This is a genomic window from Sphingobium fluminis, assembly GCF_037723805.1.
Lineage (GTDB): Bacteria > Pseudomonadota > Alphaproteobacteria > Sphingomonadales > Sphingomonadaceae > Sphingobium.
In genome coordinates this window covers 57,508-170,575 of sequence record NZ_JBBJUK010000001.1, presented here as the reverse complement: position 1 = coordinate 170,575, position 113,068 = coordinate 57,508, and the positions used below count along the sequence as shown (strand labels likewise).

The following is a 113,068-nucleotide window of genomic DNA, read 5'->3' as shown; positions in this document are numbered from 1 at the left end:
GCGGCTGACGCATAAGCCGCCGCCGCTGCCACTCGCGATGCCCCGGTGGGAGACGGCAGCGGCGAACGTCACGCACATGCTTTTTTACGCCTTCATGCTGCTGGTGCCGCTGACCGGCTGGATCATGAGTTCAGCGGGCGACCGGCCGCTAAACTGGTTCTTCCTGTTCGACGTGCCCAAGTTCGCGGTCAGCAAGGGCGACGCGATCGTCGGCGTTTCCCATGACGCGCATGGGTTGATGGGTTATGTCTGGACCGTGCTCATTGCGCTGCATATCGGCGCGGCGCTGCGCCATCATTTCGTGTTAAAGGACGGGGTGCTGCGGCGGATGCTGGGGTAAAGGTGCACGAATTACGGTTCCCAATGTAATTTGTTGGTCCATTTCGCTGTCATGGCCCTGCCACTCTCGTCCAGCTTTGGTTTGAAACGAGCGCGCTCGCTCATTATTTGGCAGGTTGTTTCGTCCAGTAATCTGTAGCCGGAAGAAATAACGATCGTGCATTTCGTTGGACAACCCTGCGCAGAGATATCCAACGCGAATGTGACGTCTCCGCGCATGCCCTGTCTTCGAGCCCTATCTGGATAATCCGAAGCATCCACCCATGGTCGGTTTCCTCTAGGCGGCGGGCCGCATTCTGGATTCATGGCCGGGGGCAAAGATACGGTTGAGATCAGAAGGAAGGTTAAAAGCATAGTTACTCCATGTGCACTCGAAGTAGCAGCGCCCTAATGTTGCAACCTTCGATAACTCGGCAATAACGGGATTGACGCCCCTACCTACACCATCTCGCCCGTCAGCAGCCTTGGCAACGCGCCCGACTGGCCCCGCGCCTCGCTCATGAAGCGGTTTTTGAGCAGCGAGCTGCGTTGCACGGCCGCCAGCCCCGCGCGGCGAACGAGGGAGGGCAGCTTGCCCGGCACGTCGAACAGCCGCACCAGCCCGTCCATCGCGACGCTCACTGACAGGGCGTCCAGACCACGCCAGCGCTGGTAGCGGGCGAGCAGTTGCGCGTCGCCGGGATCGAGGCCGAGGCGCATGCCGTCGACCAGCACCTCGACCAGCGCGGCGACATCGCGGAAGCCGAGGTTGAGGCCCTGCCCCGCTATGGGGTGGATCGCATGGGCGCTGTCGCCGACCAGCGCGAGCCGCATGTCGGTGATCCGCGCGGCATGGTGGAAGCCGAGCGGATAAGAGGAACGCGGCCCGGCGAGGCTGATCTCGCCCAGAAAGCCGCCCATGCGCTTTTGCGCTTCGGCCAGCCAGCCGCGCTCGGACAATTTGAGCATGGCAGGGGCCTGATCGGTCGGTACCGTCCACACGATCGCCGATCGGGTGCCCGGCAGCATCGGCAGCAGCGCGAACGGCCCGCCGGGATAGAAAATCTCATAGGCCGTATTGGCGTGCGGGATTTCATGGTCGATCGCCGTCACCATGGCGGTGTGCTTATATTGCCAGCGCGTGGTGTTGATGCCGGCGGCCTCGCGGGTCGGGCTGTTGCGCCCCTCCGCCGCCACCAACAGCGCGCCGCTCAGTTCTACCCCGCTCGCCAGCCGCAACGTCACGCCATCGGCGTCGCGAATCACGTCCTTCGCCCGATCGGGCTGCAAGCGGGTCAGATTCTCCGCGTCGCCCGCCGCCCGCGCGAGCGCGACGCGCAGCTCTCGGTTCGGCACCATCACGCCCATATGGCCGTCATCGCCATCGGGCGCGAAATCGAGCGCGCCCGGCTGTAACCCGTCGCTGACCCAGATGCGTTCGATCGGGCAGCCCTTGCCCTCCAGATGCGCGGCGACGCCGATCGCATCGAGCATGGCGAAGCTGGTCGAGCTGATCGCCGAAACGCGCCCGTCGAAACCGGCGACCACCGTGTCGACCGGATCGGCGGGATCGATGACGGCGCAGGACACGCCATGGCGGGAAAGGGCGATGCCAAGGGTGAGGCCGACAAGCCCGCCCCCGAGAATCACGACGTCGAAGCGTTGCATGACCTGCATTCTAGAGACGCGCTGCCGGGAAAGCTATCGGCTCTTACAGGGTCCGCAGCCATCCCGCCGGGCCATCCACCGTGCCGCGCTGGATGCCCGTCAATTGCGTGCGCAACAATTCGGTCACCATGCCGCCATCGCCATTGCCGATGGTGAAATCGCCGCCCACGCTTTTCACCGTGCCGATCGCGGTTACGACCGCCGCCGTGCCGCAGGCGAATGCCTCGCGCAGCGCGCCGCTGGCGGCGTCGGCGCGCCACTGGGCGAAGCTATAGGGCTCCTCGCGCACATCATGGCCGGCGGTGCGCGCCAGCGTGATGATGCTGTCGCGGGTGATGCCGGGCAATATCGTGCCGCCCAATGGCGGGGTGATGATCGACCCGTCGTCCATCACGAAAAAGACGTTCATGCCGCCCAGTTCCTCGACCCATTTATTTTCGGCCGAATCGAGGAAGACGACCTGATCGCAGCCCTGCTCGATCGCTTCCTTCTGCGCGATCAGCGAGGCGGCATAATTGCCGCCGCATTTGGCCGCGCCCGTGCCGCCGCGCGCGGCGCGGGTATAATGTTCGGACACCCAGAGCGTGACCGCCTTCTTGCCGCCCTTGAAATAGGCGCCGGCGGGCGAGGCGATGACGCAGAATATATATTCCGCCGCCGGCCGCACGCCAAGGAAGGTCTCGCTCGCGAACATGAAGGGCCGCAGATAGAGGCTGCCCTCGCCGCCGGGGATCCAGTCGGCATCTATCTTCACCAGGGCCTCGACCGCTTCGAGGAATATGTCTTCGGGCAGTGCGGGCATCGCCATCCGCTCGGCCGATTCGGCGAAACGGCGGGCATTTTCCTCTGGCCGGAACATGGCGATGCTGCCATCGGCGAGCCGATAGGCCTTCATGCCCTCAAAGATTTCCTGGGCATAATGGAGGACGGCACAAGCAGGATCGAGCGTGAACGGCTCGCGCGGGCCGACGCTGTGGCTGTGCCAGCCCCGCCCTTCGGTAAAGCGGATGGTCACCATATGGTCGGTAAAGAGCCGGCCGAAACCAGGGTCCTCCAGCAATGTGGCGCGCCGGTCAGCCGCTACAGCCTGTTGGCTGGGCGTGACGGTGAAGCGCGATGACTGCTCGACGTCCATGATAGGTCTCCTTGGGGCTTGGACGCGCGAGCCTATGTCACAATTAGTCGGCTGAAACAATGTCAATAATACTGTCCAATTTTATATCACCGGCCCTTGGCCACTGCCTGTCGTAGCGGTATCGCAGGCCCATGCACTTTTTCTCCGACAATGCGACGCCCGTTTCCCCGCCGGTCATGGCCGCGATCATCGCCGCCGACCGCGCCGATCATGGCTATGATGGCGACGGCTGGAGCGCGCGGCTGGACGGCGCTTTTTCCAACCTGTTCGAAACGCAGGTCAGCGCCATGTGGATAGGGAGCGGCACGGCGGCCAACAGTATCGCACTTGCCTGCCTGTGCCCGCCCTATGGCGGCGTCATCTGTCATGAGGAAGCCCATATCGTCGCCGACGAATGCGGTGCGCCCGGTTTCTTCACCCATGGTGCGAGCCTGATGGCGCTGCCGGGCAATGGCGCGAAACTGACGCCCGACGCTGTCGCGGCACGCCTCAAGACGATTCGGCCGGACGTGCACCAGCAGCCGGCAAGCGCGATCAGCATCACCAATGCGACCGAATATGGGCTGGTCTATGCGCCGCAAGAGGTCGCGGCGCTGGGGGAGATCGCGAAAGCCCACGCGATGGGCTTTCACATGGACGGCGCGCGCTTCGCCAATGCGGTGGTTCATCTGGGCTGCGCGCCCGCCGATGTGACCTGGCGCGCCGGGGTCGACATATTATCCTTCGGCTGCGTGAAAAATGGCGGGATGATCGGCGAGGCGCTGGTCTTCTTCGGCGAAGCGGGGGAAGCGCGCGCGGCGCAGGCGGCGCGCTGGCGCAAGCGGTCGGGCCATCTTTTCTCCAAGGGCCGCTATTGCGCCGCGCAGATATTGGCGCTGCTGGAGGATGAATTGTGGCTCGCCAACGCTGGCGCGGCGAACGCGGCGGCGCAGGCGCTCGCACTAGCCGCCAGCGACCGGCTGCTCCATCCCGTGCAGGCGAACGAGCTGTTCCTGCGGCTGACCAGCGCCGAGGCGGCTCGCCTGCGCGCACAGGGATTTGATTTTCACGACTGGGGCGAGGGCGCGGTGCGGATCGTCACCAACTGGTCGCAGGATGCGCAAAGCGTCGCCCCGCTCGCCCGGGCGCTTGTCGCTTTAGGCGACCCCGCCTGATTTTTGATGGCATGCCGGGTCGTATCGGCGCTTGGCCCGGTTCACCCTGCCGATGAGGCTGGGCAGCGCTTCATGGACCGGTGGCCCGCTTTCAGGCGTGGGAGGCGCGTTGATCCGGCGGCTGAGCGCGCGAAAAGCCTGATCGATCCGATCCATGATGCTGATCCCATCTCCGTGACGGAGCAGCTTTTCGGCGGAGATGATTAACGACGCGTAAAGCAAAACGCTGTTTGCGACGGGCCGGGTCAGGCATCTCTCGCAAGGCAGGCTGCCAGCCCCTGAACATAAGTGGGGTAACGCGGCATCCAGCCGAGCAGCCGTTTCGCGCGCCCGTTCGCCACCCGGCGGTTTTCAGCATAAAAGCCTCGCGCCATCGGCGACAGACCGGCCTCGTCCAGTTCCAGCAACGGTGGCCATGGCAGGCCGGCAAGGTCGCACGCAGCCTCGACCACCGCATTTTGCGCACAGGGCAGGTCGTCCGCGAGATTGTAGATGCCCGGTGGCGCATCGAAGGACGCTATGATTCCCGAGACGATGTCATCGACATGAATGCGGCTGAACACCTGATCGCGCAAACGGACGCGGTGCGCCTTCCCTTCGCGGACCCGCTCCAGCGCCGACCTGCCGGGGCCATAGATGCCGGGCAGGCGAAACCGGCGCACGTCCGGGCGAAGAGCGCCCCAGGCGAGGTCGGCACGCATGCGGGCGGCGCGACGGCCGGACCCGACCGGGCTGTACTCGTCGACCCAGGCCCCGCCACTGTCGCCATAAACGCCGGTCGAGGAGAGATAGCCCGTCCATCTGGCGGGCGCTGTGGCGATCGATCGACCATAGCGGGCGAGTACAGGATCATCCTCCCCCTCTGGCGGGACAGACGAAAGGATATGCGTCGCTACGTCGATTGCCGCGCGAACCGCCGCTTCATCGGCAAAGGCAAGTGCGTCGCCCCCGCCCGCGCGGCGCGCGCCGGTGACGCGCCAGCCCTCGTTCGCCAGATATGCGCCCAGCCGCGATCCGCTATACCCCATGCCCAGGATCAGCATGTGCGGCATGGACACAGCTTCCCGGCTATCAGACCGTGAAGCTCTCGCCGCAGCCGCAGCTGCCCTTGGCGTTGGGATTGGCGAAGACGAAACCGGCGGTGAAATCATCCTCCACCCAGTCCATCGTCGATCCGATCAGATAGAGGACCGACGCGCCGTCGATATAGAGGATGCCGCCCGGTGTTGCGATCTTCTCGTCGAACTTCGTTTCTGAATTCACATAGTCGACCGAATAGGCAAGGCCCGAACAGCCGCGCTTGGGCGTCGACAGCTTGACGCCGATCGCGCCTTCCGGCGCCTGCGCCATCAGGTCGGCGATGCGTGCCTGTGCGGCCGGGGTCAGGATGACGGCAGCCGGGCGGACGCGGGTCTTGGTCTCGGTGGTCATTACAGCATTCCCAGTTCGAGCTTGGCCTCGTCGCTCATCTTGGCCGGGTCCCATGGCGGGTCCCAGACCAGATTGACCTCGGCATCGCCGACGCCCGGAACAGCGCCGACGCGCATCTCGATTTCGCCCGGCATCGATTCGGCGACCGGGCAGTGTGGCGTCGTCAGCGTCATCGTCACCATGACATGACCCTCGTTCACGTCGACGCCATAGATCAAGCCCAGATCATAGATATTGACCGGGATTTCGGGATCATAAATTTCCTTCAGCGCCTCGATCACGCTTTCATACAGGTCGCCGCCCGGCTCACCCACGGGCGCGGCTGCGGGTTTCGCCGCAAGAAAGCCATCGAGATAGTCGCGCTGACGCGGCTCGGGCTCCGGCGTTTCGACGCGCGCCTTGGGCGGCGCATCGACAGCCTCGACTTCTTCCATCACTATCTTGCGTTCCTCAGCCATTACCGAAGATCTTCCTTACCCGTTGTAATCCCAGGACCAGCGCGTCCACGTCGCTCTCGTCGCTGTAGAGGCCGAAGCTAGCCCGCGCCGTCGCGTCCACGCCCAGATGCCGCATCAGCGGTTGAGCGCAATGATGGCCGGCGCGGATCGCGACACCCGCTTCGTCCAATATGGTGCCGACATCGTGGGGATGCACCCCCTCGACCTCGAATGAGAGAATGCCGGCGGACTCTTCGGGGCCGAACAGGCGAACGCTGTTGATCCCCTCCAGCGCGGCGCGAGCCTTGGCCACCAGCGCACATTCATGGGCATGGATCGCGTCCAGCCCTATGGCCTGCACATAATCGATCGCTGCCGAAAGCCCGATAACGCCGACAATATGCGGCGTTCCCGCCTCGAACCGCGTCGGCGCGGGGGCGTAGGTGGTCTTTTCGAACGTCACCTTGTCGATCATCGATCCGCCGCCCTGATAGGGGGGCATGGCGTCCAGCAGCGCCTCACGCGCCCAGAGCACGCCGATCCCGGTCGGGCCGTAAAGCTTGTGCGCGGAAAAGACGTAGAAATCACAATCGAGCGCCTGCACGTCCACCGCGAGGCGCGGCACGGCCTGGCAGCCGTCGATCAGGATCCTGGCGCCCACCATATGAGCGATATCGGCGGCGCGGCGGCAGTCGAGCACCGATCCGAGCACGTTCGACACATGGGCCAGCGCAACCATGCGGTGCCGGGGCGTGATCATCGCGCGCATAGCATCGAGATCGATCCGGCCATCGTCGGTCAGCGGTACGACGTCGATATGCGCGCCGATCCGTTCCGCGACCATCTGCCACGGCACGATATTGCTGTGATGTTCCAGCGTGGACAACAGGATGCGGTCGCCGGCCTTCAACTGCTCGCCCGCCCAGCACTGAGCGACGAGGTTGATGCCTTCGGTCGCCCCGCGCACATAGACGATCTCCCGGTCGGACGCCGCGCCGATGAAGGATGCGACCTTGCGGCGGCCCGCTTCATAACTCAGCGTCATGCTGGCCGAGCGCTCGTACACGCCGCGATGGACGGTCGCATAATCGGGGCCATAGGCGCGGGCGATCGCGTCGATCACGGCCTGAGGCTTCTGCGCCGTGGCGGCGCTGTCGAGATAATGCCAGTCAAGGACGCCGGGGAAATCGGTGCGCAACGATAGGCGTTCGGGCGCGATAACGCTCATACCAGCGCCTCCAGCTTGGCGATCGCCGCCGATTCCAGCCGTTCGCGCACCGCCTCGTCGGCCACGCTGTCGAACACGCCGGCAACGAAGGAGCGCAGCAACAAGGTCTTGGCCGTAGCTGGGTCCATCCCGCGGGACGCCATGTAGAACAAAGCCGCCTTATCGAGTTCGCCCACGGTCGCGCCATGAGCGCATTTCACATCATCGGCATAGATTTCGAGCTCGGGCTTGGCGTTGGCCGTCGCGGTGCGATCGAGCAGCATCGCCTTGACCGACTGGAAGGCGTCGGTGCGTTGCGCGTCTCTGGCGACCGCGATCTTGCCGAGATAGCTGCCGGTCGCGCGCCCGCTCAGGATCGACCGGATGGTCTGCCCGCTGGTCGCGTAGGGCTGCGCATGGGTGAGCGTCGTCACGATTTCGAGCACCTGATCGCCATTGCCCAGGATCGCGCCACCCAGTTCGAAATGGCTGCCCTTGCCGAGCCTCACGTCAAGGGTCACGCGCCCGAATTTGCCGCCGATGTTTAATATATGGAAATCGCAGCGCGCGCCGTCGGCGATCGTGATGACATAGTCGTGCACGGCGACGGCCCCATCGGGTGCGTCCTGCAACAGATGATGATGCGCGGTTTCGCCTTCAGCCACAGCGAGGCGCGTCGCGGGCGCGATCGGCCAGACGGAGGCGACGGCCTCCAGATCGCTATAGCGCCAGGCCTCGTCCTTGCGGGTGGGCAGAGCGGTCACGCGGCGACCACCTCGGCTCCAACCACATCGGCATAGCCTTCGCGCTCCAGCTCCAGCGCGAGGTCAGGACCGCCCGACTTCACGATCCGGCCCGCCGCCAGCACATGGACGAAGTCCGGCTTCACATAATCGAGCAGCCGCTGATAGTGGGTGATGAGCAGCACCGCCCGGTCGGGCTTGCGCATGATCGCGTTGATCCCCGCACCGACGATCTTGAGCGCGTCGATATCGAGGCCGCTGTCGGTCTCGTCCAGGATCGCCAGCTTGGGATCGAGAATGCCCATCTGCACCATTTCGGCGCGCTTTTTCTCGCCGCCGGAAAAGCCCACATTCACGGGACGCTTGAGCATGTCCATGTCGAGCCCGAGCAGGCTCGCCTTTTCCTTGGCGAGGCGGATGAATTCGCCGCCGTTCAGCTCCTTTTCGCCGCGCGCGCGCTTCTGCGCATTGAGGCTTTCGCGCAGGAATTGCAGGTTGGATACGCCGGGAATTTCCACCGGATATTGAAAGCCCAGAAACAGCCCGGCGGCGGCCCGCTCATGCGGGTCCATGTCCAGCAGGTTCGCGCCGTCGAACGTCGCGGTGCCGCCCGTCACCTCATAGCCGGGACGTCCGCCGAGCGTGTAGGCCAGCGTCGATTTTCCAGCGCCGTTAGGCCCCATTATAGCGTGGATTTCGCCCGCACTAATGGTCAGCGACAAACCCTTGAGGATCGCCTTGCCGTCGATGGTGTTCGTAAGATTGTCGATCGTGAGCATTTCTTATCCCTTATGCGCCCGTTCGAGCGTCCGCGCAGTCCAGAACGCCATGTCGCGCACGTCGCCGGGTGCCGGAAACAGCGTGTCGATATGCCGCTTGACCGGCATATAGGGCCACCAGTCGGCCCCGCCCTCGGGCGGCCCCTTTTCGAGCAGCGCGACGACGAATTCACTAACGGGACCCATCCGGGCGAGGTTGGGGGCCTTGGCTTTGTGGAACGCCTTGTCCGTGCGCAGCTTCTCCGTCATCGCCGCGTCGGCCTTTTGCAAGGCATCGCGGCTCTGCGCCTCGAACGCGTCCAAATCGCCAAACTCGGCGCGAGCGCGCGGCTCCAGCTCGCCCTCTTCCAGCTCATAATCCTCGGTCAGAATGCGGATCGCGGCGGTCCATGACTGGCCATTGCCGACATCCTCCGCAAAATCGGCGAGGGCATCCTGAATATCGTCTTCGTCGCTCAAAATTCAGTCCTACATTGGTTCGAAATACTATATTGTCTCATCCATCTGTCGGCGGAGAGAGACAGTCCACCCCACACGCCGTCACCCCGGTGACGAGGGGAGAGACGGTAAACGTCACCCCACTGACCCCTCAAGCGAAATGCCCAGCAACTTCTGCGCCTCGACGGCAAATTCCATCGGCAGTTGCTGGAGCACTTCCTTGGCAAACCCATTTACGATCAGCGAGACCGCGCTCTCCTGATCCAGCCCGCGCTGCATCGCGTAGAAGAGCTGGTCGTCGCTGATCTTGCTGGTCGTCGCCTCATGCTCGATCTGGGCGCTGGGGTTCTTCACCTCGATATAGGGCACCGTATGCGCGCCGCACTGGTCGCCAAGCAGGAGGCTGTCGCATTGCGTGAAGTTGCGCACGCCCTCTGCGCCCGGCGCGACGCGCACCAGTCCGCGATAGGTATTGTTGCTGCGGCCCGCGCTGATCCCCTTAGACACGATGGTCGATCGCGACCCCTTGCCATTGTGGATCATCTTGGTGCCGGTGTCGGCCTGCTGCATGTTATTCGTCAGCGCGACGGAGTAGAATTCCCCGACGCTGTTTTCGCCGTTCAATACGCAGGACGGGTATTTCCAGGTGATCGCGCTACCCGTCTCCACCTGCGTCCAGCTCACCTTGCTGTTCTTGCCTTGGCACAGCGCCCGCTTGGTCACGAAATTATAGATGCCGCCCTTGCCGTCCGCGTCGCCCGGATACCAGTTCTGGACGGTCGAATATTTGATCTCCGCGTCGTCCAGCGCAACCAGTTCGACCACGGCGGCGTGCAACTGATTCTCGTCGCGCATCGGCGCCGTGCAGCCTTCCAGATAGGAGACATAGCTGCCCTCGTCCGCGACGATCAAAGTGCGTTCGAACTGCCCGGTATTCTCCGCATTGATGCGAAAATAGGTGGAAAGCTCCATCGGGCAGCGAACACCCTTGGGGATGTAGACGAAGGTGCCGTCTGAAAAGACCGCGCAATTGAGCGTCGCGAAATAATTGTCGTGCATGGGCACGATCTTGCCCATCCACTTCTTCACCAGATCGGGATATTCGCGCACCGCCTCGCTGATCGAGCGGAAGATGACGCCCGCTTCCTCCAACTCCTTGCGGAAGGTGGTGGCGACCGAAACGCTGTCGAACACGGCGTCGACGGCTATGCGACGACTGCCCTTCACGCCGGCGAGCATCTCCTGCTCGGCGATCGGAATGCCCAGCTTCTTGTATGTGGCGAGGATTTCGGGGTCGACCTGATCCAGCGAGTCCAACTCTACCTTCTTCTTGGGCTCGGCATAATAATAGGCGTCCTGATAATCGATCGGCGGGACGTTAAGCTTGGCCCAGTCGGGCGCTTCCATCGTCTGCCACATCGCAAATGCCTTGAGCCGCCAGTCGAGCAGCCATTGCGGCTCCTTTTTCTTGGCGGAAATGTAGCGGACAGTATCTTCGGTCAGGCCCTTGGGCGCGAAATCCTGCTCGATCGCGGACGACCAGCCATATTCATAGGTCGACGCGCGGTCGGCGGCGTCCTGCGCCTCCTGGTTACGGACTTCGCGGCCAGTGTCGCGGCCGGATTCGCGGAGGGAAAGGTCAGTCATGCGGGTTCCCGGGAAAGGCTGGCGATGCTGACGCCGGCAAGGGCCGAGCGCATCGCGGCGCTGGCGATGTTCATATGCGGCTTGATCCGGCAGTCCGTTTCCAGAATGCAGTCGTGCGCACCCGTATCGGCGCAGGCCGTCAGGGCGATGGGGCCTTCCACCGCTTCCACCACATCGGCCAAGCTGATCGCGGCCGGCGGGCGCGACAGCCGCACCCCCCCGCCGGTGCCACGCGTCGATTCAAGCAGCCCCGCCGCCGACAGCCGGCTCACCAGCTTCTGCGCCGTTGGCAGCGGAATGCCGGTCTCGGCGCTCAGCGTCGTCGCGTTCATCCGCGTGCCACCACAATGGCGCGCGGCGGCGGACATCAGCACGACCGCATAATCGGCGAAACTCGATAACTTCATGCCCGGTTGCGAACCATTCTCAAATCGGATCGAATCAATCCGATTGGCATGTGGTCCCGAAGAGGGGAGGAATCAAGGGCTTTCTGACCGCCGCTCAGCTCAGCCGGTTAAGCACTGCCACATCCGCGCCCAGCGTTCGCCGCAACAGGGTGAGCAGCGCTACGGCGGAAGGCTCGGTCAGCAGCTGGTGCGGCGTGAGTCCGATGAAATGCTTAATTTCGCGGATCAGGTGCGACTGATCGTAAAATCGGCCGTCTTCCAGTAGCGACTGCCAATTCTCCCGATCCAGCGCGATGCGGGCGCTGCAACGGAGCGCGCGATATTTGCGCGCCAGCAGCTTGGGCGGCGCGCCATAATAGCGATTGGTGAGCCGGGCCAGCTGCCGCGCGGAAAGGCCGGTGGCTTCGACCAGCGCCTCGATCCGGGGCGAGCCTTCATCCGTCAGCCAATGATCGATCGCCTGCAACAACTGCCAGACGCTTTGCGGGATCGAAGGCGCCAGCCTGATCTGCTCAGTCAGCACGGCCCAACTGCGCTCGACCATCGCTTCCACATCGGTCATGGTGCGGAGCTCGTACAGGAGCTGCGACCGCTCCCCGCCTCGCTGAGCAACCGGGTCGTTCAACCGGTCCGCCATCATGCTCGCGTCTCCGCCCAACAGCGCGACCCACCCCGCCGGCAGCAGCGAAACGCCCAGCACGTGCGCGGGCCCGTCCAGCACGAAGCGAGTTGCGCCCATGGTCGGCCCGAGCAGGCAGACCTCGGGCGTCGCGGCCACGACACCGTCGTGGAAATGATAATGGCCGCTTCCTTCGATCATGAAGCGCAGTTGAGGCACGTCGGCGCGCGTCACGTCCGAATAGCCGTGCGAAGAGACGGTGAAGACATAGATCGAGCCGATATAGGGGCGCAGATGGTCGGGCGGCGCGAAATAACGCAACCGCACTGGCCCCTGCGCGGCGTCTACCGCAAAGGATAGAGAGCCGTGCGAGTCGACGAGTGGTTGAGCGGCTTCCGCCCTGTCGATTTGCCGCAACCCCATATTTTTCCGCCCCCGCCGGGCATTAACTATGCGCTATGCTGCCGACCGTGCAAGCACAACTGACGCAAATCGGCGCTTTTTTAGTGGCCAGCCAAAATGGGGGGCAAAAATGACCCGGCGGGTGAACCGCCGGGTCAGGAAAAGGTCTCTTTTGGCCATGGGCCTAGGAGCCTTCGGGTCGCAAAGCCGCTTTACTCCCAAACCGCGATTATTTTATTGGATGGATTCGCCATTTTCCGCAGCAAACGATCCGTTTCGGACAAAAACTTGTTATAAAAGATTGCTGCCGCCCAAATTTATGGCCCTGAAGCGGCGACTCGACCATGGCGGGCTTCGCTGGCATAGCGCCGCCATGTCCTACCGCCTTATCCGCCCTTTTCTGTTCGCGTTCGACGCTGAGCGTGCCCATAATCTATCGCTGCGGCTCCTGCGCATGCTGCCTTTTCCCTCGCCCTCGACTGCGGACCCGGTTCTGGCCCAGACCGTTGCCGGCGTCCGCTTTCCCAATCCCGTGGGTCTTGCAGCCGGCTATGACAAGGAAGGGCTCGTTGCCCACAAAATGCATGGCCTGGGCTTCGGCTTTGCCGAGCTGGGCACGCTCACACCGCTGCCCCAGTCCGGCAATCCCGCGCCGCGCCTGTTCCGCCTGGTGGAAGATCGCGCGGTCATCAACCGCATGGGGTTCAATAATGGCGGTCAGGCGGCCGGGGCGGAGCGGATAGCCAAACGGCGGCGAGGGGACGCGATCGTCGGCGTCAATATCGGCGCGAACAAGGACACCGCCGACCGGATCGCCGATTATGTCACGGGGGTCACCTGCATGGCGCCGCTGGCCGATTATCTGACGGTCAACATCTCATCCCCCAACACGCCGGGCTTGCGCGCCTTGCAGGATCGGGCGGCGCTCGACCAGTTGCTGGGCGCGGTGATGGCGGCGCGCGGAGCGGACAGGACCCCGATTTTCCTCAAAGTCGCGCCCGACCTGGCGCCCGCGGATATCGAGGATATCGCGGCTGCCTGCCTCGACCATCGGGTCGACGCGCTGATCGTGTCCAACACGACCATCGCCCGGCCGCCACTGCGCTCGCGCCACGCCCATGAAAGCGGAGGATTGTCGGGCGCGCCGTTGCACGACCTGTCACTCGATCGACTGCGCGATTTCCGTCGCGCACTGGGCACGCGCCTGCCGCTGATCGGAGTCGGCGGGATCGCGACGGCGGAGCAAGCCTATGCGCGCATTCGCGCCGGCGCGTCGCTGGTCCAGCTCTACAGCGCGCTCGTCTATGAAGGTCCCACTCTGCCGCGCCGGATCAATGCCGGGTTAAAGGCGCTGCTGGCGCGCGACGGCCTTGCCACGATCGGCGACGCGGTGGGTATCGACGCCTGATTCGTTCCGGTAGGGATGACGCCCATGATGCTGAAGCTCCTCCGTTCGCTGGCGCCGCTGGCGCTCCTTTCGCTTTCCCCTGTCCCGTTGCTCGCCCGCGAGCCGGTGGCGACCAGCGCCCCGGTTACCAACGCGATCGTCTCGGCAGCCGACCCGCGCGCCGCCGCGGCGGGTCAGGAAATTCTGCGCAAAGGGGGCAGCGCCACCGACGCGGCGATCGCGATGATGCTGACCCTCAATGTGGTCGAACCGCATAATAGCGGCATCGGCGGGGGTGGCTTCATCCTGCATCATGACGGGCGCACCGGCCTGCTCGAATCGATCGACGGACGCGAGACCGCGCCGGCGGCGGCGCGGCCCGACCGCTTCATCGGCCCGGACGGCAAGCCCCTGCCCTTCGTCGACGCATGGCCTGGCGGCTATTCGGTGGGCGTGCCGGGCAATCTGCGCATGGCCTATGCGGCGCACCGCAAATGGGGCAAGCTGCCTTGGTCGGACCTGTTCGAGCCGGCGATCCGCTTTGCCGAGAAGGGCTTCGAACTGGGCCAGCGGACCGCGACGGCGCTGAACGCGGTGCAGGGCATCTGGAAGGACTTTCCCGAGATCCAGAAATATTTCTGGGTGGACGGCGCGCCGCCGCCGGCCGGCACCCTGCTTAAAAACCCGCCGCTCGCCGCTCTTTTCCGCCGTATCGCCGCCGAAGGGCCGGACGCCTTCTACACCGGCGAGAATGCCCGGATGATCGCCGAGACGGTCTCCACCGCGCCTAAAAATCCGGTGCCGATGACGCCGGCCGATCTGGCGGGCTATCAGGCAAAGCCAAGGAAGCCGGTCTGCGGTCCCTATCGCGCCTATACGGTCTGCGGCATGGGTCCGGCGTCGGGCGGCGGGATCACCGTGCTTCAGATTCTCGGCATGATCGAACGCTTTCCGCTGGCAGCATGGGGCAAGGACGATGTCCGGTCCTGGCATGTCATCGGCGAAGCGATGCGGCTCGCTTATGCCGATCGCGGCCAGTATCTGGGCGATCGCGATTTCGTCGACGTGCCGGTCGCCGGGCTGATCGACCCCGCCTATCTGCGGCGGCGGTCGGCGGCGATCCGGCTCGACCGGTCGCTCGCAACCTACGCACCGGGCGCGCCGGAAGGGTCGGGCAAGCGCACCGCCGCCCTGCCCCAGCCCGAAAGCGGCACCAGCCATTTTCTCGCCGTAGACAAATATGGCGATGTCACCGCATGGACCTCGACGATCGAGAGCTTCTTCGGCAGCCAACTCATCGCCAATGGCGTGATCCTCAACAACGAGCTGACCGATTTCAGCTTCACCCCCGAAAAGGATGGCGCGCCGGTCGCCAACCGGGTGGAACCGGGCAAGCGCCCCCTCTCGTCCATGTCGCCGACGATCGTCTATGACGCGAAGGGCACCCCCGTCTTCACCGTCGGCGCGGCGGGCGGCGCCACGATCATCATGCAGGTCGCCAAGGCGCTGGTCGCCCATTTCGACTGGGGCCTGTCGGCGCAGGATTCGATCGCACTCGGCCTTGAATTTTTCGATAAGGACGGGCTGGTGCTGGAGCAGGGTTCCTCGCTCGAGGCGCTCAAGACGCCGCTCGAAACGCTCGGCCATCAGGTCACCATAAAACGGCTGGGCCTCAAGGCCAATGCAGCGGAGCGCACCGCCGACGGCCGCTGGATCGGCGCCGCCGATCCGCGCAGCCCGGGCGTATCCTTGCAAGAATAGCTTAGCTTTTGAGATCGAGCCCGGTGACGTTGAACTCGAACGGGAAGGTTTCCGACTTCGGCCCGATAACCAGGTCGACCTTGACCGATTTGGCAGCGGCGATCGCCTCATAGGCCTTTTCGGAAGGCTTGATTTCGATTCCATCCCTGGTGTCGGCCATCCGCCCCTGCCAGCGGTGGGTCCTGCCGTCGTCGGTCCTCGCCGTCACCGCGCAGTTCGACAGGTCGCAGCGGAAGGGCGCGCCGACCAGCTTGACCGTTACATCCTTTTCGCCATTGCTCAACGGCTGGACGAGGAGCACCGAAAATGTATCGGGCGCGGTCATCGTCTGCACCATATTGGCGCTGCCGATATAGGCGACCTTAGCGCCCTGCCCGTCACGATATTTCCAGCTCTGGCCGATCTGCTCGCGCTGGGTGGGCTCTTTCGTTCCGCCGCCGCACGCGGCCAGCAGGCCGAGGCCGGCCAAAATCATCATAATGCGCATCGCATGTCCTCCACTCGGGGTTCAACGCGCGGGCGGACTGGCGGGTTTCTTCAGGCGTAACGCCCGGCGGTCTCGCGGATCAGGGCGATCATGTTGGGAATGCCCTGCGTGCGGTTCGACGAAAGCTGGTTCTTGAGGTCGAACGGACCCAGCGCCCCCTCTATATCGGCGGCGCTGATGTCGGCGGGCGCGCGATCCTGCACCGTCAGCAGGACGAGTGCGATAATGCCCTTGGTGATCGCGGCATTGCTGTCCGCCAGAAAATGCAGCCGGCCGTCTTCCAGGACCGTCGGATAGACCCAGACCGCCGCCGAGCAGCCGCGCACCAGCGTCGCGTCCGTCTTGAGCGCATCGGGCATCGGTTCCAGTGTGCGCCCGAGATCGATCAGCAGGCGATAACGGTCGTCGGGGTCGAGGAATTCATATTCCTCCTGAAGGTCGGTCAGCGTCGGCGTGTCGGTCATGCCGGCTCATATAAGGGTAAAAGCGCATGCGGAAAGCCGCTTTTGCCCGCCGCTGCGATTAAAGATCCACGCCGGCGGCGATCGCTTCGAGCTTGCGGATGCGTTCCTTCAGATCGGCGACCTCGATCCGGGCCGTGGCCGAGGGCGGCGCCGCATCTTCGAACCGGCGCGCCAGTTCCGCGCGCTTGAGATCGAGCCAGCCGGCCCAGCCGCGCAGCCCCGCGAGCGCCACGATGGCAAGGGCAGCTAATGCAGCCGCCGCCATGGTCAGATAAAAGAGGGGTTCGTGCATCTTGTCCTCCCTGTCGCCTTCACGGCCGCTCAGTCGCGGTCCCGCAGCTTTTCGAACTCGCGCTCCAGCGCCGTGGAGCCATCGGTCGCCAGCCTCTCCAGCACGGCGACGCGATCCTTGAGCGCCTTGACCTCGGCGCGCAGTCTTTCGGCTTCCGGGTCGGGCGCGCGGGCCAGAATGTCCTCACCCTTGTGGCGGCGAACGACGCCATATTTCGCGCGGACGACGCTGGCGATAGCGGTAATCGCTACGATGGCGACGACCATTTCGAACGGGTTCATGGTTGATTCCCCTTTCTGCGACGCCTGTCCCACAATCTGCGGGTCGGCGCGGATTTTCGATGAAGTGGCGGATCGCTTCGACCGGCGGCGTCAGCGCAGCCGGTCGATCTCTTCGGCCAGACGCGTATTGCGGCTGGTATAATAGATTTCGATGTCGGCCAGGCGACGGTCGATATCGCGGAACTTGGAGCGCACGTCGCGGGTCGAGCGCGCCGGATTGGTGCGCACGCCCTGCCAGAATTTCTCGTCGTCCCGGTCCGAATAAAGGCCAAGCGGCTTCTTGTCGGCGAAATAGGCGGCCGCGAAATAGGCGATCAGCGTCCAGGGAAAGGCGCCCATCAGCGTCACCAGCACTGCGCCCACGCGGACCCAGACGACATCGATGCCGCTATAGTCGGCAATGCCCGAACAGACGCCCAGCCATTTGCCATTCTGCTTGTCGAGATAGAATTTCGTGCGGCGCGCGGCCATGTCAGTTCCTCCGGTCCAGGCTGTAATCATCCGTGTCGGCGGCGCGCGCGACGCGGAAATCGGGGTTGTCGGCGGCGACGATCCGTTCGACCGTCTGCAACCGGTCTTCCAGCCGCCGCGCGAGCAGATGCAGATCGTCCAGCAGCCTTTCGTCCTCGTCGGTGATCCTGGGTGCCTGCTTCCACTTGGTGAGATAGTGGAAGATCAGCCAGGGCATGCCGATGAACAGCATGCCGACGACGACGATGGGGACGAGTATATCCTCCATCGCGTCAGCCCTCCCCGTTCGCGCTGGGCCTGTTCATGCTGGCTTTGAGCGCCGCCAGCTCGGCATCCACCTTGTCGGCGGACTTGAGTTCGGCGATCTCTTCCTCCAGCGTCTTGGGAGCCGCGCCAAGCGCCATCGCATCGGCGCGACCTTCGGCAAGATCCACCCGGCGCTCCAGCAGGTCGAAACGGGCGAAAGCCTCGTTCACCTTCTCGCCGGCATAGGCTTCACGTACGCGCAGGCGATTTTCGGCGCTCTGCATGCGGGCAGCCAGGCTATTCTGGCGCGCACGCGCCTCGCGCAGCTTGGCCTGCAACTTGGCGATATCCTCTTCCGAGGCCCTGAGCGCCTCGTCCAGTACGACAATCTCCTCCGACAATTGCTCGGCCATGTCGGTCGCCTTCTGCTTTTCGACCAGCGCGGCCTTGGCCAGATCTTCGCGATCCTTGCTGAGCGCCAGTTGCGCCTTGTCGGTCCAGCTGTCCTGAAGGCCGCGCAGCTTGTCGATATGGCGGCGCATTTCCTTCTGGTCGGCGATCGTACGGGCAGCGCCGGCGCGCACCTCGACCAGCGTCTCCTCCATTTCGAGGATGATCATGCGAACCATCTTCGCCGGGTCTTCCGCCTTGTCGAGCAGGTCGGTGACATTGGCGGCGATGATGTCGCGGGTGCGAGAAAAAATACCCATGTGAACTTCACTCCTGGTGGTTATTTGAGTGCCGGCGCACCCGTTTACGCCAGATAGCGCAGGGACACCGGGGTCGTCTTGCTCGCAAGCACGGGGGCCTCACTGGCGCGCGCCGGGCCGACCGCCGAAAGGATCATGGTCGATCCGAACAGAACAGCGGCGATGGCGACCGACAGCATCTGGCCGATGTCGCGGATTGCGATTTTCTTGTGGTCTTCCATGTCTAAACTCCCTGAATCTTGGCCTTCGTGACGTGCCCCTGTCTATGCAGCGGCTTGCAACAGACATTGCAGGGAGCGTGCCAATTTAGAAAAGCGCTGATTTGCGTGCTTTTTAGCTTTTTACGCCGAATGCTGCGGAATATTATTGCCGATAAGTGGGAATTTTCGCCATATGTTGGTAATGGAGAAAAATACTCAATTCATCGGTCAGTCCTCCGTCTTTCTCGACGCGGTCGAACTTGCCGGCCGGGCGGCCGAACTGAACCGCCCCGTGCTGGTGATCGGCGAGCGAGGCACCGGCAAGGAACTGATCGCCGAGCGGTTGCATCACCTCTCCCCGCGCTGGGGCGAACCGCTGATCGTCATGAATTGCGCCGCTTTGCCCGAAACCCTGATCGAAGCGGAACTGTTCGGCCATGAACAGGGCGCGTTCACCGGCGCGACGCGGGCGCGTCCCGGCCGATTCGAGGAGGCCGATGGCGGGACCTTGTTCCTCGATGAATTGGGTACGCTGTCGATGGCGGCGCAGGAACGGCTCCTGCGCGTCGTCGAATATGGCGAGGTCACCCGGATCGGCGCGTCCCGGCCGGTTACGGTCGATGTGCGCATCGTCGCCGCCACGAACGAGGATCTGCCCGCCGCGGCGCAAGCGGGCCGCTTTCGCCCCGACCTGCTCGACCGGCTGAGTTTCGAAGTCATCACCCTGCCGCCGCTCCGCGCGCGCGATGGCGATGTCGCCATATTGGCCGACCATTTCGCCCGGCGTATGGCGGCCGAGCTGAACTGGCCGCAATGGCCCGGCTTCAGCGCGGTCTGCATGGCGGCGCTGGACGCGCATCGCTGGCCCGGCAATGTGCGCGAATTGCGTAATGTGGTCGAGCGCGCGGTCTACCGCTGGGACGATCCGGCACGCCCCGTCAGCAGCATCAACTTCGACCCCTTCGCCTCGCCATGGCAGCCCGCGCCAGTGGCCGCGGACGTCATCGTGCCGCCAGCGCCCTTCGCCAGCGCGGACGTGATCACCGATCTGCGCGCCGCCGTCGACGCCCATGAAGCCGCGATCGTTCGTGCCGCGCTGGAACGCCATCGCTATAACCAGCGCGCCACGGCGAAGGGCCTTGGCCTTTCCTATGACCAGCTTCGCCACTGCATGAGAAAGCATGGGTTGACCTCAGGCTAGGACTCGACGGTCGGAATATCGGACGATATCCGGGACACCCGCTCCCGAGGAACCGACACAGCCCATGGCCGATCGATCCACTGAACCCGGCCATCCCGTCTACCGCGACATGGCCACCACCATCTTCGAAAAAATGTCCGGGCTGGCGCGGGAGACAGGCGCGATCAACCTGGGGCAGGGCTTTCCCGATGCTCCGGGACCCCCGGAGTTGCTGAGCGCGGCCGCCGACGCGCTGCTGAACCGGTCGAACCAATATCCGCCGATGGCGGGCCTGCCCGAGTTGCGGGCGGCGGTGGCGGCCCATTATGCCGAGCATCAGGGCATGGACCTGTCGCCGCAGGAGGTGATCGTCACATCGGGCGCGACCGAGGCGCTCGCCGCCAGCCTGCTCGCGCTGGTGCGGCCGGGCGACGAAGTGCTGGTTTTCGCGCCACTCTACGACGCTTATCTGCCGCTGATCGAGCGCGCGGGCGGCGTTGCACGAGTCGTGCGGCTGACGCCGCCTGCATGGCGCATTACGCAGGACATGCTGGAAGCGGCGATTTCGTCCAGAACCCGATTCCTGCTGATGAACAATCCGGTCAACCCTACCGGCGTCATGATCGGCGAAGAGGAACTGGCGCTGCTCGCGGACTTTTGCGTCGGCCATGACCTGATCGCGATCTGCGACGAGGTGTGGGAACAGGTGACCTTCGACGGCGCAATCCACTGCTCGCTGATGGCGGTGCCGGGCATGCGCGAACGCTGCGTCAAGATCGGATCGGCGGGCAAGATCTTCGCCCTCACCGGCTGGAAGGTAGGCTGGATGTGCGCGGCCCCGCCGCTCGCGACCTTGCTGGCGCGGGCCCACCAGTTCCTGACCTTCACCACGCCCCCCGCCCTGCAATGGGCCGTGGCGCAGGGCCTCGGGAAGCCGCGCGACTGGTTCGACCTGCAGCGGGCGGCGACTCAGGCCTCGCGCGACCGGCTCGCGCGGGGGTTGACCGACGCCGGTTTCGCCGTGCTGCCGAGCGCCGCGACCTGGTTCCTATCCGTTGATTTGCGTGCATCGGGAATCGCAATGGACGATGCGGCCTTTTGCGAACGCATCGTCCATGATGCCGGGGTCGCCGCCATTCCGGTTTCCGCCTTCTACCCCGATGACGCGGTCACCCATCTTGTCCGCCTGTGCTTCACCAAGTCGGACGATGTGCTGGACGAAGCGGTCGCCCGGCTCGCCGCCTTCCGGCAGAGAGCGCTTGCGAGCACGGCGGGCGGCGGCTAGGTTCCCTTTTCGTTCCAATAAAGGGTTTTCATGGACAGTATCGCCGCCTTGTTGATCCTCGTCGCCTTGCTGGCGGGCCTTGCGGCCGGCTGGCTGCTGCGCGGCAAGGCGCTTGCGCCCTTATCCGCCGAAAAAGCGGACCTCGCGGCGAAGCTGGAGCTGGCGGCGAGCCAGCGCAACGGCGCGATCGGCGAGCTGGCGGTGATGCAGGAGCGCGCGGCGCAGGCCAGTGCGGCGTTCGAGCGACGGGGGCAAGAGCTGGCGGCGCTCGGTCAGCGGCTCGAAGCGGTGCAGGCGGAACGCGAGGAGGCCCTGCGCGAACTCGCCGCGCTCACGTCCGACACGCGCGCCCGTGCCGAAGCATTCGAGGCGCAGATCGTCGCGCTCAAGGACGCCAAGGAACAGCTTTCCGCGCAGTTCAGCGAAATCGGCGGCAAGCTGCTCGATCATGCCAAGGCGGACTTCCTTACGCGCGCCGACCAGCGATTCGCGCAGGCGAATGAAAAGAGCGAGGCGCAACTCAAGACACTTCTTTCCCCGGTCGAAACCACCCTCAAACGCTATGAGGAAGGGCTGCAGCGGGTCGAGAAGGACCGCGTCGGCAGCTATGCCGAACTGCGCGAGGCGGTCAGCCAGGTGCAACTCGGCCAGGGGCAGGTGCGCGACGAGACCGCCAAGCTGGTCAACGCGCTGCGCGCTGCGCCCAAGACGCGCGGTCGCTGGGGCGAGCAGCAGTTCAAGAATCTGATCGAGACCGCCGGCCTTTCCCAGCATGTCGATTTCAGCGAGGAAGTGTCGGTCACGGTCGAAGACGGCCGTCTGCGCCCCGACTTCATCATCCGCCTGCCGGGCGACCAGCAGATGGTGGTCGACGTCAAATGCTCGCTGGTCGCCTATCTGAACGCGGTTGATCAGGTCGATCCAGCGATCCGCGACGCGCATATGATCGAACATGCCCGCGCCCTGCGCACCCACGCCGATGCGCTCGGGCGGAAAGCCTATTGGGAGCAATTCGAAAAAGCCCCCGACTTCGTCATCATGTATGTGCCCGGCGACAATTTCGTCACGGCGGCGCTGGAAGCGGACATGGACCTGTGGGAGCGGGCCGCGCGCAACCGGGTCATCATCTGCGGCCCCGCGACCTTCCTCCCCCTCGCCCGCACGCTGGCCGGCCATTGGCGGCAGGCCAAGATGCAGGATCAGGCGCGGCAGGTCGGACAGCTCGGCAAGGAATTATACGAACGGCTGGCGGTGGCGGCGACGCATTTGAAGCGCCTTGGGTCCGGCCTCAACAGCGCGGTGACCAACTATAACAGCTTCGTCGGCAGCTTCGACACGCGCGTCCTGTCCACCGGCCGCAAGTTCCGCGATCTCGACATAGAGACAGGCGGCAAGGAGATCGAGGCGACCGAGCCGCTCGACATCGTGGCGCGCGGAAGCCAGGCGGAAGAGGCCCGCGCGCTGCCACACGCGGCGGAATAGCGCCGACGGCTTGACCGCGCCCGCCCGGGCGGCAAGATCGCCGCCACGTCAACGGGGGTCACTCAATCATGTCCATCGCCTATTTGAACGGGGAATATCTGCCGCTGGCCGACGCGCATGTCTCGGTACTCGACAGGGGATTTTTGTTCGCCGAGGGCATTTACGAGGTCGCGGCGGTGATCGACGGCCGGCTGGTCGATAGCGCGTCGCATCTCGCTCGGCTGGAACGGTCGGCCAGCGCCATCGGCCTGTCGCTGCCGATCGGCCTTGCGGCGGTGGAGGCCGTGCAAAAGCAGTTGATCGCCCGCAATGGCCTGAACGAGGGTCTCGTCTATCTCCAGCTCACAGGCGGCGTGGACGCGGCGCGCGACTTCCTGCCCGCGCCGGATCTCGCGCCCACGCTCGTCCTGTTCGTGGCCGACAAACCGTTTGTCGACTCGCCCGCTGCGCGCACAGGCATAGCGGTGGCGACGATGCCCGACCTGCGCTGGGCAAGGCGTGACATCAAGAGCACCGGCCTGCTGGCTCAGGCGATGGCCAAGCGCGCTGCGGCCGATGCCGGCTGTCAGGAGGCATGGATGGTCGAAGATGGATTCGTCACCGAAGGCGCGTCGTCGACCGCATTCATCGTCACCGACGAGGGCATCGTCACGCGCCCCTATTCGCAGGCCGTTCTCGCCGGGTGCACGGGCGCCGCGCTCGGGATACTGGCGACGGAAGATGGCATTCCCCTGGTCCGCCGCACCTTTACCGTAGCGGAGGCGCTGGGCGCGAAAGAGGCGTTCATCACCAGCGCGTCGACGCTGTGCCAGTCGGTCGTCCGCATCGACGACCACAGGATCGGCGACGGCACGCCCGGCCCGGTCGCGACGCGTCTGCGGGCCCTGTACATCGATTTCGCTCGCCGCACCGCCGTCTGACACTGGAACTGCCACCGATCTGGATGAAGCCGACAAAGTCCCGTTTCGGTGCAGCGGCCCCGCCATATCGGTCTTAAACCGGATCAGTATGCGATGGCCGCGCGACCGCATGACCGACAGCCGGCAGCTTTTATCCATAATGGAAGAAGCATGGGCTGCATACTCTTGCCAAATCGATACCATAGGAACAGAACGTGCACAGGAGATTGAGTGTGATGGCCGACCCTTTTGCCGCAAAGATCGACATGCCCTATGGCGCGCCGGATGAACGGCGCGGCCTGCTGATCGTGGCGGATGACGGCTGGTTCGACAATGCCGGAGCGGTGGCGGCGGCAGCCGGCCTTAGACTGCTCGACGTCGTGCCCCTGGAAGCGGCGCCTGCGCGGCTGGATATCCAGATCGACTGTGACGTGGTCCTGCTGTGCTGCCAGCGGCCCGGTATCCTGCTGGAGCGGCTGATGGTGCAGATCGAAACGATCGCTATTCAGAATAATATGGCGGTCATCCTGCTCGCCGGTATCGAAACGCTGGATCTGGCCTATGCCTGCGTGCGCAGCCCGCGCACCCAACTGCTCTGCAATCCCGACAATACCGATCTCGCCGCCGCGCTGTTGGCCGCTTCCAGCAATGAAGCAAGCCTGCGCAATGTTAATGACGCGCCGCGGGAGGGCGAGAGCAATCGGCTCGATCAGTTGAGCCAGGAGGTCAGCCGGCTTGCACGCACGATCGAATCGCTGACCACCCGTTCGCGGGGCGCGGCACCTTCCTTTGATATGGGCGTGCGCATATCCGACCGGTCGAGCGACTATATCGGCATGCCGGCGCTTTCGCCGATCGGCGGCGAGCCGGCGACGGATACGGACGTCGCCATCACCGCCGCCCGGGTCCGCGACCTGCTCCGCGCGCGACGCATGCGCGCCGATTTCCTCGCCGGCGAGCTTTTTGCCGACCCGGCCTGGGACATGCTGCTCGACCTGATGGCAGCGCGGCTGGAACATGAGCGGGTATCGGTATCCAGCCTGTGCATCGCGTCGGCGGTCCCTCCCACAACGGCGCTGCGCTGGATTCGCACGCTGACCGACGACGGCCTGGTCGTGCGACAGGCCGATCCGCATGACGGCCGCCGCATCTTTATCGCGCTCGCCGATAGCGCGGCCGACGCCCTGACCCGATGGTTTACGGCGAGCCGCCGTTATCTGTGCTGCTGAACGGCCATTGCTCGTCCCGGCTTGACCGGCGCGCGGATTGCCCTAGAGAGGCGGTCGCCGATCGCCCGATCAGGGAGCGCGCATCGGGCGATTAGCTCAGTTGGTAGAGCGTCTCGTTTACACCGAGAATGTCGGCGGTTCGAGCCCGTCATCGCCCACCATTTTTAAGCCCACCCTGGCCGAAGCCAGGACGTTGATCGAAGCCTGGCGGCGGCATTACAACACCGTGCGGCCCCATAGCTCGCTGGGGTATCGCCCGCCGGCACCGGAAACAGCGACACCGCCATTGCCGCCCTCCGGTTCCGCTTCGCTCCACCTCCGGGCGGCAATGGCACCGGAGGCTTCTCCAAGGCCATGCTTGATGAGGCGGCGACCGCTTTCCTTAATGGCGAACCGCATGTCGCGCGGCTCATCCTGCGCGATCTGGTCAACGCCTCGGTTGGCTTTGAGGCGCTGGCGGAGGAGACCAGACATCCGAGCAAAAGCCTACATCGGATGCTGTCCGAAAAAGGTAACCCTAGTATGGACAATCTTGCCGCTATCTTTGCCTCTCTCCGTCGGCGTCTCGGTGTCACGATCGAAGCCCATACAGTAGAGGCGGCGTAATCCAGACCGGAAGCGATAAGAGGAGAGAGCCTGCCCGACGGTAACGCGCACGGAACCGATTATCGCACCGACTTTTCTCTCGGCGACCTCGGTGCCGTGCTGGATACGGCGGAGCGAGACAAACTGCCCAAGCGGTGCGACCTCGGTGTGGCCGTGATCCAGGAGCGTCTGGGCGTCGGCACGACCGACTTGTGCGAACCCGCTGGCCGGACAGGGAAACCGTCGAAGATAGTCGACAGGGGACACCGCTCGCCGACCTCCGTCGTTTGGCCGAACGTTGGCAGAACGGCTATGACTGGCGCTCGTGCGAAAGGTTTCTCAACAGTCTGAATCAGCACGTCACCCGGATCGACGGGATCGACATCCATTTCCTGCATATACGCTCGAAGGAACGCGGCGCCCTGCCGCTACTTTTGACGCATGGCTGGCCGGGGTCGGTGCTGGAGTTCCGCCATGTCATCGCCCCGCTCACCGATCCTATGGCGCATGGCGGCAAGGCATCGGACGCCTTCGACGTCATAATACCCTCGCTGCCGGGGCATGGCTTTTCCGGTAAGCCCACTACGACCGGATGGAATAATGAGCGCATCGCCAAGGCCTGGATCGTCCTGATGGAACGTCTGGGCTATACGCGATGGGCAGCTCAGGGCGGCGATCGTGGCGCACAGATCACCACCCGCCTTGGCTATATGCAGCCGCGCGTTCGGCCTTGCTCGGGCTATAACGCCATCAATGTGAAGGCCCTCGGATAATAAGTGACGTACAAAAAGCCTCCAAGTAGGAACCCGCGCGTCCTGCACGAAGCCCTATTGGAATTGGGCAAGCAACGCGCCGGCCGGGGAATTCGCGGTGTGGGGCGTTCCAGAGCCAGTATAATGCCAGACTTCGCAAGCAACTTTCAGCGGAATGCCGGCGGCCCGACCCAGACAGTGTCAGCTAGCTTTTTGTCAGATGCGCGTGGGCAGACTGAGAATGCCTCTCAGCGCGAGCTCGAACCCCCCTGCGACCAGTTCTGTGTCAGTTACCGGGTGGGTGACGGCATGAAGCGCCGTCGCCCTTGCCACTATCAAAAGCATTTCCACTCGCATGTCTACTTCACGAGCTGTTAGTTCAGGTAGCACGGTTCCTATGACCTTGCGAAACATAGCGCGAAATTGACGGTCTATTCGCTGGATCATCTCCGCAATCTTTTGGTTGCGCCCCGCTTCGACCTGAACCTCGGTCGCGATCGCGCCTCGATCATATTCAAGGAGCCAGGGAAGCTTGCTTATAAATGCCTGAACGATGGTGTCTACGGTCAGGACGGAGGATGTATCCAACTCACTCATATAGAGCATTAATTCCTGGAACTCTCGCTCGGCCAAGGCAATCATGATGGCCTCTTTGTTTTCGAAAATCTGGTAGATGTGTCCGGGACTCATCGATGCGGCCTCGCCGATGCGGCTTATGCTGGCCACGTGAAAACCCTCCGCCACCACGCAAGCGCGCGCAGCATCGAGAATCTGGTTCTGTCTTCGCTCGGATCGTTCCTTGCGTCGTTCTGCCGCCGCTTGTGCTCGTCGGTTCATCATGCCCCTTAAATGTTGCCCTCCACCCCATTCCCCAGTTCGTTGCTCTTCGGCAAGCCCCTCATGTGCAATTCTAAGAATGCGTATCCTTATTTCTGTTGACGTGGCTGTGTTGTGGGTATAAAACGTCGGTAAGGAAGCCTGAGGCTGCAAGCAGGTAACCACCTAGTATCGGTGAGGATATGATCGATCATGAGTGATCTCAATTTAGATGAAATGCGCACCCTGTATGATGAGATCATGGAGCTGGTTCGCTTGAAACAGCCAACGCTCGCGCCCGATGTGATGCGGTTGCCGGTTACCGATTATACCGACCAAGACCGTTGGGAACGCGAAGTCGAGATGTTTCGCAACACGCCTCATGTCATCGCATTCTCTACTGAACTGTCCGAACCTGGCAGTTATTGGGCCAAGACGATGGTAGACGTGCCGATCCTTCTGACGCGGCAGAAGAACGGCGAAGTGCGCATGTTCGTCAACGCCTGTCGGCATCGCGGGGCAAAGGTTGCGGCAGAGGGTCTAGGCTCGGCGACCCGATTGAGCTGTATCTATCATGCGTGGACCTACGGCCTGGACGGCAAGCTGCTCGCGATCGCGGAGCGCGACCTTTTCGGTGACGTCGACAAGTCTTGCCTCGGGCTGACCGAATTGGCGGTTGAAGAGCGCGCGGGTTTGATCTGGGGCGTTCTGACGCCCGGATTGGCACTGGATCTAGATGCGTTTCTCGGCCCGGAGATGGACAAGAACATCCGCAAAGCACGCTTCGATCGATATCATATTGTGGATCGGATGGATTTGCCGGCCGCAAATTGGAAGTTGGCGTCAGAAGGCTATGCAGAGTCCTACCACTTCATCAGCTTGCACGCGAAGAGCTTCGGAACGTTTGTCTATCCGAACATCCTGAAGTTCGACCATTACGGACTGCACACCCGCTATCTAACGCCAGCGCTTGGTATTGAGAAATGCGATCCGACGTCGCTGAACGAACTCAAGCGGTACGTCCAGATTGCCTACACACTGTTCCCGAGCATGGAGTTCGCATTTGCGAGCGATACCGCGTTCACTGAACATGGCGGCGAAGAAAGACCGCTGACCGAGCGCCTGTTCGTCAATCAGGTACTGCCTGGCGCCAGCCCGGACAAGTCGGTCACGATCTCCCGCACGCTTGTCACCCAAGGGGGGCTCGCAGCCGATCGGGTGGCGGAGACCAGGAACTGGGCGGCGATGACGCATCAGACGGTACGGGATGAGGATTATCCCGTAGTGCAGACGACGCAGGATACGCTCAAGTCGCGCGCTCAGAAGCATCTCATATTCGGGCGCAACGAAATCGCGCTTCAGCATTTCCATACTACTCTCCATCGCCTTTTGGACGAGGCACCGGAGGCGGCGCTCCAAGCGGCAGAATAAAGGCTCAATTGGATTGCCCAGCATCCGGCATGCGCCGCGTCGGGGGATAAATGACAATAATGACGGCGAATGGCCCGGGTGTCGATGTGACGACGGGTCACGGATAAGCTTGTCAGAACGGGATGAGGATCGACCGATGAACATCGCAGCGCCATCGTCACGTCGCCGACCCGACTCCATGCGAGACCTGGACCGCAGAACGGTGGGGCATCTTGCCAATGGCGGAACGACCGACCTCGCCGATGCGCCGCTTGCAGTGCCTGCCAGCGAATATACTGACCCGGCGAGATTCGAGACGGAATGCCAGGAAATCTTCGGCAAACTGCCGTTGCTCGCCTGTTTTTCCGGCGACATCGCCGAACCTGGCGATAGCTTCACCTTCGATGCGGTGGGCCCTTCCTTACTCATCGTGCGCGGAAAGGATCGCAAAGCGCGCGCCTTCCTCAACATGTGCACGCACCGCGCTGCGCCGTTGGTGGCGACAGGCCAGCGCCGCAAGTTGATCGTCTGCCCGTTCCACGCGTGGAGCTTCGATACGCAAGGCAAGCTCGTCGGCGTGCCGAAAAAGGAATGTTTCGACGACCAGGACCGCGCGGCGCGAAATCTCATACCCGTGCCGGTTGGCGAATGGGGTGGCATGATATTCGTCAAGGCGCATCCGGGCGATGAAGACATTGATGTCGAGGCGTGGCTGGGCGACATGGGACCACAATTGCTCGCCCTCGACCTAGCCAAAGCTAGACCAATTACGTTCGAGCGGGTCGACGCGGCCGCCAACTGGAAATACTGCCTCGATACATTCGGCGAAGCTTATCACTTCAAGGTTTTACACGCGACGACCATCGCTCAGATGTCAGTACCCGACGTCGCACTGTTCGACGCCTTCGGGCCGCATCACCGCGTCTGTTTCACCAATAATCATTACAAAGACTGCGTCGGCCAGCCTGAAACGGATTGGCCGGACGTTCCTTATACGGGCAGTCATCTCATCTTCCCAAATACCATTTTGTATCCGGCCGCTCATCAAGGTGGCATCGGCCTATACCGCCTGTTTCCCGGCGAGAGCGTCGGAAAATGTTTCACCTATATGTCGGTCTACCGCGCATCGCATGCCCCTGATTCAATAACCGATCAATCGCTGATCGATGGCCATAACTGGAATATCGGGATCGTGGGTGGTGAGGATTATAGCGTCTCTGAAGGCGGCCAGCGCAATCTCGAACATGCACCCAAGGGTTTCAAGATGGTGTTCGGACGTAACGAGGTCGCGCTCCAAAATATGCATCGGAATATCGACGCCATTATCGGGCCGGCAGAAGGCTGAGCTGTAATCAATATTTTGGACCGAGGTAAATTAACCTGAGTAAGAATTGCTGATCGAGTCTGCCAAAGGCGAACATAACTAATAATCTAAAGGGGATATAACATGAAAATTTCTACCAAGAAGGCACTCAGGGTTGGAGTGTCCGGCTTTTGCTTATTGGCTGTGGCCGCCCCTGCTTATTCTCAGGAAACGCAAACACCAGACCCTGCATCTTCGTCGGGCGACATTATCGTCACAGCGCAGCGGCGTTCGGAGCGTCTCCAGGATGTGCCCCTTGCGATCACTGCGGTGACACCTGAGGCCGCGACACAGCTTGGGCTGCGCAACATGCGTGATGTCCAGCTGGCTATGCCGGGCACCGATTTTACGGTCACCAGCGGCTTCCTGGCGCTGTTCATTCGCGGCGTGGGCGTGCAGACGGCGACGCCGGGCCTTGAGTCGCCCGTGACCATCTATCTCGATGGCGCTTATATTCCGCGCGCAGGCGGACTGAACTCCTTGCTTGACCTGGTCGACCCGGGCTCGATCGAAGTTCTGCGCGGCCCTCAGGGAACATTGTACGGCCGGAACGCTACCGGCGGCGTCGTCCGCATCAGCAGCGCGGCACCGACCGACAAGTTCGAAGGTCGTGTTCTCGCGGAATATGGCCGCTTCGACCATAAGCAGGTGGATGGCATGCTGAACGTGCCGATCTCGGACACGCTGAGCGTTCGATTTGCCGGCCGCTACAGAAATGAGGACGGCTATATCCGGAACTCCAATGGTGTCGATCTGGGAGGAGCCAACAATTATACCGCGCGTGGCCGCTTCAAATGGGACCCGAGCGATGCCTTGAGCATCACCGGCGGCGTCGAGTGGCAGCGGAGCAACGCCAGAAATTACGCCGATCAGCTCGGCCTGGGTGCGCCGGTTTGTTACGTGTGCCAGACCAGCGGCGACACGCCCCCGAGCTTCTACAGGTCGATCCAGTCGGAATCGGGAAAATATTACAACCGCATGTTCCGCGCCGATCTGCGGGCGACCTTGCAGTTGGATCAGTTCGACCTGACCAGCACCACGACCTATTTCAACAATCTCAGCCGCCAGCGAGGCGAAACCGACTTCACGCCCGCACCAATTTTCTTCTATCAGGTGGATCGCAACGGCGGCAAGTCCTACTCTCAGGAACTGCAGCTTGCTTCCAATCTGGATGGGCGGTTCAACTATCTGTTCGGCGTGAACTATTTTTACGACAAGAGCTTCATCGGCTTCTCACTGGTGGGATCGGCTTATGATTTCGCGCTGAATGCCGTGGGCGCATATCCAGGTGCCGACGATCGGATCAAAACCGAATCCGTCTCGGCCTTCGTTGAAGGCACCTATCAGGTGACTGACCAGGTCAAGGTAACGGCAGGTGGCCGCTATACCTATGACAAGCGCGACCTGACCATCGTGAACAATGCAGGGTTCCAACTGTTCGGCGCTCCCGCAATATCGAAACAATCGGCATCGTTCCGCGCGTTCACCCCTCGCTTCGTAGTCGCTTGGGATAATGGACCGCTCAACATTTACTATAGCTATACCCGCGGCTTCAAGGCTGGCGGCTTTGGTACGCCCTCGGCGTTTCCTGCTGACAGGGTCAATCCCGAGAAGGTCTTCAACCACGAAGTCGGTGTGAAGAACTCGGCATTTGGCGGTAAATTGAGAAGCAACCTGTCTGTATTCTACTATAAAAACAAGGGCCTGCAAGCGCAGGTGCTCGACGCCACAGGTGGCGGCCAGAGGACCCAGAACAGCGGCGCGGCCGAAGGCTATGGTGCTGAACTGGAAGTCAATGGCGACCCGATGCCGGGCCTGGTTCTGGGCGGTTCTCTTGCCTATCAGCATATCACATATCTAAGCTATCCCAATGCATCGACTGTGTGTTTCGACCCCACCGGTACGATCAATACTGCGGCGCCCGGAGCCACGATGTACTCTTGCTCATTGGACTTTTCAGGCACGCGGTTGCCGCACGCGCCGCGCATTACCGCTTCGCTCAACGGTAGCTACACCTTCGCACTGGGCGACTGGTCGGCCAATCTGGCGGGCGTCGCGCAATATCGCTCGCGTTTCCTGTTTACGCCAGGCGCCGGCGGACAGCTCGGTTTTGATCAGCAGAAGGGCTATGTCGTCGCCAACTTCTCCGGCTATGTCAGCCCCCCGGGTGATGCGTTGCGTCTCGGCCTCTATGTGGACAACGCCTTCGACAAGAAATATGCGCAGAACCGAGCGACATACCAGCCCTATGGTATGAGCTTCTTTGCCGCACGGCCTCGCACCTATGGGGTACGCGCCGAGTATCGTTTCTGAATGCTGGTCGGAGGGGAACTTGCATGTTGCAGGCTCCCCCCCCCCCCCCCCCGGCGATCATCGGATGAACACTTAAGCCGTGAAGGGCGAATAGTTCAGCACGGGTAAGAGTTAGGACGAGCGCTGTGTTGCGCTAAGCCTTGGGATGGTGCTTAAGGTCGTTTCATGGAGAAGAGTGATGGGTGAGTTCAGCAACGTAGAAGACCGGCTTGAAATTGCCGCGTTGAACCAACGCTATGCATTGCATGTCGATTTTCACGAAATCGAAGAATGGGTCAGTCTTTTCACCCCGGACGCCGTCTTCGACGAGAGCGAATTCGATAACCCGCTCATGAACGGCCACGACGAAATCCGTGCCTATGGAAATCACCTCACGGAAATCGTCCGGCATGTCCTTCATCATATGACGACTCACCATATTACCGACATGACGGCGACGACGGCCCGGGGCAGGGCCTTCGCACTGATAGAGGCCGTGCTGAACGATGGGACCCACGCGCGTACACATTGCATTTACGAGGATCGTTATGAAAAGATCGACGGTCGCTGGCTGATAGCGGAGCGGATTCTTCGGAAAACCATCGAACCCGAAACGATTGCGATATCGTCGCCAACTGCAAGCTAAGCTTGAGATGCGGTTGTGCACATGCAGCCGTCGTTGAACGGAGACACCTCCCTTACTACTTGTTGGCCAGATGCTCCTGCGACCTCTGATGTCGCTGCTGGCCAAGAAAAATAAGCTGCAAGGCTACTAAACCGAGGAGAGGCCAGCGATGTTCAAGATCATGACGCTGATGAAGCGCAAGCCCGGGACGTCGATGGAGCATTTGATCGACTACTATGAGAACAATCACTCGGCATTAGGCGTCAAGATCTGGACGGAAACGGGAAAGCCTCCCGTCCGGTACTTCAGGCGATATTTTTCCCCGATGGTCTTTGCAGGGGCGCCAATACCCGACCAAGTGCCCGAAATGCCTTTCGATGTCGCCATGGAATTGTGGTTCGACAGTCGAGAAGATAGCGACGAATTTTTCCGTCGTGGATCGGCCGATCCCTATGGCGAAATCTTCGCTGCGGACGAAATGAATTTCATTGATCGCGAGAAGAGCTTGATGGTGGTGCTCGAAGAGCATGAAACGGACCTGAGCGCTTGCCGCCCCGTTTATGAAGCGGGTGCAACTGAGGCGAAATGCCAGCCCGGCCCGGCCATTGGACCCACAGCATTATAGTTTGGGTCGAACTCTACGGTAGGACCGCGGGGGCTAGTTGGGCGGACAGAAGACTGAAGCGCCCTGTAATAGATGATAAGGAACGGGAATGACGGAACGAAACAGGATCGCAGTCCTGTGCGCGAGCAGCCGGATGGGTCAGGCGCAGGTGCGCGAAGCTTTGGCGGGCGGGTATCAGCCGCAGGCGATCTCGCGGTCTGGGGTTATCTTTGACCGTGAGGAGTTCTGCGGCACGAGCGTGGTCAGCGCCGATTTTTCTGATGTCGGCGCGTTGGCGGCCGCGTTCGTGGGAATGGACGCGATCTTGAGCGCGATCCCTTCGCTGGCAGGCGAGAAATCACCCCAATATGCGCAAAATCTTGTCGCAGCGGCCAAAGAAGCAGGCGTGCACCGCATCGTGCATAACTCCATGATGTGGGCACCGGACGCACCTTGCGGGCAGCCCCATTATGATGCGGTTCTGGATCTGGAGAACATCATCGCCGGTTCCGGCCTTGAGGTCACGATCTTTCGGCCGGTGCTCTTCATGGACAATCTGATCACGCGCTTCGCGAGGCCCAACCTGGTTAATCACGGGCTGTACCGTTATTGCCAGCGGCCCGGCATGCTCGCGAACTGGATAGCGATGGACGATGTCGCCAAGTTCATGGTGGCGGCGCTTAGTCGCGACGACCTTATTGGCCGTCGCATCGCAATCGGCGGTCCCGAAACGCTGGCCGTGGAAGAAGTGGTCGACATCCTGTCGGAATCGTTGGGCCGCCCGATTACCTATCAGTATGAGGACCCCTATGAGTGGGGCGCGCGGGTTCATGAGGAAGTGGGTCTGGCCGATCTGATGCCGCGCGAGGTGTATACGGAGGCGATGGGGCTCTTTTATACCTTTAACAATACATCGTCCCATCGGCCGTTCGAGGTTGATATGGAGGCGGTGCTCGCGGAAATCCCGCTTGATCTTATCACCCTGCGCGAATGGGCCGCGCAGCAGGACTGGACCCCTGAAACCGATAATGGAACAGCGATAGGGTCATTATCTGGCTAATGATTGCCGACGGCACATGATATAAAAATGGAGATTGCTGATCAACCAATTTGAATGTTTCGGCGTCTTAGATCGGCGCGAAAGATCAGCAAGTGTCTGAAGCATGTTCAAGGACAAGATATATTCCTGCAGCCCTCACATGGGTAACGTTCTGTGCGAGATCGAAGGTGATCGGGCAAAGCGTGAAAGTATGTTCTTTTGCGTTTCCGCGTTCAAGGCTCCACTTCCTACACTGCGCTGACAGGTCCGCGCCACTGTCTCCTTTCATACATGCGGAACTTTGATCAATATCCATGACGTGATCGGCACATGAGACGTTCTAGTCTACTGTAGCAACCGGCCCCTCAACAAGGGCTGGAAACAGGCAATAGGGCCTATTAGAAGTAGACTGTGCCCTTCATATTTTTAACATGTAGGAGTGACTTATGGTCGACGAAAATAGCTATGTTCCGCCCGCTGTTTGGGCGTGGGACCAAGACAGCGGTGATCGGTTCGGCAACAACGTCAACCGACTCAACCGGCCGATCGCCGGCGCCACCAGCGAGCGGGCACTGCCGGTGGGACACCATCCTCTGCAACTTTACTCGCTCGGCTCTCCTAACGGCCAGAAGGTCACGATCTGTCTCGAGGAATTGCTCGCGCTCGGTATCGATGAAGCGGAATATGATGCCTGGTTCATCGACATCGGCGAGGGGGACCAGTTCACTAGCGGGTTCGTCGACATCAATCCCAATTCGAAGATTCCGGCGATGGTTGACCGCAGTGGCAGCGAACCCATCCGTATTTTCGAATCCGGTGCGATCCTCTTCCACCTGGCCGAGAAATTCGGCAAATTTATCCCCCTGAGCGGCGCGGCGCGCGCGGAATGCCTGTCGTGGCTATTCTGGCAGGTAGGGAGCACACCTTCCGTTGGCGGAGGGTTCGGCCATTTCTACGCCTACGCGCCCGCCAAAATCGAATATGCGATCGACCGGTTCGCACTTGAAGTGAAGAGGCAGATGGACGTGCTCGATCGCAGGTTGGCCCAGAGCGAGTATATCGCCGGGCCGGATTATACGATCGCGGATATGGCGATCTGGCCTTGGTACGGCGGTCTCGCGAGGGGAGAAATTTACGACGCCGGCGAGTTCCTCGGTGTCCACAACTATCGGCACGTCCAGCGCTGGACCGAAATGTTGGGAGCCCGGAAGGCAGTCCGCCGCGGCGCCATTGTCAACCGGAGCTTCGGCGATTCGTCCAATCAACTGCGCGAGAGGCATGATGCAAGCGACTTCCAGAACATGATCCAAGAAGATCGAGAGTGACGCTGACTGACGCTGCCCCTTGGGGAGAAACCTAAATGCAAAAGCGGATTTCTTCGATAATTACGCCACGGCAAGCCTAAAGAAGCGCTAACAACGGCTGCTGTATATGACCGTCGCTCTGGAATCATAGTGAAAACAGTCTGGGGTGGCTGCTCAGCGGGAGAGCCATGTTCTTGACCGTGAAGACCCAGCCATAGAGGGGCGGCCCTCGTTCTGCGCCATTGTGTCGGTCAGCGTGCCGTACTTATCGATGTGAATACAGAAACGGGCCAGGCGATTGGTATCCGAGACAACAAGGCCACCCACTTACACAGCTTACCTTGAGGCGGCCATCTAACGCCGGGGAGCCTGCTCGACGAAGGGGCCTTCCTCGTTTTTCGGGCCGCCCAGCCAGACAAAGTGGCAGGATGACCAGAGTGGTGCAACGCCTTCATAGGGATATCGGCGGCTCCATGTGATGCGTGTACATGAAGTCGCGATGGTCTAGCAACGCTGGACTCAGCGCCGCGCGCAGATGGGGGTCGGTCACCGTATACATTTGTCGCAGTTCGTTCGGCAAGTCGCAGATGTGAGGAGGCAGGGGGTCCAGGAGGTTACAAAACGCCGCCCAAATGACATCAAGAACAGTGAGCTGGCCGCCGATTAAGTACCGCTGCCGTGCCAGATCCTTCTTTTCCGCCAACTGCGCCATTGCCCCCAATATTTCAATCATCCTGCTTCGCGCGCGATCTGCTACCTCCTTGCCGCGCCGGCTCGCATATTTAACTAGAATCCGCTCGCCATTTTTTTCAGGAAACGGGCTCTCCGCAGCCGTGGTCCACTGTGCCATCGTATGAAGCCGCCGATTCCACCCGAGGCCATCTTCGCCCGCCAACTCCTCGCAAAATCCAAGGACACGGATGCGCAAATCCGACTGGGCAGGAAGTAGCGGCGGCTCCGGCTCCAGGCGCTGCGCAAGGTGCAATACGGGTCCCCAGCTCAGGCGGGGCGGCTCGTCGTCATATATCGCGGCCGGGCCGGCAGTCTGGCCGGTCCATTCCTTAAGTGCGAGATTGGGCTCGCCGGCATATTGCGACACGGGAATGAACGGGATGCCTTTTATCCTGAAAACTGCTTTCGCAGCCTCCCCCCAAGGATTGAGGAAACCGCGGGTGAGAACCAGGCGCAATCCCGGCATCTGTCGGGCCTGCTCGACTTCGAGATATTTCATTCCATCCACTCCTGATGGTTGAGCTGCACGGGCTGAGGTGCAGGCGCTTGCTCCGCGCTTTTCTCCCCCCTGCATTGCACGCGCTCCGTCGGATATTCAATGGCTGTGAAAAGATGCGGGGTTAATTTCGTTCAGCCTTGCTATACGACGGATAGAGAAAAAAGATTCTCAGTCCTCGGGACTCCAAGATTAGCTCCTCGGCAGCAGCGAGGAGCCAACAGGTTTAAATTTCGGTATTCTCAGCGAGCGCAAGCGCATCTTCCACGTCAATCCCGAGATATCGCACCCTATTCTCGATCTTGCTATGGCCAAGCAGGATTTGGACGGCGCGCAGATTGCCGGCCGCCCTGTAAATGATGGACGCCTTCGTCCGGCGAAGCGAGTGAGTGCCATACTCACTTCGTATCAAGCCTGCCCCCGTCACCCATTCATCGACAAGCCGAGCCTACGGGCGGGTGCTGAGATGGCCATTGTGATCAATCCGGCTCGGAAAGACATAATCGTCTACCGTGCCGCCGCGACGTTCGAGCCACGCCAGCAAGCTGGCCCGAGCGTCGGCAATCAGTTCGAATTGAACTGGCCGACCTGTTTTCTGCTGCATCACGATTGCGCGCGTTCGGACCTGCCCCCAGCCAGCCACTCATCCAGCGCCACCTGGCTGACGGGGTCGAGCGGCGCACAGTCGAGACGAACGGCCCAATCCGCCGCCGTCGCGCTAATTTCCTCGCTCGTCTCGCGTTTCGCCATCATGTTCCCGCACACGCTGCTGCCATTTCTTCTTAGATGCGCCAGCCCCCGCATTTACGCTTCGTCCCAGCCCCGTAATCAAACGTCCAAGGCTTTTGGCGATCAATTTTTGCACGGCGTTGTCGCTTATGCCGAGCCGTTCGCCGATGTCGCGATAGGGCAGTTCATCGATCATGCGCAGGAGGAAGGCTCTACGCCAGGATTCAGGTAATTCCGATACGGCGATCGCCAGAAGATGCAATTGCTCGCGATCCGAGACTTGCACCTCCGGAGACGGCTCGTCTGCCGCGATGAGCAGCGCATCGGTTTCGTCGATCGCGCGTATGGAAATCACGCGAGCATGTCGGACATGCATCAACAGGATCGTCCGCGCGACGCTGAATAGATAGGCCCGGGGATCGAGGATCCGATCGACCGAATCCATCTGGGCGAATCGGCTGTAAGCTTCCTGCACCACGTCTTCGGGATCAAGGTCCGTGGGCAGGCGCCAGCGACTCAGGCAGGCGCGGAGAGCAGGCTCGTGGGGCAGGATGTGCCGTGCGATCCACAGCGCTCTATCATCACTGAATGGCTTCATGGTCAGTGATATAACATGCGGAAAAGAAAACGCCCAACACCGCGCCTGCCCACACTCAGCCGGATGCAAGGAACTGTTTCGGGTTGGTGTCCACTATCTGGAGAATCACCGTGCTACGGCGACTGATCCGTCGCGCCGGAGTATGAACCTTAACTGGACAGAGGCGCTCGATCACATAATCTGGGGGAAATTCAGTGCCCTCGATCAATCGGGCTGTCTAATGAGGAGCGCTGCTAAGTGCATACGCATTGTGCTCGAACGGCCGCTTCCATCATAAACAGACAGCCAGACTCCGGCGGCACCGGCTTGGTCTGGTCGGGAACTGCCGGATAGCTGTCGGTCCGCACCTGAGACGGTGGAATCGGCTCATGAACGGCAACGATGGGTCGATTTCACCCGGGGCTAACGCCGCATCGTGGGACAATCCCGACATTCCCCAGCTTGGCGGCGAAGGTCGGCTCTCGGCTGGAGCGGACGTTCATCGGCGCGCGGGTGTGAACAACCGGCACTGGTCAGCAGGCGCTTCGCAGCATTTCTCCCCGTCGAGCAGGCAGACGTTCTTCAAATGGCCAATCTGGCTGTTGGAGAATGATCACGGAGATGTCTGAAACCGAACCCGCTACGACCAAGCGTCAGGCCTGGAATGCCGGACGAACCCTCGCAATCCGCCACGAAGTCCGTGCCTGAATTCGCGCGGCAGGCGGGGATACAGATCGTGGCTCCCGGCAAAAAGCTTCGGGGCGTGACCACATCCGAGATCAGGGGCACATATGACGTTCGCGCGGCGCTAAGGCAGCTGATTGCCGGGGCGGGGCTGCGAATCGTGAAAGACGATGGCGCGACGATCACGCTTGCGCAGGCGAGCGCCGCCGCTGTTGCGCCGCGTCAATATCATGTGATGGCAATGGCAAGCAGCCAAATGCCCTCCGAGCAGGCCAGCCCAGCGCCCGCGCGGACTGACGAGGCTCCTGTCGACGACATCATCGTCACGGCGCGCAGGCGCGACGAGACGTCGATAGCGGTTCCCGTTGTGCTCACGGCGGTGGGCGCGGCCGAACTCCAGCGGCGCGGGATCAACGGCGCCGACGCGCTCGCCCAGCTGGTTCCCGGCCTGACCATTTCAGGATCTGGCGGCGGCATCCAGGGCGGCACGATCGCGTTGCGCGGCGTCGCCGGCCCCGACACCAACCCGCTGGGCGATCAGGCGGTGTCGTTCAACATCGATAGCGTGCAGATCGCGAAATCGGGTGTACGCCGCCTCGGCTTCATGGATCTCCAGCAGGTCGAGGTTCTCAAGGGACCGCAGGCGCTGTTCTTCGGCAAGAACAGCCCGGCAGGCATTATTTCGCTCCGCACCGCCGACCCGACACCCCATTTCGCGGCCAAGGCCTCGTTGGGTTATGAGTTCAACGCGCATGAGTGGCGCGGCGAAGGGTTCGTTTCGGGACCGCTGACCGATACGCTGGGCGCGCGCCTTGCGTTCTACGGCTCGGATATGCGCGGCTGGGTGAAAAGCGTGGTTCCGGCGGACAGCCCCTTTGCACCGTTCCACCGTTACGGTCTCCGCAATCGTGAATGGGCGGTGCGCGGTACATTGAAGTTCGATCCAACCAACGCGTTCAGCGCGCGCCTTAAACTTACCTATGGCAAGACCGACAGCGCATCGAACGCAAACAATGCGCAGGTGGTCAATTGCCCATTTGGGACCTCGCAGCTCGTGGGCGTAGTGAGCGATTGCAAGGCCGACACGCGCACTAACCGCACCGACAATATCGGCGCGGTTTTCACGCCCTACGAGCCAAGGTTCGGTGATGGGGAGCTGTTTAGCAAAAGTAATCAGATCCTCGCCGGGCTGGAGATGAACTATAAGCTCGGCGATGCGGTCGACCTCACCTCTGTGACCGGCTTCTATCGGAACGCGGTCGTCAATGTCGATCAGTTCGCTACCTATCCTGTCGTTCCAATCTTCAACTTCGGCAGTGTCGGCCTGCCGACGCTTGCCGCCTTCGTCCAGTTCAAGCACCGGCAGATTTCGCAGGAGCTTCGTGCGAACAGCCATTTTGACGGCCCCTTGAATTTCACGGTCGGCGGGATCTACACCGACACACGGTCATCGTCTGCCAACCACGCTTTCGGCAACGCCACCAACCCCGTCGAGGTGGCGCAATATCTGCTGACCCAGGACGGCACCGCCTATTCGGTGTTCGGCCAGGCACGGTTCGATGTTACGCCGCAACTCGAACTGTCAGCGGGTGGGCGCTATTCGCATGAAAAGAAGACGCTCCCCGTCGCGCTTGCGGATTTCACCGGTTCGCGCACGAACCCGATGCTGCCCTTTGCGCCACCTGTGGATAGGGTTTCCTTCAACAATTTCTCGCCGGAGCTGACAGCCAGCTATCGCCCGAGCGAGAGGTTGACCTTTTTCGGATCGTATAAGACCGGGTTCCTGTCGGGCGGTTTCAATGGCAGTACGGCGTCCTTTGCCGTTCCCATCAATTATGGACCACAGAAGATCAAAGGCTTCGAGGGCGGCGTGAAAGCGGCGTTGCTGGATGGCGCGCTTCGCACCAATCTCTCGGTCTTCAGCTATAAGGTCACCGGCCTTCAGATTACCGCCTTTGAGGGTACTATCGGCACGATCCGGAACGCCGGCGGCGTGCGGACCAAGGGCATCGAGTTCGACATGAACTACCGCACACCGATCGAGGGACTGACCCTGAGAGGCGCCCTCAACTATAATCACGCACGCTACACTGACTATTTCGGGCCGTGCTGGCGGGGACAATCGCAAGGACAGGGCTGTAATTTCCGCGCGACCGGCGGCGGCAACGCCCGCCCGATCCTTCCGGGCGAGAATGGCAATGTTCAGGATCTGGCTGGAAAGCGTCTCATCAACGCGCCCGACTGGGCCGGGAATGTCGGCGCAAACTACGAAACGCCGCTTGGCGATTCGCTGAAGCTTGGCCTTTCGGCCGATGTCGACTTCGCCAGCCGGTCGCCTCATGACGCCAGCCTGTTTCCGCTCCTGATCTCGCCCAAATATGCCCTCGTGGGCGCCACGGCGCGCATCGCGAATGCCGACAACAAATGGGAAGTGGCGTTGATCGGCCGCAATCTGACCGAAAAATATTATTGGGCAAGCGGACAGCAGTTGCAATTCACCGGCGGTATTTCCGGCACCACCACCGCAGGTGCACCGGCAGATGCCTATGCGGTAATCAACCGCGGCCGGGAAATCATGCTTCGTCTGACGGTTGCCTTCGGGCAATAGTCATCGGCGCTGACACTGATGTCGTACGAACCTTGGTATCCGGAAATGGATATCAAGGTCCGTGCGTGGGTGCGATGGTTTGAAAGAAAGCCAGCCTTTGAACGGAAGGAAATTGCCGCGCGCGAGAGCGGCGGTCGGTATAAAGCGGGGCGTATCCCTGTGTAGAGGTCAACGGCTTTAAGCTCGCACTGGCTAAGACGATTGAAACCGTAAACGCGGCTTGAGGGAACAAAGGGATGGATATGTCGACGCGGATTTCGATGGTGGCTCTGGTCATCGCACTTGCTGGTAGTAGCGCCACCGGGCAAACTCCGAGACTTCTGGATCAGAAGCCCGCCAGCGCCAAGACCCGCGAGGTGCTCGCGAAGCCAATACCTACGAGTGCGGAGGACCGACGCGACTTCGACTTCAGCGAGCGCGGCTTCATGGGGACCATTCCATCGGTCAAGGATGCAAATGGCCGGGTATTGCGCGACCTGACCGCTTATGACTGGGCGGCCAAGACCAAACCCGACACCGTCAATCCCAGCCTCTTGCGTGCGACCGCTCTCTCCGCACGCAGCGGCCTCTTCAAGGTGACGGACGGCGTCTACCAGGTGCGTGGCGTTGATGCCGCGAACATGACCATCGTCGAAACCGCGACCGGCTATCTGATCGTTGACCCGCTGATGTTCAAGGAAACCGCCCAGGCGGCGATGGGCCTGGTTTATGCCAAGTTGGGCCAGCGACCGGTGCGGGCTGTGATCTACACACATTCCCATGGTGATCATTACGGCGGTGTCCGGGGCGTGGTCACGGAAGCGGATGTAAAGGCTGGCAAGGTTGCGATCATAGCTCCGGACGGATTTATGCGAGAACTCATATCCGAGAGTGTCATCGCCGGTCCCGCCATGGGCCGCCGTACACAATATCACGCCGGGTCCGCGCTGAAAGAAGACCCACAGGGCCTCGTTGGCATCGGCGTGGCCCTAGGCCACCTGGAGGGCACCAGTACTTTCCTGGCTCCCACGGACACTGTGACCCGCACCGGGGAGACCCGCCGGATCGACGGCGTGGACATCGAGTTTCAGATGGTGCCGGAAAGTGAAGCGCCATCCGAATTTAACCTCTATCTGCCGAAGCAGCGCGCCCTGCTGATCGCGGAGACCGCCAGTTGCAGTCTGCACAATGTTCAGACGTTGCGCGGCGCGCGGCCTCGGGATGCTCTGCGCTGGGCGGGCTATCTGACCGAGGACCTGAACCTCTATGCCGGGCGGTCCGATGTGGTGATGATGAGCCACTGTTGGCCCAGGTTCGGACAAAGCGAGGTCAGGGATTTCCTCACCAAGCAGCGCGACACATACAAGTTCCTCCACGACCAGACCGTCCGGCGCATGAATATGGGAGAGACGCCCACCGAGATCGGCGACGAGCTTCAGCTTCCCGAAAGCCTGGCGAAGGAATGGTACAATCGCGGCTATTATGGCACGGTCAGCCACAATGCGAAGGGCATTTACGATCGCTACCTCGGCTGGTTCGACGGGGTGCCCGCCAACCTCAATCCGCTGCCGACGGTAGAAGCCGCAAAGCGCTATGTGGCACTGGCCGGTGGCCCGGAGAAAATGCTCGCCGCAGGTCAGGCCGCTGCGACCAGCGGCGATTACCGCTGGGCGGCGGAAGTCCTCCAAAAGCTGGTTTTCGCCCAGCCTACATTGGAGGCGCGCGCCGCACTGGCGGACGTTTACGAACAACTGGGATATCAGAGCGAGAGCGGTCTCTGGCGCAATTTCTACCTCTCCGCGACGAAGGAGCTTCGGGATCCCCCTAAGGCTCAGTTCCCGACGATGACAAGAATCTCGGACACGATGCTGGCCATGCCTACAGGATCCTATCTGGAAGTCCTGGCGACAAGGTTGGATCCTGCCAGGATCGGCGATGCGCCACTCAGCCTGAACATGATCGTCAAAGACAGGAGTGAACATGCGCTGATCACGCTTTCCAACCGTGTCCTGCTGGGTGAGATGGGAGCCAATAGCGATACAGCCAACGCGACCATCGAGGCGCCGTGGGCCACCATCTTGCAGCTTTTCTCCGGCGCGCGGCTGGCAAAATTGGAGACAGAGAGCGGTTTGAAAATCGCGGGCGATAAAGGCGCTGTCGAACGCCTGCGATCAGCGCTCACGACTTTCGGCAACTTTGACATCGTCACGCCCTGACGCAGACGGCCGCCTTCGATCCTGCCCGTCATGCGGATACTGGTGCATTATTGAGCGGACTTATCGCGTACCGAAGCAAGGCGACTAAGACCAAGATCGACTTTCGCCGCGTAGCAGCCTGCTGGGTTTTTTGACCTACATATGTGGGGGCGATCTGGGCTCTTACTGGGACCGGCAAATAATTTCACTCTTTCATTGCCACGATTAGAATTAAGGCCGTTTTCCACAGACGCATGTGCCGTCCTTCTCGACACGATCCTTATACCCAACGAAACCCTACCCATCCAAAGGCCGATAGGCCTGGCTTTGGGTAGCCGATGCGCCGGTGACCGTTGCACCAAGGAGGAAGGCAAAGATTATTGTTCTCACGTTTGATGTCCTCATCAGGGGACGCGGATATTTGAGCGGCTGCGCGATGAGCACGGCTTCACCGGCGGTATTACGATTGTTCGTGATTATGTGGCGGGCGCCAAGCTGCGCAGCCGGGACGGTTTCATCCCGCTGAGCCACAAGCCGGGGCACCCGCAGGTGGACTTTGGCGAGGCAGACGGGATCATCGGCGGCAAGCTGACGCGGTTCTGGTCATTGGCGGACCAGAGGTCTTTCAGTTCGTTCGTGTACAGGTCTTCGAGGCTTTCGGGTGTGGACATAATCGATCTTTCAGAATGGGAATAAGTTCTTGGGGAGCGGACGAGCTCTGACGATCACTGGTTGGTGACCGAGAAAAGCTCCATGACCGCTCTCGATGAGTTCAGCGGAACGTCGCGGCAGACTTTTCGCTGGTCGAGCTATGGCCACCGTTGCGGGCCAAAATGCTGCGGACGGTCCCAGTGTCGAAGCCGCCGTCTTGCGCGTCGACGGATACGAAGACAGCACCGCTTTTCATCCGGTCGTTATAATAGCCAGCATCTTCCTTGCTGACGCCGTGCTTTGTCAGTGTCTCGTTCAACGTACCAACCGCGGCGCCAGCTAACGCCCCAATCGCTACTGCTTCCGGAACCGCAGCAGCGGCGATCGCGCCAGCCGCTACCAGCGGACCGACGCCTGGAATGGCAAGCGCCGCGACGCCCAAGCCCGCGCCCAGCGCACCGCCTCCCAAGATGCCGCGCAGGACGTTGCGGTGACTTTCATCGGTTATTTCGCCATCGCCGTTCGTCGTGGTCGTCGTGCCGTCGTGATGAGCTATGATCGAGAGGTTGGCATCATTGATGCCTGCGGTCCGCAGTTCGGTGATCGCGCTCTGGGCTTCCGACTGGGTATCGAACAGCGCCGATATGATTGTGTCGCTCATTATTCTCTCCTGAATTTTTCGTTTGGCCAGAACCGACTGCTTAGCCACCAGCCTTCGGCACGGTTAGCTGCGCAGTATCGTGATAATGTACTGGCACGACACGATAACCGAACTGGGACTTTTTAGTTCATCTCAACCCGCTCTCATAAAATAAATCAGGAGGTTGATTTGACCAATATCGGCCAATTTTAGCCAATCGACTGATACAGGTTATGACGATTGCAGGCGACGTGCCTCATCTTCTCCCCGATTTTTTATGAATCTCGAAACTTAAAGAACGAAATTCATCCACCGCACCTTGGTGCCCCGTTTCAAATTTCGTGGTCCCGGCAACCCTTATCCAATCCAATGGTTGAGGGGCCGCATAAAGAGGAACCGTTGATGACGCACAAACCGGCAATACCCGCAGCCAGACGCTGCCTTACCCTGCCCATCCGGCGCCGCGCGTCGAGCATGTGGATGTCGCTGCGCACGACGATGAAACATGTCCGTCTTCAGACAAGGCCCCGGCCCATCGCGCCGGCATGATTGGCGCCGCGGTCGGGATCGGTTCTGCGGCGATCGTCGCTGCTTTGCTGTACGCGCGCAGCAGAAAGGGTTGAGGTTAGCATACAGCTCGGCAGCTACATCTCCGCCTGCGGCCACACCATTTGCAGCGTTCCTTCACAAGCGCCGCAAAACTTTGCGAACCATGATGCCCATTACGGACGAGCAGCTGTCAGGAGCGAACATCACCGAGGAGCACATGGTGGTGGCAGCAAGCGACCGGGTCCATGCCAGTTCCAGATACCTATAAGAGTCCAGCAGCCTGACTTTTTAAAATAGCTGGATCGGCTCAGGCCTTTGATCGAGATACTCTGAGGACGCGATGTTTTTTCTCTTTTCAAACCGATTGGGATGCGCCGGGTCCGTGCTGATATCGGCGATTGTCACGATGCTGCTGTTTTACGTCCTTGGCTGGCTGTGACGATGCGGAAACTGTTCCTGGCGGCGCTGCCGCTTTTGTCCGTCGTTCAAGCCTGCGGGATAGAGAGGTCGGCAGAACATGGCCCGGCCATTTCGGAAGAAGATCGGGCCTATGGGAAAGAGGCGCATCCTCAGTTGCTGGCAGAGTTCGGCGGAGACTATCGTTCCAAGCAATCAGCCTATGTCCGCACTATAGGCGAGCGCGTCGCATCGGCAGCCGGGCTGGGAGGGCAATGCACCTTCACGCTCGTCAACAGCGACGTCGTGAACGCGTTCGCGGTCCCCGGCTGCTACATCTATGTCACGCGCGGTCTTGCCGCGATCGTGACCAGCGAGGCCGAGCTGGCCTCGGTGCTCGGACATGAGGTCGGCCATATCGTTGGTCGCCATGCGCAGAAGCAGGAACGCCGCTCCTTATGGCGTACGTTGGGCGTCATCGCCGTGAGCCTGGCCGGCTCGGAGCGGCTCACCAGGCTGACGAGCCAAGCGGTCCAGTATTTTGGTCTGCGCTATTCGCGGACACAGGAATATGAAGCCGACGATCTGGGTGTCGGCTATCTCGAGCGCGCTGGATATGATGTCTACGCGGCGGCGGACATGCTGGCGGCTCTTCAACGGCAGGATGATTTCATGACGGCCACGCGCGGCCGCGACCAGGCGCGCAGCGTGCCGGAGTGGGCGCTTAGCCATCCGCTTACGAAGCATCGTATCGATCGCGCATATGAGAGCGCACAACAGACTGGGCTCAAGGATGATGCGCTTCCGGAAAACTCGGAGCGTTATCTCGCCGAGGTAGACGGCTTGCTATACGGCGATGACCCTGAGCAAGGCTTTGTGACGGGACGACGGTTTGCGCATCCGGTCATGCAGATATCTTTTGAAGCGCCCGCGGGCTTTGCCCTGACCAACAGCCCCCGGGCAATCGGGATTCATGGACCAGGCGGTATTTCTGGAGAATTTGGCGGTGGCGAGATCGGGGAAGGCGGTCTGAAGGGATATGCCCAAGCCCTAACGGCCGAGGTGGTCGGCGGGGCCTCTGCGCAAGTGACAAGCGCGGCTGTCACGACGATCAATGGCCTGCCAGCAGTCCTGACTCGCATCCAGTTGAAGGTTCGCGATGGAAGCATACCGATCGACATCGCCGCTTATGATGGAGGCTCGGGACGGGCATATCATTTTGTCATTGCCTCGCCCCCGGCGGACACCAAGGCTTCCACAGTGCCCGCTTTGTTTGCGTCTTTCCGCCGGCTGTCGCAGCAGGAGATCGCCTCATTGCGGCCTCGCTTTGTCAGAACCGTTAAGGTGTCGGCGGCTGATACGTCCGAGGCCTTGATCCGTCGGGTTGCCGACCCGGCACCGCGGGCGCTCTTTGAGCTACTCAATGGTCGCGGGGCCGACCGTCCCGTTCATCCGGGTGAGATGGTAAAAATCGTAACCTATTTGAGTCGAGAGTGAGGCGCGCTCAGCTGCAACGAATGGGTGGGCAATTGCCTCCGGATTCCCACCGCGCCGTTGCTCGCGTGGCCTGCTGTCGACCGAGGCTGTGTGGAAACGCTGCAAATGTGGTATGATGATCCAACGTTTTGGGGGATCATATGGGTCGCTTCATTTCTGGTGCTGATCGCAAGCAAACCCCGCTATTTCCGCCCTGTGTAGATGACTGGATTGGGGAAGATAATCCGGTCCGCGTGATCGATGCATTTGTCGATGCACTAGATCTTTTGGCGCTTGGATTTGAAGGCGTGGAGCCTGCATCAACGGGTCGCCCTTCCTATCATCCGTCGGTGCTGCTCAAGCTCTACATCTACGAATATTTGAACCGCGTGCAGTCGAGCCGTCGCCTGGAGCGCGAAGCCGATCGCAATGTCGAGCTCATGTGGCTGGTGGGTCGGCTTGTTCCAGATCACAAGACGATTGCGGATTTCCGTCGCGACAATGGCGGAGCGATGCGCGACGTCAGCAGAGCGGCATGGACGATCTCTTCGCCACTCCCAGCGCTATAAACCCCGGAGAGCGCAGCGCGCTAGAGATCAGCAACGGATTGACTGCCGGACGAGAGAAGGTCCTAGAATTGCTCGGTCAAAAGCCCGAAGGCTTGCAATGGGAGACCCTATGGCCCGCGATCCTCGATGCCTGCGTGGTCACATATAACCAGATTGGGGATTGTGTCCGCAAGCTGCGCGAAACGGCCCAAATTGAAGTTCCGGACTGGACCAGCTCGGCGATCAAGCGACCGCGGGACGATTACATAATACTGCCTGCACGTTGAGCGTCAGCTTTCTGTGCTTCTGATCCGAAAGCCGACCATCGGAAATGTACCAAAACAGGCCGCTGCTATTCACGGCGAACGGTTATGCGGGTCGAGCGAAGGGAAGCGAGCTTGGGAAGGGGTGTTGCGCCGGGCCGCACGCCGCTGACCCTCGAAACGCGTCGAGGACGGAAATAAAGGAACTGCGGCATAGAGTGCGCACGGGCAGGCAGATTAGCGCAGCCACCAAACGCCGGTCAGCCTGGGCGGAGGATGAACGAAAAGCAGCGGCCACGAGTGGAATCACCCATGGCCGTCAAGCCAGTCAGGCCCAGCCTAGCAAAAAGGCAATGTTACCCCAGCGTTACCCCGCTAAAGGTCTGGATTTTGCCCATACGGGCTAAGACATTGTAATTGCTGGCTATCTGGAGCGGGCGAAGGGATTCGAACCCTCGACCCCAACCTTGGCAAGGTTGTGCTCTACCCCTGAGCTACGCCCGCTCTGGCGGCCGGGAGGAAGTCCTCTCGGCGGGTGAGGCGTGGCACCTAGCAGCGGTTATTTGGTTGGGCAAGGGGAGAATCGTCGCCGGACGAAATTAGCGGTTGGGAGTCAGACTGTCCCTGTTTCGGACGAGAGCGGCAGTATATTGTTTGACAAAAGCCGGCGTAGTCCGCCTGTCAGTTGCGTTTAGCAATCATTTCACCGACCGTGGGATCAAATACCGGCGCGCTTCGTATGGCATGTTGGTCAGGAGACATGTTCATGACATCCGAAAATATCAGCCGGCGCGGCCTTTTGCATGGAAGCGCGGCGCTCGTGGCTGCCGTACCGGCGTTTGGCGTTGTGCAGGCTGGCGTGGCGCCAGGCCATAAAGCGAGCGAAAGGACGAGCATGGCCTCGGTTGGAATGACGATCAACGGGCAGGATGTGCATCTTCAACTCGATCCGCGGACGACGCTGCTCGATGCGCTGCGCGAACATCTGCACCTGACCGGCACGAAAAAGGGATGCGATCATGGTCAGTGCGGCGCATGCACGGTGATCGTCGAGGGACGGCGCATCAACAGCTGCCTGACGCTGGCGGTGATGCACGAAGGCGAGGAAGTGACGACGATCGAGGGGTTGGGTACACCGGACAAGCTGCATCCGATGCAGAAGGCCTTCATCGTCCATGACGGCTATCAATGCGGCTATTGTACGCCGGGGCAGATCTGTTCGGCAGTAGCGGTGCTGGACGAGATCGAGGCCGGTATTCCGAGCCATGTGACCGACGACCTTGATCATGTCGCCTTTTCCGACGTCGAGCTGCGCGAGCGGATGAGCGGCAATATCTGCCGCTGCGCCGCCTATCCCAATATCATTGCGGCGATCCGTGACGCCAGCGGCCACGGCGCGGCGGAGGACAAGGCATGAGGCCCTTTACCTATGAGCGCGCGACCAGCGTGGATGGAGCGGCAAAGGCGGCGGCTGCGGTGCAGGGTGCGCGCTTCATCGCCGGCGGCACCAACCTGCTGGACCTGATGAAATTGCAGATAGAGACGCCCGCGCATCTGATCGACGTGAATCATCTGGGGCTGGACCGGATCGAGCCGACGCCGGAGGGCGGCCTGCGCATCGGCGCGCATGCGCGCAACACCGATCTGGCCACCGACAAGGCGGTGCGGCGCGACTATGCGGTGCTGAGCCGCGCGCTGCTGGCCGGCGCATCGGGGCAGTTGCGCAACAAGGCGACGACGGCGGGCAATCTGCTCCAGCGCACCCGCTGTCCCTATTTTTACGACACGCGCATGCCGTGCAACAAGCGCAAGCCGGGCAGCGGGTGCGGCGCGATCAAAGGCGCGAGCCGGAGCCTTGGCATCATCGGCGTCAGCGACGCCTGTATCGCGCATCATCCGTCCGACATGGCGGTGGCGATGCGCCTGCTCGACGCCACGGTCGATACCGTCGCGGCGAGTGGCGCGCGGCGTTCGATCCCGATCGCCGACTTTCATCGCCTGCCGGGCGAAACGCCGCATATCGAGACGGCGCTGACACCCGGCGAGATCATAACCTCGGTCACTTTGCCCAGGCCGCTGGGTGGACGGCACATTTATCGCAAGGTGCGCGATCGCGCATCCTACGCCTTTGCGCTGGTGTCGGTCGCGGCGGTGTTCGGCAAGGACGGGTCGGCGCGCTTCGCGTTCGGCGGCGTTGCGCCCAAGCCGTGGCGCGTGGCCGAGGCCGATGCGGCGGCGGGCGCGGGCGCAGGCGCGGTGGCGGAAGCAGTGCTGGCAGGCGCGCGATCGACGGCGCAGAATGATTTCAAGAAAGGGCTGACGGCGCGCACCCTCGCTTCGGTCTTTCGCCAGACGGAGGGCCGGCCATGAAGTTCGATTCGCCCGCCACGACAAGTCCCATCGATCGCGGACGCGTCATCGGCAAGCCGCTCGACCGGATCGACGGCCCCGCCAAGGTCACGGGCACCGCGCCCTATGCCTTTGAACGGCACGATGTCGCACCCAACGCCGCCTATGGCTGGATCGTCGGCGCGGCCATCGCCAAGGGCAGCATCACTTCCATCGACTCTGGCGCTGCCGAAGCCGCGCCGGGCGTGCTGGCCGTCGTCACCCACCGCAATGCCGGACCGCTCGCCAAGGGCAATATGAATACCGCGCATCTGCTGGGCGGCCCCGGCATCGAACATTATGATCAGGCGGTGGCGCTGGTCGTCGCCGATACGCTGGAACAGGCGCGCGATGCCGCAAAGCTGGTGCAGGTGGACTATGCGCCGGTAAAGGGCCGCTTCGATCTGGCGGCCGAGCGGGATATGGCGATCAAGGCGCCCGACGGTTTCGGCGGAGCGGCGGATACAGCGGTCGGGGACTTTGCGGGCGCTTTTGCCCGCGCGGCTGTGAAGATCGATCAAAGTTACACCACGCCCGATCACAGCCATGCGATGATGGAGCCGCATGCGACCACCGCCGCCTGGAACAATGGCAAGCTGACGCTGTGGACATCCAACCAGATGGTTGCGTTGACGCTCAAGGACGTCGCAAAGACGCTGGGCATGAAGCCCGAGGATATCAGGCTGGTCTCGCCCTATGTCGGCGGCGGATTTGGCGCGAAGCTGTGGCTGCGCGCCGATGCGCTGCTGGCGGCGCTGGGCGCGCGCGCCGTGGGACGGCCGGTGAAGGTCGCGATCGCGCGGCCGCAAATCCCCAATAATACGACGCATCGGCCGGCGACGATCCAGCGCATCCGCATCGGCGCGGGCAAGGACGGCGTGATCGACGCGATCGGGCATGAGACATGGTCGGGCGATCTGCCCGACGGCGGCGCGGAAATGGCGTCGCAGCAGACCCGCCTGCTCTATCGGGGCGACAACCGCATGACCGCGCACCGGCTGGCGACGCTCGACCTGCCCGAAGGCAATTCGATGCGCGCGCCGGGCGAGGCGGTGGGCCTGCTGGCGCTCGAAGTGGCGATGGACGAACTGGCCGAAGCCTGCAATCTCGATCCGGTCGAGCTGCGCATCCGCAACGATGTGCAATATGATCCCGAAGCCGGGCCGCAGCGCCCCTATTCCAGCCGCAAGCTGGTCGAATGTCTGCGACACGGCGCGGACCGTTTCGGCTGGTCGCGCCGCCAGGCGAGGCCGGGGCATATGCGCGACGGGCGATGGCTGGTCGGCATGGGCGTGGCATCCGCCTTTCGCGGCGCGCTGACGACGGATTCGGCCGCGCGGGTCGGGGTGGATGGCATGGGCCGCGTGATCGTGGAAACCGACATGACCGATATCGGCACCGGCAGCTATACGATCCTTGGCCAGACGGCGGCGGAGATGATGGGGGTCGATCTGGCGGCCGTCACGGTGCGGCTGGGCGACAGCAAATTTCCGGTTTCGGCAGGGTCCGGCGGGCAGTGGGGGGCGGCAAGCTCGACGGCGGGCGTCTATGCCGCCTGTCTCGCGCTGCGCCGGTCGCTTGCCGAAAAGGCAGGTTTTCCCGTCGATCAAGCGACGTTCGAGGACGGGCTGGTGCGCTTCGGCAACCAGTCGCAGCCGCTGGGCAAGCTGGCGGGACGCGACGGGCTGTGGGCGGAGGAAAAGGCGGAGTTCGGCGATCTGGCGAAACGCTATGCGCAGGCGACGTTCGGCGCGCATTTCTGCGAAGTGGGCGTCGATGCCGACACCGCCGAAATCCGCATCCGGCGGATGAGCGGCGTCTTTTCGGCGGGGCGAATCCTCAACCCCAAATCGGCGCGCAGCCAGGTGATCGGCGCGATGACCATGGGTGTGGGCGCGGCGTTGATGGAGGAACTGACGGTCGACACGCGCTTTGGCTTTTTCGTCAATCACGACATGGCGGAATATCTGGTGCCGGTACATGCCGATATTCCCGCGCAGGATGTGATCTTCCTCGACGAACTGGACGACAAGGCGTCGCCGCTCAAGGCCAAGGGCGTGGGCGAACTTGGCATTTGCGGTGCGGGCGCGGCGGTGGCGAACGCTATTTATAATGCGACCGGCATCCGCCTGCGCGATTATCCGCTGACGATCGACAAGCTGCTGGAACGGGCGAAGGGATCAGCCCTTTTTCAAGGGTAGTCGATCGCCATCACCTCATATTCCTTCTCGCCCGCCGGCAACGCCACTCGGCGCAGATCGCCCACCGCCGCGCCGCGCAGGGCGCGGGCGATGGGCGATCCCCAGCCGATACGCCCGGCATCGACATCGGTTTCGTCATTGCCGACGATGGTCACGGTGCGATGATTGTCATCCTCGTCCGCGATCGTGACGGTCGCGCCGAAATAGACGCGGCTGCGGTCGGCCTGCTCGCGCGGATCGATGACCTTGGCGTCCTTCATCTTCTTCGACAGGCGGCGCAACTGGCCGTCAATCTCGCGCATTCGCTTGCGGCCGTAGAGATAATCGCCATTTTCGCTGCGGTCGCCATTGCCCGCCGCCCAACTAACGACCTCGACGATGGCGGGGCGTTCGACCCCGAGAAGCTGGTCATATTCGGCGCGCAGCTTCGCGAAGCCTTCGGGGGAGATGTAATTGGGGTAAGGGGTTGTCATTGCCTTCCCCCTAATCCGGTTTGATATCCTCGTCATCCCGGATCAAATCCGGGATGACGGAATGAAGGAAGGTCGGCACTTAGCCCGGTGTCTGCTTGCCCAGATAGCGCGACAGCACCGCGCTCGTGCCCCGAAATTTCGCGCGCTCCGGGTTCATCGCTTCATAGACGACGGCATTTTCGAGCACGCGCTGCACATAGTTTCTGGTTTCGAAAATCGGGATCTGTTCGATCCAGCGCAGCATGTCCGCGCCCGGCAGCCGTGGGTCGCCATTGGCGGCGAGCCATTTGTTCACATTGCCCGGCCCCGCATTATAGGCCGCGACGGCGAGCGGGTAGCTGCCGCCATAATAGTCGAGCATGCGCTGGAAATAGCCCGAACCCAGCATGATGTTATAGCTCGGATCGTCCAGCGATCCGCCGCCCAGCCCGAGCTTGCCCGCCTGTTCGCGCGCCGTGCCGGGCATCAGCTGCATCAGGCCGCGCGCGCCGGCATGGCTGACGATCTGGCGGTCGAACTGGCTTTCCTGCCGCGCGATGGCGTGGACCATGGTCCAGTTATATTGCGCCGAGGGAGGGACAGGTACGCGCGGAAACGCTGCCTCGCCATAGCCGGTAAGGCCACTGGAAACCGCGCGGCGGCCGACCATCACGCCCATGTCGGGGCGGCCGATCGACTGCGCCAGCTCGGCGGCGAGAAAATGATCGGTGTCGGTGTCGGCATTATTGGCGATCGCGCGGGCGAATTTGCTCTGATCCTCCCAATAGCCCATTTGTCCGAGCGCCCGGACGGCACGCACGACGGAGCGGGCGTTGAAGGCTTCGCGCTCGGCCACCGAAATCGGCACGCCGCGCTCGACGGTGGCGGGCGGCGGGATCGGCCGGCCAAGCCGTTCGAGCGCGAGTTGGCCGTAAAACTGGTCGGGGAATGCACCGGCTTGCGCGAAATAATTGTTGGCGGATGCGGGATCGCCAGCGGCCAGCGCGGCGCGGCCGGCCCAATAATAGCCCTTGGACTGGGTCTGCGGCGATTTGGCCCCCATGGCATAGCGGCGGAACATGGCGATCGCGTCGACCGGACGGCTCAGATTATAGAAGGCAGTGCTACCCGCCAGCCAGGCGAGGCTGGTATAGTCATCGCGCTCGCCGATCGGCCGGTCGCGCACGTCGACGCCCGGCGCATAGGCATCGTCCAGCTTGCTCGCAATCGCATAGACAAAGCTCCACTGGCTGTCGGCGGCGGATGCGCGCGCCTGCCCCAGCAGCGTTTCATACCATTTTTCGGCATTGGCGGGGCGGAAGCTGATCGTCGACCGGTTGGCCAGATATTGCCGCGCCGCGACCCAGTTGCCGGTATCCCGCAGCCAGCCGGCCTTGTCGGCGATGAAGCCCGCATCGGTCATGCCAATGCCTTCGGCCGCCTGCATCCTGATGGCAGCGTCGGGCGCCTTGCGGCGAAAGGCGATTCGCGCCTCGAATGCCGGGCGGCGCGCGGGCGAGGCATAGGCCAGCATCCGTGCCGCCCCGTTTATGTCGCCCGCCCAAAGCAGCGCATCGACGCGCTGGTCATGATCGGCGGGCGTGAAGCCCGTTCCGAACAGCGACAGCAGCCGCGCTTCGTCAGCGGCGGCGAGCGATCCGCCGACCCAGGCGTTGCGCGCGGCGATTCGCGCTTCGTCCATCCGGCCGAGCTGCATCAGCGCCACCGCGTTGCGGGCGTGCCCGGTGGCGGTTCGCGCCGGGAAGCGGGCGAAGAAGGCAGTGACCTGGCGCGGATCGAAGCTGTCGGGATTGATCCCGCCTTCGGCCAGCTTGCGCATCCGGTCCTCGCCGGGCCAGCCGGGATTGGCGATCAGGAAGTTCGCATAGGTCGAAAAGCCCATACCATCGCTTTGCGACAGCATGCGCCACTGGCTGATCGTGGCGGCAACCGAACCGTCCTGCGCCACGCCGATCCGGCTCTGTGCCTGGCTCCAGGAGCTGGACTGGGGCGGCGTGCCGCTGCCGGGCAGGGGCTGAACCACCGCACCCCGCGGATAGACGGGAGCGGGCGCACCGGACTCGGTGGGAAGCGATTCGGTCTGGGCGCTGGCGCCGGCGGTCAGAAGCAAAAGGGCGATAAGGGGCATACGGACGAGAAAGGCCTTTGGACGAGGAGGGGCGTGCATGCTGGACATTATCGTCATTGCATCCTTATCAGGCCCTGAATGACGCGCTATAGCGCGCCCTTTGCCGCCATCATGCCGTGGCTGCCCGGATATGAGAAGGAGTTTACGCATGTTTTCCGGGTCGATTCCAGCCCTGGTGACGCCCTTTCGCGACAGGGCGATCGACGAGGAAGCATTTCGCGCCTTCGTCGACTGGCAGATCGCGGAAGGATCGAGCGGGCTGGTGCCTTGCGGCACCACCGGCGAGAGCGCCACCATGACCGTGGAAGAGCATAATCGGGTCATCGCCATCTGCGTCGATCAGGCGGCAGGACGCGTGCCCGTGATCGCCGGGTGCGGCTCCAACGATACGCGAATCGCGCTGGAACATATGTTTGCCGCGCAGGCCGCTGGCGCCGATGCGGCGCTGGTGGTCGCTCCCTATTACAATAAGCCCAATCAGGACGGAGTTTTCGCGCATTTCGCCTGGCTGGCCGAGCGCTGCGACCTGCCGATCATCCTGTATAATGTGCCGAGCCGCACCATCACGGACATCGGCGTGCCGGTGATCCACCGGCTGGCGCAGGATTATCAGACCATCGTCGGGATCAAGGACGCTACCGGGAATCTGGGGCGAGTCACCGCGCAGCGCTTGGCCTGCGGCCCGGATTTCTGCCAGTTGTCGGGCAATGACGAAACCGCGCTTGGATTCAATGCTATGGGAGGACGGGGCTGCATCTCCGTCACCGCCAATGTCGCGCCACGCCTCGTCGCCGATTTTCAGGCCGCATGCCTTCGCCACGACTGGGATGACGCGTTGGCGTTGCAGGATCGTCTCTATCCCCTGCACGACGCCCTGTTCAGCGATTCTTCACCCGGCCCGGTTAAATATGCGCTCTCGAGGGTTCGTTCCGACATGCCGGGCGACGTCCGGCTGCCGATCACCTGGCCGTGCGAATCGAGCCGGGCGGCGGTGGACCGGGCCCTGGAGATTGCGGGATTGGTTTGAGTCACTATCTCGCGTTGAACGGTTGAAGAAGTAGATCATAATGGCCCGCCCACGTCCCACCACCTTCGACAAGAAGAAGATCGTCGCCGAAAACCGGCGCGCGCGCTTCGATTATTTCATAGAGGATGTGTTCGAAGCCGGCATCGCGCTTCAGGGCACCGAGGTAAAAGCGCTGCGCGGCGGCGAGGGGACGATCGCGGAAAGCTATGCCGAGGTGAAGGGCAATCAGGTGTTTCTGGTGAACAGCAACATCCCCGAATATAGCCACGGCAACCGCGAGAATCACGAGCCCAAGCGTCCCCGCAAGCTGTTGCTGCACGAGCGCGAAATCCACAAGATGCACAGCGCCGTGTCGCGGCAGGGCATGACTCTGGTGCCGTTGATGGTCTATTTCAACAGCCAGGGGCGCGCCAAGATCGAGCTGGCGCTGGCCAAGGGCAAGCAGAATCACGACAAGCGCGAGACGATCAAGGATCGCGACTGGAAGCGCGACCAGCAGCGCATCATGCGGGATAAGGGCTGATGAGCAACAGGCTGACCAGATGGTGGCACGCCAACGCGCCGACGCGCGAATCGATGGAGCATAACCGCTTCATCGCGCCGGTCGCGCATCGCGTGCTGGAACCGTCGCTGTGGCGATTCACGCGCCGGTCGGTGCCACGCGGCGTGGCGCTCGGTCTGTTCGTGGGCATTTTCCTGCTGGTCCCGGGAATCCAGATCGCGGGCGCGGCGCTGCTGGCGCTGCCGGTGCGCGCCAATATTCCGGTCGCAGCCGCGATGACCTTCCTCTCCAATCCCGCGACGACGCCCCTCATCCTGTGGGCTTCGGTCTATATCGGCAACTGGATGCTCGGGCGCACGGCCGACGCATCGGGCTTCATGGCGCTGGTCAACGATCATGCGAGTATCCGCCAATGGTTCGCCTGGCTTTTGTCTGAAGCCGCGCCTGCCATGCTGCTTGGCCTGGCGCTGATTTCGATCGCCGCCGCCGTGGTCGGCTATTTTCTGGCCGACTGGGTCTGGCGGCACCGCATGGGCCGGAAATGGCAGGCGCGCAAATTGAGGATTGGCAAGCGGGCCGAAAGCGGCGCATTGGAGGAAATCGCCGCCGTCTGATCCGCGCTGCGAACCCACCAACGGCGCAGGGGGTCCTTCAAATGCCAGCAAGTTCGCGGTCATGGCCGCTCGAATGACCCCGGATGCGGACGCCTGGGGATCGCAGCCTTCCAACCGTGCCTTCCTGCCCCTCATTGTCCTGACCGCGCTGCTCTGTGCGGCTCTGCTCTTTTACGTCGTTGGTAACTGGGCGCTCGCCGCCGGCTTTGCCGCGACCGTGCTGGCCATGACGGCGCTCGTCGCGTGGGCGCGCCGCATCCTCCCCGCGCCTGCATCCAGCCGGGACGCCACCCCCGACTGGACCGTCGCGCGCGCCGCGGCAGATGCGTCCAGCATGGCGATTGCCGTCACCGATCGCGCCGGTCGCCTCGCCTGCGCCAGCGATTTGTTCGGGGAATGGTTTCCCGGTTATCCCGTGCCGCCGGCGCTGTCGGCCGATGCCGCTCTGTCCGACAGTCTTTCCGTCGCGGCCCGTGCCGCCTGGCGCGACGGCGAGGCGCGGGTGCAGGGCGCGGCCCATGGCGCGCTGCGGCTCGACATCGATATCAAGCGCACCGGCCGGGCCGAGGATTATCTGCTCTGGCGCTTCACCCCGGTGCGCGCGCCCAGTGCGATCGACGATGTCCAGCGCCTGCTGACGGGCGACGCGGGCCGGCAAATGGGCGAAGCAGGCATCATGGCGGTCATGATCGGGGGCGAGGGGCGCATCCGCGCCGCCAATGGCGCCTTCCTCTTGCGCGCAGCGGGGCGGATCGACGCCAATATCACCGGCCGCGACTTCGCCGCGCATATGCGGGTCGATGATAAGGCGCGGCTGTTCCTGTCGCGCGAGGAGGCCGGCGGGCTGCCGCTGCGCCTGTTGCAGGTGCCGCTGCGCCGCGCGAGCCAGTCCGCGCCGGCCAATGGGCAGGCGGCGCAGGATGGCCCGATGCTGCTGCTGCTGGTCGATGAACCGGCGGGCGGCGGTGGCACGTCGGCGCTGTCCTATATCGAAACCTTGTTGTCGCTATTGCCATTCGGCCTCGCCATGGCCGATCGCGATGGGCGCATATTGTTCGTGAACAACGCCTTCGCGCGGGTGGCCGGCCTCAAGCCCGGCGAGAAGCCGAGCTATCCAGGCGATCTGGTCGTGGGGGAGGATCGGGCCGCCGTCGCCGACGCCGTGCGGCGTTTCGCGGTCGGGCCGCAAATGTCGGGCGATGTCGCGGTGCGGATGCGCGACCAGCCCGAGGAGCCGATCGCGCTCAGCCTCGCGGGTGTGCGGGGCCTCGGCGAAGCGGCGGTGCTGCTCAGCCTCAAGGATAATAGCGAGGAGAGCAAGCTCAAGCGGCAGGTGGCGCAGGCCACAAAGATGCAGGCGATCGGCCAGCTGGCGGGCGGCGTCGCGCATGATTTCAATAATATCCTGACCGCGATCATCGGCCATTGCGACCTGATGCTGATGCGCCATACGCCGGGCGACAGCGATTATGACGATGTCCAGCAGATCAAGTCGAACAGCAACCGCGCCGCCGGCCTGACCCGCCAGCTGCTCGCTTTTTCGCGCCAGCAGACGTTGCGGCCGCAGGTGCTGCAACTGCCCGATATCGTCGCCGACGTTTCCAACCTGCTCAAACGCCTGCTGGGCGAGAATGTGAAGCTGGAGGTCAGCCATGGCCGCAATCTGGGCGCGGTCCGCGCCGATCCGGGGCAGTTGGAGCAGGTGATCGTCAACCTCGCCGTCAACGCGCGCGACGCGATGCCCGAAGGCGGCACGGTCAATATCCAGACCTATGCCGTTCCCGCCGCCAAAGTGCGCGAGATGCGGCAGGAAATATTGCCCGCGGGCGACTATACGGCGTTGCGGGTATCGGACAGCGGCCTTGGCATTCCGCCCGACATATTGTCGAAAATCTTCGAGCCCTTCTTCACCACCAAGGAGCTGGGCAAGGGCACCGGCCTTGGCCTTTCGACCGTCTATGGCATCGTCAAACAGTCGGGCGGGTTCATTTTCGCGGAATCGGAACTGGGGCGCGGCGCAAGCTTCATCATCTACCTGCCCGTTTATGCCGGCGCTGACCTTCATGAGGCCAAGGAGCAGAAAGCCCCCGTCCGCCGCAGCGAAACCTGGGGCACGGGCACGGTCCTGCTGGTCGAGGATGAGGATATGGTTCGTGCCGTCGCCGAACGCGCGCTGGTGCGCCAGGGCTATAAGGTGTTGACCGCCGCCGATGGCGAGCAGGGCCTTGAACTGCTGGCGAGCGACGAGACGATCGATCTGCTCATCTCCGATGTCGTCATGCCCAATATGGACGGCCCCGCGATGGTCGCGCGGGCTCGTCGGGCGCGACCGGACCTGCCCGTGTTGTTCATGTCGGGCTATGCCGAGGAGCAGCTGCGCAAGTCGATCGACATCCCCAATGTCGCTTTCCTGCCCAAGCCCTTTTCCGTCAGCCAGTTGGCCGAGGCGGCGCGCGACGCACTGGTGATGCGCCCGGCGGTGCAATGAGCTTGCCGTCGATCAAGCTGTTTATGCTGTGCAAAGGGGGAACGATACGATAGCGAAGCGCAACGAATAACCGGGGAATTACAAGGCATGTCGGAAGGTAAATCCATCCTGATCGTCGAGGATGAGGCGATGATCGGCATGATGCTCGAAGATTATCTCGATACGCTGGGCTATCGGCTCCACGCCGTCGCCGCTTCGGTCGAGGAAGCCTGCGCCCATGCGCGCGAAGGCGGGTTCGACGCGGCGCTGGTGGATTGCAACCTTCAGGGCGAAAAAAGCTGGCCGGTGGCCGATATATTGGTCGCGCAGAGCATCCCTTTCATATTCGCGACCGGCGGCATGGCCGATGATCTGCCATCCGCCCATGCCGGCCGGCCGACGCTGGCAAAGCCCTTCACCATCGGCGCTGTCGAGCGCGCACTGGGCAAGGTGCTGGGCGCGGAATAGGAAATTTCCGTTCCCCTCTTGTTCTGCTAGAACAAAAGAGATACATGATGGGCAGGCGCCGGAGACTCGGCGCTCTCCGCTTGACAGGAGACAAGGCCCATGACCGCAATGCTCTCACTCATAGATTCCAAGAAGACAGGGACCATGGACAGACAGAAAGCATTGGACGCGGCACTCGCGCAGATTGACCGCGCCTTTGGCAAGGGCTCCGCGATGAAGCTCGGCAGCCGCGAAAAGCTTGAGATCGAGGCGATTTCCAGCGGTTCGCTCGGACTCGATATCGCGCTGGGCATCGGGGGCCTGCCCAAAGGGCGGATCATCGAGATTTATGGGCCGGAAAGTTCGGGCAAGACGACGCTGGCGCTCCATGCCATTGCCGAGGCGCAGAAGGCTGGCGGCACCGCCGCCTTTGTCGACGCCGAACATGCGCTCGACCCGGGTTATGCGAAGAAATTGGGTGTCGATATCGATGAACTGATCGTGTCGCAGCCCGACACCGGCGAGCAGGCGCTGGAGATCGTTGATACGCTGGTGCGTTCCAACGCCATCGATATTCTCGTGATCGATTCGGTGGCGGCGCTGGTCCCGCGTGCCGAGATCGAAGGCGAGATGGGCGACAGCCATGTGGGCTTGCAGGCGCGTCTCATGAGCCAGGCGCTGCGCAAGCTGACCGGCTCCATATCGCGATCGAAATGCATGGTGATCTTCATCAATCAGGTGCGCATGAAGATCGGCGTGATGTACGGCAATCCGGAAACGACCACCGGTGGCAATGCGCTCAAATTCTACGCCTCGGTACGCCTCGACATTCGCCGCACCGGCCAGATCAAGGATCGCGACGATATCGTCGGCAATGCGACCCGGGTGAAAGTGGTCAAGAACAAGGTCGCCCCGCCGTTCAAGCAGGTGGAATTCGACATCATGTATGGCGAGGGCATTTCGAAGATCGGCGAGATACTGGATCTGGGCGTCAAGGCGGGAATCGTCGAAAAATCGGGCGCCTGGTTCTCCTATGATTCGATCCGCATCGGCCAGGGCCGGGAAAATTCCAAGACGTTCCTCAAGGAGCATCCCGAACTGGCGGATCAGCTGGAAAAGGCCATCCGCGGCAAGACCGAGGAAGTCGCCGAAGCCTTGATGACCGGACCCGAAGCGGAGGATGATGGCGAATAGGCGCCGATTGTCGCCCGGACAGGATCATCCGGGCGGAAATCGGCGCGGGCTCGCCTGCCTGCCGCTTCACGCACCAAAAAGGCCCGTCGCGCGATTTTCGCGGGCGGGCCTTTTACCGTCGATGCCCCGGCGACGCGCCTGACGCGCACAGGGCTGTGGGCGAGACAGCGGCTTGCGGTTTCGATAGGCTGCGAGCGCGGGAACGGTATCTAGGCCGCCACCCGCGCCTCCGCGCGCCGCCATGGCTCGACGCCATGATTATTTCTTCAATCACGAGCAGCGCGCGGAACGAGCCCATGCGCGGCTGGTTGTGCCGCCGAACAGGGAAGGACATCCATGCGCCTCGCCATCGAAGCGATCCTCGATTATGATTTTAGCGAGCCCACCGACGTGCTGCTCGCGGTGGAGGCGGCGGCGCTTCCCGACCAGCGCCTCATCGACCAGTCGATGACCATCGACAATGCCGGGCCGCTCACCAATCTGGCCGGTGGCAGCGGCATCGGCCGGCGTACATGGACGCGCAGCGGCACCGGCCGGATGCTCACCACCTACCGCGCCACGATCGACGTGGAGCGCCGCGTCGCCGACATCTCGACGCTCAAGAAAAGCCCGCTCCCCAGCCTGCCGGAAGATGTGCTCCCCTTCATCTGGCCGAGCCGCTATTGCGAGGCGGACCGCTTCGTCAGCTTCGTCTGCGGTCATTTCGAAGGGCTGGAAGGCGGTGCGCTGGTGCAGGCGCTGGTCGGATGGGTTCACGACAATCTGCAATATGTATCGGGCAGTTCGGACGGAAATACGACCGCCGCCGACACATTCGTCTCGCAGCAGGGCGTCTGCCGTGACTATGCGCACCTGACCGCAGCGCTGATCCGGTCGCGGGACATCCCCGCCCGGCTGGTATCGGTTTATGCGCTGGGCCTCGATCCGCCCGATTTTCATGCCGTGGTCGAGGTGTGGCTGGATGGAGCCTGGCATCTGGTCGACGCCACCGGCCTCGCGCCGGTCGAGGGTATGGCCCGTATCGCCGTGGGTCGCGACGCTACCGACATCGCCTTCATGACCGCTTTCGGCGGCGCGATGATGAACGAGCAGTCGATCATCGTACGGCAGGTGGAAGACTGAAGCGGCAGATGCTGGGCGGATCGCGAGCCGTCTCGGCCACCAATCCAGGGGGAGGCGGATTTTTGGCAGACGGATGGATATTGCGATGTGGCCGCGCCCTTGCTAACCCGCCTCGCATGATCCAGCCGCCCGAAATTCTCCGTGTCGCCAAAACTCGCGTGTCCTGCGACGGCTCGGGCGATATTCCCGCCGCGCTTGGCCATCCACGCGTCTTCCTGGAAATCGATGAGCATGGCTATGTCGATTGCGGATATTGCGACCGGCGTTTCGTGCTGGCCGGGGGATCTGCCGACACCGCCGATGTCGGGAACGAGCCGGACATTGCTTCGGGCGCGAGCCTTTAAGCTTTTCTATTGGGCTTGCGCGGCGTCGCCCCTATATCGCACGGCATGACCGAACTCGCTTCCCATTTTACCGATGCCCGCGGCTTGCTCTATCGTGACGGCCTGCTCGATCCTGATGGTGCGCGGCGCCTGACCGCACAGGCGCTTGGTGCCTGCGACGATGGCGAACTCTATCTGCAATATCGTGCGAGCGAAAGTTTCGGCTTTGATGACGGTCGCCTCAAAACTGCCGATTATTCGACCGACGCCGGGTTCGGTCTGCGCGGCGTTTCCGGCGAGATGACTGGCTTTGCGCATGCCAATGACATTAGCGAGGCGGCGATCCGCAAGGCGGCGGAGACGCTGACGCTGCTCGATCCGGCGAAGGGCGCGCCCGCGCCGCCGCCGCAGCGGACCAACCGTCATCTTTACACCGACGCCAATCCGCTGGAGATCGTGCCCTTCGCCGAAAAGGTGACGCTGTGCGCCGCGATCGACGCCGCCGCCCGCGCCCGCGATCCGCGCGTCGCGCAAGTGTCGGTAAGCCTCGCCGGCAGCTGGTCGGTGGTCGAGATCGTCCGCGCGGACGGCTTCACCGCCACCGACATCCGCCCGCTGGTGCGGCTCAACGTCTCGGTCATCCTCGAAGAAAATGGCCGGCGCGAGACGGGCGTGTTCGGTGTCGGCGGCCGCTATCTTTATGATCAGGTGATGGAGCCTGTGGTATGGAACCGCGCGATCGACGAAGCGCTGGCGCAGGCGCGCGTCAATCTGCGCTCGGTCGCCGCGCCTGCGGGCGAGATGACGGTATTGCTCGGCCCCGGCTGGCCCGGCGTGCTTGTGCATGAAGCGATCGGTCACGGGTTGGAGGGCGACTTCAATCGCAAGGGCACCAGCGCCTTTTCCGGCCGCGTGGGCGAGCGTGTTGCCGCGCCCGGCGTCACCGTGGTCGACGATGGCAGCATCGCCAGCCGACGCGGCTCGCTCAGCATCGATGACGAGGGTACGCCGACCCGCGAGACCGTGCTGATCGAGGACGGCATCCTTAAAGGCTATATGCAGGATCGGCTGAACGCCCGGCTGATGGGCGTGGAGCCGACCGGCAACGGTCGCCGCGAAAGCTATGCTCATGCGCCCATGCCGCGGATGACCAATACCTTCATCAAGGGCGGCAAGGACGATCCGGCGGAACTGCTGAGCAGCATGAAGTCCGGCATCTTCGCGAAAAGCTTCGGCGGCGGGCAGGTCGACATCGTATCGGGCAAGTTCGTCTTTTCCTGTACCGAAGCCTATCGTATCGAAAACGGCAAGCTCGGCGATCCGATCAAGGGCGCCACCCTGATCGGCGATGGTCCGACCGCGCTGACGAAGGTGATCGGCATCGGTAATGACTGGGCGCTCGACGAAGGCATCGGCATGTGCGGTAAAGGCGGGCAAAGCGTACCGGCAGGCGTCGGTCAGCCGACCTTGCTGATGGAAGGGCTGACGGTCGGCGGCACGGCCGCCTGACGGGGCCCGCCGCTCCCGCCGGTCTGCCTGTTTTTTAGGCAGCTTGTTGGCGCTGCACAAAATTTCGGCGTCGGGTCTCGCCCTGCCTCTCGTCAACCCCGCATTAACGCGCGTTTAAGGAATTGGCACGGCTCTTGCTGATGTTGCCCTGCACACCAGTGAAGGGGGCGACATGAAACTTGTCATGGCTATCATAAAGCCGTTCAAGCTCGACGATGTTCGTGAGGCGCTGTCCTCGCTCGGCATCGCAGGCATGACGGTCAGCGAAGTGAAGGGATTTGGTCGCCAGAAAGGCCAGACCGAAATCTACCGCGGCGCCGAATATTCGACGAACATGGTTCCGAAGATCAAGATCGAGGTCGTCTGCGACGACGATCTCGCGCCGCGCGTCGTGGAAGCGACTCAGGCCGCGGCCAATTCGGGGGCCATCGGCGATGGCAAGATCTTCGTGCTCGATGTCGGTCAGGCCGTGCGGATACGCACCGGCGAGACCGGCGAAACCGCGCTGTAAGAAGGGGGAAATAATGAAAATTTCCAAGACAATTTGCGGCGTAGCGGGGGCCGGGGCGCTTTCGCTCCTCGCCGCCGCGCCCGCCTGGGCGCAAGCTGCGGCCGCGCCCGTAGCTACGGTCAATAAGGGCGACACCGCCTGGATGATGATGTCGACCGTATTGGTGCTGGCGATGATCCTGCCCGGACTCGCCCTCTTTTATGGCGGTCTCGTCCGCACGAAGAACATGCTGTCGGTCATGACGCAGATCGGCGCGGCAGCCTGCCTCGCCATGCTGATCTGGGTGATGTACGGTTATTCGATGGCTTTCGGCCCCGATTATACCAGCGGGCTCAGCAACTTCATCGCGACCTTCGACAAGGCGTTCCTGGCTGGCGTGACGCCTGCTTCGCAGGCCGCGACCTTTACGGCGGGCGTCGAAATCCCAGAATATGTCTTCATCTGCTTCCAGATGACCTTTGCCGCGATCACCGTCGCGCTGGTGCTGGGTTCTGTGGTCGAGCGCATCAAATTCTCGGCTGTGATGGTGTTCGCCGCAGTATGGCTCACGATCGTCTATTTCCCGATCGCGCACATGGTGTGGGCGGCGAGCGGCTATTTCTTCAAACTCGGCGCGCTCGACTTCGCCGGCGGCACCGTGGTGCACATCAATGCGGGCGTTTCCGCGCTGGTGGCGTGCATCATTCTGGGCAAGCGGATCGGCTTCCCCAAGGAGCCGATGGCCCCGCATTCGCTGACGCTGACCGGCGTCGGCACCGGCCTGCTGTGGGTCGGCTGGTTCGGCTTCAACGCCGGTTCGGCGCTGGAAGCCAATGAGTCGGCAGCCCTCGCGATGATCAATACGTTCGTCGCCACTGCTTCGGCGGGCCTGTTCTGGATGCTGGCTGAAAAGCTCAATGGTCACAAAGGTTCGGCGCTCGGCTTCTGCTCGGGCATCATCGCCGGTCTAGTCGCCGTTACGCCGGCTGCCGGCAATTCGGGTCCCTTCGGCGCGATCATCCTGGGCGCTGTCGCCTCGATCGTCTGCTTCTACGCGGTCACCGTCCTCAAGCCCAAGCTTGGCTATGACGACTCGCTGGACGCCTTCGGCATCCACGGCATCGGCGGCATGATCGGCGCGATCGGCACCGCGATCGTCTACTCGCCGGCATTCGGCGGACCTGGCGCTGCGGATTATGACATGGGCGCAAAGCTGATCGTCCAGATCGAAGCGGTCGTCACGACCATCGTCTGGGCCAGCATCGGCACCGTGATCGCGATCTTCATCGCCAAGGCCGTGACCGGCCTGCGTGTCAGCCAGGAAGTCGAGCTGGAAGGCCTCGACCTCGGCGAACATGGCGAGCGCGCCTATAACGGCTAAGACTTCGGCAGGGCGGGCTGCCCATTATTCAATTGAGGCATAGCCCGCCCGCCTCACTCTGTTCCTCCTGCGAACATGCCTTGGGGCCGGTATGCAAATACCGGCCCTATTTTTGTCAGCTTCGGATGAAGAAGGGCGTCAGGGACGAGTCCACGCCAACACAGGGCGGGCCGTGTCCGCAGGCCAGCGTCGCGACCGGCCGATCGTCTGCATCGCCGCCCGCGCCACCCATAGCAGCTTGTCACAGCGCGGCGTCACGATGCGCCCATCCCATGCCTGTTCGCCGCGCCGGACGACTTCCCGCGCGATGTCGCCATAAATGCCCGCCGCCGCCAGCACCGCCCAGGCCGCACGCGGCGGCAGCGCGCCGGTGCCATGGCGCGCGCTGTCCTCATAGGCTGCGGCCATCGTCGCCAGCCGCTGTCCCAGTTGCGCGAGGCGCGGCCGCACCCATGGCTTCATATGCTCGCCGGGCGGGATATCCATCTCGGCCAGCCATTCCTCCGGCAGGTAGCAGCGATCCGCCGCATCATCTTCGCCAATGTCCCGCGCGATATTGGCGAGCTGGAAAGCAAGGCCAAGGTCGCAGGCGCGATCGAGCGTCGCCCGGTCATCGGGATCGACACCCATCAGTACCGCCATCATGCAGCCGACAGCGCCCGCCACATGATAGCAATAGCGCAGCAGATCGTCGGTGCTGCGTGGCCGCCATTCCCGAGCGTCGAGCGCGAACCCTTCGATCAGGTCATGCGCATAACGAGGCGGGATCGCGCATTCGCGCATGACGAGGCCAAAGCCATCGAAGGCGGGATCGCCCGTCGCTTCGCCCCGCAAGGCCCTGTCGGTCAGCGTGCTGATCGTCGACAGTCGGGCCTGGCCGTCCGCGACCCCGGTCATCGCCCCGCCATGATCCTGTCCGTCGGCGATGTCGTCGCATTTGCGCGCCCAGGCATAGAGCAGCCATGCCCGTTCGCGCGTCAGCGGTGCGAACAGCTTCGACGCCATGGCGAAGGATTTCGACCCGCGCGCGATACTGGCACGGGCATGGGCAACCAGCGCGGCGCGATCCCATGCCCTTGCCTCGGGGGCGGACGGCAGTGGCATTACAGCCTGTCGGCTTTCATAGCGAAGATCGGCTGATGCGGGACATAATCCGCCATCTTCGCCAGCAACGCCTCGATCGAATCGGCATGAATCAGGATGCCGGCATGTTGGGGGCGGATGAAGCCCGCCTCGATCATCTGGCCATGAAAGCCGATCAGCTGATCATAAAAGCCGCCGACATTGAGCAGGCCGACCGGCTTGCCATGATAGCCAAGCTGCGACCAGCCTATCGCCTCCCACAATTCGTCCATGGTCCCCACCCCGCCCGGTAGAGTGACGAAGCCGTCCGACAGGTCGGTGAAAAGCTGTTTGCGCTGGTGCATCGTCTGGACGACATGAAGCTGCGTGCAGCCGCGATGAGCGACCTCCGCGCTGACCAGCGCATCGGGGATCACCCCGATCACCTCGCCGCCCGCCTCCAGCGCCGCATCAGCGACCGCGCCCATCAGACCCAACCGCCCGCCACCGTAAACGACGCCGATGCCGCGCTCGGCCAAATGGCGGCCGACGGCGCGCGCGGCGTCGATGAATCGCGCATCGGCGGGCGTCGCCGATCCGCAATAGACCGCCAGCCGTTTCACGCCAGATCGTCGATCATCAGCGCGGCGGTCGCCTTGGCACTGCCCACCACGCCCGGAATGCCTGCGCCGGGATGCGTGCCCGCGCCGACCAGATAGAGGTTAGGGATCACATCGTCGCGATTATGCGCGCGGAACCAGGCGCTTTGCGTCAACAATGGCTCCAGGCTGAAGGCGCTGCCCAGATGCGCATTGAGGTCGCGCCCGAAATCGGTCGGCGCATAATGGAATTGCGTGACGATGCGCGAGCGGATGTCGGGGATCAGCCGATGCTGGATCTCGTTCAGGATGCGTTCGGCATAGGCGGGCGCGAATCGATCCCAGTCGATCGGCAGCTTGCCCATATGCGGCACCGGCGCGAGCGCATAAAAGGTCGAATGCCCCTCCGGCGCCATCGACGGATCGGTGACGGTCGGGTGATGGAGGTAGAGCGAGAAATCCTCCGGCAGCACGCCATGATCGTAAATATCGGTGAGCAGCCCCTCATAGCGCGGCCCGAACAGGATCATATGGTGCGGGATGCCGGGCCAGCTGCCCTTGATGCCGAAATGCAGCACGAAAAGGCTCGGCGACCAGCGCTTGCGCGCGAGCGTCTCGCCCTGCTTCACCCCGCGTGGATGCTTGCCCAGCAAATCCCTGTAACTGTGCATGAGGTCGGCATTGCTGGCGACGGCATCGGCCTGCCCGCGCCAGCCCGACGCGGTGCGCACCGCAACCGCGCGGTCGCCATGGGTTTCGATCTCCACCACCGCATCGCCGAGCCGCATCGTGCCGCCCAGCCGCTCGAAATGGGTCGCCATCCCCTGCACCAGCCGGTTGGTCCCACCCTTGGCGAACCAGACGCCGCCATCCTTTTCCAGCTTGTGGATGAGGGCATAAATCGCGCTGGTCTTCATCGGATTGCCGCCGACCAGCAGGGTGTGGAAGGACAAGGCCTCGCGCAGCTTGTCATTCTTCACGAAGGAAGAAACCATGGAATAGACCGATCGCCAGGCCTGATAGCGCGCCAGCGCCGGCGCCGCCTTGATCATCGAGCCGAAGTCGAGAAAGGCCTTGGCCCCGAGCTTGCGATAGCCCTCCTCATAGACGCCGGCGGCATAATCGAGAAACCGGTCATAGCCGGCGACATCGGCGGGATCGAGCCTGGCGATCTGCGCGCGCAACCCGACTTCGTCGTTCGAATAATCGAAATTGGTGCCGTCGCGCCAGTTGAGTCGATAAAAGGGCGACACCGGCAACAAGGTTACGTCCTGCGCCATGTCATGGCCCGACAGCCGCCACAATTCGGCGAGGCAGGCGGGATCGGTGATGACGGTAGGGCCGGCATCGAATGTGAAGCCGTCCTTCTCCCACATATAGGCGCGACCGCCGGGGCGATCGCGCGCCTCCACCAGCGTGGTTTCGATTCCGGCCGATTGCAGGCGAATGGCGAGCGCCAGCCCGCCGAAGCCGGCACCAATGACGATGGCCTGTTTGTTCATCAGGCCGGGTGGTTCAGCAATGTTCGCATGGCGTCCCTTATGGGCACGGGTGGCCGTCCGCACAAGATGCGCAACTTGTCGCTCCCGTTGGAGCGCCCGGCATAGAAGCGGTCGATCAATGGTTCGGGCAAGCTATAGAAGCGGTCGAAGATGCGCCAGCGCTGGGCCGGCTGTGCCGCGCCGAACAGCATTTTCCCCAGCAGCCGGTAATAGCCGCCCGCGCGCCAGTGCGCGGCGGCATAGGCGCGGCTGGCGGGGCCAAGTCCGTCAAGCGGCTGATCCACGAGCCACAACGCAAACGCGACGGCCTGCGGTAGCGAATAGCCCGTCATCGGCTGGAACAGACCGGCGCGCACCCCCGCGCGCGCGACGCGATCCTCGGCCGGCCAGAATCGGTCGAAGTCACCACCATGCACGACCGGCAGCAGGCCATTTTCCTGATGGACGATCGCCTCCACCTGCCACCCCTTCGCCTGCACATAGGCGGCGATCCGCGCCTCGATCGCGGGTTCGTCAAGGTCAGGGCGATCACTATAATAGGTGTCCTCGACGAAGATGGTGCGGTCGTCCCATGGCAACAGATAGACGAAGCGATAGCCGTCGATCTGCTCGACCGTCGCGTCCATGATGAGGGGCCGGGTCAGGCCATGGGGCTCAGCCAGACGCATCGCCTGACCCACGAATTTCTGCCAGCCGCAGCGCAGCGCCGACAGATCGCCGCCGCCGCGCGCGTCCAGCACGGCTGTGGCATGGATGGTGCGGCCATCGGCAAGCGCGACCTGATCGGGCGAAATAGCGTCGACCGGCGCACCTGTGACGATGCGATTACCCAAAACCGAGCGCAGATGCGCATCGAAGCGATCGGACGGTACGCTGTTATAGGGGGTGGACAGCCGCCGGTCGCCGGCCGGAAAGAGCACATCATGCCCGTCCGGCCAACGATGGCCGATCAGAGGATCGATCAGCCAACGGTCGCTGGTGGCGACATCCGAATCGAAAAACGACCATAGATGATTGCCGCCCAGCCGATCGTCGCGCTCGATCAGCAACAGGCGGCAATCGGGCCGCCGCTGCGCCAGTGCAAGCGCCGCAAGGCCGCCGGCTAGGCCGCCGCCGATGATCGCAAGATCGCAATGGAGATCGCTCGCCATGGTCGTCCCTAACCTGACTGAGACATTGCGGAAAGAGCCGACACTTCCCCGATCGAGCAATATAGGATAGGGGGGTATCCTATGCATATCGTCGCCGACAGGGATAAATTGCTCGCCCGTGTCCGCAGGATCGCGGGGCAGATCGGCGCGGTCGAACGCCAGTTGGCGGGCGATGCCGGCTGTTCGGAGACTCTGCAACTCGTCGCTTCGGTGCGTGGCGCGGTCGGCAGCCTGATGGAAGAACTGATCGAGCAGCATATGCGCGAGCATGTGGCCCGATCTGGCCTCACCGACCGGGAACGGGAAGCAGCGGCGGAAGAGATGCTGGCCCTGATCCGGCGCTACGGAAAATGACGATGCACGACGATCACCACCACGGTCACGCCCATGACCATGCCGTTTCTCCTTCGCCCTCCGTCATCGAGGGAGGGGAGCGGCATTATTTCGATCATATCTACCTGTCCGCCGGGCACGACCAGAATGCGAAACGGACGCTGTGGGTCGTCTGGCTGACGGCCGTGACGATGGTGGTGGAAATCATCTTCGGCTGGCTGACAGGGTCGATGGCGCTGCTCGCAGATGGATTCCACATGGCGACCCATGCGGGCGCGCTGGCGGTGGCGGCCGCCGCCTATGGCTATGCGCGACGGCATGCGCGCAACCCGCGCTACACGTTCGGCACGGGGAAGGTCGGCGACCTGTCGGGCTTTGCTTCCGCCCTGCTGCTGGCGCTGACCGCGCTTTTCATCGCCGTGGAATCGGCCATGCGCCTGTTCGAGCCGGTGCAGGTGGCGTTCGGCGAAGCGACGCTGGTCGCGGTCGTCGGGCTGTTCATCAACCTGCTCAGCGCGCTGTTGCTGGGGCATGACCATAGTCATGATGACGGGCATGGTCCCGGCCATAGCGACAACAATTTGCGCGCCGCCTATGTCCATGTGCTGACCGATGCGTTGACATCGGTGCTCGCGATCGCCGCTCTGCTTGCCGGGCGCTATCTCGGCTGGTGGTGGATGGACCCGGCGGTCGGACTGCTGGGCGCGGCCGTGATCGCGCGCTGGGCCTGGGGGCTGATGAAGGATACCGCCGCGATCCTGCTCGACACCGCCGAACCGGCGCTGATGGCGACGGTGCGGACATTGGTCGAGGCGCAGGGCGCGACGATCCAGGACCTGCATGTCTGGCGCATCGGCCCCCATGCCCATGCCGCGATCATCAGCCTCGCGCCCGGGGCGGACGCCACAAAAGTGCGCGCCGTCGTCCGCGCCGTGCCCCGGATGGAGCATGTGACGGTGGAGTGCGGCTAGGAAAAGTTGACAGCGAAGAGGATTTCCATCCTGCCCGCCGGCGCTGCGCGGGCATAGGCTTCCGCTTCCGGTGGCAGGGCGATCCACGCCTGCTTCCGATCCGTCCATAGATGCAGGAGCGGGGCAACCTCGTCACTGCGGTCGAGGGTTCCGGCGCGCAGCAGGGCCACGCCCGGCCGCCCCGCATTGACGCTATACAGGCGCGTCATGCAGCGCGCGCAGGCGCGCTGGATCGTATCATGCCCGTTGCCGGCAAGCTTCGTCCATTCCGCGACTTGCCCGCTTTGCGACAGGGACGTGACGGGGACGGGAGCTTGCAGCGTGAAGGCCGCACCAGACATGGTCTGGCAATCCCGGCAGTGGCAGGCGTAGACAGCCGGCAAAGCCGTCCTGTCCAGATCATAGCGACAATCGCCACAGCGGCAACCACCCGACAAGCTCATCGTCACGTCTCCTTCATGCCCGCCCGGTCGCTCAGCCCGCCTTCAACGCATCCATAATCTGGCGCACCGGGGCGAGATCATAACCCGCCGCCGATGCAGCTGCGCTCAAATCATCGGCATGGTCGCCGGCGCGGGCGCGGGTGAGCGCCCACAGCAAGGTGCTGCGCGTGCCCGACCGGCAATAGGCCAGCGTCTTGCCCTCGCCCGCCTGCTCCAGCGCGGCGGCCATGCCGTCGAGCTGCCACGGGGCAAAGCCGCCATGGCTGACCGGGACGGCGGCATAGCCAAGACCCGCTGCGCTAGCCGCCGCTTCGATCTGCGCGCCATTGGTCTGGCCCGGCTCCTCATCGTCGGGGCGGTTGTTGATGATCATCGTCACGCCCAGCGCCCTCGCCGCTTCGATCTGGTCGGTGCCGATCTGGGGCGAGACATAGAGGTTTTCGGTCAACTGACGGAACATGGACTCATCTCCTTTGAAAGCCGCATTGCGCCAGCGCGACGGCCAATTCAAGTCACAGAAAAGGCCGGATCGCCGCTAGAAAGGCATCACCCCAGGCGTCGAGCTTCTTCTGCCCGACGCCGCTGATCGTGCCGAGTTCACGGATGCTGGACGGCCGTTGCTCGGCCATTTCGCGCAACGTCGAATCATGGAAAATCACATAGGGGGGCACGCCCGCATCCAGCGCCAGTTCGCGGCGACAGGCGCGCAGCGCGTCGAACAGCGGATCGCCGACCGGGTTGGCATCCGCCCCACCCCGCGCGTTGCGCTTGCTTCGCCGCTCGCGTTTCGGCGGCACGAGGATGCGCACCTCTTCCTCCCCACGCAGGATCGGGCGGGCATTGGGACCGAGCATCAGCCCGCCATGCTCGGTCGTTTCCAGCGCGTCGCGCACCAGCAGCGCGCGCGAGACCGGGCGCAGCAGCGCCGCCTCCTCCCCCATTACGATGCCGTGGACGGAAATCCTGTCATGGCCGCGCTCGCGGATCTTGTCGGTGATGCCACCGGACAGCACCGTTTCGATATGGCCCGCGCCAAAGCTCTGGCCCGTGCGATAGACGGCGGACAGATATTTGCGCGCGGTTTCGGTGGCGTCCACGCTGGCGGGCGGATGGAGGCAGTTGTCGCAATTGCCGCAGGCAAGGGGCGGGCTTTCCCCGAAATGACGCAGCAGGATCGCCCGCCTGCAGGTCGCGGTTTCCACCAGCGCGCCCAGCGCGGCGATGCGCGATCGCTCGCCCTGCTGACGGGCGGGATCGAGTTCGGCGATCCGCATCCGCGCGCGCGCGAAATCCTCCGCGCCCCAGAACAGATGGGCGACCGCCGGTTCGCCGTCGCGGCCGGCGCGGCCCGATTCCTGATAATAGCCCTCGATCGACTTGGGTAGGCCCGCATGGGCAACGAATCGCACATCGGGCTTGTCGATACCCATGCCGAAAGCGACTGTCGCCGCCATCACCATATCCTCGCTGGCGATGAAGGCAGCCTGATTGGCGGCGCGTATCTTGGGATCGAGCCCCGCATGATAGGCCCGCACGGCGCGGCCATGGCGGCCCAGCGTCTCGGCCAGCTTCTCGGTCGCGGCGCGGGTCTGCGCATAGACGATGCCGGGGCCCGGATTAATGGCGAGCAGGTCGGTCAGCTGCGCCGTCAGCCCGTCGCGCGGGTGGACGGCATAGCGGATATTGGGCCGGTCGAAGCCCGAGATGATGAGGCCGTCGCGCGGAATGCCGAGCTGAACGAGGATATCCTCGCGCGTATGCGCATCGGCGGTCGCCGTCAGGGCGAGGCGGGGAACGTCGGCAAATTCGTCCAGCAACGGGCGCAGCAGGCGATAGTCGGGGCGAAAATCATGGCCCCATTCGGACACGCAATGCGCTTCGTCGATCGCGAACAGCGCGATCTTCGCCGAGCGCAGCAGGTTGCGGAACCCCTCCCCACTGGCGCGTTCCGGCGCGACATAGAGCAGGTCGAGATCGCCATTGCGCAGCCGGTCCTGCGTCTCGCGCCAGTCGGCGTCGACGCTGGTCAGGCTGGCGGCGCGGATACCGACCGCACTGGCCGCGCGCAGCTGATCGTGCATCAGCGCGATGAGCGGCGACACGACGACACAGCAACCATCGAGCGCGACCGAGGGCAGCTGGTAGCAGAGCGATTTGCCCGCCCCCGTCGGCATGATGGCGAGCGTGGGCTGCCCCGCCATGACGCGCCCCACCACCTGCGCCTGCACGCCCCGAAAGGTCGTAAACCCGAAAATATCGTGCAGCAACGAGGGAATGTCAGGGCGCATCAGCGGGCCTTAGCGACGTGACCGCACACTGGCCAGCACTGTGCGATCATCGTACCGGATCGAGCAGGCACCCCCAGCCCGGACGATAGCGGGCCGATCGGGACGCGAGCAACGGTGCGCTGGCTTCGACCATTTTTTCATCCGGATGATCGGTGAGCGCGATGAGCGCCATGCCCGGTTCCTTGTCGGTCCGGCAACTGGCCATGTCGCGGCCTTCGACATAGCGGCAGGAGCAGGCGACGCGCGCCCCGACGGCAGTGCCAAGCCCGGCGCGCGCCTGAAGCGCCGGCCAGTTGCATGCCGTCAACGCGCATAACGCAAGCAGGGTCATCGCCGCTCCACCGATCCATAATCGCCTGTTCGCCATGTCTTTTTCCATCCGCCCCCGACCAGCCTCGCCTTTATGACGGCAAAGCGGTAGCCAGCTTTCCATGCAATGTTCTAAAGGCGCCGGCTTATGAAGCGGGATGGCAGAATCGTAAAGCGCCTTGGGATCGCGGGCGCGCTGGTGGCCCTGGCGGTGGCCGGCGGCATGGGCGCGCGCGCCGCCGACCCGGAACCGGTCAACCGCCTTTCCGCCGATTCGGGCGTCAGCGAAAGCGCGCTGCGCCAGGCGATCGATCCGCTGTTCGAGGACGACGCGCTCGGCGAAACGCGCGCGCTTGTGGTCATGCACGACGGGCGAATCGTGGCGGAGCGCTACGCACCCGGCTATGGCCCGCAGACGATGTTGCTCGGCTGGTCGATTGCGAAAAGCGTAACTGCGGTACTGGTCGGGCTGATGGTGTCGGACGGACGGCTGGCGCTCGACGCGCCGGTGCCGGTCGCGGCGTGGAGCCAGCCGGGCGACCCTCGCGGGCGGATCACGCTGCGGCAGTTGCTGACCATGTCGTCGGGCCTCGATCATAGCGAGGATGCCGACCCGATCGCCAGCGCGGACACCAATCGCATGCTCTTTACCGATGGTGCCGCCGACATGGGCCGCTTCGCCGAATCGCAGCCGGTCGGCGACCCGCCGGGAACGGTCTTTTCCTACAGCAGCGGCAATACGATGATCCTTGCCGACCTGATGACGCGGCAACTGACCGATAGCGATGACCCGGCAACGCGCCGTGAAGCAATGCAGACCTTCCTCGACGGGCGGTTAAAGCAGCCGGCGGGCCTTGCCAGCCTGACGCCCGAATATGATGCGCGCGGCACGATGATCGGCGGCGGCTTCCTGCACATGACGGCGCGCGATTATGCCCGCTTTGGCGAATTGCTGCGTAGCCGGGGGCGAAGCGAGGCCGGACACCAAATTGTGCCGGAAAAATGGATTGCCTTCATGCGCGCGCCATCGGCGCTGAACCCGGCCTATGGCGGTCACCTCTGGCTCAACCGCGCAAGTCAGGAAAGCGCGCTGATGCCCGACGAAGCGCCCGCTAGCCTGTTCGGCTGTGTCGGCCATAATGGCCAATATATCCTTGTCGCCCCCCGCCAGCACCTGACGATCGTGCGCCTCGGCATGTCGCCGGAAAAGGCGCAGCGCGTAGCGGTAAAGGCTGCGCTCGCCCGACTGGTCACGCTGTTTCCGGGCTGAAAGCAGCGCGGGTTACGGCCGTTCCGGTCGAACCTGAGAATCTTCCATTTGCCTGACCGATTGACACCGCCCCGCATTGCTCCGAATAAGAACATAACAGGAACATATGTAATGGCCGACTCGGTTCATACCCTCACCGCACTCAGGCGGCATATCGCCATGCTGGATCGCAAGCCAGCCAGCGATGGTCATGTGCGTTTCGCAACCGGGCATGAGGCAATGGACCGGACGCTGGATGGCGGGCTGGCGCGCGGGCGGGTGCATGAGTTGTTCGGGACATCGGAGGAAGAGGGCGCGACCAGCGGCTTCGCGCTCCTTCTGGCGCGGCTGGCGAGTGACGACGCGCCGCTTTTGTGGTTGCGCACCCATGCGGCCAGCCGGGCCGGCGGCGTGCCCTATGGACCGGGTCTGGCGGCGATGGGCCTCGATCCGACCCGGCTGCTGATCGGCATAATGGCCGATGATACGATGCTGCTGCGTGCGGCGGTCGAGGCATTGCGCTGTCCGGCGCTGGGCGCGCTGGTGATCGAATTGCGCGGTCGCGCGCCGTTGCTGGACCTGACCGCCAGCCGGCGGATGGCGCTCGCAGCGGAAGCATCGGGGGTCACCGCGCTGCTGCTGCGAATCGGCGGCGATCCGGTGCCGAGCGCCGCCGAGACGCGCTGGCGGGTGGAGGCCGCGCCTTCCCTGCCGCTGCCGGAGGACCCGTCCGGCCGGATACCCGGGATGAGCGCCTTCGCGCTCACCCTGCTGCGCCGCCGAGCGGGGCGCGACGGGCTGGAATGGCGGCTGGTGTGGGACAGCGAAAAGGGGGGATTCGAGGAGATAGCAGGAGACAGGCGGCATGAACGCGATGGTGATGGACGAGCGGCCGGAGGGGCGGATCCGGCGCTATCTGGCGCTCTGGTTTCCCTTCCTCCCGATCGACCGGCTGCGGGCCACGCGGCCTGATACGCAGGCGGCGGACACTGGCCCGGCGGTCGTCGTCGAAACCGAGCGCGGGGCGATGCGGCTGGCGACACTGGACGCAGCGGCGCTGGCGATCGGCCTGACGCCGGGTATGACGCTTGCCGATGCGCGGGCGCGCGAGCCGGGCCTTGCCGTGTTCGAGGCCGACCCCCATGCCGATCAGGACTGGCTGGAACGATTGTGCGACGGCTGCGCGCGCTATTCGCCCGGCGTGGCGATCGATCCGCCCCATGGCCTGATGCTCGATATCAGCGGTTGCGGCCATTTATGGGGTGGGGACGAGGCTCTGGCGGTTGCCGCTGTCGACCGGCTGGAACGTCATGGGATGCGCGTTCGCCATGCCATCGCCGGCACGCCCGAAGCCGCGCATGCGCTGGCCCGTTTTCCATCCGGCCCCGCGCCCGACGAGGATGCTGCGGTCCGTCGCCTGCCGGTCGAGGCGCTGCGGCTGGAGCCGGAAAGCGCTCAGGCGCTGCGCCGCGCCGGCCTGCGCACGTTGGGCGATCTCGCCGCGCGCCCCGCATCCGCCCTGGCCGCCCGTTTCGGCGAAGAGGCGGTGGATGCGCTTCATGCGCTGCTTGGCCTTGGCCATCGACCGCTTAGTCCCCGGCGGCCGCGACCGGCGATCCGGGTCGAGCGCCGCTTCGCCGAACCGATGGGCAGCACCGCCCATGCGCTGAAAATATTGGAGGAGATGGCGGCGCAGGCGGGCGAACGGCTGGCCGAGCGCGCACAGGGCGGTCGTCGGTTCGAAGCTTTGTTCTTCCGCAGCGACGGTCTGGCTTTTCCGCTACGGGTCGAAACCAGCCTGCCGGTGCGCGATGCGCCCGCGATCATGCGGCTTTTCCGGGAAAAGATCGACGGCCTTTCCGATCCGCTCGATCCGGGCTTTGGCTTCGACATGATGCGCCTGACCGTGGCGGCTGCCGATCCGCTGGTGCCGACCCAGCTGGCGCTGGAGGGCGGCGAAGCGCGCAAGCAAGAGAGCGTCGCCGCGCTCGTCGACCGGCTTTCCATCCGTGCCGGCCGCGCCGGCGTGCAGCGGCTCGTGCCGCGCGACAGCCACATCCCCGAGCAGGCGCAACTTGCCTTGCCCGCGATCGAGAGCCGCGCGCCGGCAATCTGGACGTCCCGATCCGAGCCGGGCAACCCGCCGCTGCGCCCGCTTCATCTATTCGATCCGCCCCAGCCGATCGAGGTGGTGGCGCTGGCACCCGACGGCCCGCCGCATCGCTTCCGCTGGCGCCGCACGCTGCACGAAGTCAGCCGCTACGAAGGACCCGAGCGGATCGCGCCCGAATGGTGGCTCGCGAAGGGCGGCGAGATCGCAGGCGACAGCGTGGGCCGCACCCGCGACTATTATCGGGTCGAGGATGCGCGCGGCCGGCGTTACTGGATCTTTCGCCATGGCATTCAGGGCATGGAGGCGGCACATCCCGGCTGGTATATGCACGGCCTGTTCGCATGAGGAAAAAGGGCTATCCCGACCCGAGCAAGCCCAAGTCGATCGACCAGCGCGAACGGGAAGGGCTGGACCGGCTGCGGGGGAAAACCACTGCCGCCGGACCCCACCCCGCGCCGCCCCCGCGCGACGACGCACAGCCCTTTGCCGAACTGGTGGCCGCCACCAATTTCTCCTTCCTGCGTGGTGCATCGCATGGATCGGATATGGTCGCGCGCGCGATCGAACTGGGTCTTGCCGGGCTTGGCATTGCCGATCGCAATTCGGTGGCGGGCGTGGTGCGCGCCCATGTCGCGCGCAAGCGGGCACCGGAAAAGGCGCGCGCCCTTCTGCTGGAGGCGAAAAAGCAGGCGGGCGAACCACTTGAACTGACGGCGGAAGATGAGGCGGGCTGTGAAACCGACCTGCGCCTGATCGTCGGCGCGCGGCTGGTATTCGTGGATGGCACCCCCGATATCGTCGCCTATCCCGCGACCCGGCGCGGCTGGGGCGAACTCACCAAATTGCTGACGGTCGGCAATCTGCGATCGGTCAAGGGTGACTGCATCCTCAAATATGAGGATCTGATCGCCTATCTCGACGACCTGCTTTTGATCGTGCTGCCCGGTTCGACCGCAACGGCGCAGACGGCGCACCGCAAGCCCGTCGATTATAATTATGCCGACCGGCCGTCGGGTGAGGCGATCCGGCAGGGGCATCTGAGCCTCGTCCCGCCGCCGCGACCGGCCGATCTGGAGGCCCTGCTCGTGCGTCTTGCCCGGCTGGCGCCCGGACGCCTGTGGCTGGCGGCTGCGCTGCGGGGCGACGGGCGCGACCGCAGGCGGCTGGCGACGTTCAAGGCGCTGGGCGCACGCGTCAACGTTCCGCTGCTGGCGACCATGGACGCGCTTTACGCCACCCCCGACCAACGGCCGTTGCAGGATGTATTGAGCTGCATTCGCGCAGGCGTGACCATCGCTGACGCCGGACAGCGGCTGGAAGCCAATGCCGAGCGGCATATCCATGCCCCGTCCGACATGGCAAGGCTGTTCCAGGACTGTCCGCAGGCGATAACGGAAACCGTCCGCTTCCTAGGGCGGGTGCATTTCACGCTGGATCAGCTGCGCTACGAATATCCTCACGAACCTGTGCCCGAAGGCTGGACCGCCCAGCAATGGCTGGAAGAACTGACCATCGCTGCGGCTCATGCCCGCTATGGTCCGCGCATCCCGCATGCGGTCAGGCTGAAGCTCGATGAAGAATTCACACTGATCGGGCAGCGCAACTATGCCTATTATTTCCTGACCGTCCACGACATCGTCGCCTTCGCGCGGACGAAGGGCATCTTATGCCAGGGCCGGGGATCGGCCGCCAATTCGATGGTCTGTTTCCTGCTGGGGGTAACGTCGATCGATCCCCAGAAACATGACCTGCTCTTTTCCCGCTTCGTGTCGGAGGAGCGCGACGAACCCCCCGATATCGACGTCGATTTCGAACATGAGCGGCGCGAGGAGGTGATGCAATATATCTATGACCGCTATGGCCGCGAGCGGGCGGGGATTGCCGCCACGGTCATCCACTATCGATCGCGCAGCGCGGTCCGCGAGGTCGCCAAGGTGCTGGGGCTGAGCGAGGATGTGTCGGCGCGGCTCTCAAACACCGTGTGGGGCAGCTATTCGAACGCCATGGAGGCAGCACGGATCACCGATGCGGGCTTCGCGCTCGACAACCCCCAGATCGTCCGGCTGCGCGCGTTGCTCGACCAGTTGCTCCAAGCCCCCTTCCCCCGCCATCTGTCCCAGCATGTCGGTGGCTTCGTGCTGACCCAGAACCGGCTGGACGAAACCGTGCCGATCCATAATGGCGCGATGCCCGACCGCAGCTTCATCGAATGGGACAAGGATGATATCGACGCGCTCGGCCTGATGAAGGTCGATATCCTCGCGCTCGGCATGCTCAGTTGCATCCGCAAGGCCTATGACCTGATGCGCGCGCACGACCTGGGCGATCATGATCTGGACATCGATCTCGATTCCGGCGATCCGGCTGTTTATGACATGCTGTGCAAGGGCGACAGCATCGGCGTGTTCCAGGTGGAAAGCCGGGCGCAGATCAACATGCTGCCCCGCCTGCTGCCACGCTGCCTCTACGACCTGACCGTCCAGGTGGCGATCGTGCGTCCCGGCCCGATCGAGGGCGACATGGTCCATCCCTATCTGCGGCGGCGTGCGGGCCTCGAAAAGCCCGAATGGCCTTCGCCCGATCCGCCGCATAATCCGAACGAACTTAAGGATTTGCTGAAACTCACCTATGGCGTGCCGCTGTTTCAGGAACAGGCGATGAGGCTCGCCATCGTCGCGGCTGAATTCACTCCATCAGAAGCGAACCAGTTGCGCCGGTCGATGGCGACCTTTCGCCATGTGGGCGGCATGGACAAGTTCAAGGAAAAGATGATCGGCGGCATGGTCCGGCGCGGCTATAAAGCCGACTTCGCCGAGCGCTGCTACAGCCAGATCGAAGGGTTCGGCAGCTATGGCTTTCCCGAAAGCCATGCCCTGTCCTTCGCGCGGCTGGTCTATGTGTCGGCTTGGATCAAATGCCACCAGCCGGCCGTCTTCGCCTGCGCGCTGCTCAATGCGCAGCCGATGGGTTTTTATGCGCCCGCCCAACTGGTGCGCGACGCGCGCGACCATGGCGTCACGGTGAACGATGTCGACATCAATATGAGCGACTGGGACAACGGACTGGAACCGCTGTTGCGATCGCGCCATGCGGCCAAGGGGGAAGGCGCGGGCCGGGCGCTGGCGCTGCGCCTTGGCTTCCGACAGGTAGACGGGTTCCGCGAGGATTGGGCGAGGCGGCTGGTAGAGGCGCGGGCTGAAGGAGGGTTGTTCGCCAGCATCGAGGATCTGGCCCGCCGTGCCGGGCTGCCGGGGCGCGCCTTGCGGTTACTGGCCGATGCCGACGCCTGCCGCTCGCTGGGCCAGGACCGGCGCACCGCTTTGTGGGAAGCGCGGCGCACCCCTTCGGACGAACTGCCGCTGTTCGCCGCCGCCCGGGTGCGCGATCATGGCGCGCGCGAACTGGGTGAGGAAGCCGATGCGCTGCTGCCCGCCATGCCGCTCGCCGAGCAGGTGGCAGCCGATTATCAGGTGACGCGGCTGTCGCTCAAGGGCCATCCGATGGAGTTCCTGCGCCCCGTCTTTGCGGCCGAAGGCGTGTTGAGTTGCGCGCAGACGGCGGCGGCAAAAAATGGCGCGCTGGTGCGCACCGCCGGGGTCGTGCTGGTGCGGCAGCGGCCCGGCAAAGGGAACGCCATCTTCATCACCATCGAGGACGAGACCGGCATCGCCAACATCCTGTTATGGGCACGCCTGTTCGAAACCCAGCGCCGCGCCGTGATGGCCAGCCGGCTGATGCTGGTGGAAGGCGAAGTGCAGCGCAGCAAGGAAGGCGTCGTCCACCTTATGGCGAGCCGCGTGCATGACCGGACCGCCGAACTGGGTCGTCTGTCGGAAAGCCACAAACCGCATATCGCCCTGTCGCGCGCCGACGAATTTCTCCACCCCCAGCATCCGCGCACGTCGGGCCATCCGCGCAATGTACGGATATTGCCGAAGTCGCGGGATTTCCATTAGGTCCTAAATGACACTGAACCGCCCCGGGCTTGCGGGAGGCTCCGACTTCTGAGCGATATCAGAGTGCATTGGCCAGAACCCATGAGCCCGCTGTCGAAGGCCAAGGGACATGATGCGCCAAGGCTGATCGACGAACTGGTTCCAGGCGACGCAGCCCTGTTCGACGATGTCAGCGTAGGATTTGAAGATGTGGTTTGATCCAGCAGCAGGACGGCATGCGCGCCTGGCTTCGCGCAGCAGCGAGATTGAGACAGCATGCGTTTCAGTCCGCTTCAACATGTGCGACGCCGCTTCAGGGCCTATCCACATCCGGCCACTCTGCCGCGTCATCGTCTCCGGTATATTCTGATTGGGATCTTGGTTGGATGCTATCGGGCTCTTGCCCGGCCGTTGCGAAACTGCCGCGCGAGACCGTCGCGAAAATTCGGGTGAGCCAGCGGGATCAGGGCCTGCGCCCGCTCGGCAAGCGGGTCGCTGAGATGCTGCCCTTTCTCATGCCCGATCGGCAGGATGAGCGCGATGGTGCGGGATTGGCGCGTGCGCAGCATTCGGGCGGCTGGGTTCACGGTGAAACCGACCTGCTTTGCAAGCGCCTGGACCCGCGTGCGTGTCTTGAGAGCGATCAGTTCGTTGCCGGCCAACGCCCGTGATACGGTTGCCGCAGAAACCCCCGCCAGCTTCGCCATCTCCTGCAAGGTGCGCGCTTGGGGCCTGACTCCGCCCTCCGAGGAAAGCGGTGGCTTGCCCTTGCCAGCCATGGTGGATGGGCGCTTCAGTATCGACATGCCGTCACAAAGCCGATTGCTGCAAACGATGGCAATCTGTTTTTTAGGAACTTACCGCTGCGAAGCTGCGGGAAGGCGTTCACGAAAACGGTCCAGCACCGCATCTTCAACCTGACGACCAAGATCCATGCACTGGTGGACGCGTTCGGCCTTACCCATCGCCCTCCAAACTGACCGAAAGGCAGGCCAATGACGGACGATCAGCCGATGACATGACCCGCTTTTAGTCCGTCCCGCTACCGCCATCACAATGTCGTCGAACGCCTCTTCAACAAACTCAAGCATTCCCAGCCGTCGCCACACGATATGATAAGCGCGACGACAACGTCCCCGCCTCAGTCCATCTCGCCTCAATCAGGATAGGGTTGCGACATAATGAGTCGGTGACCTAGACTAATGCTTGGGTGGATCGGAAACGCCCTGGGCGCGCAGAAAGTACCTCCCCATCAGGCTGTGACCCTCAGAACCCGCATTCATTCTTCAGCCAGGAGATAACGATCCGGGATAGCGCTATCCTTTTGTTCAACATGAACGAGTTGCCCGCCTCGAGGATCATCGCGGAGAAATGCTTTGCCCCCGCCGCATTCATCGCCTGCACGATCGGCTTGTGAATATTCTGCACATAATCCTGGTCCATCGATCCAATCAGCAGGACGTTCTTATCTACAAGCTTTGGCGCCGCCTTGAGGACGTCCATCCGCTCGCGATCGGCCGGCGTCAGTTTGTCGAACCATTTTTTCTGATCGATTCGCCCGGCAGTCGCCACCCTCACCTCTTCAAAATGCTTGTCATAATATGGCGGCAGGACACGCAGCCTTGCGGGTTCCACGGCAATCATCGTGTTGAGGTAGGGACTTTCGGAGGCGGCGATCAGTCCATTCAGGCCGCCACCGCCGCTCTTGCCCAGCACGGCGATATGATCGAGATCGATCTGATATTGCCGGGGGTGATCCCCGCTCCCTGGAACGGCATGACGACCACCATTTTCGCGTAGGAAGGCGATAGCATCGAGCAGGTCGTCCAGCGAGCCCGCGATGGAATAATCCTCATACTCATCCCACATCCCGCGTGGATTGAAGCGCATGACGTTAATGCCGGCGCTAAGAATCGCTGGAATGAGGCTGTCCATGCTATCCCCGCCATTTGCCTGCGGCGAGATAATGACACACCCTTTGGCCTCAGGGCCATTTGCAAGCCACATGAAGGATTGAATAGGTTTTCCCGCTTTGCTCTTGAAACTGTGAGGAAAGTGAATCGGCGGGAATTCAGGATCGAAATAGACAGGATCCGTTGTCGCATAATCCGTACCGATTGCAGGCATATATTGCCCGGCCGCGCTGCCGCGGGTCGCGGCCCGGCCTATGCCCGAGCCGGTAAGCCACGCGGCCATTACCGCAAAACTGCCCGCCATCATCCGGCGTGAGACGACCGGTACGCCGTCGACCGATATCGTCTGCTCTTCGCTCGCGTGCAAATCATGTTTTTTCATTCTGATGCTCCTGATATCGCGATCTGGGCGGCAAGGCTCCAAAGTTCATTTTATCCCAAGGCGGCAAGTCGTTTCTTTTCCACCCGCCGGTGTCGGTTCAGACCGACATATGCCTCTAAAACCCGCATTCGTTTTTCAGCCAGGAAATAACGATGCGCGTCAGCGCTATTCTTTTGTTCAGCATAAAGGAATTGCCGGTTTCAAGGATCATGGCAGAAAAGTGCTTAGCCCTAGCCGCAGTCATGGCTTGCACTATCGGCTTGTGAATATTCTGCACATAATCCTTATCCATCGATCCGATCAGAAGGATATTCTTGTCGACGAGCTTTGGCACTGCCTTGAGAACGTCTTTCCGCTCGCGAACGGCGGGCGTCAATTTGTCGAACCACATTTTCTGATCTATTCGGCCATCCGTCGCTACCCGCACTTCCTCGAAATGTTTGTCATACCCCGGCGGCAGTTCACGCAGCCTCGCGGGTTCCACTGCAATCATCGTGTTGAGGTAAGGACTTTCGGAGGCGGCAATCAGGCCGTTGAGACCACCGCCGCCGCTCTTGCCCAGAACGGCGATCCGGTCGAGATCGATCTGGTACTGCCGGGGTTTGTCTCCGCTCCCCGGAATACTATGCCGCCCGCCATTTTCGCGCAGGAAGGCGATCGCCGAGTGCAGATCCTCAAGCGAACCCAGCCCGGAATAATTTTCATACTCATCCCACATCCCGCGCGGATTGAAGCGCATTACGTTGATGCCGGCACTCAGAAGCGCCGGAATAAGGCTATCCAGGGCATCCCCGCCATTGGCCTGTGGAGAGATGATGACACATCCCTTGGCTTCCGGTCCGTTCGCCAGCCACATAAACGACTGGATCGGCTTGCCCTTGCTTTTGAAGCTGTGGGGGAAATGAACGGGCGGGAATTCGGGATCGAAGTTGACGGGATCGGTCGTCGCATAGTCTGTGCCGATTTCAGGCATATACGCCTTGGCCACATTGCCGCCGGTGGCAGCCTGGCCGGCTCTGGAGCCGGCGAGCCACGCAGCCATTGCCGCGAAATTGCCGGCTATCATCCGGCGCGAAATGGCCGGCCCCGCCTTTGCAGAAACCGGTTCATCCCTGCCTGCTAGCAAATCCTGCTTCATTCCTGTGCTCCTGATATTCTCATCGTAGGGAGTGGGACATGCAAATCAGGAGTTTACTGAGCGCCGAACCGGCGAGTGATCTGGATCGACAATTGCCGGCCGCGACCAACTCCGCCGGCGCGATCGGCGTTGAAGGTTGGGCCTGCCGTGCCCGAAGGGCCACCCGTGGTGAACAGCCCGAAGGTGCCCGTGTAGGGATGCTCGTTCGTCAGATTGCGGCCAAGGAGCGCCAGTTCCCAAAGATTATCCTTGCTGGTCAGGCGCAGGTTCGCGTCGAGCGTCCAATAGCCCTTATATTTGCTGGTCGGATTATCATTCGTATCGGTGAAATAGCTGCTCATGTAGCTCGCGTCGGACGAAAGGCCGAGACGCCAGCCGCTGCTGACATCGAATTCATAATTGACGCCACCATTGCCGGACCAGTCAGGCGCGTTCGCGAACGGCATCCCGGCAAGATCCTGCAATGTGAATGCCCCCGTGGCTGGGCGAAGGGCCAGATTGCACCCTGCGGCAATCGTCTGGCCGGGATAGCAATTGGTCGTGTATTTATTATAGCGCGCATTATTGTAGCCGACCGCGCCGCGTAAGGTCAGCCCTTCGACCCCCGTCTGCCAGTTGAAGTCCGCCTCAATCCCCTTGACGGTGCCCTTGCCGGCATTGGCGGTGGTGGTCACAAATGATCCGTTAGATACGTTGATTTGCAACCCGGTCGAGACATAGCGATACGCGCCCAGGTTCACACGCAGCCTGTTGCCGAACAACGCGGCCTTTACGCCGCCTTCAAAACCCTTCGTAATCTGCTGGTCATAGGCGCCGCCGCCAAAGCCGCCGCTCAGGAAGCCGGTCTTGTAACTGCCGAACATCGTGAACTGGCGGGAAGGCCGCCACGTGGCGGTCAGTTCCGGCGAGAAGTTCTTCCAGCTGGGCGACAAATTGGTGGCCGGGGTGCCAAGCAGCAAATTTTTGAGCCTGATATGCTTGCTTTCCCATGACTGCCGGCCGCCTGCCGACAATTCGATGGTTTCGATGGGATTGATGCGCACCTGAGCGAAAACGGATTTGTGCGATCCATCAATGTCCGTGATGGCTCGGCTGATCACGGACGGGCTGTTTGCGTTAACAATCTCACGTACCGGATAATAAAACTCACTATCCTGAAAATACGCGCCCGTAAGAAAGTTAATGGGGCCATCGAAGTTGCTCGCCAGTCGAATCTCTTGGCTGAGTTCCCTGATGTCCGGGTGATAGTCGGTGACATACGCTCTCGCAGGCGCTGTCGTCATAAATGCGTTGCTCACAAAATCGAGCTTCGCGATATACAGGCTGGACAGAGAGGTGACTGTGAATTTCTCAGTCGGACGGTAGTTAAGCTCCAAGGACGACAATATCTGCTTCTGCTTGAGGATCGGCTTGGTCAAGCCAAACGCCGCGAAATTCGATCCGAAATCAGTGAACGAGATTTTATTGTCCGCCTTGCAATTCTCGCCCGCAAACGCCAGTGGGATCTGGGGGGTATTGAATGCACAGTAAACATATTGCCTGTTCTCGTTAGGACTTTCCCCATCGAGCACGCCATAGTTGAACTTGAAACGCGCGTCGAACGAGTCAGAGGGTTCGAACTTGAGCGTCAGTCGTCCGTTGAATTCCTTGTCATGCGGTAACCGCCCCCTGGGATTGGCGAACGGCAAGGTCGAGGGCAATATATTCTTTGCCCAGCCCCCCATATGCGACGCCAAGACGGCCACACGCACGCCCAGCGTGTCGGTCAGTGGTCCCGACACGAAACCATCGAACTGGGCCTGCCGACCGACGAACTCGTACAGCGCCGATGCCTTTGCGCTGAACGCCTTGGTGGGATCCGCCGTACGGATGGAGATCACGCCGCCGGGGCTGTTCTTGCCGAAGAACAGGCCTTGCGGCCCCTTGAGCACTTCGATCTGCTCCATGTCCATCTGGCCGATGCGCCGGACGCTGGACCTGGCGACCTGCGCGCCGTCGATGTTGAAGGACACGCCCTGATCGGCGGTGGTCGTATTGGCATTTCCGCCGACACCCCGAAGGAAAATGCCGCCGCCCTGAATAGCCACGCCTTCGCCGATCTGCAGCTGCGGGATCACGCTGTTCAAGTCATCCATTCGCGTCAGGTTGCGGCGCTGGATTTCCTTTTGACCGATCCCGGTCAATATCACAGGGGCGGAGATGGATGTTTCGCTACGACGGCGCGCCGTGACAATGATATCGCCTCCCGGTGACGGGTCGGCGCTCATACCGCCCATCGTCGCCGGCTCAGCGCCTTGGCCGGGCGCGGATTGCACCGCTCGTCTGATCGTGATGATGTCCGTGGCATTTCTGGGCTGCCTTGCGACAAGACCGGTGCCCGCCAGAAGGCGCTCGAGCGCGGCATCCACCTCCAGTCGGCCAATCACCGCATTGGCCCGCCTGCCGCGCAAAAGGCTTTTGCTAGCCAGTATCTGCTTGCCGGATTGTTTCGCGAATATGGTTATGGCGGATTCGACGGGCTGGGCCGAGATCGTAAAATTGCGGACTTCAGCGAGAGCAGGTTGTGCGGAGACGGCGGCAAGAATTGCTGTCGAGAAGATCATATATTTTCCCCCTGGCGGCGGCGCTCGATCGCGCCCTTCCCTCTTGCCTTGATGCACGGCCGAACCTTTTCCGACGGGGTGGCGATTATTTTTTCACAATTCTGTAACGGAGCGAGCTTTTACATCAGACATCGTAATGCCGCCTACTGACGGCGCCAAATTCGTCGCTATCGCGACACTAATATCTCGTCTCCTTTTTCCACCACATGCGATCCCGTCATCTCTGCCACCGCAGCCGCGAACTTCATTGGATCGCTGGTGCGGAAATACCCTATCAGGGGTTCGCGGCCGATCGACGGATCGCCAATCACGATATGCTGGCGATTGTAGCGGTTAAGCTCGGCGACGGCATAATCCACGGTCTGTCCGTCCAGCACGATTTCGCCTCCGCGCCATGCCAAGGCCCGCTCTATATCCTGCGGGCTGCTCTCGACGGCAATGGCGGCCTGATCGGTTCCCGGCGCGACATAAGATCGCCCGCCCGCCCGCAGAAGGCGACGGCTGCCCGCGCGTCCCTCGATCCAGGTTTCGACCACCCCTTCCGTAACCAGGACATCAGCGCCCTCTGGTCGCAGCCGCACGGCAAAGGCGGTGCCCACGGCGCGCACCCGCACCGCGCCGGCAGCGACTATGAATGGACGGGACTTGTCATGCGCCACCTGAAACCAGGCTTCGCCTTCCTCCAGATTGATAGCGCGCTGCTTGGGCTGCAAGGTGATCGCCAATCGGCTGGCGGTATTGATGACCGCGACCGATCCGTCCGCGAGGGGCACCCGGCGAACCTCGCCAATGCCGGTCATGATTTCTTCACGGCCAAGACGCGGCAGGACGAAAATAGCGCCCAGGCCCGCCGCGATCGCAGCCGCACCGCCCGAAAACCGAAGGAACCGGCGCCGGCCTGGCGCCGCCGGCGGCTCTTCTTCTCCCGTTTCCTGCGGGACAGGTGCACTGCCGGCTGCAAGAGCGCGGCCGCGATCAAGATAAACGAGTATCGCCTGCGCGCGCAACAACGCGCCCTGATGAAGGGGATCTTGCGCCAGCCAATGGTCCAACGCCGCCTCTTCAGCTTCGGAAAGCGAGCCAAGGTCGAGCTTTGTGGCCCAGCGCGCTGCGTGGTCGTCAATCCTCACGGCATTTGGCCGGATGTTCGTCATACCGCATTCCTTGATGATGTTCCGCGCCCCCCTCTTCTTGCGCAATCGCCTTCATAATCAGCTTCAATCCCCGCGCTGCCTGCGCTTCCACTATATGTTCGGTCACGCCCAGGCGCTTGGCGATCTGGCGCTGGGGCATGCCCTCCATGCGGCGCAGGTAGAAAATCTCGCGGCACCGATCAGGCAAAGAAGCGACAAGCCGCTGGATGCGAGCCAATTCCTGCCGCGCGCTCGCGTGCCGCTCGGGTCCGGGATCGGCGTCTTGCAACGTCATGGCGTCGATCTCGATCAGGCTTTCGATGCGGACGATCCTGTCGCGGCGAACCCGCCGCAGCATCACCGATCGGGCGGTCGTGAACAAATAGGCGCGTCCGTTGCGGATATGCCCAACGTCCGACAGTTGAGCGATGCAGAGATAGGAGTCATGAATGATATCATCAATGTCCTGCGCCGGCAGCGCCCTTCGCCTGAGCCAGGCGCGCAGTTCGCGTTCGTAAGGAATGATATTGCTACCGACCCAGTCGATGATCTCCCTGCGACACTTCACCAGCCCCCACCTTCCCGGCAATCTGACTTGCCTCCATAGCATAGATGCACGGGCGCCGAAATTCCGACGACTGTTGTGGATATAGAAGCGGGATAGATCCCTCGCACTTTTTCAGGGTCCGCGACCAGATAATTGGAAAGAATTGTGCTGACGGTCGCTGCGGAGGACTGAAATCTCCTGTCTTTTTGTTTCCCGATGGCGCTGGAGCGAATGAGCCCATGCTGCCGCGACCGGACATGCGTCCCAGAAAATATTTTGATGGCCGCCAGCAGATGAGCCGTCCTGCGTGCCTTGAGTTGCCGTCGACTTGGGTAAATTGTTTGGACGCCTATTGGCCGCAAAAAGGCCCCATCACCGGCCTAATCCGCCCGCATGGCTACCGCCACCAGCGCCTCCGCCTCGATCAGCAGCGCGTCCTCCGCCGCATCCTGGGCCACCTGCTCCCGGCCGATCAGGATCAGCACCGGCACCGCCAGCGGGCTGACCCGTTCCAGCGTGACGTGCAGCATCGTCGCCGACGCCCGGTCGATCAGATCGCCGAGCCGGCCGACATCGGTCATGCGGGCGCGCGCATCGGCCCAGGCGGCTTTCAGCAACAGATGATCGGGCTGATATTTGCGCAGCACGTCATAGATGAGGTCGGTCGAAAAGGTGACCTGCCGCCCGGTCTTGCGCTTGCCGGGGTGCTGCCGCTCGATCAGGCCGCTGATGACCGCGACGTCGCGAAAGGCGCGTTTGAGCAGGCTCGATTGCTCGACCCATTCGACAAATTCATGGTCGAGGATATCGGCGGAAAACAGGCTTTGCGGGTCGGTGATCGGCTTGAGGCCATAGACTGCGAGCGCATAGTCGTTGGACACAAAGCCCATGGGCATCAGCCCTTGCGCCTCCATCCGCCGGGTCAGCAACATGCCAAGCGACTGGTGCGCATTCCACCCTTCGAAACTGTAGCAGACGAGATAGTGCCGTCCCTCATGCGGGAACGTTTCGATCAGGAGTTGTCCGGGTTCGGGCAGCGCCGAACGCAGCTTCTGCATCTCCAGCCATTCGCGCACATCTTGCGGGAAACGGGGCCATTCATCCGGTTCGGCGAGGAAATGCCGGACGCGGTCGGCAAGCCGCGTCGACATGGCCATGCGGGTGCCGCCCCAGCTTGGCATGCGCGCCTGCTTCGCCGTCCCACGCACGAACAGGTCGGCCGCATCCATCCGCACCACTTCCAGCGCCAGGCCGGAAAAAAAGAAACAGTCGCCCGGCGCGAGTTGGGCCGCGAAACCCTCCTCCACCGTGCCCAGCTTGCGGCCATTGGCGAAACGCACCGCCAGCACCGGCTGGTCGACGATGATGCCCGCGTTCATGCGGTGCTGCTGGATGAAGCGCGGATGGCTGACCCGCCAGGTCCCGTCGGGATCGCGCGCCAGCCGCTTGAACCGGTCATAGGCGCGCAGCGCATAGCCGCCGCCCTCGATGAACCCCAGCACATTGGCGAACGCCTCGTCGGTCAGTGCGCTGTAGGGCGTGGCCGAGCGGATTTCGGCGAGCATTTCCGCCTCGGCGAAGGGCGCAGCGCAGGCGAGCGCCATGACATGCTGCGCCAGCACGTCGAGGCTGCCGGCGCGAAAATCATCGGTGTCGCGCTCGCCCGCCTCCACCGCGTCGAGCGCCGCGCGCGCTTCGAGATATTCGAACCGGTTGCCCGGAATGATGATCGCCTCGCTCGGACAGTCGAGCCGATGATTGGCCCGCCCGATCCGCTGAAGCAAGCGAGAGGACCCTTTGGGCGCGCCCATCTGGATCACGCAATCGACATTGCCCCAGTCGACGCCAAGGTCCAGTGACGCGGTGGCGACCAGTGCGCGCAGCCGCCCCGCCGCCATGGCATTCTCCACCTTGCGCCGCGCCTCGACCGACAGGCTGCCATGATGAATCGCGATCGGCAGGTTGGCTTCATTGACGGACCAGAGCTCCTGGAAGATGAGCTCGGCAAGTCCGCGCGTGTTGCAGAACACCAGGGTCGTTTCGCGCCGTTCAATTTCTTCCATCACCTGTTTCGCGGCATATTTGCCCGAATGGCCAGACCAGGGGATGCGCCCGTGGGGGATCAGGATCGCGACATTGGGTTCGGCCCCGGCCTCCCCCAGCACCGGCGTCACGGTGTCGATATCGCCATCGGGCGCGAGCCAGGCGCGATAGGCGTCGATATCGGCGACCGTCGCCGACAGCGCCACCCGCCGAAGCGCGGGATTGATCGTCTGCAACCGGGCCATCGACAGGCTGAGCAGGTCGCCGCGTTTCTGCGTGGCGAAGGCGTGGACTTCGTCGACGATGATGGTGCGCAGCTTTTCGAACAGCAGGAAACTGTCGGGATAGCTGAGCAGCAGCGACAGGGATTCGGGCGTAGTCAGCAAGATTTGCGGTGGCCGTGCGCGCTGCCGCGCCTTGCGATCGGACGGCGTGTCGCCCGTCCGCGTCTCGACCCGGATGGGCAGACCCATTTCCTCGATCGGCGTCAGCAAATTGCGCTGCACGTCGACCGCCAGCGCCTTCAGGGGCGAGACATAGAGCGTGTGCAGTCCCTCGGTCGGGGCCTCGATAAGATCGGTCAGCGTCGGCAGGAACCCGGCCAGCGTCTTGCCCGCCCCGGTGGGCGCGACCAGCAGCGCATGCTCGCCCCGCCGCGCCGCCGCCGCCATGTCCATCTGGTGCCGGCGCGGTCGCCAGCCTCGCGCCTTGAACCACTGTTCGAGACTTGAAGGGAGGGCGTCAGGCATTCGCACCATGTAGGCGTTGCCGTGCTCCTGCGAAAGCAGGAGTCCAGGATGCGGGGTCACCTCGTTCGACCCTGGACTCCTGCTTTCGCAGGAGCACGACTTTGTATCGCGATCGGCAAAGCCTATATGGGTCCCATCAAGAGCGGCGCGCCAGAACAGGAGCATTCCCGATGACCGGCGAAACCGAAGCAGATCTGACCGGCGTGGAACCGACCCATAACCGCCGCCGTCCCAAACCGCCGATCATGGAAATCGACGGCCGCAGGCTTAAACCAGCGACGCTGATGATGGGGCATGGCTATGATCCGTCCCTGTCCGAAGGGTCGCTGAAACCGCCAATCTTCCTGACCTCCACTTTCGCCTTTGAAAGCGCGGCGGCGGGCAAGCGGCATTTCGAGGGGGTGACTGGCCTGCGTCCCGGCGGCGCGGAGGGCCTCGTCTATTCGCGTTTCAACGGCCCCAATCAGGAAATCGCCGAAGACCGGCTGTCGGTGTGGGAAGAGGCGGAGGACGCCCTGCTTTTTTCGAGCGGCATGTCGGCGATCGCCACCACCCTGCTCGCGCTCGTCCAGCCGGGCGATGTCATCGTTCATAGCGCGCCGCTCTATGCCGCGACCGAATCGCTGATCGGCCGTATCCTTCGGCGTTTCGGCGTGCAGTGGCTCGATTTCCCCGCCGGCGCGACCGAAGACGAGATCGGCGCGGTGATCGAAAAAGCCAGGACCATGGGCCGCGTCGCCCTGCTCTATCTCGAAAGCCCGGCCAATCCGACCAATGTGCTGGTTGATCTGGAAGCCGTCGCCGCGCGCCGCGACGCGCTGTTCGCGGGTGACGCCCATGTACCGCCGATCGCGATCGACAACACGTTTTTGGGGCCGCTGTGGCTCAAGCCGCTCTCTCATCGCGCCGATCTCGTCATCTACAGCCTCACCAAATATGCCGGCGGGCATAGCGATCTGGTGGCGGGCGGCGTGCTCGGCTCGAACGCACTCATCAGTGCCATCCGCCTGATGCGCAACACCATCGGCACCATCCTCGACCCGCACAGCGCATGGATGCTGTTGCGATCCCTCGAAACGCTCGAACTACGCATGAGCCGGGCGGGCGAAAATGCGGCAAAGGTCTGCACCTGGCTGCGTGACCAGCCGCAAGTCGAACGGATCGTCTATCTGGGCTTCCCGCAAAGCGAGCGCCAGCGCGACATATTCGACCGCCACTGCACGGGCGCCGGGTCGACCTTCTCGCTCTATCTGAAAGGCGGCGAAACGGAAGCCTTCGCCTTTCTTGACGCGCTCAAGATCGCCAAACTCGCCGTCAGCCTCGGCGGCACGGAAACGCTGGCCAGCCACCCGGCCGCGATGACCCATTTGTCCGTCCCGCCCGAACGCCGCAAGGCGCTCGACATCGGCGACAATATGGTGCGCATCTCTATCGGCTGCGAGGATGCCGACGATCTGATCGCCGACTTTGCGCAGGCGCTCCGGGCGATACCCTAATCCCAGTCGACCCGCGTCCAGCCCCGCGCCGCCGCCAGCTTCGCCAGCGGTTTGTGCGGGTTCGCGGCGATGGCGATATCGGCGAACTCCAGCATCGGCGCGTCCGACACATGGTCGGAATAGGCGCGGATATACGCCTGCGTCCGGTCGATCGCTTCCGCCGCCATCCACGCCTTGATCATCCGCAGCTTGCCGATGTCATAGCAGTTTTCGCCGGCGATCTTGGCGCGGACATAGCGCAGATCCTGATTGAGATGATCGGTCGCGATCACCGCGTCGAAACCGAGCCGCTGCGCGATCGGCGTCACATAAAGGCGGTAGGATGCGGTCGCCAGCACCAGCCGGCACCCGTCCGCCTTGTCGCGCGCGATCTGTGCCAGCGCCCCGGCGCGGACATTTTCGTCCACCACCTTGTCGGCATAGCTTTCGACATGCGGCATCAGCTTTCCCCGATCGACCTGTCCGCCGATCATCAGCAACTGGTTGATTTCCTTCAATTGATGCCGTTTGATCAGCCGCAGCACATAGGCGAGCATGACGACAGGCACCAACGGCAACAGGATCAGCCGCCAGGGCGCCAGCCGCGCAGCGACATGCACCAGGAAGCCGGTATAGGTGCCCGTGAACGTCACCGTCCGGTCCATGTCGTAAATCGCCAGCCTGTGCGTCATGCCGTATCCGAAACTTTTCCGGTTTACCTTCGTTCTGTCTCGCGGATGGGCCGTTTCGGCTTGCCGTGCAACCGATAATGGACCAGTAATCCCATCCGATGAACAGAGCCGCCGAACTGACTGAAGACTCGCGCGACGGCGACATGGTGGTTCGTCTCTCAGGCCATCTTTCAATCGCGTATCTGGGCGATCTGCCCAGGCGACTGGAGGCCATCACCGGCCCTGTCGCCGCGATCGATCTTGCCGATGTGGATCATATCGACACGGTCGGCGCATGGACCGTCCATCGCACGGCAAAACGTCTGGGCAGCGACATCACCGGCGCCGACGAGGGCGCGCAGCGCCTGATCGAGGCGGTGGGCGATGCCTCTGCCGAAGCGGTCTCCATCCGCCCCGATAATCTGCCCGCCTGGCAGCGCGTCATCGGCCAGATCGGCGAAGCCGTGATCACGGCTGGCTCCACCTTGCTCGGCCTGCTCGGTTTCTTCGGCAGCACGCTGGTCGCCAGCTGGGCGTTAATCCGCAATCCGCGCCGCTTCCGGATCAACGCCGTCGTCCAGCGGTTCGAGGTCGTCGGCGTGTCCGCGCTCGGCATTATCGGCCTGATGAGTTTCCTGATCGGTATCGTGATCGCGCAACAGGGATCGGTACAATTGCGCCAGTTCGGCATGGAAATGCTGACGATCAATCTTGTCGGGCGGCTGACCTTCCGCGAACTGGGCGTCCTGATGACCGCGATCATGGTCGCCGGCCGGTCCGGCTCCGCCTTCGCCGCGCAACTCGGCACGATGAAGCTGACCGAGGAAATCGACGCGATGCGCACGATCGGCGTATCGCCGATGGAGGCGCTGGTGCTGCCGCGCACGCTGGCCGTCGTCATCATGATGCCGCTGCTCGGTTTCTACGCGTCGATCCTGTCGGTCATCGGCGGCGGCTTTCTGTGCGCCGTCGCGCTGGACATCCCGCCGATCACCTTTCTCCAGCGCCTGCGCGAGGTCGTGCCGATCACCGACCTGTGGGTCGGCCTCATCAAAGCGCCGGTGTTCGGCATCATCATCGCGCTGTCGGGCTGTTTCCAGGGCATGCAGGTGGAAGCCAATGCCGAAGAAGTCGGCTTGCGCACGACCGCCGCCGTCGTGCAGGCGATCTTCCTCGTGATCGTGATCGACGCCTTTTTCGCTGTGTTCTTCACATGGCTGGGCTGGAACTGATGGCTGTCAGCGAAGAAATCACGCCCGAAGACGATGCGCGCGTCGACGAGGCTGTCGAACGCAGCGAGATCGCCATTGCGGTGCGCGGCCTCAAAAATAGTTTCGGCGATCAGGTCGTGCATGAAGGGCTCGACCTCGACGTGCGCAAGGGCGAGATATTGGGCGTCGTCGGCGGATCGGGCACCGGCAAATCGGTCCTGATGCGTTCGATCATCGGCCTCCAGACCCCCGTTGCTGGTGAGGTCCATGTGTTCGGCGAGTCGATGATCGGTCGCCTTGATGATGAGGCACTGGCGATCCGCAAGCGCTGGGGCGTGCTGTTTCAGGGCGGCGCGCTGTTTTCGACGCTGACGGTCGCTGAAAATGTCGAGGTGCCGATCCGCGAATATTATCCCAATATCGATGCACAGTTGCGCGACGAGATCGCCGCCTACAAGATCCGGATGACCGGCCTGCCAGCGGAAGCAGGGCCGAAATATCCCTCCGAACTGTCGGGCGGCATGCGCAAACGCGCCGGGCTCGCGCGGGCGCTCGCGATCGATCCCGACCTCCTCTTTCTGGACGAGCCGACCGCCGGCCTCGACCCGATCGGCGCGGCGGCGTTCGATCAGCAGACCCGTCAGTTGCAACAGACGCTCGGCCTGACCGTCTTCCTCATCACCCATGACCTCGATACGCTCTATTCGATCTGCGACCGGGTGGCGGTGCTGGCGGACAAAAAGGTGATTGCGGTCGGCACGATCGACGAACTGCTCGCGACCGATCATGGCTGGATTCAGGAATATTTCAACGGGCCGCGCGGTCGGGCTGCCACGGCGGCGGTATCGCGCGAACGCGACAAGGCCGGGTCCACGGCGGACAAGGGCTCTGAGCAGCCGGACGGAAGGCAATAAGGACTATGGAAACCCGTTCCAATCATGTGCTGGTGGGCACGGTCACGCTACTGCTGCTCGCGGCGGTCATGATCGCCGCTTTCTGGTTCTCGCGCATCTCCGATGGGCAGAACAAGGAATATGACATCTTCTTCAAACAGTCGGTCAATGGCCTCGCCAAGGGATCGAGCGTCAACTATTCCGGCGTCCCGTCCGGTCAGGTCGAAAAGATCGAATTGTGGAAACGCGACCCGAGCTTCGTGAAGGTCCGCATTTCGGTGAAGGAAGGCACACCGGTGCTTCTGGGCACGACCGCGACCATCGCCGGCGTGGGCTTCACCGGCGTCAGCGAGATCGTGCTCGACGGCGCGGTCAAGGGTGCGCCCCCGATCGCCTGCCCGGCGGAAAATCCGCTGTCCGCCTGCCCTGACGGCATTCCGGTCATTCCAACCAAGCCGGGCGCGCTGGGCGAACTGCTCAACAACGCCCCGCAACTGCTGGAACGCATTTCGACGCTGACCGAGCGGCTCACTGAACTGCTTAACGACAAAAATCAGAATTCGATCGCCGGCATCCTCGCCAATGTCGAGCGCATCTCCGGCTCGCTGGCCGATCGCAGCCCCGAAATCTCCGCCACGCTGGCCGAAGCGCGGGTCGCCGTTCAGCGCACCGGCATCGCCGCCGAGCAGATCGGCAAGCTCGCCGCGACCACCGACTCGCTCCTTGCCGATGAGGGGCGCCCGCTGATGGGTGACCTGCGCAAGAGCGTTCAGGCGGCAACGCGCAGCATCGATACGCTGGACAAGACCATCGCCGAAGCACAGCCGGGCGTCCGCGCTTTCAGCAACCAGACGATGCCCGAAGTGAACCAGCTCGTTCGTGACCTGCGCGAAATGTCGCGCGCTTTCCGCGGCGTTGCCGAAAAACTGGACCAGCAGGGGGCGGGATCGATCGTCGGATCGCCCAAACTGCCCGACTATAAGCCATGAGAGGGATCGGCATGATGTTCCACCCGAAACTGGGGGCGGCTGCCCTCGCCTTGGCCGCCGTTCTGGCTTTGCCGGGCTGTATTTCCTTCGGCGCCAAGCCTCCGGCCCAATTGCTTTCGCTAAGCGCCGAGCAAAAGGTCGCGCCCGGCGCGACGCGTACAGGCGGCGCGAGCCTGATCGTCGCCGATCCCGAAGCCCCCAAGATGCTCGATACGGTGCGCGTGCCGGTTCAGGTCAGCCCGACTTCGGTCGCCTATGTCACCAAGGTGCAGTGGGCCGATACGCCGCGCCACCTGTTTCAGCAGGTGCTGGCTGAGACGATCGCCGCCAGCGGCAGCCGGATCGTGCTCGATCCTGGCCAATATTCCGGCACGCCCGGACAAAGGCTGATGGGCTCGCTGGTCGCCTTTGGCATGGACGCGCCCAGCAACAGCGCGGTCGTCACCTTTGACGCGATTCTGGCCGGGCCGGCAGGCGTCGTCATCGCCAAGCAGCGCTTCACGGCCAGCGTGCCGGTCGGCGGGCCGATCGATGCGACGACCGTCGGCGTGCCGCTCAACGCGGCGGCCAACCGGGTTGCGGCCGAAGTCGCGGCATGGGTGGCGACGACGGGCCAGTAGGCGGCTTAATCGAGGCTTTTGCCGGCCTGCTCTGTCACGTCGCGGGACAGGCCGGGCTCGGCCAAGATGCGTGCAAGTTGCGCGCGCATCATCCCCGCGCGGCCCGCATCGAACCGTTTCCACCGGCCCAATGGCGGCACCAGACGCGCCGCCGTCTGCGGATTGAGCTTATCGAGCGCGATGATGCAGTCCGCGACCAGTGTATAGCCTTGGCCCGATCCATGATGGAACGCCCATTGATTGCCAGCGAAGGCGCCGAAGAGCGACCGCACCCGGTTGGGATTGGCTAGGGTGAAATCCGGGTGCCGGCCCAGCGCGGCGACGATATCGACCGTGTCAGGATGGAGGGCAAAAGCCTGGGTCTGGAACCATTTATCCAATGTCAGCGCATCATCGCGATAGCGGTCATAGAATTGGGCAAGAGCTGCGTCCCGCTCGCTGCTTGAGCGGCTCGCCAGGATAGCCAGTGCCGCCTGCCGCTCCGTCATATTGTCGGCTTCATTGAACTGCGCGAAGGCGATTGCGTCTCCATCCTGTGCGCCGGAAGCTGCGATATAGAGCAAGGCGACATTACGCAGTTTCCGCGCCCCCTTGGCCGCCGAAGACAGCGAAAAGCCATCGGCCTTGGTCCTGGCATGAATGTCGCGCCAGAGCGGCTCCAGTTCGGCGCCGATGCGCTGCTGCAAACCGTCGCGCGCCGCATGGATCGCATCGGGATCGACCAGACGCATCTGATCGCCCAGATAGGCCTCGCTTGGCAGGCGAACCACCTCAGCGACAAAGGCGGGGTCAAGCGACGGATCGCTCACGCTGTTGCACACCGCCGCGACGACCGCCTGTTCATCGATGGCCTGTCCTGCAACCTGGCCCACGAGGATATTGACCATCAGTTGCTGCATTGCCTCATAACGGGCAAAGGGGTCATCATCATGCGCCGAGAGAAAGGCAAGATCATCCTGGCTACTGTTGGTCTCCATGATGACAGGCGCGGAAAATCCGCGGTTGATCGACAGGATCGGCGGTGCGGCAAAGCCTTCGAAAACGAAGCTTTGCCGACTCTGTGTGAGCATCAGCAGTTGATCGCCATGATGGCCGTCAGTGTCGGGATCGAATAATGCCGTGCGTACCGGGATCGCCATTGGCTGCTTGTCCGGCTGACCGGGTGTCGGCGGGATACTCTGTTCCAGCACAAGTTCGACCGATTGCGCGGCCGCATCATGATGAAGCATGGCACGGACGCGCGGCGTACCGGCTTGCTCGTACCAGCGCCGGAACTGGGTCAGGTCGGTGCCGCCCCCCTCTTCCATTGCACGCACGAAATCCTCGCAGGTCGCAGCCTCGCCGTCATGGCGATCGAAATAGAGATCAGACCCGGCGCGGAACCGCTCCGCGCCCAGCATCAACGCCATCATGCGGATGATCTCGGCGCCTTTATTATAGATGGTCGCGGTGTAGAAGTTACTGATTTCCATGTAGGATTCCGGCCTGATCGGGTGGGCGAGCGGTCCCGCATCCTCCTGAAACTGAGCCGCACGCAGCAACCGGACATCCTCGATCCGTTTGACGGCATGAGATCCCATATCGGCCGAAAAATTCTGGTCCCTGAAAACCGTGAACCCCTCTTTGAGGCTTAGCTGAAACCAGTCCCGACAGGTGACGCGATTCCCCGACCAGTTGTGGAAATATTCATGCGCCACGACGCCTTCGACGCCATCATAATCGACATCGGTCGCCGTCGCCGGGTCAGCCAGAATATAGCGCGAATTGAATATGTTAAGGCCCTTATTCTCCATCGCGCCGAAGTTAAAATCGGCCACGGCGACGATATTGAAGACATCAAGATCATATTCCCGCCCATAGACGCGCTCGTCCCAGGCCATCGAATCCTTGAGCGCCTTCATCGCATGCGCGGTTCGTGGCAAATCTGCGTCCTTGACCCAGATACCGAGCGTAACCTCGCGCCCGCTCATCGTCACGAAGCGGTCGCGATTGCACGCCAGATCGCCGGCGACCAGCGCGAACAGATAGCAGGGCTTGGGAAAGGGATCGACCCAGCGCGCCCAATGCCGGCCCCCTTCGAGATCGCCATGGTCGACCGGGTCACCATTGGCCAGCAATATGGGATAGCGGGTCTTGTCCCCCGTCAGCCGAACATCGTACCGCGACAGCACATCGGGACGATCGGGGAAGAACGTGATGCGCCGAAAACCCTCCGCTTCGCACTGGGTGCACAGCAGGCCACCGCTCGCATACAGGCCCATCAACTTGCTATTGCCTTCAGGGGCCAGTTCAACACTCGTCTCGACGTTATGCGCGCCGCCCGACAGCGGGATGATCAGCGTCCCGGCGTCAAGAGCCCATTCTTCGGGTGCCAAAAGTCGTCCGTCGACTTTTACCGCAAGCGGGACAAGCCCTTCGCCATCGAGCCTCAGCGGTCGGTCATGCACGCCATTGCGCGTAATCGAAAGGCGGGCCTGCACGCGCGTCGCCCTAGGATCTAGATCGAAGTCCAGTGCGATATCCGGCACCAGCCAATCCGGCGGCAAATAGTCGGACCGGCGAATGACGGCAGGGGCAGCGGCGTGAGTGGTTTGTATATCGGCCATGCCGCAACTTTAAGGACTGACCCCGGGAAAGGCCAGTGCGGGCTTGTTAAATACGCTCGCCCGTCAACCGCTGACACAGCATGTCAAGTTGGTCCAGGGTCGAATAGCGCAGCGTCAGGACCCCTGCGGCGGCACCGTCCTCGCCATGATCGATGTCCACCTTCAGGCCCAGAATATCGGCCAGATGCTGTTCCAGCGCAGCGATATCGGCGTCCTTTCCGCCCGCAGACGTCGTTCGCGAGGGCGCTTCCGACGCTGGGTCGCCCTTACGCGCACGACGGACGAGCGCCTCGGTATCGCGAACCGACAGCCCCTTATGCTCGACTGTGCGGGCCATCGATTCGCAATCAGGCGCGCCAATCAGGGCGCGGGCATGGCCCATGCTCAGCCTGTTCTCTGTTACCGCCTGCTGCACTGTGTCGGGCAGATCGAGCAGGCGCATCAGATTGGCGATATGACTACGCGACTTGCCAACCAACCGGGCCAGTGCATCCTGACTATGATGAAACTGACCGATCAGCTTGCGATAGGCTTCGGCTTCCTCGATCGGATTGAGGTCCTCACGCTGGATATTCTCGACTAGCGCGATTTCCAGCGTTTCCGCTTCATCGAAATCGCGGACGATCGCCGGAATACGATGGAGCTGGGCCCGTTGCGCTGCGCGCCAGCGCCGCTCCCCAGCAACGATTTGAAAGCCGCCACCATGGGGTCGCACGATGATCGGTTGAATGACGCCGCGCTTACCGATGCTTTCGGCGAGTTCCTGCAACGCGCCCTCGTCGAAATGGCGACGCGGCTGTTCTGGATGCGGATGAATAAGCGCGATTTCAATACTCTGGATGGCCTTGAGCTGCGCCCCGGCTCCGACCGCTGGCGCTATCGGCTCCTCCCGCGTGACGTCCCCGAGTAGTGCCGACAGCCCCCTGCCCAGCCCATGAGGCCGCTTACCGGCCTTGGGTTTTTCGCTTATTTCCTCGGTCAAGCCGCAACCTCCAGCCGTGGTAGCCGCGCGATCAGTTCGCGCGACAGCCGCATATACGCTTCCGATCCGGCACAGCGAAAATCGTAAATCAGCGCTGGCACGCCATGGCTCGGCGCTTCGGACAGGCGGACATTACGCGGGATCACGGTGGTAAAGACCAGATCGCCGAGGCAGGCCCGCACATCGTCGGCGACCTGATCGGTCAGGCGGTTGCGACGGTCATACATCGTCAGCGCGACGCCCGTGATCGACAAATGCGGATTGAATCGCTCGCGGATGCGCTCGACGGTCTGCAGCAATTGCGACAGGCCTTCGAGCGCGAAGAATTCGCACTGTAAAGGGACAAGAAGGGACTGGGCCGCGACCATGGCGTTCACCGTCAACAGCCCGAGCGATGGCGGACAATCGATCAAACAAATATCCCAGCGACCGGTGGGTGCCTCGGACAAAACACGATCCAGCCGGTGGGTACGCTGCTCATATTCGATCAGCTCGATCTCCGCGCCTGACAGATCCTGCGTTGCCGGGACCAGATCAAGCTTGGGCACGCGCGTAGGCAACACGGAATCTTCCAGCGCGCAATTGCCTACCAGCAGATCATAGCTCGACCGAGCGCGCTGGGCCTGGCCGATACCCAGCCCGGTTGAAGCATTACCCTGTGGGTCGAGGTCCACAAGCAATACGCGCAGACCGGTCGCTGCTAGTCCGGTGGCAACATTGATGGCTGTGGTGGTCTTGCCCACGCCGCCTTTTTGATTGGCTATGGCGATACAGATCATCCTTGGCCTTTCCTTTTGACGGACTTCACGTTGCGGGCGACGAGTATCGCGCTCTCGGGATCGGTGACGCTCGGTTCCACGTGGAACACACCTTGCCATGCCGGACGAGCGGTCTCCAGTTCATTCTGCGCATTTCGCCCCTTGGGCAATATCCAAAGCGTTTTTTCATCCGCAAGATGCGCAGAGGAGCAAAGCAATCGGCCAAGCGGCGCATAGGCACGGGCGCTGATGACCGCGGCGGTCATAGCCGGCATTACCTCCGTTCGACCTGCAAACACCTTCACATTGCCTAATTGCAGTTCCGCAATCACCCCATTGAGAAAGTCGACTCGCTTACGCCGCGATTCCACCAACAACATGGGGCGAGACGACAGGATAGCTATTACGACGCCCGGCAGTCCCGCCCCCGATCCCAGATCGATCCAGACCCCGTCATCCGCCTGCTCGGCATATGTCAGCAGTTGCGCCGAATCGGCGATATGCCTCGCCCAGACATGATCACGTGTGGATTCCGCGATCAGATTCTGCTCGCCCATCGCTTCCAAGAGGATCGCGACGAAACGCTCCAAGCGCCCCCATGTTTCACGTGGAACATCCCGGTGCGCCATTATCCATGCCCGCGCTTCTTCTTCGCTCATGCGGCGCGGCGCCGGACATGGACCAGAACGGCAGCGAGGGCGGCTGGCGTTATTCCGCGAATACGTTCTGCCGCCGCCAAAGTTTCAGGACGAGCACTATTCAGCCGTTCGATCATCTCCGTCGACAATCCGCCAATTGTAGCAAAGTCGAACGTCGACGGAATGACCACGCGCTCATTTCTCCGCAATTCCGCGATTTCTGCCTGTTGTCGATCCAGATAGGGCGCATAATGCGCGTCCTCCAATATTTCGGCGCTAAGATCTGCAGGACCGTCGCGTAGCGCAGGCGCCAGCTCGAAAAGCAATGCTCTGTCGACTTCGGGAAATCTGGCCCATTCGAACAAGCTGCGCCGCGCCCCATCCTGTCGCACATCAGCGCCCGCGCGTGCCATCTCGGTCGCCGTTTTCCGCCGGGCTAGGTCCGTCACGACGCGTTGGCGATGAGCCGCTCGCATGTCCTGCCGCGCCTGCCGCGCAGCGCCAATCAAGCCATGCGCTGCTCCGATGGCGCCCAACCGTGTTTCTGCATTATCGGCGCGCAAGTGCAGGCGATACTCGGCTCGGGCGGTCAACATCCGATAAGGCTCGGTCACGCCCTGCAAAACGAGATCGTCGACCATCACCCCGATATAGCTACAGGCCCGATCGAGGATCATCGGTTCTTCGCCGAGCGCTCTTGCGGCGGCGTTCGCGCCCGCGATCAGTCCCTGCGCCGCCGCTTCTTCATAGCCCGTGGTGCCATTGATTTGGCCCGCACAAAATAATCCGGGTGCAGCCCTAAGCTCGAGCGACATGTCGAGCGCACGCGGATCGATATGGTCATATTCGACCGCATAACCAGCCACGACAATATCGGCCGATTCCAGTCCGGGCAGCGATCGCACCATCGCCCGCTGCACATCCTGCGGCAACGATGTGCTGATCCCGTTAGGATAGACGAGATGATCGTCGAGACCTTCCGGCTCCAGAAAAATCTGATGGCCATCGCGATCGCCGAAGCGCATCACCTTATCTTCGATGGAGGGACAATAGCGCGGCCCCCGCCCTTCGATCGCGCCGCTAAACAGGGGTGAACGATCGAGACTTGCCCGAATGATGTCGTGCGTGGCCTGGTTGGTTCGGGTTATCGCACAGGCCAGTTGGGGCAAGGTCCGCCCACTCGACATAGGCGACATGGTCCAGCCGATCGTATCGGACGGTTGCGATTCCAGTCGCGCCCAGTCGATCGTCCGCCCGTCGATCCGCGGCGGCGTGCCGGTTTTCAGCCGGGCCATGGGCAGCCCCATGTCCCGCAACTGAATACCTAAAGCCGTAGCTGCGCGCTCCCCGGTCCGCCCGCCAATGGCTACGTCTTCGCCGCAAAAGAGTCGCGCGCCCAGAAAAGTCCCGGTCGCGAGCACCGTCGCGGCGGCCTCGATCGTTTCGCCATTGGCCAGGTGGACACCCCGGACGCCACCCCCGTCATACATTGCGAGGCCGACAGCTTCTCTTTCAACTATGCTCAAGCCCGGCTGAGCCATGAGCATTTCGACGATGGCTGCGCGATACCGATTGCGGTCCGCCTGAACGCGAGGGCCCTGAACGGCGGCGCCTTTGCTACTGTTCAGCATACGATAGTGAATGGCCGCGGCATCGGCCGCCCGCGCGATGAGGCCATCCAGCGCATCGACTTCCCTTACGAGATGGCCTTTGCCCAATCCCCCGACGGCGGGATTGCACGACATCGCCCCCACCGTAGCCCTGTCGAAGGTCAGAAGCGCGACCTTGGCACCCTTGCGTGCAGCGGCCGCGGCCGCCTCGCATCCCGCATGGCCGCCACCGACCACGATCACATCATAGCTTGTTCGCATAGCCGCTCTTACCAGATATGAGGTGTGCGGGTCAAAACCGTTCCACGTGGAACATCACGCTCACTTGCCGATACAGAATCCCGAAAAAAGCTGATCCAGCATGTCTTCAGTACCCGCGCGTCCGGTCAGCACGTCGATGACTTTGCGCGCAAGGCGCAGTTCTTCGGCTATGATGAGCATGTCTCTTTCGCGGTTGACCCCGATCAAATGCTCATGCAATCCGGCGACCCCTCGCCGCTGCCGATCGTGCAGGGCATAATCGCTCGGCCCCGGCAGAATCGCGTTGGCCCGATCCTGAATAGTCTGGACCAGCACGTCCATTCCTTGACCGGTCGGCGCCGCTACCCGAATGCCGGGGTGAAACTCCTCATGGTCGATCCTGTCACATTGCGCGGCCACCAATATGGTTCGATGATCATCAGGAGCCTCCTCGGGGGCGCCGAGCCATATGATGACATCCGCGCCATCAAGCGCCGCGCGTGCTCGATCGATGCCAATGGCTTCGATGGCGTCATCGGTCTGGTCGCGCAAGCCGGCGGTGTCGGTGAAAAGGAAGGCCGTACCGCCGAGCGCTGCCGGCACCTCTATCCGATCCCGTGTGGTTCCGGCTATATCGGATACGATCGCCGCGTCCCGTCCTACAAGGGCATTCAGCAAAGTCGACTTGCCGGCATTGGGTGGCCCGGCCAGGACGACCCTTATGCCATCGCGGAGCCGCTCGGCCGACGGTGCCTCCAACTGACGTCCAACCTCGGCGGCAAGTGCCGAGACGGCACCGCCGATTTGCATCTCTATATCGGCATCGGGCACGTCATCCTCGTCCGAAAAATCCAGCGCCGCCTCCGCCATGGCCGCGAGCTTCAAAAGCTCGCGCCGCCATTGTTCAATCCGTTGCGAAAAATGCCCTTCAGCCATCATCATGGCAGAACGGCGTTGCTGCTCGGTTTCTGCGGTCAAAAGGTCGGACAGCCCTTCGACAATATTCAGATCCATCCGACCATTGGCGAAGGCGCGGCGGGTAAATTCGCCCGCTTCGGCCCGCCTCAGCCCCGAGATCCTGCCAAGGGCCGATTCGAGCGCAGCGATCACCGCTCGTCCGCCATGACAATGGAGTTCGGCAAGATCCTCTCCAGTGGCCGTGTCAGGGCCGGGAAACCACAGCAGCAAGGCGCGATCCAGCGGTTCGCCGTTGCGAGGATCGATCAACAGCCTGACGCTTGCCCTGCGCGGCGGCGGAAGATCGCCCGCAAGAGCGCCTAACGCCGCCCCCGCTGCGGGACCACTTATGCGTATGATGGCGATCGCGGCGGGCGGTGCGCCGCTGGACAGCGCAAAAATCGAATCAGCCACGTCGATTCATTTTTTATCAGAACCCTTGCCTGCCAGTGCGCCAGACAAGCCGATATCCATCATCTGCTTGAATAGGCGAACGCCGGCGTCGCCCATTGGTGAAAAGCTTTTGAACATGGTTTCCATCTGTTCGATGCTGCCGATACCATCCAGATTGTCGAGCATCGTCTTCACATATTTGTCGTGAATCGGCGAAACATCGGGCAAGCCCAAAAAGGCACGCGCTTCGGCGGGTGTGCAGTCAACGTCTACAGTCACCTTCATCATTCTATCCTTTTTTGCCGTTCCGCTGGTTCGACCAGATGTTCATGCTCCTCATGAGGCATGGTGGCCTGTTTTAGCAAATATTTTGCGGTTCCCGATGGTTGGCACTGTCCAGGTAATTCGGCATGATGAGTGGACATAATGGAAAGGATTTCCTCATGGCTGAATTCAAGTCCATCGCGACGTTGGAAGGCGACACCCATTTCGACGCCTATGTCGCTGCACCGCAGGGTACGCCTTCGGCCGCGATCATCGTCATTCAGGAAATTTTCGGCGTCAATGAGGGCATCCGGCGCAAATGCGATAATTGGGCAAAGGCCGGCTACCTCGCTTTTGCACCCGACCTGTTCTGGCGCATTGAACCGCATATCGAGCTCGACGCCGATCAACCGGATCAGTTGCAGCAGGCGTTCGGCCTTTTTGCCAAATTCGATCAGGATCAGGGCATTCGTGATCTGGAGGCGACGATCAAGGCAGCCCGATCGGCGCTGGGGGGCACGGGCAAAATCGGGGTTGTGGGATATTGCCTTGGCGGCCGGCTGGCCTTCATGAGCGCCTGCCGCACCGATGGCGATGCATTTGTCGGCTATTATGGCGTCGGCATCGACGGGCTGGTGGGTGAGCAGCATGCCATCGGAAAGCCGGTGCTGTTGCACATTGCCACTGCCGACGGTTTCGTCAGTGCTGACGTGCAAAAGGCCATGCATGAAGGACTGGCTGATAATCGCCATGTTACCTTGCACGATTATGAGGGCCTGGATCACGGCTTCGCGGCCGAAATGGGCGATCGCCGTGACGAGGCCGGGGCGGAGCTTGCGGATCGCCGCACTGCCGATTTTTTCGCCCAACATCTTTAACGGTGAGTACAACCATGGTCGATGCATGGCGGATGGTTGCGCGAACGCACGGCGGACCGGAGGTGATCGCGCGCGAGGCGTTCGTGCCCGATGCGCCCGATGAAGGCCAGTTGCTGATCGCTCAGGAAGCGATCGGGCTGAACTTCATCGACACCTATTATCGCACCGGCCTCTATCCTGCTCCCCTGCCGATAGCATTGGGTGGCGAAAGCGTGGGCACGGTCATCGCTGTCGGGCGAGGCGTCACCGGCTTTTCCGAAGGCGATCGGATCGGCACCGTCAGCGGCCTGGGCGCCTATGCGACGCACCGGATCATTCCGGCTGCTCAGGCTATCAAGATTCCTAACACCGTCAGCGCGCAAGATGCCGCCGCCATGATGCTCAAAGGCATGACCGCCTGCTATCTGGCCGAAGATATGATCGCCTTGAAGCCCGGACACATCGCGTTGGTCCACGCGGCCGCCGGGGGCGTCGGCAGCGTGCTCGTTCCCTGGTTGCGAGACAAGGGCGTCACCGTCATCGCGCATAGCGGCTCGCCGGAAAAGGCGGCGTCGGTCGATGCCGACCATAGTCTGCACGGACCGTTCGAAAATCTGGCTTCGATCGTAAGGAGACGGACCGACGAGGTTGGTGTCGATATCGTCTATGACGGCATCGGCAAGGATAGCTGGACCGCCTCGCTCGCCAGCCTCAAGCGACGAGGGCTAATGGTCAGCTTCGGCAACGCGTCCGGTGCAGTGCCACCTGTCAACCTGCTCGACCTCAGCAAAGGCGGCTCGCTCTATGTCACGCGCCCGACGCTGTTCGATTATATCGCGACGCCTGACGACCTTGCCCGGTGCGCCGAACGATTGTTCGACCGCATGTCGCGCGGGGTGGTGAAAGCCACCATCGGCCAAAGCTTCCCGCTCGCCAGTGCGGCGGACGCGCACAGGGCGCTGGAAGCTCGACGGACGACTGGGTCGACCATTCTGCTCCCCTGACCTACTACCACGGGGTCAGGAAAATAGCGTCAGCAATCCCACCTGGTGATCGACGATCCCCTCGTAAATCATCTTGCCCGCGACATAGATGATCACGGCAAGGCCAAGATAGGCGGTCCAGCGGAACCGCTCGATATATTTGGCGATGATGTTTGCGGCTATGCCCATCATGGCCACCGACAAAACCAGCCCGATGATCAATATGCCCGGATGATCCTTGGCCGCGCCAGCGACCGCCAGCACATTGTCGAGGCTCATGCTGACGTCTGCGACTGCGACCGCCCAGGCGGCAGCGGCGAAGCTTTTCGCCGGCTTGACGCCGCTGCCCTCGTCGCCTTCGACCTCGGGCGATCCGCCACCGCCGGCGGGGTGCAACTCGCGCCACATCTTCCAGCTGACCCACAGCAATAGCAGCCCGCCAGCGAGGATGAGACCGACGATCTGCATCAGCTGCGTCACGACCAGCGCGAACGCGATCCGCAGGACCAGCGCGGCGATGATGCCGATCAATATGACCTTCTTGCGCTGCGCCACCGGCAATCCGGCCGCCAGCGCGCCGACGACGATCGCATTGTCGCCTGCCAGCAATATGTCGATCATCAGCACTTGGCCAAAGGCGGCCAGCGCCGACGGCGATCCTATATTGCTGAAATCATTGACGATATGTGCCCATATATCGGCTGGCGAACCTAGGCCGGACGCGGCAGCCGTGGCAGTGGCAGTGGCGAGAATGTCGAGCATGATGGCCTGATGTCCCTTCGCTTACTGGTTCATCGAATCGAAGAAATCCTCGTTGGTCTTGGAATCCTTCATCTTGTCGAGCAGGAATTCCATCGCGTCGATCGTGCCCATCTGCATCAGGATGCGGCGCAGCACCCACATTTTGGAGAGTTTAGCCTTGTCGACCAGCAATTCTTCCTTGCGGGTGCCCGACTTGCCCACGTCCAGCGCCGGGAAGATGCGCTTGTCGGCGACCTTGCGGTCGAGCACGATTTCCGAATTGCCGGTGCCCTTGAACTCTTCGAAAATGACCTCGTCCATCCGGCTGCCGGTGTCGATCAGCGCCGTGGCGATGATCGAGAGCGAACCGCCCTCCTCGATGTTGCGCGCCGCGCCGAAGAAGCGCTTGGGCCGCTGGAGCGCGTTGGCATCGACGCCGCCGGTCAGCACCTTGCCCGACGATGGCACCACCGTGTTATAGGCGCGGCCGAGGCGGGTGATCGAATCGAGCAGGATCACCACATCCTTCTTATGTTCCACGAGACGCTTGGCCTTTTCGATCACCATTTCGGCGACCTGGACGTGGCGCGTCGCCGGCTCGTCGAACGTCGAGGACACGACCTCGCCACGCACCGACCGCTGCATGTCGGTCACTTCCTCGGGCCGCTCGTCGATCAGCAGCACGATCAGGAAAACTTCGGGATGATTGTCGGTGATCGCCTTGGCGATGTTCTGGAGCATCACCGTCTTGCCGACACGCGGCGGCGCGACGATCAGCGTGCGCTGCCCCTTGCCCTGCGGCGACACGATATCGATGACGCGCGCCGACTTGTCCTTCTGGGTCGGATCGCCCGGATCGAGCGTCAGCTTGCTTTCGGGATAAAGCGGCGTCAAATTGTCGAAATTGACGCGATGACGGACGGCGTCGGGATCGTCGAAGTTGACGGTATTGAGCTTGGTCAGCGCGAAATAGCGCTCGCCATCCTTGGGCGCGCGGATTTCGCCATCGACTGTGTCGCCGGTCCGCAGCCCATATTTGCGGACCTGATTGGGCGACACGTAAATATCGTCGGGACCTGCGAGGTAATTGGCCTGGGGCGAGCGCAGGAACCCAAAGCCATCGGTCAGCACCTCGATCGTGCCCTCGCCCATGATCTGCTCGCCATTTTCCGCCTCGGCCTTGAGAATCGCGAACATCAGGTCCTGCTTGCGCAGCGTCGATGCGCCTTCGACGCCCAATTCCTCCGCCATGGTGACGAGGTCGGCGGGCGCTTGTTTCTTGAGGTCCTTGAGATGCATGCGAGTAAGTCCAGTGGAGAGAGGGATTTTGGGCGTCGGGGGAAATGGAAGGCCCGGTAATGTCAGTCGGGGCAATCCCGCGCCGGACGGCGGGGATGATCAGCGTCGCGTTTAGCGAAGCGAACGCCGCCAAGTCAAGGTGGCACGGGCATCCGGCCGTGGCAAAGCTGATACGAGGAAACGCCCGCACGACGGACCGCTGGCACAGGCGGCGGTGGACCGCCCGGCCCGGTCCATGCTATGCTAAGTCATAAGATGAGAGGATAAGGATATGCGACGGTTCCGTGCCGGCCTGGCTTTGGCGGCGGTCCTGTTTTGCCCGATCGCACGTGCGCAAAATGCGCTTCCGCTCGATCCCGCCACCCCGCCCGTCATCGTTCCCGCGGGTCCGCCGGCGGATGCGCGCGTGACCATCGCCGTGGCGATCGGCGGCAAGGGGCCGTGGAACTTCATCGTCGATACGGGCGCGCAGCGGACTGTGATCGCGCGGGATCTGGCGCAGCAGCTTGCCCTGCCGCCCGGCGTTCCGGTTACGGTCATCAGCATGACGGGCCGAACCGACACGCCGACCGTCGCATTGCCCCGCCTCAGCTTCGGCACGGACGGGATCGACGATATCGAGGCTCCCGTGCTGGAAGGCCGGGATATCGGCGCTGCGGGCCTGCTGGGACTCGACGGGTTGCACGCCAAACGGCTGCTGCTCGATTTCCGCACCGGCCGGATGGAGATCAGCGACAGCGGGCCGCGCATGGCCGTCGATCGCGACACGATCGTGGTGCAGGCCCGCCGGCGCAAGGGCCAGCTGATCCTGCTGGGTTCGCAGGTGAACGGGATGAAGGTCGACATCATGCTCGACACCGGCACCAATATCAGCGTCGGCAATCTCGCGCTGATGCGCAAGCTTCAGACGAAAGGCCTGCTTCCCGGGCTCGAACCGGCCAGCCTCACGAGCGTCACCGGCGGCTCGCTGGCCGGGCCTGCGGGCATCATCGCCGCCATCCGGCTGGGGCCAGTGACACTCAAGGGCGTGCCGGTGATGTTCGCCGACGTCAGTCCGTTCGCCCATCTTGGTCTCAGGGGGCGACCCGCACTGCTGCTCGGAATCGATGCCCTGCGCCTGTTCGATCGGGTCGCGATCGACTTCGGCCGGGGCAAGGTCGACTTCCTGCTGCCCGATACCGGCGCGCTCGACCCGTTGCGATTCGCCCAGGCGCTCCCCGTTAGGGGGTAGGCCGACCAGCGGGCGGACTCGCCGGCCGCTGGCGATCGCGGCCCAGCACATTGTCGATCCATTGCTGGTCCATCCGCTGCGGCTGCGGACGGTCCGGCTCGTCGGCCTGCGGTAGCTCCTGCTCGGTCTCGCTATAGGGGTCGCGCACCACCCCTCGCTCCAGCGGCAGGCCGTTCTCATCCACCTGCATGCCCTCGTCCGATCCGGTGTCGGGCACGCCATAGGCTTCATCATCGGGTTCGAGCTGCCATTCGGGCAAAGTCACCTGCGTGTCGAATTGCTCGACCGGCCGTTTGGCGACCGCAACCTTCATATAGTCGGAAAAGGCGCGCGCAGGGGCGCGACCGCCCTGTAATCCACCGACGGCCCGCGCATCGTCACGGCCCATCCAGACGCCCGTGGTGATGCCACTGGAAAAGCCCAGAAACCAGCCATCCTTGTTACTGCTGGTCGTCCCCGTCTTGCCCGCGACCGGACGGCCGATCTGCGCCGCCTTGCCGGTGCCGGTCGACACCGCCGTCTGCATGAGGTCGGTCATTCCCGCCGCCACCCAGGGCGCGACCAGCACGCGACTACTGTCATCCTGATGGCTGTAGAGCAGCCTGCCCTCGGCCGTGGTCACTCTGGTAATGCCATAGGGCGTTACGGCCACCCCCTTGCGCGCGACCGAGGCGAAGGCGCGGGTCATGTCGATCAGTCGGACGTCCGACGTGCCCAGCACCATGGACGGATGCGTATTGATCGGCGTCGTCACACCGAAGCGGCGGGCCATGTCGGCAATGGTGGGGAAGCCCACCTCCACGCCCAGTTGCGCCGCGACGGTGTTGATCGAATAGGCAAAGGCGGTGC

The 113,068-nt window shown here is 62.7% G+C and carries 106 protein-coding genes, 2 tRNA genes and 4 pseudogenes (2 of these 112 running past the window's edge); 54 read left to right on the top strand and 58 right to left on the bottom strand.

What is annotated here, in order from left to right; all coding sequences use genetic code 11:
• Positions 1-340: the 3' portion of a cytochrome b gene (locus tag WG907_RS00820; RefSeq protein ID WP_340230644.1), read on the top strand. The gene continues 176 nt to the left of window position 1, outside the view; only the last 340 of its 516 coding nucleotides appear in the window; its start codon lies beyond the left edge, outside the window; its stop codon occupies positions 338-340.
• Positions 341-351: 11 nt separating this feature from the next.
• Here WG907_RS00820 and WG907_RS18160 read toward each other — a convergent pair whose 3' ends face one another.
• From WG907_RS18160 to WG907_RS00810, 3 genes are all read right to left on the bottom strand, one after another.
• The gene (locus tag WG907_RS18160) at positions 352-645 is read right to left on the bottom strand and encodes an energy transducer TonB (protein WP_445326768.1); all 294 of its coding nucleotides are present in this window, start codon (positions 643-645) and stop codon (positions 352-354) included.
• Between the two features lie 132 nt (positions 646-777).
• Positions 778-1,986, bottom strand: coding sequence for a UbiH/UbiF/VisC/COQ6 family ubiquinone biosynthesis hydroxylase (locus tag WG907_RS00815; RefSeq protein WP_340230643.1), 1,209 nt, complete (start codon positions 1,984-1,986; stop codon positions 778-780).
• A 43-nt stretch (positions 1,987-2,029) separates the two neighbouring features.
• Complete coding sequence (locus WG907_RS00810; protein ID WP_340230642.1) at positions 2,030-3,121, bottom strand: branched-chain amino acid aminotransferase; 1,092 nt, start codon at positions 3,119-3,121, stop codon at positions 2,030-2,032.
• Between the two features lie 131 nt (positions 3,122-3,252).
• On the opposite strand from WG907_RS00810, the gene WG907_RS00805 reads away from it, so the two are divergent.
• Positions 3,253-4,275 (top strand): threonine aldolase family protein, encoded by a 1,023-nt coding sequence (locus tag WG907_RS00805; protein ID WP_340230641.1) that lies wholly within the window; start codon positions 3,253-3,255, stop codon positions 4,273-4,275.
• Here the strand turns inward: WG907_RS00805 and WG907_RS00800 are convergent.
• The 11 genes from WG907_RS00800 to WG907_RS00750 all read right to left on the bottom strand — a co-directional run bounded on the left by WG907_RS00800 (position 4,258) and on the right by WG907_RS00750 (position 12,406).
• Entirely contained in the window at positions 4,258-4,431 is a 174-nt protein-coding gene (locus WG907_RS00800) for a hypothetical protein (protein WP_340230640.1), read from the bottom strand. The genes WG907_RS00805 and WG907_RS00800 overlap by 18 nt on opposite strands.
• An 89-nt stretch (positions 4,432-4,520) precedes the next feature.
• Complete coding sequence (locus WG907_RS00795; protein WP_340230639.1) at positions 4,521-5,327, bottom strand: Rossmann-fold NAD(P)-binding domain-containing protein; 807 nt, start codon at positions 5,325-5,327, stop codon at positions 4,521-4,523.
• Positions 5,328-5,346: 19 nt separating this feature from the next.
• Positions 5,347-5,706 carry a HesB/IscA family protein gene (locus tag WG907_RS00790; RefSeq protein ID WP_340230638.1) on the bottom strand — a complete coding sequence of 120 codons (360 nt, stop codon included), beginning with the start codon at positions 5,704-5,706 and terminating at the stop codon, positions 5,347-5,349.
• Complete coding sequence (locus WG907_RS00785; protein ID WP_340230637.1) at positions 5,706-6,164, bottom strand: SUF system Fe-S cluster assembly protein; 459 nt, start codon at positions 6,162-6,164, stop codon at positions 5,706-5,708. Before WG907_RS00785 ends, WG907_RS00790 begins: the two co-directional genes overlap by 1 nt.
• Entirely contained in the window at positions 6,157-7,371 is a 1,215-nt protein-coding gene (locus WG907_RS00780) for a cysteine desulfurase (RefSeq protein WP_340230636.1), read from the bottom strand. The genes WG907_RS00785 and WG907_RS00780 overlap by 8 nt, the downstream gene beginning before the upstream one ends.
• Positions 7,368-8,114, bottom strand: a complete 747-nt coding sequence (locus tag WG907_RS00775; protein ID WP_340230635.1) for a SufD family Fe-S cluster assembly protein — start codon at positions 8,112-8,114, stop codon at positions 7,368-7,370. Before WG907_RS00775 ends, WG907_RS00780 begins: the two co-directional genes overlap by 4 nt.
• Positions 8,111-8,872 (bottom strand): Fe-S cluster assembly ATPase SufC, encoded by a 762-nt coding sequence (sufC, locus tag WG907_RS00770; RefSeq protein WP_340230634.1) that lies wholly within the window; start codon positions 8,870-8,872, stop codon positions 8,111-8,113. The genes WG907_RS00775 and sufC overlap by 4 nt, the downstream gene beginning before the upstream one ends.
• Before the next feature lie 3 nt (positions 8,873-8,875).
• Positions 8,876-9,331 carry a hypothetical protein gene (locus WG907_RS00765; protein ID WP_340230633.1) on the bottom strand — a complete coding sequence of 152 codons (456 nt, stop codon included), beginning with the start codon at positions 9,329-9,331 and terminating at the stop codon, positions 8,876-8,878.
• Between the two features lie 114 nt (positions 9,332-9,445).
• Positions 9,446-10,957 (bottom strand): Fe-S cluster assembly protein SufB, encoded by a 1,512-nt coding sequence (sufB, locus tag WG907_RS00760; RefSeq protein WP_340230632.1) that lies wholly within the window; start codon positions 10,955-10,957, stop codon positions 9,446-9,448.
• On the bottom strand, positions 10,954-11,364 hold the full coding sequence (locus WG907_RS00755) for an RrF2 family transcriptional regulator (protein WP_340230631.1): 411 nt from the start codon (positions 11,362-11,364) through the stop codon (positions 10,954-10,956). Before WG907_RS00755 ends, sufB begins: the two co-directional genes overlap by 4 nt.
• Before the next feature lie 94 nt (positions 11,365-11,458).
• On the bottom strand, positions 11,459-12,406 hold the full coding sequence (locus WG907_RS00750) for an AraC family transcriptional regulator (protein WP_340230630.1): 948 nt from the start codon (positions 12,404-12,406) through the stop codon (positions 11,459-11,461).
• Positions 12,407-12,758: 352 nt separating this feature from the next.
• Here WG907_RS00750 and WG907_RS00745 point away from each other — a divergent pair, with 352 nt between their 5' ends.
• Together WG907_RS00745 and ggt are read left to right on the top strand one after the other, a co-directional pair.
• Positions 12,759-13,793 (top strand): quinone-dependent dihydroorotate dehydrogenase, encoded by a 1,035-nt coding sequence (locus WG907_RS00745; RefSeq protein ID WP_340230629.1) that lies wholly within the window; start codon positions 12,759-12,761, stop codon positions 13,791-13,793.
• A 27-nt stretch (positions 13,794-13,820) separates the two neighbouring features.
• The gene (gene ggt, locus WG907_RS00740; RefSeq protein ID WP_445326767.1) at positions 13,821-15,533 is read left to right on the top strand and encodes a gamma-glutamyltransferase; all 1,713 of its coding nucleotides are present in this window, start codon (positions 13,821-13,823) and stop codon (positions 15,531-15,533) included.
• Position 15,534: 1 nt separating this feature from the next.
• On the opposite strand, the gene WG907_RS00735 is transcribed toward ggt, so the two are convergent.
• From WG907_RS00735 to WG907_RS00700, 8 genes are all read right to left on the bottom strand, one after another.
• Positions 15,535-16,020 (bottom strand): hypothetical protein, encoded by a 486-nt coding sequence (locus WG907_RS00735; RefSeq protein ID WP_340230625.1) that lies wholly within the window; start codon positions 16,018-16,020, stop codon positions 15,535-15,537.
• 50 nt (positions 16,021-16,070) lie between these two features.
• Complete coding sequence (locus tag WG907_RS00730) at positions 16,071-16,484, bottom strand: SufE family protein (protein ID WP_340230623.1); 414 nt, start codon at positions 16,482-16,484, stop codon at positions 16,071-16,073.
• Between the two features lie 58 nt (positions 16,485-16,542).
• The gene (locus tag WG907_RS00725) at positions 16,543-16,776 is read right to left on the bottom strand and encodes a hypothetical protein (RefSeq protein WP_340230622.1); all 234 of its coding nucleotides are present in this window, start codon (positions 16,774-16,776) and stop codon (positions 16,543-16,545) included.
• A gap of 29 nt (positions 16,777-16,805) precedes the next feature.
• On the bottom strand, positions 16,806-17,057 hold the full coding sequence (locus WG907_RS00720; RefSeq protein ID WP_340230621.1) for a hypothetical protein: 252 nt from the start codon (positions 17,055-17,057) through the stop codon (positions 16,806-16,808).
• A gap of 90 nt (positions 17,058-17,147) precedes the next feature.
• A complete protein-coding gene (gene pspC, locus WG907_RS00715) occupies positions 17,148-17,528 on the bottom strand; it encodes an envelope stress response membrane protein PspC (RefSeq protein ID WP_340230620.1) in 381 nt (126 codons plus the stop codon).
• Between the two features lies 1 nt (position 17,529).
• Entirely contained in the window at positions 17,530-17,796 is a 267-nt protein-coding gene (gene pspB / locus WG907_RS00710) for an envelope stress response membrane protein PspB (RefSeq protein ID WP_340230619.1), read from the bottom strand.
• Positions 17,797-17,800: 4 nt separating this feature from the next.
• Positions 17,801-18,484 (bottom strand): phage shock protein PspA, encoded by a 684-nt coding sequence (gene pspA, locus WG907_RS00705; protein ID WP_340230618.1) that lies wholly within the window; start codon positions 18,482-18,484, stop codon positions 17,801-17,803.
• A 44-nt stretch (positions 18,485-18,528) separates the two neighbouring features.
• Positions 18,529-18,705 (bottom strand): hypothetical protein, encoded by a 177-nt coding sequence (locus tag WG907_RS00700; protein WP_340230617.1) that lies wholly within the window; start codon positions 18,703-18,705, stop codon positions 18,529-18,531.
• Positions 18,706-18,886: 181 nt separating this feature from the next.
• Here WG907_RS00700 and pspF point away from each other — a divergent pair, with 181 nt between their 5' ends.
• From pspF to WG907_RS00670, 6 genes are all read left to right on the top strand, one after another.
• Positions 18,887-19,885: a phage shock protein operon transcriptional activator gene (pspF, locus tag WG907_RS00695; protein WP_340230616.1), complete on the top strand. Its 999-nt coding sequence runs from the start codon at positions 18,887-18,889 to the stop codon at positions 19,883-19,885.
• 64 nt (positions 19,886-19,949) lie between these two features.
• Positions 19,950-21,149 carry an aminotransferase gene (locus tag WG907_RS00690; RefSeq protein WP_340230615.1) on the top strand — a complete coding sequence of 400 codons (1,200 nt, stop codon included), beginning with the start codon at positions 19,950-19,952 and terminating at the stop codon, positions 21,147-21,149.
• Positions 21,150-21,179: 30 nt separating this feature from the next.
• Positions 21,180-22,631 carry a DNA recombination protein RmuC gene (locus WG907_RS00685; RefSeq protein WP_340230614.1) on the top strand — a complete coding sequence of 484 codons (1,452 nt, stop codon included), beginning with the start codon at positions 21,180-21,182 and terminating at the stop codon, positions 22,629-22,631.
• A gap of 68 nt (positions 22,632-22,699) precedes the next feature.
• Positions 22,700-23,551, top strand: coding sequence for a D-amino-acid transaminase (locus WG907_RS00680; RefSeq protein ID WP_340230612.1), 852 nt, complete (start codon positions 22,700-22,702; stop codon positions 23,549-23,551).
• Between the two features lie 215 nt (positions 23,552-23,766).
• On the top strand, positions 23,767-24,759 hold the full coding sequence (locus WG907_RS00675) for a MarR family transcriptional regulator (RefSeq protein ID WP_340230611.1): 993 nt from the start codon (positions 23,767-23,769) through the stop codon (positions 24,757-24,759).
• An 85-nt stretch (positions 24,760-24,844) separates the two neighbouring features.
• Positions 24,845-24,920 (top strand) — tRNA-Val (locus WG907_RS00670).
• Positions 24,921-24,975: 55 nt separating this feature from the next.
• Here the strand turns inward: WG907_RS00670 and WG907_RS00665 are convergent.
• A complete protein-coding gene (locus tag WG907_RS00665) occupies positions 24,976-25,233 on the bottom strand; it encodes a hypothetical protein (RefSeq protein ID WP_340230610.1) in 258 nt (85 codons plus the stop codon).
• A gap of 323 nt (positions 25,234-25,556) precedes the next feature.
• Here WG907_RS00665 and WG907_RS00660 point away from each other — a divergent pair, with 323 nt between their 5' ends.
• Entirely contained in the window at positions 25,557-26,117 is a 561-nt protein-coding gene (locus WG907_RS00660) for an epoxide hydrolase family protein (RefSeq protein WP_340230609.1), read from the top strand.
• Positions 26,118-26,312: 195 nt separating this feature from the next.
• On the opposite strand, the gene WG907_RS00655 is transcribed toward WG907_RS00660, so the two are convergent.
• Positions 26,313-26,933 carry a TetR/AcrR family transcriptional regulator gene (locus WG907_RS00655; RefSeq protein WP_340230608.1) on the bottom strand — a complete coding sequence of 207 codons (621 nt, stop codon included), beginning with the start codon at positions 26,931-26,933 and terminating at the stop codon, positions 26,313-26,315.
• Between the two features lie 192 nt (positions 26,934-27,125).
• Here WG907_RS00655 and WG907_RS00650 point away from each other — a divergent pair, with 192 nt between their 5' ends.
• The 7 genes from WG907_RS00650 (at position 27,126) to yghU (ending at position 35,570) form a co-directional block, all read left to right on the top strand.
• Positions 27,126-28,343, top strand: coding sequence for an aromatic ring-hydroxylating oxygenase subunit alpha (locus tag WG907_RS00650; RefSeq protein WP_340230606.1), 1,218 nt, complete (start codon positions 27,126-27,128; stop codon positions 28,341-28,343).
• A gap of 136 nt (positions 28,344-28,479) precedes the next feature.
• Positions 28,480-29,667, top strand: coding sequence for an aromatic ring-hydroxylating oxygenase subunit alpha (locus WG907_RS00645; protein WP_340230605.1), 1,188 nt, complete (start codon positions 28,480-28,482; stop codon positions 29,665-29,667).
• Between the two features lie 102 nt (positions 29,668-29,769).
• Positions 29,770-31,998 (top strand): TonB-dependent receptor, encoded by a 2,229-nt coding sequence (locus tag WG907_RS00640; RefSeq protein ID WP_340230604.1) that lies wholly within the window; start codon positions 29,770-29,772, stop codon positions 31,996-31,998.
• 178 nt (positions 31,999-32,176) lie between these two features.
• Positions 32,177-32,623 (top strand): nuclear transport factor 2 family protein, encoded by a 447-nt coding sequence (locus WG907_RS00635; protein WP_340230603.1) that lies wholly within the window; start codon positions 32,177-32,179, stop codon positions 32,621-32,623.
• Positions 32,624-32,771: 148 nt separating this feature from the next.
• The gene (locus tag WG907_RS00630; protein ID WP_340230601.1) at positions 32,772-33,227 is read left to right on the top strand and encodes an EthD domain-containing protein; all 456 of its coding nucleotides are present in this window, start codon (positions 32,772-32,774) and stop codon (positions 33,225-33,227) included.
• A gap of 88 nt (positions 33,228-33,315) precedes the next feature.
• Positions 33,316-34,266: an SDR family oxidoreductase gene (locus tag WG907_RS00625; RefSeq protein ID WP_340230600.1), complete on the top strand. Its 951-nt coding sequence runs from the start codon at positions 33,316-33,318 to the stop codon at positions 34,264-34,266.
• 425 nt (positions 34,267-34,691) lie between these two features.
• Positions 34,692-35,570 carry a glutathione-dependent disulfide-bond oxidoreductase gene (gene yghU, locus WG907_RS00620; protein ID WP_340230599.1) on the top strand — a complete coding sequence of 293 codons (879 nt, stop codon included), beginning with the start codon at positions 34,692-34,694 and terminating at the stop codon, positions 35,568-35,570.
• A gap of 430 nt (positions 35,571-36,000) precedes the next feature.
• Here the strand turns inward: yghU and WG907_RS00615 are convergent, their stop codons facing one another.
• From WG907_RS00615 to WG907_RS00605, 3 genes and pseudogenes are all read right to left on the bottom strand, one after another.
• Positions 36,001-36,780 carry a glutathione S-transferase family protein gene (locus WG907_RS00615; RefSeq protein ID WP_340230597.1) on the bottom strand — a complete coding sequence of 260 codons (780 nt, stop codon included), beginning with the start codon at positions 36,778-36,780 and terminating at the stop codon, positions 36,001-36,003.
• Between the two features lie 223 nt (positions 36,781-37,003).
• Positions 37,004-37,408 (bottom strand): annotated as a pseudogene (locus WG907_RS00610) (tyrosine-type recombinase/integrase); the annotation flags it as partial.
• Between the two features lie 87 nt (positions 37,409-37,495).
• Complete coding sequence (locus WG907_RS00605) at positions 37,496-38,173, bottom strand: RNA polymerase sigma factor (protein WP_340230596.1); 678 nt, start codon at positions 38,171-38,173, stop codon at positions 37,496-37,498.
• Between the two features lie 299 nt (positions 38,174-38,472).
• Between WG907_RS00605 and WG907_RS00600 the strand changes: the two genes are divergently transcribed.
• From WG907_RS00600 to WG907_RS00585, 4 genes and pseudogenes are all read left to right on the top strand, one after another.
• Positions 38,473-38,712: a hypothetical protein gene (locus WG907_RS00600; RefSeq protein ID WP_340230595.1), complete on the top strand. Its 240-nt coding sequence runs from the start codon at positions 38,473-38,475 to the stop codon at positions 38,710-38,712.
• A gap of 35 nt (positions 38,713-38,747) precedes the next feature.
• Positions 38,748-41,375 carry a TonB-dependent receptor gene (locus WG907_RS00595; protein WP_340230594.1) on the top strand — a complete coding sequence of 876 codons (2,628 nt, stop codon included), beginning with the start codon at positions 38,748-38,750 and terminating at the stop codon, positions 41,373-41,375.
• A gap of 242 nt (positions 41,376-41,617) precedes the next feature.
• Positions 41,618-43,570 (top strand): alkyl/aryl-sulfatase, encoded by a 1,953-nt coding sequence (locus WG907_RS00590; RefSeq protein ID WP_340230592.1) that lies wholly within the window; start codon positions 41,618-41,620, stop codon positions 43,568-43,570.
• 381 nt (positions 43,571-43,951) lie between these two features.
• Positions 43,952-44,146: pseudogene (locus tag WG907_RS00585) on the top strand (IS21 family transposase); the annotation flags it as partial.
• A 175-nt stretch (positions 44,147-44,321) separates the two neighbouring features.
• On the opposite strand, the gene WG907_RS00580 reads toward WG907_RS00585, so the two are convergent.
• Positions 44,322-44,861 carry a general stress protein gene (locus WG907_RS00580; protein WP_340230591.1) on the bottom strand — a complete coding sequence of 180 codons (540 nt, stop codon included), beginning with the start codon at positions 44,859-44,861 and terminating at the stop codon, positions 44,322-44,324.
• Positions 44,862-45,830: 969 nt separating this feature from the next.
• Between WG907_RS00580 and WG907_RS00575 the strand changes: the two genes are divergently transcribed.
• From WG907_RS00575 to WG907_RS00565, 3 genes and pseudogenes are all read left to right on the top strand, one after another.
• A complete protein-coding gene (locus WG907_RS00575; RefSeq protein WP_340230590.1) occupies positions 45,831-47,282 on the top strand; it encodes a M48 family metalloprotease in 1,452 nt (483 codons plus the stop codon).
• A gap of 140 nt (positions 47,283-47,422) precedes the next feature.
• Positions 47,423-47,791: pseudogene (locus WG907_RS00570) on the top strand (transposase); the annotation flags it as partial.
• A gap of 5 nt (positions 47,792-47,796) precedes the next feature.
• Entirely contained in the window at positions 47,797-48,096 is a 300-nt protein-coding gene (locus WG907_RS00565) for a hypothetical protein (protein WP_340230589.1), read from the top strand.
• 405 nt (positions 48,097-48,501) lie between these two features.
• Here the strand turns inward: WG907_RS00565 and WG907_RS00560 are convergent.
• A tRNA-Gly gene (locus WG907_RS00560) sits at positions 48,502-48,576 on the bottom strand.
• A gap of 262 nt (positions 48,577-48,838) precedes the next feature.
• Between WG907_RS00560 and paoA the strand changes: the two genes are divergently transcribed.
• The 3 genes from paoA to paoC are packed head-to-tail and all read left to right on the top strand — an operon-like array spanning position 48,839 to position 52,661.
• Entirely contained in the window at positions 48,839-49,489 is a 651-nt protein-coding gene (paoA, locus tag WG907_RS00555) for an aldehyde dehydrogenase iron-sulfur subunit PaoA (RefSeq protein ID WP_340230587.1), read from the top strand.
• Positions 49,486-50,442 carry an FAD binding domain-containing protein gene (locus WG907_RS00550; RefSeq protein WP_340230585.1) on the top strand — a complete coding sequence of 319 codons (957 nt, stop codon included), beginning with the start codon at positions 49,486-49,488 and terminating at the stop codon, positions 50,440-50,442. The genes paoA and WG907_RS00550 overlap by 4 nt, the downstream gene beginning before the upstream one ends.
• Entirely contained in the window at positions 50,439-52,661 is a 2,223-nt protein-coding gene (gene paoC, locus WG907_RS00545) for an aldehyde oxidoreductase molybdenum-binding subunit PaoC (protein WP_340230584.1), read from the top strand. Before WG907_RS00550 ends, paoC begins: the two co-directional genes overlap by 4 nt.
• Here the strand turns inward: paoC and greB are convergent.
• Positions 52,652-53,134: a transcription elongation factor GreB gene (greB, locus tag WG907_RS00540; RefSeq protein ID WP_340230583.1), complete on the bottom strand. Its 483-nt coding sequence runs from the start codon at positions 53,132-53,134 to the stop codon at positions 52,652-52,654. The genes paoC and greB overlap by 10 nt on opposite strands.
• Positions 53,135-53,213: 79 nt before the next feature.
• Positions 53,214-55,310: a lytic transglycosylase domain-containing protein gene (locus WG907_RS00535; protein ID WP_340230582.1), complete on the bottom strand. Its 2,097-nt coding sequence runs from the start codon at positions 55,308-55,310 to the stop codon at positions 53,214-53,216.
• Positions 55,311-55,410: 100 nt separating this feature from the next.
• On the opposite strand from WG907_RS00535, the gene dapA reads away from it, so the two are divergent.
• The 11 genes from dapA to WG907_RS00480 all read left to right on the top strand — a co-directional run bounded on the left by dapA (position 55,411) and on the right by WG907_RS00480 (position 66,338).
• On the top strand, positions 55,411-56,289 hold the full coding sequence (gene dapA / locus WG907_RS00530) for a 4-hydroxy-tetrahydrodipicolinate synthase (RefSeq protein ID WP_340230581.1): 879 nt from the start codon (positions 55,411-55,413) through the stop codon (positions 56,287-56,289).
• A 40-nt stretch (positions 56,290-56,329) separates the two neighbouring features.
• The gene (gene smpB / locus WG907_RS00525) at positions 56,330-56,812 is read left to right on the top strand and encodes an SsrA-binding protein SmpB (RefSeq protein ID WP_340230580.1); all 483 of its coding nucleotides are present in this window, start codon (positions 56,330-56,332) and stop codon (positions 56,810-56,812) included.
• A complete protein-coding gene (locus WG907_RS00520; RefSeq protein WP_340230579.1) occupies positions 56,812-57,405 on the top strand; it encodes a DUF2062 domain-containing protein in 594 nt (197 codons plus the stop codon). Before smpB ends, WG907_RS00520 begins: the two co-directional genes overlap by 1 nt.
• Positions 57,406-57,478: 73 nt before the next feature.
• Complete coding sequence (locus WG907_RS00515) at positions 57,479-59,893, top strand: ATP-binding protein (RefSeq protein WP_445326745.1); 2,415 nt, start codon at positions 57,479-57,481, stop codon at positions 59,891-59,893.
• 87 nt (positions 59,894-59,980) lie between these two features.
• Positions 59,981-60,340 (top strand): response regulator, encoded by a 360-nt coding sequence (locus tag WG907_RS00510; protein ID WP_340230577.1) that lies wholly within the window; start codon positions 59,981-59,983, stop codon positions 60,338-60,340.
• 99 nt (positions 60,341-60,439) lie between these two features.
• On the top strand, positions 60,440-61,513 hold the full coding sequence (gene recA, locus WG907_RS00505; protein ID WP_340230576.1) for a recombinase RecA: 1,074 nt from the start codon (positions 60,440-60,442) through the stop codon (positions 61,511-61,513).
• 336 nt (positions 61,514-61,849) lie between these two features.
• Positions 61,850-62,635 (top strand): transglutaminase-like domain-containing protein, encoded by a 786-nt coding sequence (locus WG907_RS00500; RefSeq protein WP_340230575.1) that lies wholly within the window; start codon positions 61,850-61,852, stop codon positions 62,633-62,635.
• Positions 62,636-62,751: 116 nt separating this feature from the next.
• Positions 62,752-62,979, top strand: coding sequence for a zinc-finger domain-containing protein (locus WG907_RS00495; RefSeq protein ID WP_340230574.1), 228 nt, complete (start codon positions 62,752-62,754; stop codon positions 62,977-62,979).
• A gap of 45 nt (positions 62,980-63,024) precedes the next feature.
• The gene (gene tldD, locus WG907_RS00490) at positions 63,025-64,467 is read left to right on the top strand and encodes a metalloprotease TldD (RefSeq protein ID WP_340230573.1); all 1,443 of its coding nucleotides are present in this window, start codon (positions 63,025-63,027) and stop codon (positions 64,465-64,467) included.
• Between the two features lie 172 nt (positions 64,468-64,639).
• On the top strand, positions 64,640-64,978 hold the full coding sequence (locus WG907_RS00485) for a P-II family nitrogen regulator (protein ID WP_004209785.1): 339 nt from the start codon (positions 64,640-64,642) through the stop codon (positions 64,976-64,978).
• A 13-nt stretch (positions 64,979-64,991) separates the two neighbouring features.
• Positions 64,992-66,338 (top strand): ammonium transporter, encoded by a 1,347-nt coding sequence (locus WG907_RS00480; protein WP_340230572.1) that lies wholly within the window; start codon positions 64,992-64,994, stop codon positions 66,336-66,338.
• Between the two features lie 138 nt (positions 66,339-66,476).
• Here the strand turns inward: WG907_RS00480 and WG907_RS00475 are convergent, their stop codons facing one another.
• From WG907_RS00475 to crtY, 4 genes are read right to left on the bottom strand one after another with little or no spacing between them, the layout of a single operon-like run.
• Entirely contained in the window at positions 66,477-67,442 is a 966-nt protein-coding gene (locus WG907_RS00475; protein ID WP_340230571.1) for a phytoene/squalene synthase family protein, read from the bottom strand.
• The gene (locus WG907_RS00470; RefSeq protein ID WP_340230570.1) at positions 67,442-68,023 is read right to left on the bottom strand and encodes an LOG family protein; all 582 of its coding nucleotides are present in this window, start codon (positions 68,021-68,023) and stop codon (positions 67,442-67,444) included. The genes WG907_RS00475 and WG907_RS00470 overlap by 1 nt, the downstream gene beginning before the upstream one ends.
• Positions 68,020-69,501 (bottom strand): phytoene desaturase, encoded by a 1,482-nt coding sequence (locus WG907_RS00465; RefSeq protein WP_340230568.1) that lies wholly within the window; start codon positions 69,499-69,501, stop codon positions 68,020-68,022. Before WG907_RS00465 ends, WG907_RS00470 begins: the two co-directional genes overlap by 4 nt.
• A complete protein-coding gene (crtY, locus tag WG907_RS00460) occupies positions 69,501-70,652 on the bottom strand; it encodes a lycopene beta-cyclase CrtY (protein ID WP_340230567.1) in 1,152 nt (383 codons plus the stop codon). The genes WG907_RS00465 and crtY overlap by 1 nt, the downstream gene beginning before the upstream one ends.
• An 81-nt stretch (positions 70,653-70,733) precedes the next feature.
• On the opposite strand from crtY, the gene WG907_RS00455 reads away from it, so the two are divergent.
• Both WG907_RS00455 and dmeF read left to right on the top strand, forming a co-directional pair.
• Positions 70,734-71,006 (top strand): metal/formaldehyde-sensitive transcriptional repressor, encoded by a 273-nt coding sequence (locus WG907_RS00455; RefSeq protein ID WP_340230566.1) that lies wholly within the window; start codon positions 70,734-70,736, stop codon positions 71,004-71,006.
• A complete protein-coding gene (gene dmeF, locus WG907_RS00450; protein WP_340230565.1) occupies positions 71,003-71,956 on the top strand; it encodes a CDF family Co(II)/Ni(II) efflux transporter DmeF in 954 nt (317 codons plus the stop codon). Before WG907_RS00455 ends, dmeF begins: the two co-directional genes overlap by 4 nt.
• Here the strand turns inward: dmeF and WG907_RS00445 are convergent.
• The 4 genes from WG907_RS00445 to WG907_RS00430 are packed head-to-tail and all read right to left on the bottom strand — an operon-like array spanning position 71,953 to position 75,054.
• The gene (locus tag WG907_RS00445; protein ID WP_340230564.1) at positions 71,953-72,399 is read right to left on the bottom strand and encodes a GFA family protein; all 447 of its coding nucleotides are present in this window, start codon (positions 72,397-72,399) and stop codon (positions 71,953-71,955) included. The genes dmeF and WG907_RS00445 overlap by 4 nt on opposite strands.
• Before the next feature lie 31 nt (positions 72,400-72,430).
• Positions 72,431-72,859, bottom strand: a complete 429-nt coding sequence (locus tag WG907_RS00440) for a protein tyrosine phosphatase family protein (RefSeq protein ID WP_340230563.1) — start codon at positions 72,857-72,859, stop codon at positions 72,431-72,433.
• A gap of 52 nt (positions 72,860-72,911) precedes the next feature.
• Positions 72,912-74,687, bottom strand: a complete 1,776-nt coding sequence (recQ, locus tag WG907_RS00435) for a DNA helicase RecQ (RefSeq protein ID WP_340230562.1) — start codon at positions 74,685-74,687, stop codon at positions 72,912-72,914.
• A gap of 46 nt (positions 74,688-74,733) precedes the next feature.
• On the bottom strand, positions 74,734-75,054 hold the full coding sequence (locus WG907_RS00430; protein WP_340230560.1) for a hypothetical protein: 321 nt from the start codon (positions 75,052-75,054) through the stop codon (positions 74,734-74,736).
• Positions 75,055-75,144: 90 nt separating this feature from the next.
• Here WG907_RS00430 and WG907_RS00425 point away from each other — a divergent pair, with 90 nt between their 5' ends.
• From WG907_RS00425 to WG907_RS00410, 4 genes are all read left to right on the top strand, one after another.
• Complete coding sequence (locus tag WG907_RS00425; RefSeq protein WP_340230559.1) at positions 75,145-76,266, top strand: serine hydrolase domain-containing protein; 1,122 nt, start codon at positions 75,145-75,147, stop codon at positions 76,264-76,266.
• A 111-nt stretch (positions 76,267-76,377) separates the two neighbouring features.
• Entirely contained in the window at positions 76,378-77,217 is an 840-nt protein-coding gene (locus WG907_RS00420) for an ImuA family protein (RefSeq protein ID WP_340230558.1), read from the top strand.
• Positions 77,111-78,703 carry a Y-family DNA polymerase gene (locus tag WG907_RS00415; protein WP_340230556.1) on the top strand — a complete coding sequence of 531 codons (1,593 nt, stop codon included), beginning with the start codon at positions 77,111-77,113 and terminating at the stop codon, positions 78,701-78,703. Before WG907_RS00420 ends, WG907_RS00415 begins: the two co-directional genes overlap by 107 nt.
• Positions 78,700-82,314 (top strand): error-prone DNA polymerase, encoded by a 3,615-nt coding sequence (locus WG907_RS00410; RefSeq protein WP_340230555.1) that lies wholly within the window; start codon positions 78,700-78,702, stop codon positions 82,312-82,314. Before WG907_RS00415 ends, WG907_RS00410 begins: the two co-directional genes overlap by 4 nt.
• A 75-nt stretch (positions 82,315-82,389) precedes the next feature.
• Here the strand turns inward: WG907_RS00410 and WG907_RS00405 are convergent.
• From WG907_RS00405 to WG907_RS00385, 5 genes and pseudogenes are all read right to left on the bottom strand, one after another.
• Positions 82,390-82,512: pseudogene (locus tag WG907_RS00405) on the bottom strand (IS630 family transposase); the annotation flags it as partial.
• A gap of 170 nt (positions 82,513-82,682) precedes the next feature.
• Positions 82,683-83,099 (bottom strand): LacI family DNA-binding transcriptional regulator, encoded by a 417-nt coding sequence (locus WG907_RS00400; RefSeq protein WP_340230554.1) that lies wholly within the window; start codon positions 83,097-83,099, stop codon positions 82,683-82,685.
• Positions 83,100-83,559: 460 nt separating this feature from the next.
• The gene (locus tag WG907_RS00395; protein ID WP_340230553.1) at positions 83,560-84,588 is read right to left on the bottom strand and encodes an alpha/beta hydrolase family protein; all 1,029 of its coding nucleotides are present in this window, start codon (positions 84,586-84,588) and stop codon (positions 83,560-83,562) included.
• A 115-nt stretch (positions 84,589-84,703) separates the two neighbouring features.
• Positions 84,704-85,630, bottom strand: a complete 927-nt coding sequence (locus WG907_RS00390) for an alpha/beta hydrolase (protein ID WP_340230552.1) — start codon at positions 85,628-85,630, stop codon at positions 84,704-84,706.
• 149 nt (positions 85,631-85,779) lie between these two features.
• Positions 85,780-88,140, bottom strand: a complete 2,361-nt coding sequence (locus tag WG907_RS00385) for a TonB-dependent receptor (RefSeq protein ID WP_445326766.1) — start codon at positions 88,138-88,140, stop codon at positions 85,780-85,782.
• Between WG907_RS00385 and WG907_RS00380 the strand changes: the two genes are divergently transcribed.
• A complete protein-coding gene (locus WG907_RS00380) occupies positions 88,021-88,479 on the top strand; it encodes a hypothetical protein (RefSeq protein WP_340230550.1) in 459 nt (152 codons plus the stop codon). The two genes, WG907_RS00385 and WG907_RS00380, sit on opposite strands and share 120 nt — an antisense overlap.
• 17 nt (positions 88,480-88,496) lie before the next feature.
• Here the strand turns inward: WG907_RS00380 and WG907_RS00375 are convergent, their stop codons facing one another.
• From WG907_RS00375 to WG907_RS00365, 3 genes are all read right to left on the bottom strand, one after another.
• A complete protein-coding gene (locus WG907_RS00375) occupies positions 88,497-89,483 on the bottom strand; it encodes a FecR family protein (RefSeq protein ID WP_340230549.1) in 987 nt (328 codons plus the stop codon).
• Positions 89,449-90,030: an RNA polymerase sigma factor gene (locus WG907_RS00370; RefSeq protein WP_340230548.1), complete on the bottom strand. Its 582-nt coding sequence runs from the start codon at positions 90,028-90,030 to the stop codon at positions 89,449-89,451. Before WG907_RS00370 ends, WG907_RS00375 begins: the two co-directional genes overlap by 35 nt.
• Before the next feature lie 359 nt (positions 90,031-90,389).
• On the bottom strand, positions 90,390-92,801 hold the full coding sequence (locus tag WG907_RS00365; RefSeq protein ID WP_340230547.1) for a ligase-associated DNA damage response DEXH box helicase: 2,412 nt from the start codon (positions 92,799-92,801) through the stop codon (positions 90,390-90,392).
• A gap of 170 nt (positions 92,802-92,971) precedes the next feature.
• On the opposite strand from WG907_RS00365, the gene WG907_RS00360 reads away from it, so the two are divergent.
• Positions 92,972-94,297, top strand: a complete 1,326-nt coding sequence (locus WG907_RS00360) for a cystathionine gamma-synthase family protein (protein ID WP_340230545.1) — start codon at positions 92,972-92,974, stop codon at positions 94,295-94,297.
• Here WG907_RS00360 and WG907_RS00355 read toward each other — a convergent pair.
• Positions 94,294-94,968: an HAD family hydrolase gene (locus WG907_RS00355; protein ID WP_340230544.1), complete on the bottom strand. Its 675-nt coding sequence runs from the start codon at positions 94,966-94,968 to the stop codon at positions 94,294-94,296. The two genes, WG907_RS00360 and WG907_RS00355, sit on opposite strands and share 4 nt — an antisense overlap.
• 98 nt (positions 94,969-95,066) lie before the next feature.
• On the opposite strand from WG907_RS00355, the gene WG907_RS00350 reads away from it, so the two are divergent.
• From WG907_RS00350 to WG907_RS00335, 4 genes are read left to right on the top strand one after another with little or no spacing between them, the layout of a single operon-like run.
• Positions 95,067-96,179 (top strand): ABC transporter permease, encoded by a 1,113-nt coding sequence (locus WG907_RS00350; protein WP_340230542.1) that lies wholly within the window; start codon positions 95,067-95,069, stop codon positions 96,177-96,179.
• Complete coding sequence (locus WG907_RS00345; RefSeq protein WP_340230541.1) at positions 96,179-97,072, top strand: ABC transporter ATP-binding protein; 894 nt, start codon at positions 96,179-96,181, stop codon at positions 97,070-97,072. The genes WG907_RS00350 and WG907_RS00345 overlap by 1 nt, the downstream gene beginning before the upstream one ends.
• Positions 97,073-97,077: 5 nt before the next feature.
• Positions 97,078-98,040 (top strand): MlaD family protein, encoded by a 963-nt coding sequence (locus tag WG907_RS00340; RefSeq protein ID WP_340230540.1) that lies wholly within the window; start codon positions 97,078-97,080, stop codon positions 98,038-98,040.
• Between the two features lie 11 nt (positions 98,041-98,051).
• Complete coding sequence (locus tag WG907_RS00335; protein ID WP_445326744.1) at positions 98,052-98,660, top strand: ABC-type transport auxiliary lipoprotein family protein; 609 nt, start codon at positions 98,052-98,054, stop codon at positions 98,658-98,660.
• A 5-nt stretch (positions 98,661-98,665) separates the two neighbouring features.
• Here the strand turns inward: WG907_RS00335 and pepN are convergent, their stop codons facing one another.
• The 7 genes from pepN to WG907_RS00300 are packed head-to-tail and all read right to left on the bottom strand — an operon-like array spanning position 98,666 to position 107,129.
• Positions 98,666-101,266 carry an aminopeptidase N gene (gene pepN / locus WG907_RS00330; protein WP_340230538.1) on the bottom strand — a complete coding sequence of 867 codons (2,601 nt, stop codon included), beginning with the start codon at positions 101,264-101,266 and terminating at the stop codon, positions 98,666-98,668.
• Between the two features lie 46 nt (positions 101,267-101,312).
• Positions 101,313-102,248 (bottom strand): ParB/RepB/Spo0J family partition protein, encoded by a 936-nt coding sequence (locus WG907_RS00325; RefSeq protein WP_340230537.1) that lies wholly within the window; start codon positions 102,246-102,248, stop codon positions 101,313-101,315.
• On the bottom strand, positions 102,245-103,027 hold the full coding sequence (locus WG907_RS00320; RefSeq protein WP_340230536.1) for a ParA family protein: 783 nt from the start codon (positions 103,025-103,027) through the stop codon (positions 102,245-102,247). The genes WG907_RS00325 and WG907_RS00320 overlap by 4 nt, the downstream gene beginning before the upstream one ends.
• Positions 103,024-103,665 carry a 16S rRNA (guanine(527)-N(7))-methyltransferase RsmG gene (gene rsmG, locus WG907_RS00315; protein WP_340230535.1) on the bottom strand — a complete coding sequence of 214 codons (642 nt, stop codon included), beginning with the start codon at positions 103,663-103,665 and terminating at the stop codon, positions 103,024-103,026. The genes WG907_RS00320 and rsmG overlap by 4 nt, the downstream gene beginning before the upstream one ends.
• The gene (gene mnmG / locus WG907_RS00310; protein WP_340230534.1) at positions 103,662-105,515 is read right to left on the bottom strand and encodes a tRNA uridine-5-carboxymethylaminomethyl(34) synthesis enzyme MnmG; all 1,854 of its coding nucleotides are present in this window, start codon (positions 105,513-105,515) and stop codon (positions 103,662-103,664) included. The genes rsmG and mnmG overlap by 4 nt, the downstream gene beginning before the upstream one ends.
• A gap of 60 nt (positions 105,516-105,575) precedes the next feature.
• On the bottom strand, positions 105,576-106,865 hold the full coding sequence (gene mnmE, locus WG907_RS00305) for a tRNA uridine-5-carboxymethylaminomethyl(34) synthesis GTPase MnmE (RefSeq protein WP_340230532.1): 1,290 nt from the start codon (positions 106,863-106,865) through the stop codon (positions 105,576-105,578).
• Between the two features lie 6 nt (positions 106,866-106,871).
• Positions 106,872-107,129: a DUF6489 family protein gene (locus tag WG907_RS00300; protein WP_340230530.1), complete on the bottom strand. Its 258-nt coding sequence runs from the start codon at positions 107,127-107,129 to the stop codon at positions 106,872-106,874.
• 158 nt (positions 107,130-107,287) lie between these two features.
• Here WG907_RS00300 and WG907_RS00295 point away from each other — a divergent pair, with 158 nt between their 5' ends.
• Entirely contained in the window at positions 107,288-107,986 is a 699-nt protein-coding gene (locus WG907_RS00295) for a dienelactone hydrolase family protein (protein WP_340230528.1), read from the top strand.
• 14 nt (positions 107,987-108,000) lie between these two features.
• Positions 108,001-108,969 carry a quinone oxidoreductase family protein gene (locus tag WG907_RS00290; RefSeq protein ID WP_340230526.1) on the top strand — a complete coding sequence of 323 codons (969 nt, stop codon included), beginning with the start codon at positions 108,001-108,003 and terminating at the stop codon, positions 108,967-108,969.
• 15 nt (positions 108,970-108,984) lie between these two features.
• On the opposite strand, the gene WG907_RS00285 is transcribed toward WG907_RS00290, so the two are convergent.
• Both WG907_RS00285 and rho read right to left on the bottom strand, forming a co-directional pair.
• The gene (locus tag WG907_RS00285) at positions 108,985-109,710 is read right to left on the bottom strand and encodes a YjbE family putative metal transport protein (protein WP_340230524.1); all 726 of its coding nucleotides are present in this window, start codon (positions 109,708-109,710) and stop codon (positions 108,985-108,987) included.
• Between the two features lie 21 nt (positions 109,711-109,731).
• Positions 109,732-110,988 carry a transcription termination factor Rho gene (rho, locus tag WG907_RS00280; RefSeq protein WP_340230523.1) on the bottom strand — a complete coding sequence of 419 codons (1,257 nt, stop codon included), beginning with the start codon at positions 110,986-110,988 and terminating at the stop codon, positions 109,732-109,734.
• A gap of 271 nt (positions 110,989-111,259) precedes the next feature.
• Between rho and WG907_RS00275 the strand changes: the two genes are divergently transcribed.
• Positions 111,260-112,219, top strand: a complete 960-nt coding sequence (locus WG907_RS00275; RefSeq protein WP_340230522.1) for an aspartyl protease family protein — start codon at positions 111,260-111,262, stop codon at positions 112,217-112,219.
• Here the strand turns inward: WG907_RS00275 and WG907_RS00270 are convergent.
• On the bottom strand, positions 112,209-113,068 hold the 3' end of the coding sequence (locus WG907_RS00270; protein ID WP_340230521.1) for a transglycosylase domain-containing protein. It continues 1,228 nt past the right edge of the window; 860 of the gene's 2,088 nt are visible here — the last part of the coding sequence; its start codon lies off the right edge, out of view; its stop codon occupies positions 112,209-112,211. The genes WG907_RS00275 and WG907_RS00270 overlap by 11 nt on opposite strands.

What these genes read in the sequence shown, in the direction of transcription:
- WG907_RS00810 (WP_340230642.1), bottom strand. Translation starts at nt 3,121, where the DNA reads ATGGACGTCGAGCAGTCATCGCGCTTCACCGTCACGCCCAGCCAACAG.
- WG907_RS00790 (WP_340230638.1), bottom strand. Translation starts at nt 5,706, where the DNA reads ATGACCACCGAGACCAAGACCCGCGTCCGCCCGGCTGCCGTCATCCTG.
- WG907_RS00685 (WP_340230614.1), top strand. Translation starts at nt 21,180, where the DNA reads ATGGACAGTATCGCCGCCTTGTTGATCCTCGTCGCCTTGCTGGCGGGC.
- WG907_RS00720 (WP_340230621.1), bottom strand. Translation starts at nt 17,057, where the DNA reads ATGAACCCGTTCGAAATGGTCGTCGCCATCGTAGCGATTACCGCTATC.
- paoA (WP_340230587.1), top strand. Translation starts at nt 48,839, where the DNA reads ATGACATCCGAAAATATCAGCCGGCGCGGCCTTTTGCATGGAAGCGCG.
- WG907_RS00275 (WP_340230522.1), top strand. Translation starts at nt 111,260, where the DNA reads ATGCGACGGTTCCGTGCCGGCCTGGCTTTGGCGGCGGTCCTGTTTTGC.
- sufC (WP_340230634.1), bottom strand. Translation starts at nt 8,872, where the DNA reads ATGCTCACGATCGACAATCTTACGAACACCATCGACGGCAAGGCGATC.
- WG907_RS00665 (WP_340230610.1), bottom strand. Translation starts at nt 25,233, where the DNA reads ATGTCTGGTCTCCTCCGCCAGCGCCTCAAAGCCAACCGAGGCGTTGAC.
- WG907_RS00375 (WP_340230549.1), bottom strand. Translation starts at nt 89,483, where the DNA reads ATGACGAACATCCGGCCAAATGCCGTGAGGATTGACGACCACGCAGCG.
- WG907_RS00520 (WP_340230579.1), top strand. Translation starts at nt 56,812, where the DNA reads ATGAGCAACAGGCTGACCAGATGGTGGCACGCCAACGCGCCGACGCGC.
- dapA (WP_340230581.1), top strand. Translation starts at nt 55,411, where the DNA reads ATGTTTTCCGGGTCGATTCCAGCCCTGGTGACGCCCTTTCGCGACAGG.
- mnmG (WP_340230534.1), bottom strand. Translation starts at nt 105,515, where the DNA reads ATGCGAACAAGCTATGATGTGATCGTGGTCGGTGGCGGCCATGCGGGA.
- WG907_RS00785 (WP_340230637.1), bottom strand. Translation starts at nt 6,164, where the DNA reads ATGGCTGAGGAACGCAAGATAGTGATGGAAGAAGTCGAGGCTGTCGAT.
- WG907_RS00590 (WP_340230592.1), top strand. Translation starts at nt 41,618, where the DNA reads ATGTCGACGCGGATTTCGATGGTGGCTCTGGTCATCGCACTTGCTGGT.
- WG907_RS00510 (WP_340230577.1), top strand. Translation starts at nt 59,981, where the DNA reads ATGTCGGAAGGTAAATCCATCCTGATCGTCGAGGATGAGGCGATGATC.
- WG907_RS00300 (WP_340230530.1), bottom strand. Translation starts at nt 107,129, where the DNA reads ATGAAGGTGACTGTAGACGTTGACTGCACACCCGCCGAAGCGCGTGCC.
- rsmG (WP_340230535.1), bottom strand. Translation starts at nt 103,665, where the DNA reads ATGAGCGAAGAAGAAGCGCGGGCATGGATAATGGCGCACCGGGATGTT.
- WG907_RS00600 (WP_340230595.1), top strand. Translation starts at nt 38,473, where the DNA reads ATGAACGGCAACGATGGGTCGATTTCACCCGGGGCTAACGCCGCATCG.
- rho (WP_340230523.1), bottom strand. Translation starts at nt 110,988, where the DNA reads ATGCATCTCAAGGACCTCAAGAAACAAGCGCCCGCCGACCTCGTCACC.
- WG907_RS00780 (WP_340230636.1), bottom strand. Translation starts at nt 7,371, where the DNA reads ATGAGCGTTATCGCGCCCGAACGCCTATCGTTGCGCACCGATTTCCCC.
- WG907_RS00575 (WP_340230590.1), top strand. Translation starts at nt 45,831, where the DNA reads ATGCGGAAACTGTTCCTGGCGGCGCTGCCGCTTTTGTCCGTCGTTCAA.
- WG907_RS00295 (WP_340230528.1), top strand. Translation starts at nt 107,288, where the DNA reads ATGGCTGAATTCAAGTCCATCGCGACGTTGGAAGGCGACACCCATTTC.
- WG907_RS00805 (WP_340230641.1), top strand. Translation starts at nt 3,253, where the DNA reads ATGCACTTTTTCTCCGACAATGCGACGCCCGTTTCCCCGCCGGTCATG.
- WG907_RS00365 (WP_340230547.1), bottom strand. Translation starts at nt 92,801, where the DNA reads ATGCCTGACGCCCTCCCTTCAAGTCTCGAACAGTGGTTCAAGGCGCGA.
- WG907_RS00500 (WP_340230575.1), top strand. Translation starts at nt 61,850, where the DNA reads ATGCGCCTCGCCATCGAAGCGATCCTCGATTATGATTTTAGCGAGCCC.
- WG907_RS00745 (WP_340230629.1), top strand. Translation starts at nt 12,759, where the DNA reads ATGTCCTACCGCCTTATCCGCCCTTTTCTGTTCGCGTTCGACGCTGAG.
- pspA (WP_340230618.1), bottom strand. Translation starts at nt 18,484, where the DNA reads ATGGGTATTTTTTCTCGCACCCGCGACATCATCGCCGCCAATGTCACC.
- recQ (WP_340230562.1), bottom strand. Translation starts at nt 74,687, where the DNA reads ATGCGCCCTGACATTCCCTCGTTGCTGCACGATATTTTCGGGTTTACG.
- WG907_RS00700 (WP_340230617.1), bottom strand. Translation starts at nt 18,705, where the DNA reads ATGGAAGACCACAAGAAAATCGCAATCCGCGACATCGGCCAGATGCTG.
- pepN (WP_340230538.1), bottom strand. Translation starts at nt 101,266, where the DNA reads ATGGCCGATATACAAACCACTCACGCCGCTGCCCCTGCCGTCATTCGC.
- yghU (WP_340230599.1), top strand. Translation starts at nt 34,692, where the DNA reads ATGGTCGACGAAAATAGCTATGTTCCGCCCGCTGTTTGGGCGTGGGAC.
- WG907_RS00390 (WP_340230552.1), bottom strand. Translation starts at nt 85,630, where the DNA reads ATGGCTGCGTGGCTCGCCGGCTCCAGAGCCGGCCAGGCTGCCACCGGC.
- WG907_RS00635 (WP_340230603.1), top strand. Translation starts at nt 32,177, where the DNA reads ATGGGTGAGTTCAGCAACGTAGAAGACCGGCTTGAAATTGCCGCGTTG.
- WG907_RS00535 (WP_340230582.1), bottom strand. Translation starts at nt 55,310, where the DNA reads ATGTCCAGCATGCACGCCCCTCCTCGTCCAAAGGCCTTTCTCGTCCGT.
- pspB (WP_340230619.1), bottom strand. Translation starts at nt 17,796, where the DNA reads ATGGAGGATATACTCGTCCCCATCGTCGTCGTCGGCATGCTGTTCATC.
- WG907_RS00320 (WP_340230536.1), bottom strand. Translation starts at nt 103,027, where the DNA reads ATGATCTGTATCGCCATAGCCAATCAAAAAGGCGGCGTGGGCAAGACC.
- WG907_RS00340 (WP_340230540.1), top strand. Translation starts at nt 97,078, where the DNA reads ATGGAAACCCGTTCCAATCATGTGCTGGTGGGCACGGTCACGCTACTG.
- WG907_RS00345 (WP_340230541.1), top strand. Translation starts at nt 96,179, where the DNA reads ATGGCTGTCAGCGAAGAAATCACGCCCGAAGACGATGCGCGCGTCGAC.
- dmeF (WP_340230565.1), top strand. Translation starts at nt 71,003, where the DNA reads ATGACGATGCACGACGATCACCACCACGGTCACGCCCATGACCATGCC.
- WG907_RS00625 (WP_340230600.1), top strand. Translation starts at nt 33,316, where the DNA reads ATGACGGAACGAAACAGGATCGCAGTCCTGTGCGCGAGCAGCCGGATG.
- pspC (WP_340230620.1), bottom strand. Translation starts at nt 17,528, where the DNA reads ATGGCCGCGCGCCGCACGAAATTCTATCTCGACAAGCAGAATGGCAAA.
- WG907_RS00290 (WP_340230526.1), top strand. Translation starts at nt 108,001, where the DNA reads ATGGTCGATGCATGGCGGATGGTTGCGCGAACGCACGGCGGACCGGAG.
- WG907_RS00465 (WP_340230568.1), bottom strand. Translation starts at nt 69,501, where the DNA reads ATGAACAAACAGGCCATCGTCATTGGTGCCGGCTTCGGCGGGCTGGCG.
- greB (WP_340230583.1), bottom strand. Translation starts at nt 53,134, where the DNA reads ATGACAACCCCTTACCCCAATTACATCTCCCCCGAAGGCTTCGCGAAG.
- WG907_RS00690 (WP_340230615.1), top strand. Translation starts at nt 19,950, where the DNA reads ATGGCCGATCGATCCACTGAACCCGGCCATCCCGTCTACCGCGACATG.
- WG907_RS00655 (WP_340230608.1), bottom strand. Translation starts at nt 26,933, where the DNA reads ATGAACCGACGAGCACAAGCGGCGGCAGAACGACGCAAGGAACGATCC.
- WG907_RS00675 (WP_340230611.1), top strand. Translation starts at nt 23,767, where the DNA reads ATGGCCGACCCTTTTGCCGCAAAGATCGACATGCCCTATGGCGCGCCG.
- pspF (WP_340230616.1), top strand. Translation starts at nt 18,887, where the DNA reads ATGGAGAAAAATACTCAATTCATCGGTCAGTCCTCCGTCTTTCTCGAC.
- WG907_RS00795 (WP_340230639.1), bottom strand. Translation starts at nt 5,327, where the DNA reads ATGCCGCACATGCTGATCCTGGGCATGGGGTATAGCGGATCGCGGCTG.
- WG907_RS00565 (WP_340230589.1), top strand. Translation starts at nt 47,797, where the DNA reads ATGGACGATCTCTTCGCCACTCCCAGCGCTATAAACCCCGGAGAGCGC.
- WG907_RS00430 (WP_340230560.1), bottom strand. Translation starts at nt 75,054, where the DNA reads ATGGCGAACAGGCGATTATGGATCGGTGGAGCGGCGATGACCCTGCTT.
- WG907_RS00445 (WP_340230564.1), bottom strand. Translation starts at nt 72,399, where the DNA reads ATGAGCTTGTCGGGTGGTTGCCGCTGTGGCGATTGTCGCTATGATCTG.
- WG907_RS00335 (WP_445326744.1), top strand. Translation starts at nt 98,052, where the DNA reads ATGATGTTCCACCCGAAACTGGGGGCGGCTGCCCTCGCCTTGGCCGCC.
- WG907_RS00440 (WP_340230563.1), bottom strand. Translation starts at nt 72,859, where the DNA reads ATGTTCCGTCAGTTGACCGAAAACCTCTATGTCTCGCCCCAGATCGGC.
- WG907_RS00515 (WP_445326745.1), top strand. Translation starts at nt 57,479, where the DNA reads ATGACCCCGGATGCGGACGCCTGGGGATCGCAGCCTTCCAACCGTGCC.
- WG907_RS00645 (WP_340230605.1), top strand. Translation starts at nt 28,480, where the DNA reads ATGAACATCGCAGCGCCATCGTCACGTCGCCGACCCGACTCCATGCGA.
- WG907_RS00400 (WP_340230554.1), bottom strand. Translation starts at nt 83,099, where the DNA reads ATGTCGATACTGAAGCGCCCATCCACCATGGCTGGCAAGGGCAAGCCA.
- WG907_RS00395 (WP_340230553.1), bottom strand. Translation starts at nt 84,588, where the DNA reads ATGAAAAAACATGATTTGCACGCGAGCGAAGAGCAGACGATATCGGTC.
- WG907_RS00730 (WP_340230623.1), bottom strand. Translation starts at nt 16,484, where the DNA reads ATGACCGACACGCCGACGCTGACCGACCTTCAGGAGGAATATGAATTC.
- WG907_RS00750 (WP_340230630.1), bottom strand. Translation starts at nt 12,406, where the DNA reads ATGGGGTTGCGGCAAATCGACAGGGCGGAAGCCGCTCAACCACTCGTC.
- WG907_RS00420 (WP_340230558.1), top strand. Translation starts at nt 76,378, where the DNA reads ATGGCCGACTCGGTTCATACCCTCACCGCACTCAGGCGGCATATCGCC.
- WG907_RS00410 (WP_340230555.1), top strand. Translation starts at nt 78,700, where the DNA reads ATGAGGAAAAAGGGCTATCCCGACCCGAGCAAGCCCAAGTCGATCGAC.
- WG907_RS00350 (WP_340230542.1), top strand. Translation starts at nt 95,067, where the DNA reads ATGAACAGAGCCGCCGAACTGACTGAAGACTCGCGCGACGGCGACATG.
- WG907_RS18160 (WP_445326768.1), bottom strand. Translation starts at nt 645, where the DNA reads ATGAATCCAGAATGCGGCCCGCCGCCTAGAGGAAACCGACCATGGGTG.
- ggt (WP_445326767.1), top strand. Translation starts at nt 13,821, where the DNA reads ATGCTGAAGCTCCTCCGTTCGCTGGCGCCGCTGGCGCTCCTTTCGCTT.
- tldD (WP_340230573.1), top strand. Translation starts at nt 63,025, where the DNA reads ATGACCGAACTCGCTTCCCATTTTACCGATGCCCGCGGCTTGCTCTAT.
- WG907_RS00480 (WP_340230572.1), top strand. Translation starts at nt 64,992, where the DNA reads ATGAAAATTTCCAAGACAATTTGCGGCGTAGCGGGGGCCGGGGCGCTT.
- WG907_RS00640 (WP_340230604.1), top strand. Translation starts at nt 29,770, where the DNA reads ATGAAAATTTCTACCAAGAAGGCACTCAGGGTTGGAGTGTCCGGCTTT.
- WG907_RS00595 (WP_340230594.1), top strand. Translation starts at nt 38,748, where the DNA reads ATGCCGGACGAACCCTCGCAATCCGCCACGAAGTCCGTGCCTGAATTC.
- WG907_RS00355 (WP_340230544.1), bottom strand. Translation starts at nt 94,968, where the DNA reads ATGACGCACAGGCTGGCGATTTACGACATGGACCGGACGGTGACGTTC.
- WG907_RS00485 (WP_004209785.1), top strand. Translation starts at nt 64,640, where the DNA reads ATGAAACTTGTCATGGCTATCATAAAGCCGTTCAAGCTCGACGATGTT.
- WG907_RS00550 (WP_340230585.1), top strand. Translation starts at nt 49,486, where the DNA reads ATGAGGCCCTTTACCTATGAGCGCGCGACCAGCGTGGATGGAGCGGCA.
- WG907_RS00455 (WP_340230566.1), top strand. Translation starts at nt 70,734, where the DNA reads ATGCATATCGTCGCCGACAGGGATAAATTGCTCGCCCGTGTCCGCAGG.
- WG907_RS00285 (WP_340230524.1), bottom strand. Translation starts at nt 109,710, where the DNA reads ATGCTCGACATTCTCGCCACTGCCACTGCCACGGCTGCCGCGTCCGGC.
- WG907_RS00425 (WP_340230559.1), top strand. Translation starts at nt 75,145, where the DNA reads ATGAAGCGGGATGGCAGAATCGTAAAGCGCCTTGGGATCGCGGGCGCG.
- WG907_RS00800 (WP_340230640.1), bottom strand. Translation starts at nt 4,431, where the DNA reads ATGGATCGGATCGATCAGGCTTTTCGCGCGCTCAGCCGCCGGATCAAC.
- paoC (WP_340230584.1), top strand. Translation starts at nt 50,439, where the DNA reads ATGAAGTTCGATTCGCCCGCCACGACAAGTCCCATCGATCGCGGACGC.
- WG907_RS00680 (WP_340230612.1), top strand. Translation starts at nt 22,700, where the DNA reads ATGTCCATCGCCTATTTGAACGGGGAATATCTGCCGCTGGCCGACGCG.
- WG907_RS00495 (WP_340230574.1), top strand. Translation starts at nt 62,752, where the DNA reads ATGATCCAGCCGCCCGAAATTCTCCGTGTCGCCAAAACTCGCGTGTCC.
- smpB (WP_340230580.1), top strand. Translation starts at nt 56,330, where the DNA reads ATGGCCCGCCCACGTCCCACCACCTTCGACAAGAAGAAGATCGTCGCC.
- WG907_RS00630 (WP_340230601.1), top strand. Translation starts at nt 32,772, where the DNA reads ATGTTCAAGATCATGACGCTGATGAAGCGCAAGCCCGGGACGTCGATG.
- crtY (WP_340230567.1), bottom strand. Translation starts at nt 70,652, where the DNA reads ATGGCGAGCGATCTCCATTGCGATCTTGCGATCATCGGCGGCGGCCTA.
- WG907_RS00415 (WP_340230556.1), top strand. Translation starts at nt 77,111, where the DNA reads ATGAACGCGATGGTGATGGACGAGCGGCCGGAGGGGCGGATCCGGCGC.
- WG907_RS00615 (WP_340230597.1), bottom strand. Translation starts at nt 36,780, where the DNA reads ATGAAATATCTCGAAGTCGAGCAGGCCCGACAGATGCCGGGATTGCGC.
- WG907_RS00735 (WP_340230625.1), bottom strand. Translation starts at nt 16,020, where the DNA reads ATGCGCATTATGATGATTTTGGCCGGCCTCGGCCTGCTGGCCGCGTGC.
- WG907_RS00650 (WP_340230606.1), top strand. Translation starts at nt 27,126, where the DNA reads ATGAGTGATCTCAATTTAGATGAAATGCGCACCCTGTATGATGAGATC.
- WG907_RS00815 (WP_340230643.1), bottom strand. Translation starts at nt 1,986, where the DNA reads ATGCAACGCTTCGACGTCGTGATTCTCGGGGGCGGGCTTGTCGGCCTC.
- WG907_RS00580 (WP_340230591.1), bottom strand. Translation starts at nt 44,861, where the DNA reads ATGAGCGACACAATCATATCGGCGCTGTTCGATACCCAGTCGGAAGCC.
- recA (WP_340230576.1), top strand. Translation starts at nt 60,440, where the DNA reads ATGACCGCAATGCTCTCACTCATAGATTCCAAGAAGACAGGGACCATG.
- WG907_RS00725 (WP_340230622.1), bottom strand. Translation starts at nt 16,776, where the DNA reads ATGCACGAACCCCTCTTTTATCTGACCATGGCGGCGGCTGCATTAGCT.
- WG907_RS00360 (WP_340230545.1), top strand. Translation starts at nt 92,972, where the DNA reads ATGACCGGCGAAACCGAAGCAGATCTGACCGGCGTGGAACCGACCCAT.
- WG907_RS00475 (WP_340230571.1), bottom strand. Translation starts at nt 67,442, where the DNA reads ATGCCACTGCCGTCCGCCCCCGAGGCAAGGGCATGGGATCGCGCCGCG.
- sufB (WP_340230632.1), bottom strand. Translation starts at nt 10,957, where the DNA reads ATGACTGACCTTTCCCTCCGCGAATCCGGCCGCGACACTGGCCGCGAA.
- WG907_RS00755 (WP_340230631.1), bottom strand. Translation starts at nt 11,364, where the DNA reads ATGAAGTTATCGAGTTTCGCCGATTATGCGGTCGTGCTGATGTCCGCC.